Annotated in this window: 94 protein-coding genes, 1 tRNA gene, 1 other RNA gene and 3 pseudogenes (2 of these 99 cut by a window edge); 53 read left to right on the top strand and 46 right to left on the bottom strand. The window is 65.6% G+C overall.

The features are described 5' to 3' along the window. Positions 1–218: the 5' portion of an alkaline phosphatase PhoX gene (locus tag QRM89_RS03685; protein ID WP_285447312.1), read on the bottom strand. Its footprint begins 1,738 nt before the window's first position; 218 of the gene's 1,956 nt are visible here — the first part of the coding sequence; it begins with the start codon at positions 216–218; its stop codon lies off the left edge, out of view. 430 nt (positions 219–648) lie between these two features. Here QRM89_RS03685 and QRM89_RS03680 point away from each other — a divergent pair, with 430 nt between their 5' ends. Together QRM89_RS03680 and QRM89_RS03675 are read left to right on the top strand one after the other, a co-directional pair. Next, entirely contained in the window at positions 649–3,267 is a 2,619-nt protein-coding gene (locus QRM89_RS03680; RefSeq protein ID WP_285447311.1) for an exo 1,3/1,4-beta-D-glucan glucohydrolase, read from the top strand. 262 nt (positions 3,268–3,529) lie between these two features. Then, on the top strand, positions 3,530–5,092 hold the full coding sequence (locus QRM89_RS03675; RefSeq protein WP_042598940.1) for a sodium/sugar symporter: 1,563 nt from the start codon (positions 3,530–3,532) through the stop codon (positions 5,090–5,092). 80 nt (positions 5,093–5,172) lie between these two features. Here the strand turns inward: QRM89_RS03675 and QRM89_RS03670 are convergent, their stop codons facing one another. Next, positions 5,173–7,029 carry an EAL domain-containing protein gene (locus QRM89_RS03670; RefSeq protein ID WP_285447310.1) on the bottom strand — a complete coding sequence of 619 codons (1,857 nt, stop codon included), beginning with the start codon at positions 7,027–7,029 and terminating at the stop codon, positions 5,173–5,175. 423 nt (positions 7,030–7,452) lie between these two features. Here QRM89_RS03670 and QRM89_RS03665 point away from each other — a divergent pair. Next, a pseudogene (locus QRM89_RS03665) lies at positions 7,453–8,455 on the top strand (glycoside hydrolase family 5 protein). A 321-nt stretch (positions 8,456–8,776) separates the two neighbouring features. Here QRM89_RS03665 and QRM89_RS03660 read toward each other — a convergent pair. Further along, a complete protein-coding gene (locus QRM89_RS03660; RefSeq protein WP_042598943.1) occupies positions 8,777–9,352 on the bottom strand; it encodes a response regulator transcription factor in 576 nt (191 codons plus the stop codon). Continuing rightward, the gene (locus tag QRM89_RS03655; RefSeq protein ID WP_042598944.1) at positions 9,349–10,575 is read right to left on the bottom strand and encodes an ATP-binding protein; all 1,227 of its coding nucleotides are present in this window, start codon (positions 10,573–10,575) and stop codon (positions 9,349–9,351) included. The genes QRM89_RS03660 and QRM89_RS03655 overlap by 4 nt, the downstream gene beginning before the upstream one ends. A 121-nt stretch (positions 10,576–10,696) precedes the next feature. Here QRM89_RS03655 and ispG point away from each other — a divergent pair, with 121 nt between their 5' ends. Continuing rightward, a complete protein-coding gene (gene ispG, locus QRM89_RS03650) occupies positions 10,697–11,962 on the top strand; it encodes a flavodoxin-dependent (E)-4-hydroxy-3-methylbut-2-enyl-diphosphate synthase (protein WP_103701305.1) in 1,266 nt (421 codons plus the stop codon). Further along, positions 11,943–12,674 carry a phosphatase PAP2 family protein gene (locus QRM89_RS03645; RefSeq protein WP_285447309.1) on the top strand — a complete coding sequence of 244 codons (732 nt, stop codon included), beginning with the start codon at positions 11,943–11,945 and terminating at the stop codon, positions 12,672–12,674. The genes ispG and QRM89_RS03645 overlap by 20 nt, the downstream gene beginning before the upstream one ends. Before the next feature lie 140 nt (positions 12,675–12,814). Here the strand turns inward: QRM89_RS03645 and QRM89_RS03640 are convergent, their stop codons facing one another. The 8 genes from QRM89_RS03640 to QRM89_RS03605 all read right to left on the bottom strand — a co-directional run bounded on the left by QRM89_RS03640 (position 12,815) and on the right by QRM89_RS03605 (position 21,074). Continuing rightward, positions 12,815–14,098: an MFS transporter gene (locus QRM89_RS03640; protein WP_103701307.1), complete on the bottom strand. Its 1,284-nt coding sequence runs from the start codon at positions 14,096–14,098 to the stop codon at positions 12,815–12,817. 193 nt (positions 14,099–14,291) lie between these two features. Further along, positions 14,292–14,996: an aspartate/glutamate racemase family protein gene (locus QRM89_RS03635; protein ID WP_285447308.1), complete on the bottom strand. Its 705-nt coding sequence runs from the start codon at positions 14,994–14,996 to the stop codon at positions 14,292–14,294. A 144-nt stretch (positions 14,997–15,140) separates the two neighbouring features. Next, complete coding sequence (locus QRM89_RS03630) at positions 15,141–16,052, bottom strand: DMT family transporter (RefSeq protein ID WP_042598948.1); 912 nt, start codon at positions 16,050–16,052, stop codon at positions 15,141–15,143. Next, positions 16,046–17,098: a UDP-N-acetylmuramate dehydrogenase gene (gene murB, locus QRM89_RS03625; RefSeq protein WP_285447307.1), complete on the bottom strand. Its 1,053-nt coding sequence runs from the start codon at positions 17,096–17,098 to the stop codon at positions 16,046–16,048. Before murB ends, QRM89_RS03630 begins: the two co-directional genes overlap by 7 nt. Beyond that, on the bottom strand, positions 17,095–18,150 hold the full coding sequence (locus QRM89_RS03620; protein ID WP_103701310.1) for a quinone-dependent dihydroorotate dehydrogenase: 1,056 nt from the start codon (positions 18,148–18,150) through the stop codon (positions 17,095–17,097). The genes murB and QRM89_RS03620 overlap by 4 nt, the downstream gene beginning before the upstream one ends. A gap of 5 nt (positions 18,151–18,155) precedes the next feature. Then, positions 18,156–18,923 (bottom strand): class I SAM-dependent methyltransferase, encoded by a 768-nt coding sequence (locus QRM89_RS03615; protein WP_192884181.1) that lies wholly within the window; start codon positions 18,921–18,923, stop codon positions 18,156–18,158. A 2-nt stretch (positions 18,924–18,925) separates the two neighbouring features. After that, positions 18,926–19,210: a DUF4190 domain-containing protein gene (locus QRM89_RS03610; RefSeq protein ID WP_011036963.1), complete on the bottom strand. Its 285-nt coding sequence runs from the start codon at positions 19,208–19,210 to the stop codon at positions 18,926–18,928. Between the two features lie 331 nt (positions 19,211–19,541). Next, a complete protein-coding gene (locus QRM89_RS03605; protein WP_285447306.1) occupies positions 19,542–21,074 on the bottom strand; it encodes an aldehyde dehydrogenase family protein in 1,533 nt (510 codons plus the stop codon). Between the two features lie 136 nt (positions 21,075–21,210). Here QRM89_RS03605 and QRM89_RS03600 point away from each other — a divergent pair. From QRM89_RS03600 to QRM89_RS03570, 7 genes and pseudogenes are all read left to right on the top strand, one after another. Beyond that, positions 21,211–21,287 (top strand) — tRNA-Arg (locus QRM89_RS03600). Between the two features lie 163 nt (positions 21,288–21,450). Then, positions 21,451–22,583: pseudogene (locus tag QRM89_RS03595) on the top strand (IS3-like element ISXca1 family transposase). Between the two features lie 241 nt (positions 22,584–22,824). Beyond that, positions 22,825–23,391: a UDP-N-acetylglucosamine acyltransferase gene (locus tag QRM89_RS03590; RefSeq protein WP_075285748.1), complete on the top strand. Its 567-nt coding sequence runs from the start codon at positions 22,825–22,827 to the stop codon at positions 23,389–23,391. Next, entirely contained in the window at positions 23,388–23,843 is a 456-nt protein-coding gene (locus QRM89_RS03585) for a hypothetical protein (protein WP_075285747.1), read from the top strand. The genes QRM89_RS03590 and QRM89_RS03585 overlap by 4 nt, the downstream gene beginning before the upstream one ends. A 230-nt stretch (positions 23,844–24,073) precedes the next feature. Beyond that, positions 24,074–24,574 (top strand): TspO/MBR family protein, encoded by a 501-nt coding sequence (locus QRM89_RS03580; protein ID WP_285447305.1) that lies wholly within the window; start codon positions 24,074–24,076, stop codon positions 24,572–24,574. 589 nt (positions 24,575–25,163) lie between these two features. Continuing rightward, a complete protein-coding gene (thrA, locus tag QRM89_RS03575) occupies positions 25,164–27,671 on the top strand; it encodes a bifunctional aspartate kinase/homoserine dehydrogenase I (protein WP_014507564.1) in 2,508 nt (835 codons plus the stop codon). After that, the gene (locus QRM89_RS03570) at positions 27,668–28,636 is read left to right on the top strand and encodes a homoserine kinase (RefSeq protein WP_259174013.1); all 969 of its coding nucleotides are present in this window, start codon (positions 27,668–27,670) and stop codon (positions 28,634–28,636) included. Before thrA ends, QRM89_RS03570 begins: the two co-directional genes overlap by 4 nt. A 68-nt stretch (positions 28,637–28,704) precedes the next feature. Here the strand turns inward: QRM89_RS03570 and QRM89_RS03565 are convergent, their stop codons facing one another. Then, positions 28,705–29,019 carry an EthD family reductase gene (locus tag QRM89_RS03565; protein WP_029217002.1) on the bottom strand — a complete coding sequence of 105 codons (315 nt, stop codon included), beginning with the start codon at positions 29,017–29,019 and terminating at the stop codon, positions 28,705–28,707. A gap of 164 nt (positions 29,020–29,183) precedes the next feature. Between QRM89_RS03565 and thrC the strand changes: the two genes are divergently transcribed. Both thrC and QRM89_RS03555 read left to right on the top strand, forming a co-directional pair. Beyond that, on the top strand, positions 29,184–30,488 hold the full coding sequence (thrC, locus tag QRM89_RS03560; protein ID WP_285447554.1) for a threonine synthase: 1,305 nt from the start codon (positions 29,184–29,186) through the stop codon (positions 30,486–30,488). Positions 30,489–30,587: 99 nt separating this feature from the next. Beyond that, on the top strand, positions 30,588–31,328 hold the full coding sequence (locus QRM89_RS03555; RefSeq protein WP_011036974.1) for a murein L,D-transpeptidase catalytic domain family protein: 741 nt from the start codon (positions 30,588–30,590) through the stop codon (positions 31,326–31,328). Positions 31,329–31,419: 91 nt separating this feature from the next. Here the strand turns inward: QRM89_RS03555 and QRM89_RS03550 are convergent, their stop codons facing one another. Further along, positions 31,420–32,043 carry a helix-turn-helix domain-containing protein gene (locus QRM89_RS03550; RefSeq protein ID WP_310454493.1) on the bottom strand — a complete coding sequence of 208 codons (624 nt, stop codon included), beginning with the start codon at positions 32,041–32,043 and terminating at the stop codon, positions 31,420–31,422. A gap of 246 nt (positions 32,044–32,289) precedes the next feature. Here QRM89_RS03550 and hisS point away from each other — a divergent pair, with 246 nt between their 5' ends. The 11 genes from hisS to QRM89_RS03495 all read left to right on the top strand — a co-directional run bounded on the left by hisS (position 32,290) and on the right by QRM89_RS03495 (position 43,415). Beyond that, positions 32,290–33,723: a histidine--tRNA ligase gene (gene hisS, locus QRM89_RS03545; RefSeq protein ID WP_228433415.1), complete on the top strand. Its 1,434-nt coding sequence runs from the start codon at positions 32,290–32,292 to the stop codon at positions 33,721–33,723. Between the two features lie 212 nt (positions 33,724–33,935). Further along, positions 33,936–34,262, top strand: a complete 327-nt coding sequence (locus QRM89_RS03540; protein WP_011036977.1) for a YerC/YecD family TrpR-related protein — start codon at positions 33,936–33,938, stop codon at positions 34,260–34,262. 9 nt (positions 34,263–34,271) lie between these two features. Next, the gene (hisG, locus tag QRM89_RS03535; RefSeq protein WP_285447304.1) at positions 34,272–35,186 is read left to right on the top strand and encodes an ATP phosphoribosyltransferase; all 915 of its coding nucleotides are present in this window, start codon (positions 34,272–34,274) and stop codon (positions 35,184–35,186) included. Continuing rightward, complete coding sequence (hisD, locus tag QRM89_RS03530) at positions 35,183–36,478, top strand: histidinol dehydrogenase (RefSeq protein ID WP_228419457.1); 1,296 nt, start codon at positions 35,183–35,185, stop codon at positions 36,476–36,478. The genes hisG and hisD overlap by 4 nt, the downstream gene beginning before the upstream one ends. Beyond that, positions 36,475–37,563 (top strand): histidinol-phosphate transaminase, encoded by a 1,089-nt coding sequence (gene hisC / locus QRM89_RS03525; protein WP_285447303.1) that lies wholly within the window; start codon positions 36,475–36,477, stop codon positions 37,561–37,563. Before hisD ends, hisC begins: the two co-directional genes overlap by 4 nt. Further along, entirely contained in the window at positions 37,560–38,687 is a 1,128-nt protein-coding gene (gene hisB, locus QRM89_RS03520) for a bifunctional histidinol-phosphatase/imidazoleglycerol-phosphate dehydratase HisB (protein ID WP_014507574.1), read from the top strand. The genes hisC and hisB overlap by 4 nt, the downstream gene beginning before the upstream one ends. Continuing rightward, positions 38,684–39,286 (top strand): imidazole glycerol phosphate synthase subunit HisH, encoded by a 603-nt coding sequence (gene hisH / locus QRM89_RS03515; protein ID WP_042598963.1) that lies wholly within the window; start codon positions 38,684–38,686, stop codon positions 39,284–39,286. Before hisB ends, hisH begins: the two co-directional genes overlap by 4 nt. Continuing rightward, on the top strand, positions 39,283–40,017 hold the full coding sequence (hisA, locus tag QRM89_RS03510) for a 1-(5-phosphoribosyl)-5-[(5-phosphoribosylamino)methylideneamino]imidazole-4-carboxamide isomerase (RefSeq protein ID WP_285447302.1): 735 nt from the start codon (positions 39,283–39,285) through the stop codon (positions 40,015–40,017). Before hisH ends, hisA begins: the two co-directional genes overlap by 4 nt. Next, a complete protein-coding gene (hisF, locus tag QRM89_RS03505; RefSeq protein WP_285447301.1) occupies positions 40,011–40,787 on the top strand; it encodes an imidazole glycerol phosphate synthase subunit HisF in 777 nt (258 codons plus the stop codon). The genes hisA and hisF overlap by 7 nt, the downstream gene beginning before the upstream one ends. Further along, positions 40,777–41,397, top strand: coding sequence for a bifunctional phosphoribosyl-AMP cyclohydrolase/phosphoribosyl-ATP diphosphatase HisIE (hisIE, locus tag QRM89_RS03500; RefSeq protein ID WP_285447300.1), 621 nt, complete (start codon positions 40,777–40,779; stop codon positions 41,395–41,397). The genes hisF and hisIE overlap by 11 nt, the downstream gene beginning before the upstream one ends. A gap of 431 nt (positions 41,398–41,828) precedes the next feature. Further along, complete coding sequence (locus QRM89_RS03495; protein WP_285447299.1) at positions 41,829–43,415, top strand: calcineurin-like phosphoesterase family protein; 1,587 nt, start codon at positions 41,829–41,831, stop codon at positions 43,413–43,415. 191 nt (positions 43,416–43,606) lie between these two features. Here the strand turns inward: QRM89_RS03495 and QRM89_RS03490 are convergent, their stop codons facing one another. The 6 genes from QRM89_RS03490 to QRM89_RS03465 form a co-directional block, all read right to left on the bottom strand. After that, on the bottom strand, positions 43,607–44,656 hold the full coding sequence (locus QRM89_RS03490; protein WP_285447298.1) for a C13 family peptidase: 1,050 nt from the start codon (positions 44,654–44,656) through the stop codon (positions 43,607–43,609). A 355-nt stretch (positions 44,657–45,011) separates the two neighbouring features. Further along, positions 45,012–45,710: an acireductone synthase gene (gene mtnC / locus QRM89_RS03485; RefSeq protein WP_114998142.1), complete on the bottom strand. Its 699-nt coding sequence runs from the start codon at positions 45,708–45,710 to the stop codon at positions 45,012–45,014. Positions 45,711–45,712: 2 nt separating this feature from the next. Further along, the gene (locus QRM89_RS03480) at positions 45,713–46,279 is read right to left on the bottom strand and encodes an acireductone dioxygenase (protein ID WP_011036989.1); all 567 of its coding nucleotides are present in this window, start codon (positions 46,277–46,279) and stop codon (positions 45,713–45,715) included. A 33-nt stretch (positions 46,280–46,312) separates the two neighbouring features. Next, on the bottom strand, positions 46,313–46,966 hold the full coding sequence (locus QRM89_RS03475) for a methylthioribulose 1-phosphate dehydratase (RefSeq protein ID WP_011036990.1): 654 nt from the start codon (positions 46,964–46,966) through the stop codon (positions 46,313–46,315). A 666-nt stretch (positions 46,967–47,632) separates the two neighbouring features. Beyond that, on the bottom strand, positions 47,633–49,063 hold the full coding sequence (locus QRM89_RS03470) for an amino acid permease (RefSeq protein WP_014507584.1): 1,431 nt from the start codon (positions 49,061–49,063) through the stop codon (positions 47,633–47,635). A 73-nt stretch (positions 49,064–49,136) separates the two neighbouring features. Then, entirely contained in the window at positions 49,137–50,609 is a 1,473-nt protein-coding gene (locus tag QRM89_RS03465; protein WP_076056998.1) for an amino acid permease, read from the bottom strand. 179 nt (positions 50,610–50,788) lie between these two features. Here QRM89_RS03465 and QRM89_RS03460 point away from each other — a divergent pair, with 179 nt between their 5' ends. Both QRM89_RS03460 and QRM89_RS03455 read left to right on the top strand, forming a co-directional pair. After that, complete coding sequence (locus tag QRM89_RS03460) at positions 50,789–51,340, top strand: NUDIX hydrolase (protein ID WP_285447297.1); 552 nt, start codon at positions 50,789–50,791, stop codon at positions 51,338–51,340. 106 nt (positions 51,341–51,446) lie between these two features. After that, positions 51,447–51,728, top strand: coding sequence for a hypothetical protein (locus QRM89_RS03455; protein ID WP_011036994.1), 282 nt, complete (start codon positions 51,447–51,449; stop codon positions 51,726–51,728). A gap of 195 nt (positions 51,729–51,923) precedes the next feature. On the opposite strand, the gene serA is transcribed toward QRM89_RS03455, so the two are convergent. Continuing rightward, complete coding sequence (gene serA / locus QRM89_RS03450; RefSeq protein WP_285447296.1) at positions 51,924–53,165, bottom strand: phosphoglycerate dehydrogenase; 1,242 nt, start codon at positions 53,163–53,165, stop codon at positions 51,924–51,926. A gap of 207 nt (positions 53,166–53,372) precedes the next feature. Here serA and QRM89_RS03445 point away from each other — a divergent pair, with 207 nt between their 5' ends. The 3 genes from QRM89_RS03445 to QRM89_RS03435 are packed head-to-tail and all read left to right on the top strand — an operon-like array spanning position 53,373 to position 56,980. Further along, positions 53,373–54,791, top strand: coding sequence for an FAD-binding oxidoreductase (locus QRM89_RS03445; protein ID WP_285447295.1), 1,419 nt, complete (start codon positions 53,373–53,375; stop codon positions 54,789–54,791). A 36-nt stretch (positions 54,792–54,827) separates the two neighbouring features. Beyond that, the gene (locus QRM89_RS03440; RefSeq protein ID WP_011036997.1) at positions 54,828–55,121 is read left to right on the top strand and encodes a DUF2388 domain-containing protein; all 294 of its coding nucleotides are present in this window, start codon (positions 54,828–54,830) and stop codon (positions 55,119–55,121) included. After that, positions 55,118–56,980, top strand: coding sequence for a DUF4105 domain-containing protein (locus QRM89_RS03435; RefSeq protein ID WP_285447294.1), 1,863 nt, complete (start codon positions 55,118–55,120; stop codon positions 56,978–56,980). Before QRM89_RS03440 ends, QRM89_RS03435 begins: the two co-directional genes overlap by 4 nt. 255 nt (positions 56,981–57,235) lie before the next feature. Here the strand turns inward: QRM89_RS03435 and QRM89_RS03430 are convergent, their stop codons facing one another. From QRM89_RS03430 to QRM89_RS03410, 5 genes are all read right to left on the bottom strand, one after another. After that, positions 57,236–57,637 carry a hypothetical protein gene (locus tag QRM89_RS03430; protein WP_285447293.1) on the bottom strand — a complete coding sequence of 134 codons (402 nt, stop codon included), beginning with the start codon at positions 57,635–57,637 and terminating at the stop codon, positions 57,236–57,238. 1 nt (position 57,638) lies between these two features. Then, complete coding sequence (yeiP, locus tag QRM89_RS03425) at positions 57,639–58,205, bottom strand: elongation factor P-like protein YeiP (RefSeq protein ID WP_011037000.1); 567 nt, start codon at positions 58,203–58,205, stop codon at positions 57,639–57,641. 107 nt (positions 58,206–58,312) lie between these two features. Then, a complete protein-coding gene (locus QRM89_RS03420; protein ID WP_285447292.1) occupies positions 58,313–59,083 on the bottom strand; it encodes an SDR family NAD(P)-dependent oxidoreductase in 771 nt (256 codons plus the stop codon). A gap of 137 nt (positions 59,084–59,220) precedes the next feature. Beyond that, positions 59,221–60,117 carry a hydroxymethylglutaryl-CoA lyase gene (locus QRM89_RS03415; RefSeq protein ID WP_285447291.1) on the bottom strand — a complete coding sequence of 299 codons (897 nt, stop codon included), beginning with the start codon at positions 60,115–60,117 and terminating at the stop codon, positions 59,221–59,223. Positions 60,118–60,193: 76 nt separating this feature from the next. Then, positions 60,194–60,991, bottom strand: a complete 798-nt coding sequence (locus QRM89_RS03410; RefSeq protein WP_076036860.1) for an enoyl-CoA hydratase-related protein — start codon at positions 60,989–60,991, stop codon at positions 60,194–60,196. 116 nt (positions 60,992–61,107) lie between these two features. Here QRM89_RS03410 and QRM89_RS03405 point away from each other — a divergent pair, with 116 nt between their 5' ends. The 13 genes from QRM89_RS03405 (at position 61,108) to recJ (ending at position 75,311) form a co-directional block, all read left to right on the top strand. Next, entirely contained in the window at positions 61,108–61,356 is a 249-nt protein-coding gene (locus QRM89_RS03405) for a FeoA family protein (RefSeq protein ID WP_011037004.1), read from the top strand. Further along, the gene (locus tag QRM89_RS03400) at positions 61,353–63,212 is read left to right on the top strand and encodes a ferrous iron transporter B (protein ID WP_285447290.1); all 1,860 of its coding nucleotides are present in this window, start codon (positions 61,353–61,355) and stop codon (positions 63,210–63,212) included. The genes QRM89_RS03405 and QRM89_RS03400 overlap by 4 nt, the downstream gene beginning before the upstream one ends. Position 63,213: 1 nt before the next feature. Further along, positions 63,214–63,462, top strand: coding sequence for a DUF6587 family protein (locus tag QRM89_RS03395; protein WP_115540207.1), 249 nt, complete (start codon positions 63,214–63,216; stop codon positions 63,460–63,462). A 63-nt stretch (positions 63,463–63,525) separates the two neighbouring features. Then, positions 63,526–64,026 (top strand): nuclear transport factor 2 family protein, encoded by a 501-nt coding sequence (locus QRM89_RS03390; RefSeq protein WP_042598979.1) that lies wholly within the window; start codon positions 63,526–63,528, stop codon positions 64,024–64,026. Positions 64,027–64,240: 214 nt separating this feature from the next. Further along, a complete protein-coding gene (locus QRM89_RS03385) occupies positions 64,241–65,443 on the top strand; it encodes a PLP-dependent aminotransferase family protein (RefSeq protein WP_228443800.1) in 1,203 nt (400 codons plus the stop codon). Next, positions 65,440–66,168, top strand: coding sequence for an MOSC domain-containing protein (locus QRM89_RS03380; protein ID WP_285447289.1), 729 nt, complete (start codon positions 65,440–65,442; stop codon positions 66,166–66,168). The genes QRM89_RS03385 and QRM89_RS03380 overlap by 4 nt, the downstream gene beginning before the upstream one ends. A gap of 74 nt (positions 66,169–66,242) precedes the next feature. Continuing rightward, a complete protein-coding gene (dapB, locus tag QRM89_RS03375; protein WP_285447288.1) occupies positions 66,243–66,959 on the top strand; it encodes a 4-hydroxy-tetrahydrodipicolinate reductase in 717 nt (238 codons plus the stop codon). A gap of 240 nt (positions 66,960–67,199) precedes the next feature. After that, on the top strand, positions 67,200–68,327 hold the full coding sequence (gene carA / locus QRM89_RS03370; protein WP_285447287.1) for a glutamine-hydrolyzing carbamoyl-phosphate synthase small subunit: 1,128 nt from the start codon (positions 67,200–67,202) through the stop codon (positions 68,325–68,327). Continuing rightward, complete coding sequence (locus QRM89_RS03365; RefSeq protein ID WP_285447286.1) at positions 68,327–68,878, top strand: hypothetical protein; 552 nt, start codon at positions 68,327–68,329, stop codon at positions 68,876–68,878. Before carA ends, QRM89_RS03365 begins: the two co-directional genes overlap by 1 nt. Positions 68,879–68,935: 57 nt before the next feature. Then, the gene (gene carB, locus QRM89_RS03360) at positions 68,936–72,178 is read left to right on the top strand and encodes a carbamoyl-phosphate synthase large subunit (protein ID WP_011037013.1); all 3,243 of its coding nucleotides are present in this window, start codon (positions 68,936–68,938) and stop codon (positions 72,176–72,178) included. A gap of 8 nt (positions 72,179–72,186) precedes the next feature. Further along, on the top strand, positions 72,187–72,651 hold the full coding sequence (gene greA, locus QRM89_RS03355; protein ID WP_014507602.1) for a transcription elongation factor GreA: 465 nt from the start codon (positions 72,187–72,189) through the stop codon (positions 72,649–72,651). Positions 72,652–72,654: 3 nt separating this feature from the next. Further along, positions 72,655–73,575, top strand: coding sequence for a phosphoglycerate mutase (locus tag QRM89_RS03350; RefSeq protein ID WP_285447285.1), 921 nt, complete (start codon positions 72,655–72,657; stop codon positions 73,573–73,575). Next, positions 73,572–75,311, top strand: coding sequence for a single-stranded-DNA-specific exonuclease RecJ (gene recJ, locus QRM89_RS03345; protein WP_285447284.1), 1,740 nt, complete (start codon positions 73,572–73,574; stop codon positions 75,309–75,311). The genes QRM89_RS03350 and recJ overlap by 4 nt, the downstream gene beginning before the upstream one ends. An 87-nt stretch (positions 75,312–75,398) precedes the next feature. On the opposite strand, the gene QRM89_RS03340 is transcribed toward recJ, so the two are convergent. The 5 genes from QRM89_RS03340 to QRM89_RS03320 form a co-directional block, all read right to left on the bottom strand. Next, the gene (locus QRM89_RS03340) at positions 75,399–76,427 is read right to left on the bottom strand and encodes a DUF1176 domain-containing protein (protein WP_285447283.1); all 1,029 of its coding nucleotides are present in this window, start codon (positions 76,425–76,427) and stop codon (positions 75,399–75,401) included. A gap of 89 nt (positions 76,428–76,516) precedes the next feature. Next, entirely contained in the window at positions 76,517–77,779 is a 1,263-nt protein-coding gene (locus QRM89_RS03335) for an acyltransferase (protein WP_285447282.1), read from the bottom strand. 186 nt (positions 77,780–77,965) lie between these two features. Then, a complete protein-coding gene (locus tag QRM89_RS03330) occupies positions 77,966–78,457 on the bottom strand; it encodes a hypothetical protein (RefSeq protein ID WP_285447281.1) in 492 nt (163 codons plus the stop codon). 54 nt (positions 78,458–78,511) lie between these two features. Continuing rightward, positions 78,512–78,715 (bottom strand): hypothetical protein, encoded by a 204-nt coding sequence (locus tag QRM89_RS03325; RefSeq protein WP_285447280.1) that lies wholly within the window; start codon positions 78,713–78,715, stop codon positions 78,512–78,514. Positions 78,716–78,835: 120 nt separating this feature from the next. Beyond that, positions 78,836–79,024, bottom strand: coding sequence for a hypothetical protein (locus QRM89_RS03320; protein WP_285447279.1), 189 nt, complete (start codon positions 79,022–79,024; stop codon positions 78,836–78,838). Positions 79,025–79,370: 346 nt separating this feature from the next. Here QRM89_RS03320 and QRM89_RS03315 point away from each other — a divergent pair, with 346 nt between their 5' ends. The 5 genes from QRM89_RS03315 (at position 79,371) to QRM89_RS03295 (ending at position 86,590) form a co-directional block, all read left to right on the top strand. Next, positions 79,371–80,219, top strand: a complete 849-nt coding sequence (locus QRM89_RS03315) for a LytTR family DNA-binding domain-containing protein (RefSeq protein WP_285447553.1) — start codon at positions 79,371–79,373, stop codon at positions 80,217–80,219. Positions 80,220–80,292: 73 nt separating this feature from the next. Then, positions 80,293–81,418, top strand: a protein-coding gene (gene prfB / locus QRM89_RS03310; protein ID WP_100097357.1) for a peptide chain release factor 2 whose coding sequence is annotated in 2 segments (ribosomal slippage) — positions 80,293–80,367 and positions 80,369–81,418 — 1,125 coding nt in all. Because the reading frame shifts where the segments join, the coding sequence is not laid out codon by codon here. A 211-nt stretch (positions 81,419–81,629) separates the two neighbouring features. Beyond that, positions 81,630–83,147 (top strand): lysine--tRNA ligase, encoded by a 1,518-nt coding sequence (gene lysS, locus QRM89_RS03305; protein WP_259174043.1) that lies wholly within the window; start codon positions 81,630–81,632, stop codon positions 83,145–83,147. Positions 83,148–83,285: 138 nt separating this feature from the next. Then, positions 83,286–84,422 (top strand): two-component system response regulator, encoded by a 1,137-nt coding sequence (locus QRM89_RS03300; RefSeq protein WP_011037024.1) that lies wholly within the window; start codon positions 83,286–83,288, stop codon positions 84,420–84,422. 2 nt (positions 84,423–84,424) lie between these two features. Continuing rightward, entirely contained in the window at positions 84,425–86,590 is a 2,166-nt protein-coding gene (locus QRM89_RS03295; protein ID WP_042598990.1) for an ATP-binding protein, read from the top strand. 57 nt (positions 86,591–86,647) lie between these two features. Here the strand turns inward: QRM89_RS03295 and QRM89_RS03290 are convergent, their stop codons facing one another. Together QRM89_RS03290 and QRM89_RS03285 are read right to left on the bottom strand one after the other, a co-directional pair. Then, positions 86,648–87,514 (bottom strand): crotonase/enoyl-CoA hydratase family protein, encoded by an 867-nt coding sequence (locus tag QRM89_RS03290; protein WP_115540218.1) that lies wholly within the window; start codon positions 87,512–87,514, stop codon positions 86,648–86,650. 177 nt (positions 87,515–87,691) lie between these two features. Further along, positions 87,692–89,374 carry a long-chain fatty acid--CoA ligase gene (locus QRM89_RS03285; protein WP_103700790.1) on the bottom strand — a complete coding sequence of 561 codons (1,683 nt, stop codon included), beginning with the start codon at positions 89,372–89,374 and terminating at the stop codon, positions 87,692–87,694. Between the two features lie 96 nt (positions 89,375–89,470). On the opposite strand from QRM89_RS03285, the gene QRM89_RS03280 reads away from it, so the two are divergent. Next, complete coding sequence (locus QRM89_RS03280; protein WP_285447278.1) at positions 89,471–89,917, top strand: nuclear transport factor 2 family protein; 447 nt, start codon at positions 89,471–89,473, stop codon at positions 89,915–89,917. A 183-nt stretch (positions 89,918–90,100) separates the two neighbouring features. On the opposite strand, the gene acnA is transcribed toward QRM89_RS03280, so the two are convergent. Next, the gene (gene acnA, locus QRM89_RS03275) at positions 90,101–92,869 is read right to left on the bottom strand and encodes an aconitate hydratase AcnA (protein WP_285447277.1); all 2,769 of its coding nucleotides are present in this window, start codon (positions 92,867–92,869) and stop codon (positions 90,101–90,103) included. Between the two features lie 147 nt (positions 92,870–93,016). On the opposite strand from acnA, the gene QRM89_RS03270 reads away from it, so the two are divergent. From QRM89_RS03270 to QRM89_RS03255, 4 genes are all read left to right on the top strand, one after another. Next, positions 93,017–93,274 carry an AbrB/MazE/SpoVT family DNA-binding domain-containing protein gene (locus QRM89_RS03270; RefSeq protein WP_011037031.1) on the top strand — a complete coding sequence of 86 codons (258 nt, stop codon included), beginning with the start codon at positions 93,017–93,019 and terminating at the stop codon, positions 93,272–93,274. Then, a complete protein-coding gene (locus QRM89_RS03265; protein ID WP_011037032.1) occupies positions 93,271–93,678 on the top strand; it encodes a type II toxin-antitoxin system VapC family toxin in 408 nt (135 codons plus the stop codon). Before QRM89_RS03270 ends, QRM89_RS03265 begins: the two co-directional genes overlap by 4 nt. 52 nt (positions 93,679–93,730) lie before the next feature. Next, a complete protein-coding gene (acnB, locus tag QRM89_RS03260) occupies positions 93,731–96,322 on the top strand; it encodes a bifunctional aconitate hydratase 2/2-methylisocitrate dehydratase (RefSeq protein ID WP_285447276.1) in 2,592 nt (863 codons plus the stop codon). Positions 96,323–96,517: 195 nt separating this feature from the next. Beyond that, positions 96,518–97,333 (top strand): alpha/beta hydrolase, encoded by an 816-nt coding sequence (locus tag QRM89_RS03255; protein ID WP_285447275.1) that lies wholly within the window; start codon positions 96,518–96,520, stop codon positions 97,331–97,333. A 229-nt stretch (positions 97,334–97,562) separates the two neighbouring features. Here the strand turns inward: QRM89_RS03255 and QRM89_RS03250 are convergent, their stop codons facing one another. The 12 genes and pseudogenes from QRM89_RS03250 to QRM89_RS03195 form a co-directional block, all read right to left on the bottom strand. Beyond that, positions 97,563–99,743, bottom strand: coding sequence for an EAL domain-containing protein (locus tag QRM89_RS03250; RefSeq protein WP_103700785.1), 2,181 nt, complete (start codon positions 99,741–99,743; stop codon positions 97,563–97,565). A gap of 107 nt (positions 99,744–99,850) precedes the next feature. Further along, positions 99,851–100,927 (bottom strand): chemotaxis response regulator protein-glutamate methylesterase, encoded by a 1,077-nt coding sequence (locus QRM89_RS03245; protein WP_114998264.1) that lies wholly within the window; start codon positions 100,925–100,927, stop codon positions 99,851–99,853. Then, complete coding sequence (gene cheD / locus QRM89_RS03240; RefSeq protein ID WP_024937701.1) at positions 100,924–101,520, bottom strand: chemoreceptor glutamine deamidase CheD; 597 nt, start codon at positions 101,518–101,520, stop codon at positions 100,924–100,926. Before cheD ends, QRM89_RS03245 begins: the two co-directional genes overlap by 4 nt. Continuing rightward, complete coding sequence (locus tag QRM89_RS03235; RefSeq protein WP_014507620.1) at positions 101,517–102,386, bottom strand: CheR family methyltransferase; 870 nt, start codon at positions 102,384–102,386, stop codon at positions 101,517–101,519. Before QRM89_RS03235 ends, cheD begins: the two co-directional genes overlap by 4 nt. Before the next feature lie 191 nt (positions 102,387–102,577). Continuing rightward, positions 102,578–104,944: a methyl-accepting chemotaxis protein gene (locus tag QRM89_RS03230; protein WP_285447274.1), complete on the bottom strand. Its 2,367-nt coding sequence runs from the start codon at positions 104,942–104,944 to the stop codon at positions 102,578–102,580. Positions 104,945–105,029: 85 nt separating this feature from the next. Next, positions 105,030–105,413 (bottom strand): hypothetical protein, encoded by a 384-nt coding sequence (locus QRM89_RS03225; protein WP_003486337.1) that lies wholly within the window; start codon positions 105,411–105,413, stop codon positions 105,030–105,032. A 314-nt stretch (positions 105,414–105,727) separates the two neighbouring features. After that, the gene (locus QRM89_RS03220) at positions 105,728–106,213 is read right to left on the bottom strand and encodes a chemotaxis protein CheW (protein WP_011037040.1); all 486 of its coding nucleotides are present in this window, start codon (positions 106,211–106,213) and stop codon (positions 105,728–105,730) included. A 111-nt stretch (positions 106,214–106,324) separates the two neighbouring features. Further along, entirely contained in the window at positions 106,325–107,110 is a 786-nt protein-coding gene (locus QRM89_RS03215; protein ID WP_285447273.1) for a flagellar brake protein, read from the bottom strand. 850 nt (positions 107,111–107,960) lie between these two features. Further along, positions 107,961–110,631 (bottom strand): annotated as a pseudogene (locus QRM89_RS03210) (Cache 3/Cache 2 fusion domain-containing protein). Positions 110,632–110,959: 328 nt separating this feature from the next. Continuing rightward, positions 110,960–111,032: non-coding RNA, sX9 sRNA (locus QRM89_RS03205), on the bottom strand. 59 nt (positions 111,033–111,091) lie between these two features. Continuing rightward, positions 111,092–113,350 carry a methyl-accepting chemotaxis protein gene (locus QRM89_RS03200; RefSeq protein ID WP_285447272.1) on the bottom strand — a complete coding sequence of 753 codons (2,259 nt, stop codon included), beginning with the start codon at positions 113,348–113,350 and terminating at the stop codon, positions 111,092–111,094. 757 nt (positions 113,351–114,107) lie between these two features. Beyond that, positions 114,108–115,343, bottom strand: the 3' portion of a protein-coding gene (locus QRM89_RS03195) for a methyl-accepting chemotaxis protein (RefSeq protein WP_285447271.1). Its footprint extends 1,239 nt past the window's final position; the window shows 1,236 of its 2,475 coding nt (coding positions 1,240–2,475); its start codon lies off the right edge, out of view; its stop codon occupies positions 114,108–114,110.

The raw sequence follows: 115,343 nt of genomic DNA, 5'->3' as shown, positions 1-115,343 counted from the left end.
ATTGCCGCCGGGTTGGCCAGGGTGGGTGCCGGCATGCCGTGGAAAGTGGCCGAGACCAGCCGCGCGGGGTTTTCCGAGGGACGCAGCGGGCGCGCAGCCAATGCGGCACCGCCGAGTTGCTGCAGCGCTGCGGCGCTGGCGCTGCCCAGCGGCAGCAGAGGAACTGACGCCAGCAATTGCAGGGCGCGGCGGCGGAGGGGATCGGGGGAGGCAGACATCGAAACTCCAGGCAATGACGGCAATGGCAATGCGTCGCGCGCATCGGCAAGCCGGTCACGCTAGATCGCCCAGATGACACTTGTTTGACGGCGGGCTCACCCGTTGGCTGTGTTTCAGATTAGCGAGCTGATGCGTGGTGCGGGCTGGGCAGTACGGGTCGACGGCTGCGCACTGCGCGCGCGCGCCAGTGGTGCGATGCAGCAAAGTGCGCGGGCGCGTCGGCGCAGACGTGGCACCGGATTCGGCGATTTTCCGCGGTTTGACTGCGGCTGTCGGTATTCCAACGCTATAGCCCTGCCCGATAAGTTCCCCGTGATTTGGCATACGGGCGAGCACGGTTGACAGGGTAGGGGAATCACGTGAGCGTACGCCGCCTAAAGGCCTGCGGCGCTTGCATTGCGGCAGGAGAACTACCTGGAGACCCGGATCTTGGACATGCTGCTTCGTCGTACCGCCGCGCCCGTTGCGCGCCGCGCCCTCTCCCTGGCTACCGCTGCCGCGGTGCTGATGCTGGCTGCCTGCCAAGGCAAGGAGGCCACGTCCACCGCCGCGGCCGACACGACCGCCCCGGCGGCAACGCCGGCCGAGACCTCCACCACCATCCATCCGGACCAGTGGCCGTCGCCGAAGTGGCCGTTCGCCCAGGACCAGGCGCTGGAGCAGCGCATCAGCGACGTGATGGCCAAGATGAGCGTCGAGGAAAAGGTCGCGCAGACCATCCAGGGCGACATCGCCAGCATGACCCCGGACGATGTGCGCAAGTACCGCATCGGTTCGGTGCTGGCCGGTGGCAACTCCGACCCGGGCGGCAAGTACGACGCCAAGCCGGCCGAGTGGCTGAAGCTGGCCGACGCGTTCTATGAAGCGTCGATGGACACCTCCAAGGGCGGCAATGCGATTCCGATCATCTTCGGTATCGATGCGGTGCACGGCCAGAGCAACATCGTCGGCGCCACGCTGTTCCCGCACAACATCGGCCTGGGCGCCACGCGCAATCCGGACCTGATCAAGAAGATCGGTGAAGTCACCGCCGCCGAAACCCGCGTCACCGGCATGGAGTGGACCTTCGCGCCCACCGTGGCGGTGCCGCAGGACGACCGCTGGGGCCGCAGCTACGAAGGGTATTCCGAGTCGCCGGACGTGGTGGCCAGCTTCGCCGGCAAGATGGTCGAGGGCGTGCAGGGCGTACCGGGCACGCCGCAGTTCTTGGATGGCAGCCATGTGATTTCGTCGGTGAAGCATTTCGTCGGCGACGGCGGCACCACCGATGGCAAGGACCAGGGCGATACCAAGGTGTCCGAAGCCACCATGCGCGACATCCATGCCGCCGGTTACCCGCCAGCGATTGCCGCTGGTGCGCAGACGGTGATGGCCTCGTTCAACAGCTTCAACGGCGAAAAGATGCACGGCAACAAGGTCATGCTGACCGACGTGCTCAAGGGCCGCATGAACTTCGGCGGGTTCGTGGTCGGCGACTGGAATGGCCATGGCCAGGTCAAGGGCTGCACCAACGAGAACTGCCCGGCCTCGTTCATTGCCGGCGTCGACATGGCGATGGCCTCCGACAGCTGGAAGGGCATCTATGAGACCGAGCTGGCCGCAGTGAAGTCCGGCCAGATTTCGATGGAGCGCCTGGACGATGCGGTGCGCCGCATCCTGCGCGTCAAGCTGCGCCTGGGCCTGTTCGAAGCCGGCAAGCCGTCCAAGCGCCCACTCGGTGGCAAGTTCGAGCTGCTCGGCGCGCCCGAGCACCGCGCCATTGCGCGCCAGGCGGTGCGTGAGTCGCTGGTGCTGCTGAAGAACCAGGCCGGCATCCTGCCGCTGGATCCGAAGAAGCGCGTGCTGGTAGTCGGCGACGGCGCCAACGACATGGGCAAGCAGTCCGGTGGTTGGACGCTGAACTGGCAGGGCACCGGCACCAAGCGCAGCGACTACCCGAACGGCAACACCATCTGGGAAGGCTTGAACAAGCAGATCATCGCAGCCGGCGGCAGCGCCGAGCTGGCCGTGGATGGCGCCTACAAGACCAAGCCCGACGTGGCCGTGGTGGTGTTCGGCGAGAACCCGTATGCCGAATTCCAGGGCGACATCGCCACGCTGCTGTACAAGCCGGGCGACGACAGCGAGCTGGCGTTGCTGAAGAAGTTCAAGGCCGAAGGCATCCCGGTGGTGGCGGTGTTCCTGAGCGGCCGTCCGCTGTGGATGAACCAGTACATCAACGTGGCCGATGCGTTCGTCGCCGCGTGGTTGCCGGGCTCCGAAGGCGAGGGCATTGCCGACGTGCTGTTGCGCAAGGCCGATGGCAGCGTGCAGAACGACTTCAAGGGCAAGCTGAGCTTCTCCTGGCCCAAGACCGCGGTGCAGTTCGCCAACAACGTCGGCCAGAAGGACTACGACCCGCAGTTCAAGTTCGGCTTCGGCCTGACCTACGCCGACAAGGGCGATCTGGCTGCGCTGCCGGAAGAATCGGGCGTCTCCGGTGAGCAGTCGGTGGGCGGGGTGTATTTCGTGCGCGGCAAGCCGGCGCTCGGCATTGCGATGCAGCTGTCCAACGCCGGCCAGGCCAACATGCCGGCGACCACGCTGCCGGTGGGCTTGTCCGATGGCAGCCTGAAGATGAGTGCGGTGGACCACAAGGCGCAGGAAGATGCGCGCCGCCTGCAGTGGTCCGGTGCCAAGGCCTCCAGCGTGCTGCTGGTGTCCGGCAAGCCGGTGGATGTGTCGCGCGAAAGCAATGGCGACGTGCAGTTGCAGCTGACCCTGCGCCGCGACAGCGCGGTGACCGCGCCGGTGTGGCTGGGCGTGGGCTGCGGCGAAAAGTGCGGCGGCCGTGTCGATGCGCAGAAGACCCTGGCCGCGTTGCCGCAGGGCCAGTGGAAGGTGGTGGGCATCCCGCTGAAGTGCTTTGCAGTGGCCGGTGCCGACGTGACCAAGCTGACCCAGGTCGCCAGCATTGAAAGCGCCGCGGCGCTGGACATCGCGGTGTCCAAGATTGCGCTGGGCGCACTCAACGAAGCCGAAGTCACGGTCGACTGCCCGGTCAAGTAAGTCCAGCCGCAGTGGCTGGCCGCAGGGCCACCTACTGCTTCGCTGAAGCAACACGTGCACCGCCAACGTGGCGGTGCACGACAGCGGCCACCGTTGCAGGTGGTGTCAACAGCCGCCGCGGGGAGCGGTGTCGTCGAATGGCCGGGAGGGCCTGTAGCCGCGGTTCGCCGCGCTGACGCTACGTACCTAAGTGCGTGGCGGCGGCACGCTGCAGGCTTGGCCGATCGGCGGCGCACACCCCAGAGCCAGACAGGAGAGTGCAGTGGGTTTGGCGACGTTGGATATCGTGATCGTGCTGGTGTATCTGGCCGGCATCTTCGTGCTCGCGCAGTGGGTGTCGCGCGAGAAGGCCGGGCACAGCAAGAGTGCCGAAGACTACTTCCTGGCCAGCAAGTCGCTGCCGTGGTGGGCGATCGGCGCTTCGCTGATCGCAGCGAATATTTCTGCCGAGCAGATCATCGGCATGGCCGGTTCCGGCTATGCGATCGGCCTGGCGATCGCCTCCTACGAATGGATGGCGGCGTTGACGCTACTGATCGTGGGCAAGTTCTTCCTGCCGATCTTCCTGCGCAACGGCATCTACACCATGCCGCAGTTCCTGGAGCAGCGTTACGGTAAGTGGATCCGTACGCTGATGGCGGTGTTCTGGCTGCTGCTGTACGTGTTCGTCAACCTCACCTCGATCCTGTGGCTGGGCTCGATCGCGGTCAGCCAGGTCACCGGCATGGACCAGACCCTGGCGCTGACCCTGATCGGCGTATTCGCGCTGGTGTATCAGCTGTACGGCGGTTTGAAGGCTGTGGCCCTGACCGACATCGTGCAGGTCACTTTGCTGGTGTTGGGCGGCCTGCTGGTGACCGGCCTGACGTTGTCGCGCATCGGCGATGGCGCCGGCGTGCTGGCCGGCTTCAAGCAACTGTGGAGTGCGCACCCGGAGCACTTCCACATGATCCTCAGCAAGGACAACCCGTTCTACAAGGATTTGCCGGGCCTGAGCGTGCTGCTGGGCGGGCTGTGGGTGATGAACATCAGCTACTGGGGCTTCAACCAGTACATCATCCAGCGCGCACTGGCCGCCAAGAACATCGGCGAAGCGCAGAAGGGCATGGTGTTCGCGGCCTTCCTGAAGCTGCTGATGCCGGTGGTGATCGTGGTGCCAGGCATTGCCGCAGTGGTGCTGGCACCGGATCTGGCCAAGCCTGATCAGGCGTACCCCACCATGATGCAGCTATTGCCGACCGGCATCCTGGGCCTGGTGTTCGCGGCATTGGTCGCCGCGATCGTGGCCTCGCTGGCGTCGAAGATCAATTCGGTGGCGACGATCTTTACCCTTGATTTCTACGCCAAGTTCCGCCCGCAGACCGAGCAGAAACAGCTGGTGCGTGTGGGTCGCATCGTTGCCGCCGTCTCGGTGCTGATCGGCATCCTCACCGCACGGCCGTTGCTGGGCAACTTCGATCAGGGCTTCCAGTTCATCCAGGAATTCACCGGCTTCTTTACCCCCGGTGTGGTGGTGATCTTCATGCTGGGGCTGTTCTGGAAGCGTGCCAACGAAGCTGGCGCATTGACTGCGGCGATCGGCTCGGTGGTGCTGTCGTTCGCGCTCAAGATCCTGTGGCCGGAACTGCCCTTCATGGACCGCATCGGCGTGGTGTTCGTCGCCGCGCTGGTGCTGGCGGTGGTGGTGTCGCTCCTGACACCGGCCACGCAGGCGCGCGATCTGATCCGCACCAAGGACGTGGCCTACGGCACCACGCTGGGCTTCAAGATCGGTGCGGTGGGCGTGGTTGCGATCCTGATCGCGCTGTACGCGGTGTTCTGGTAAGCGCCAGCGCACATCGCAGGCAGTAAGTAACGCGGCGCGGAGAGCATTCTCTGCGCCGCGTTGCGTTTGGGCGCCGTCACTCAGAGGCGCACGGCTTCCAGTTGCGGTGCTGGCGGGGCAGCGTCGGTGGCGCGTTCGTACCACGGTGTCTCCAACCAGGCTTCCAGCGCGGCGGCAGGCATCGGTTTGGCGATCCAGTAGCCCTGGCCTTCGTCGCAGCCCCAGCTGCGCAGCTGTGCGTAGGCCTGCGCCGACTCGATCCCTTCGGCCACCACGCGCTGGCCCAGGCTGTGACCGAGCTGGATCATCGCCGGCACCAGGGTGCGGTCGGTGTGGCTGTCCGGCAGCGAGCGGACGAAGGATTGATCGATCTTCAGCGAGCTGGCCGGCAGTTGTTTGAGGTAGCTGAAATTGCTGTAGCCGGTGCCGAAGTCGTCGATGGCGATATGCACGCCCAGCGCCGCAACGGCCGCCAGTTGCTCGGACAGATGCTCGGGGTGGCGGATCATCGCGCTTTCGGTGAATTCGATCTCCAGCCGGCGCGGGTCGAGCTTGTGGCGGTCCAGCCCGCGGCGCAGCAACCCGACGAAACCGGGTTGATCCAGATCGGCGGCCGACACGTTCAAGGCCAGGTTGAAGTCCAGGCCCTGCTGTTGCCAGCGTGCCGCCTGGGCGATGCCCTGGTCGATCACCCAGGCGGTGATGCGGTTGATCAGCGCAGTCTTTTCGGCCATCGGAATGAAGTCCGACGGCATCACCGGGCCGATCATCGGGTGCTGCCAGCGCAGCAGCGCTTCCACCGCCACGCAGCGGTGATCGTGCAGATCCACGCGCGGCTGGTAGTGCAGGCGCAGCTGGTTGGAGCTGGCCAGCGCGGCGGGCAGGGCGGCCAGCAGGCGGAAGGTATTGCGCTGGACCACGTCATGCTTGCGCTCGTACAGGCTCCAGGTCAGGCAATGTTCGCGGGCGACATCCACCGACGTGGTGAGCGAGCGCAGCGTGTCGGCGGCGCCGTAGCTGGTTTCCAGCAACACCGCGCCGATCGAGGCGACTGCGGTGTGCGGAATGCCCTGGTGCTCCAGCGGCGCCACGAACCCTTTGGAAATCTTGCTGCACAGCGCGCTCAGGCGTAGCGGGTCGGCGGTGGTGACCATGAAGGCGAAGGTAGTCGGATCCAGCCGATACAAGGCGGTGCCGGCCGGCAATTTGCTGATCAAACGCTTGTAGGCCAGCGCCACATAGCCGTCTGCGTAATCCCAGCCCAGCGCCTTGACCATGTCGCGGAAATAATCGCTGCCGCACAGGTCCACCGCGATCGCGGTGGCGGCGGAATCAGCCGTGCGTTGCAGCAATACCGCGTCCAGGTCTTCGCTGAAGCGCGCGCGGTTGGGCAGGCCGGTGGGGCCATCGCGGTAGGTGCTGCTGCGCAGGTTCTCGACCCGCAGCACGGCCAGGTCGCGCAGGCCTTCCAGTTGGATGCGTTGTTCCGCATCCAGCCCGGCACGCGGGCTGGTGCCGATCACGCACAGCGTGCCGATGGTGTGGCCATCGCGCAGCTTGAGCGGTGCGCCAGCGTAAAAGCGGATATGCGGCGCACCCAGCACCAGCGGGTTGTCGCAGAAGCGCGGGTCCAGCAAGGCATCGGGAATCACCAGAACGTCATCGGAGCGCAGCGCGTGCGCGCAGAAGGCCTGTTCGCGCGGGGTCTCAGGCGCTTCCAGGCCGACGCGGGCTTTGAACCATTGGCGGTGTTCGTCCACCAGCGAGACCAGGGCGATCTCGGTGCCCAGCATGCGTGCGGCCATGGCGGCGATGGTGTCGAACACCGGGTCCGGCGGCGAGTCCAGCAGGCAGAGACCGTGCAGGACCGCCAGCCGTGCCGCTTCATCGAGCGCAGGCAGGAGGGGGGAGGCGACAGGAGCGGGCGTGGAATGCATGTGCCCGTATCGGCCTCGAGCGCGGCGACTTGATCGCGCGCGAGTGGGGCCGTTCAGTTGGCCGCGCGTGCGGGTGGTGCAGCGCGGCAATCCGCACGCTGCATTCGACACTCTGCGCGGCCGGCGGCCGAGTCACCGCGCCGACCACGGCGTTGCGCAGGCGGGTTCGGGTGCGCTGTGCCTGCGATGCCGCGGGTTTCCCCGCAGTTCCCGACAAGCGCGCGGCGCATGGACACGCACAAGATAACGTTACCAGCACGCTGAATGCGGATCTGCGCGCTCTGTCCTGATCTGTACCTGTTGTTGGTTCTGTGACCCGCGCTGCGATCGCCTGCGTCGCGGGTTGGCACGGTCTTGGCGCACGCCTGATGCGCGCTGTCCGCGGACGCCGGTCTGCGGCGTCCACCTTGTCTGGAGCCGAGCATGAACACTATTCCTCGCCTGGCGCAACGCCTGGTCCTGATCCTTGCCGGCCTGGTGCTGGCCTCATCCGCGCACGCCGGCTTGTCCGTGTCGGGCACACAGCTGAAGGAATCCAATGGCAATACCTTGATCCTGCGCGGCATCAACCTGCCGCATGCCTGGTTTGCCGATCGCACCGATGCCGCGCTGGCGCAGATCGCGGCCACCGGTGCCAACAGCGTGCGGGTGGTGCTCAGTTCCGGCCACCGCTGGAACCGCACGCCCGAGGCCGAGGTGGCGCGCATCATCGCGCGCTGCAAGGCCCTGGGGTTTGATCGCGGTGCTGGAGGTGCACGACACCACCGGCTATGGCGAAGACGGCGCCGCCGGCAGCCTGGCCAATGCCGCCAGTTACTGGACCAGCGTGCGCACTGCGCTGGTGGGCCAGGAAGACTACGTGATCATCAACATCGGCAACGAGCCGTTCGGCAACCAGCTCAGTGCCAGCGAATGGGTCAACGGCCACGCCAATGCGATCGCCACGCTACGTGGCGCCGGGCTCACGCATGCGCTGATGGTGGATGCGCCCAACTGGGGCCAGGACTGGCAGTTCTACATGCGCGACAACGCGGCGGTGTTGCTGGCGCGCGACAGCCGCCGCAACCTGATTTTCAGCGTGCACATGTACGAGGTGTTCGGCAGCGACGCGGTGGTGGACAGCTACCTACGCACCTTCCGCAGCAACAATCTTGCGCTGGTGGTGGGCGAGTTCGGCGCCGATCATCGCGGCGCACCCGTTGACGAGGCGGCGATCATGCGCCGCGCGCGCGAGTACGGCGTGGGCTATCTCGGCTGGTCGTGGTCTGGCAACGACAGCAGCACGCAGTCGCTGGATATCGTGCTCGGTTGGGATCCTGCGCGTCTCAGCAGTTGGGGACGCAGCCTGATCCAGGGCCCGGACGGCATTGCCGCGACCTCGCGCCGTGCGCGGGTGTTCGGTGCGCGCGTGCGGGCGATGGAGTGATGCATCGGTGGTTTTGTGGCGGGGCGCGATGTGCCTGCAAGGATCATCGCGTCTGCCGCGTTTCGGGCAGTGTGTTCGCTGAGGTGCTGTAGCGTGGTTACAGCGCTCTAGGCGGTTGCAGAGCGCGTAAGCGATCGGCTGGCAGCCTGGATCGTGCTTTCGCCGACTGCGCTGTGTACGCAACGTCGGTTGTGCTTCAGCGCAACGACGATGACTGACGCGCTGTCATCCATGAGCCGCGGCGAACGATCACCCATGCAGATGCAGCGGCGCAACGTGTTTGCGAAAGCCTGCCGAAACCGCAGCAGGCACACCAGGCGCTTAGCGCCCGGGCTCGCGCTGCGGTCCCGGGCTCGGGCGCTTGGTGAGCTTGCGCTGCAGCGAGCGGCGGTGCATGCCCAGCAGGCGTGCGGCGGCGGACACGTTGCCGCCGGTTTCGTGCAGCGCCTGCTGGATGTGCTCCCACTGCAGGCGGCTGAGCGGGGTCATCATTTCCTGCGCGGTTTCTTCTTCGTCCGGCTCGGGCAGGTCGTCGTCCTCTTCGCCCAGCGCACGCATGATGGTGGGGATGTTGGCCGGCTTGGGCAGGTAGTCGTCGGCGCCGAGCTTGATCGCCTCCACTGCGGTGGCGATGCTCGCGTACCCGGTGACCAGCAGGATGCGCATGTCCGGGCGGATCTCGCGCAGCGGCTGGATCAGGTTCAATCCCGAGTCGTGGCCCAGCTTCAGATCGATCAGGGCGAAGTCCGGCAGCGCGCTGCGTGCGGTGGACAAGGCGCTGGCCGCATCGGTGGCGGTGAGCGTTTCCACGCCGCGGCGGGCGAGGCTGCGTTGCAAGGTGCGCAGATACAGGGTGTCGTCGTCGACCAGCAGGCCGGTGCGGATGGGAGTGCTCATGCAAGGGCCTCGTGTTCGGAGAGCGGCAGGCGGAAACCGACGCGGGCGCCGCTGCCTTCGGCGGGAAGCATCCACAGTTCACCCTGCAGCCGCTCGACGGTGGCATGCGACAAGGCCAGGCCCACGCCCATGCCGTCGGGCTTGCCGCTGTTGAACAAGGTGCCCGGCAACATTGCCTGCGAGGTGTCGAAGCCCAGCCCGTAGTCGCGCACTTCGCCGACCAGTTGGTCGTCTTCCACGCGCAGGGTGAGGTCGATCAGCGGCCGGCCGGCGCGTTCGCCGGCATCGGCGGCGTTGTTGAGCAGCACCATCAACAGGTGGCTCACGCCGGGTTGCAGCATCAGCCGCAGCGGCGCGTCTTCATTGCGGCGCAGCTCGATGGTCGGGCGCACCAGGCGCCACTGTTCCAGCACATCGCGCACCGCTACCTCGCGGCTGAGATGGCCGTTGTCGGCGGGTGCGGCCAGCGCCAGCACGCGCTCGTGGCATTGCACCAGCAGTTCCCGCAGGGTTTCCAGGTCTTCGCGCAGCTCGACCTGATCGCACTGGTCGGCGATGTCGTCGGCCAGCAGGGTCATCGTCGCCAGCGGGGTGTTGAGCTCATGCGCCACCGAGGCGGCATGCGTGGCCAGCGCCACGATGCCTTCGTTGCGTGCAAAGCGCTCGCGCAGCGTGGAGATCTCGCGTTCGCGCTCGCGCAGCGACAACGCCAGCCGGGTGGCGAACACCAGCACCACCACGGTGGAGAGCAGGAAGTTGGCCGCCATGCCCCACATGTGCAGGGTCAACGGGTCGAAGCCGCCGTACGGCAGTGGCAGGCCGAATGCGGCGCTGATGACGTAGCCGGCCACGCAGGCCGCCGCCACCGCCATCGCCCAGCTCAGCGGAAGGGCGAGTGCGGCCAGCGCGATCAGCACCAGGAACAGCGAACCGAACGGGTTGGCGATGCCGCCGCTCCAGCCCACCATCCAGGTCAGCACCGTCACATCGACCAGGATGTGGCCGAACTCGGTGGCTGGGCCCACCGCGCCGCGGTGCGCCACCCGCAGCTGCGCATACAGGTTGAACACCGCCAGCGCGGCCACCCCGGCCCAGAGCGGCTCCTGCGGCAGGGTGAGGCCCATGAGCCCGCTGGCGACCAGGATGGTGGCGGCCTGGCCGGCGGTGGCCAGCCAGCGCAGGCTGCACAGGGTCCGCAGGAAGGAGGCGTCGGAGGTATTCATCTCGGCAATGCTATGCGCTCGTCGGGGTGGTGGCCTGCGACAAACCGTCGCATCCGGGCCGGGAGGGGCCGCGTGCAGCGCTTCAGCTGTGAGCGGACGGCGGACAGGCTAAAATAGCGCGATGTACGACGCCGTCACCCGCCCAAGTCCCCCCGCCGATGCCAGCGCCTGGCCGCGCCGCATCACCCAGGCCGTCAAGGTCGGTAACGTCATTGTGGGCGGAGGCCATCCGGTGGTCGTCCAGTCGATGACCAATACCGACACTGCCGACATCGCCGGCAGCGTCAAGCAGGTCGCCGAGTTGTGGCGGGCCGGCTCGGAAATGGTGCGCCTGACCGTCAACAATGCCGAGTCGGCAGCGGCCATCCCGCGCATCGTCGACAAGCTGCGCATGATGGGCATCGAAGTGCCGTTGATCGGCGACTTCCACTACAACGGCCACCAGCTGCTCACGGCCGAACCGGCCTGCGCCGAGGCGCTGGCCAAGTACCGCATCAATCCGGGCAACGTGGGCTTCGGCAAGAAGAAGGACCTGCAGTTCGCGCAGTTGATCGAATTCGCCATCCAGTACGACAAGCCGGTGCGCATCGGCGCCAACTGGGGCTCGCTGGACCAGGCGTTGGCCGCGCAGCTGATGGACGAAAATTCCAAGCGCGAGACGCCGTGGGATGCGGGCCGGGTGCTGCGCGAAGCGCTGATCCGCTCGGCGGTGGATTCGGCAGAACGCGCCGTGGAACTGGGCTTGCCGCGCGAGCGCATCATCCTGTCGGCCAAGGTGTCCGGCGTGCAGGAATTGATCGCGGTGTACCGCGACATGGCCGCGCGCTGCGACTTCGCGCTGCACCTGGGCCTGACCGAGGCCGGTATCGGCAGCAAGGGCATCGTGGCCTCGGCCGCGGCGCTGAGCGTGCTGCTGCAGGAAGGCATCGGCGACACCATCCGCATTTCGCTGACGCCCGAACCGGGGCAGTCGCGCACGCAGGAAGTGATCGTCGCGCAGGAGCTGCTGCAAACCACCGGGCAGCGCGCGTTCACGCCGCTGGTCACCGCATGCCCCGGCTGCGGCCGCACTACCTCGGAGTTTTTCCAGGAGCTGGCCGGCGTGGTGCAGAACCATGTGCGCGCCAAGATGCCGGAATGGAAGATCAGCAACCCCGGCGCAGAAAACATGACGCTGGCGGTGATGGGCTGCGTGGTCAATGGGCCGGGTGAATCGCGACACGCCAACATCGGTATCTCGCTGCCGGGCACTGGCGAAGCGCCGTCGGCACCGGTGTTCGTGGATGGCGAAAAGACCGTCACCCTGCGCGGCGAGAACATTGCCTACGAATTCATCGACCTGATCGATCAGTACGTCGAACGCACCTATGCCCGTCGGGCCGGCTGAGTCGCCGGCCGGATTCAAGACCTGGCTGCAGCGCAATGCGTGGCGGTTCGGCCTGCTGTTTGCGGGCGTGCTGCTGCCGCTGGGATTGTTCGTCGACCTTGCCGACGAAGTGCATGAGCTGGAAAACTTCTATTTCGACGAACCGTTGCTGTGGAGCCTGCGCAGCATTGCCTCGCCTGGGCTGGATGCGTTCTTCAGCGTCGTCTCTAAAGTTGGCTACCAGTACGGCGTGATCCCGCTGGATATCGCGATCGTGCTGGTGTTGCTGGTGCTGCGGCGCTGGCGCGAAGGCACCTTCGCCGCGCTGGGGTTTGTGGGCTCGGCGTTGCTCAACCTGGGCACCAAGCAGTTCTTTCAGCGGCACCGGCCCAGCCTGTGGGAATCGATCGCCCCGGAAAGCACTTTCAGCTTTCCCAGTGGCCACGCGATGGGCTCGATGACCCTGGCCGCGGTGGTCATTGCATTGGCGTGGCGTACGCGTTGGCGCTGGCCGGTGACCATTGTTGCCGGCCTGTTCGCGCTGCTGGTCGGTGTCTCGCGCATCTATCTGGGCGTGCATTACCCCTCCGACATCCTCGGCGGCTGGTCGGCCGCATTGGTGTGGGTGACAGGCCTGTATCTGGTGATGTTCCGCGGCATGCGGCGCCCGCAGTGGCGCACGCCGAGCGGGGCGGTGGTGGAGCAGCCCGGGCGCGTGCCGTTCGCTGATTAAGGCGATCACAAACCGACTGCGCAGCCGCAAGGCGGGTGCGGCCGGTGCTCAGCATCAGAGCCATTCCCACTTTGTACTCTGCGGCTCTTGCGCGCCGTGCACGTCCGCCGACCACCGTTCGCTAGGGGTTGGCAGCGGTTCTAAGAAGTGCGGACACGCTCACGTTGCCACAGGCGGGCGCCAACAATGGCTCCGATGGATGCCAGCAGAATCACGTAATACGCCGGCCCCATCGGGTGTTGCTTGAGCAGCAGCACCACGAGCAACGGGGTCAGGCCGCCGAACACGGCATAGCCCAGGTTATAGGCGAACGACACGCCGGACAGACGTACCACCGGTGGAAACGCTTCGACCATCACGCGGGGAATCGCACCCAGCACGCCCAGCGCAGCACCGAGCATGGCATACAGCGGGAACAGCAGTTGCGGGTCGCCTGCCAGGCGATAGAACAGCCATGCGCTGATGCCCAGGATCACGCTGCCGGCCAGCAGAACACGCCCGTTGCCCCAGCGGTCCGAGAGCGCGCCGGCTACCACCGAGCCGATGGCCTGCATGAGCACTGCCAAAAGGTTGGCCTGCAGCGCGACCGGTGCCGGATAGCCATAGGCGGTCTGCAGCAGCGTGGGCGTCATCAGCGATACCACCAGCACTGCGGCGGCCACCACCCAGGTCAGCCACAATGACAGCGCCAGACTGCGCGGGTGATCGCGCAGCACCACCTTCAGCGGCGTTTCGCGTGCCAGCGCACGCATGGCCACCAACTCGGCGAACACGGGCGTTTCATGCAGCCAACGCCGCAAGTACACCGACAGCAGGCCGAAGATGCCGCCGGCCAGGAATGGCAGCCGCCAGGCGTATTCGGCGATTTCCTGCGGGGTGAAGGCGCGATTGAGTGCGCCGGCGCTCAGCGAACCAAGTAGCACGCCGGCAGCCAGGCCAGCAGTCAGTGTGCCGCAGGCCAGCCCTCTGCGCCGCGCGGGCACGTGTTCTGCGACGAACACCCACGCGCTGGGAACCTCGCCGCCAATGGCCGCTCCCTGCAGCAGACGCATCGTCAGCAGCAACAGCGGTGCAGCCAAGCCGATCTGCGCGTAGGTCGGCAGCACACCAATGGCAAGCGTGGGCAGCGCCATCAACCCGATGCTCAGCGCGAACATGCGCTTGCGCCCGAGCAGGTCGCCGAAATGGGCCATCACAATGCCGCCCAGCGGGCGGATCAAATAGCCGGCGGCAAAAATGCCAAACGTCTGCAATTGCCGCGTCCATTCCGGAATGCCGGGCGGGAAGAACAACTCGCCCAGCACCTTCGCGAAAAAGATGAAGATGATGAAGTCATAGAATTCCAGCGCGCCGCCCAGCGCGGACAAGCCCAGCGTTTTGTAATCGCGGCGGGTGAGCTGCGTTGGTAGGGCGTCGGTGGTCATGCAATTGCATCCTGTCGCGGGTGGCGACGCACTGCCATTGAAGCTTGGTAACGCGCCGAGCATCTAATGCTAGCTGCCATGCAGTGCCGTCGCTACGGCGTTTGGGCAATGAAATGCCGATAGCACCTATCAGACTTCACGCAAATATGCTGTTGCTTCGGTCAGGGCGCCATTGCTGCGCCTTCACTGCGAATCAGCCGGACACGCTTGCCAGCGCTGCCGCCTCGGCGTGCAACGCGGTGGTGTCGAACAACGGCAGCTGCGCATCGGTGCTGTCCACCAGCAGCGAAATCTCGGTGCACCCCAGGATGATCGCTTGCGCACCGTGCTGGCCGAGCTCGGCCATGACCTGACGGAAATAGTCGCGCGATTCCGGTTTGATCACGCCCTGGCACAACTCGTCGTAGATCACCCGATGCAGCTGTGCGCGTGCCTCGGCCGGCGGCACCAGCACGTCCAAGCCCCGCGCTTCCAGGCGCTCGCGATAGAACGGTTGCTCCATGGTGAAGCGCGTACCGAGCAGCCCGACACGGAGGATGCCCGCGGCGACCAATGCATCGGCGGTGGCATCGGCGATGTGCAGCAACGGCAGGGGTGTGGCGGCGGTGATCGCGTCAGCAACGCAGTGCATCGTGTTGGTGCACAGCACGATGAAGTCGGCGCCTCCGGCTTGCAGTGCACGCGCTGCTGCTGCCATCGCCTGGCCGGCCCCCTCCCAATCGCCGGCATGCTGCAGCCGCTCGATCTCATGAAAATTGACGCTGTAAAGCAGCAGCTTCGCCGAGTGCAGGCCACCGCACGCATCGCGCACCTGCTGGTTGATGATGCGGTAATAGGGCAGGGTGGATTCCCAGCTCATTCCGCCGATCAAACCAATGGTTTTTGTTGGGACCGGCATGCGAACTCCACGTCAGTGCAGCGGATGGTAAATCGGAAACCTTACGGCGCAGGTGGTACGCAGTACGCGGCGACCGAAGTCTACGTTGCCATTGCCGAGGAGATGCATGGCCAGCGAGCCCATCCAGCTGCCGCGTGGACCCGCTCACTCGCCCGGTTTGGCGCCTTCCACCGGCGCATGCGTCGCCGCGCGGCGCGCCAGCACGGTTTCGCGATGCGCGATGTACACGTTGGCAGAGATGATGATCGCCGCACCGATCACCGTGTGGCGCGCGATCGCTTCGCCGAACAGCCACCACCCCAGCAAGGCCACCAGGGGCAATTGCATGAAGCTGATCGGCTGCAACGCAGAGACTTCGCCCAGCTTGAGCGCACGTGTCCAGAACAGTTGCCCGGCGGTACCGAAGATGCCGGTGGCCACCAGCCACAGCCAGTCGATCCCGTGTGGCCAGGTCCATTGGAACAACGCCGGAATCAACGACATCGGCACCCAGAACACGTAGGTGTAGAACACCACCGTGTCCGAATCATCGCTACGCGAGAGCTGCTTGATCTGGATGGCGACCACCGCGCTGATCACCGCGGCCAACAGTGCAATCAGCAGCCCGGGCGTGAATGTGGACGAGCCCGGCCGCAGGATCACCAGCACGCCTACGAAACCGGCTGCTACTGCCAGCCAGCGGCGCAGGCGCACTTGTTCGTGCAGCCAGATCACTGCCAGCACGGTGACAAACAACGGCGTGGAATACGACAACGAAATAGCCTGCGACAGCGGCAGATGCCCGATCGCCCAGAAGCCGCACAGCATCGAGGCCAGGCCAATCAGCGTGCGCGCCAGGTATTGCGGTAACTGGCGCGTGCGCGGCAGCGGTTTGCCAGGGCGCACGATCAACGGCAGCAGCGCCAGCAGGCCGAATGCGTTACGGAAAAACGCGATCTCGGTCGTGGCGATGTCCTTGGACGCCAGCCGGATGGTGATGGCCATCAGGCCGAACGCAAATGTGCTGACCAGCATCCACAGCGCGGCGCGTGCCGACGCTGGCTGCGCCGTCACCAATGCGCTCCGATTACGCGCGGCTCCGGTTCCAGGATCACCGAATACCGCTCCCGCACCGATTCGGCCACCTGGCGTGCGAACGCCAGCAACTGCGCGCCACTGGCATTGCCGTGATTGACCAGCACCAAGGCATGCGCTTCGGAAATGCCGGCGTCGCCCTCGCGCTTGCCTTTCCAGCCGCATTGTTCGATCAGCCACGCCGCCGAGAGTTTCCCCTGGCCAGGCTGCTCGCCGGGGAACACCGGCATGTCGGCAAAGCTCGCCTGCAAAGCGGCAATCTGCTCACTCGGCAGCAGCGGGTTCTTGAAGAAGCTGCCCGCATTACCCAACACCTCCGGGTCGGGCAGCTTGCGCTGGCGGATGTTGATCACTGCCTGCGCCACATCGGCCGCGCCCGCGAGCTCGGCGCCCATGCGCGCGAGTTCTTCGCGGATGCCGGCATAGTCCAGCCGTAATTCGTGCAGCAGCGGCAGATTGAATTCCACCGCCACGATCAAATACCGATCCGGCTGCTGCTTGAACACGCTGTCGCGGTAGGCAAAGGCGCACTCGGCCGGCGTCAGCCGCACGAACTGCTGGCTGCCGCGGTCGTAGGCTTCCACCACATGGATGAAGTCGCTGACCTGCGCGCCGTAGGCGCCGATGTTCTGGATCGGGCAGGCACCCACGGTGCCGGGAATCAGCGCCAGGTTTTCCAGGCCGGAAAGCCCCTGCTGCAGCGAATACATCACCAGCCCGTGCCAATTGACCCCGGCGCCTGCGCGCACGATGGCGTGGTCGGCATGGTGGGCGATGATGGTGATGTCGCGATTGTCGAAGCACAGCACGCAGCCGGGCGGGTCGCCGGCCAGCAACACATTGCTGCCGCTGCCCAGCACCAGCAGTGGTTGCCCGGCGATCTGCGGCGCAGCCAGTGCGTCGGGCAGTGCCTCGGGCGCATGGATGTTCAACAGCCAGCGCGCCGTGGCATCCACATGAAAGGTGTTGAGTGCGCGGAGCGGGGCGTGTTCGGTGAGTTGCCAGCGCAGCGGCGATGCCGCGCTCATAGCGGCCCGACCGCGCCGCCACTGGGCGACTCACGGCGGCGCCGGATTGCATCCACGCACTCGCCGATCAAGCGCGGCCCGCGATAGACCAGGCCGCTGTAGCACTGCACCAGGCTGGCACCGGCGGCCATCTTGGCCACCGCATCGGCGCCGGACGTGATGCCGCCCACGCCGATCAACGGAATGGACTCGGGCAGGCGTGCGCGCAGGCGACGCAGCACCAGCGTAGATTGCCCCAGCAGCGGTGCGCCCGACAGGCCGCCGGCCTGCTCGGCCATCGGATGGGTGGCCACCAGGGTGCGCGTCACCGTGGTGTTGGTGGCGATCACGCCATCCACCGCCAGGTCAGCCAACACGCGTGCGGCCGCATCGATGTCGCGGTCGTTGAGGTCCGGTGCCACCTTCACCAGCATCGGCACGCGCTTGCCGTGTTGGGCGGCCAGAGCTTCCTGGGTTTCGCGCAGATCGGCGATCAGCCGGCGCAGCGCCTGTTCTTCCTGCAGCTCGCGCAAACCGGCGGTATTGGGCGAGGAAATGTTGACGGTGATGTAGTCGGCCAGCGGATACACGCGCTCCATGCAGTAGCGGTAATCGTTGGTCGCTTCCTCGTTGGGCGTGTCCTTGTTCTTGCCGATGTTGATGCCGAGCAGGCCACCGCGCCGGCGCGCACGCTGCACGTTGTTCACCAGCACATCCACACCCAGGTTGTTGAAGCCCATGCGGTTGATCACCGCCTGGTATTCGGGCAACCGGAACATGCGCGGCTTGGGGTTACCCTCCTGCGGCTTCGGCGTCACCGTGCCGATCTCGACAAACCCGAAGCCCAGTGCCAGCAGCGCATCGATATGTTCGCCGTTCTTGTCCAGCCCGGCGCCCAGTCCCACCGGGTTGGGGAACATCAGCCCGAAGGCGGGCGTGGGCAGGGGTACCGGCCGGGTGGCCACCAGCGCCGTGGTGCCGGTGCGGTAGGCGGTGTCGATGGCGCGCAGGGCCAGCGCGTGGGCGCGCTCGGCGTCGAAGGCGAACAGGAAGGGGCGGGCGAGCGAATACATGCGGGTCAGTTCAATCTCCCGGCAAACACGCGGGTCTGGTAATGGAAATCGATGTGCCCATCCTGGGCATGTGCATCGAACAGGGTGCGCAGCGCGGCAAGCATCGGTGCATGCCGCGGATCGTGCGCCAAGGGCGCGTACGACGACGACAGCAGGCGGCCGCGCAAGGCCTCGAAGTCCAGCTGCTGCACGTTGGGAAACTTGGCCATCGCAACGAAACCCTCGCCGAACCACGCCTGCATGGTGGCATCGTCCTGGTAACGCTCGGCCACGGCGGTGTAGTCGGTGCCGTAGTCCAGCAACAGCTGCTCATAGCCGCGCAGGAACGCCGTGCTGTCCAGCTCGCGGCTGTTCCAGTACACCACCGCCAGGCCGCCGGGTTTGAGGATGCGCGCCCATTCGGCACGCACCGCGAGCATGTCGAACCAATGGAAGGCCTGCGCCGCAGAGACCACATCCGCGCTGGCGTCGGCCAGCCCGGTGGCCTCGGCAGTGCCGTCGACCGCCCGGAATTTGGCATAGCTGGCCAGCCATTGCTGCGCTGCTTCGCGCATGGCCGGATTCGGTTCCACTGCGGTCACCGGGTAGCCGGCCTCCAGGAACAGCCGGCTGGAAATTCCGGTGCCGGCACCGATGTCGGCCACGTGGTTGGCGGGCGTCACGCCGAGCTGCTCATGCAGCCAGCGCAAGACCTGCGGCGGGTAGCTGGGCCGGTAGCGCACGTACGCGGCCACCCGGTCGTTGAACCGTTGCGCGGAGGATGGCGCGGCCATGCTCACGCGTTTGCCGCCGCAAACCAGGCCAGGCCGCCGAAGAACAGGACGAAGATCGCCACGCCCGCAATCCACATCGCCACCGAGATCCAGCCCAGGAGCAGGCCGCCAACAGCCAGCCCATCGCCTTCCAGGCCTTGCGGATTGCGCCGGATTTCGCCGCGCGCCAGGTGGCCGGTGATGATGGCGCAGACGCTGCCCAGGAACGGCAGCAGGGTCCAGCCGAGAATGCCTGAGACCAGGCTGACGATGGCCAGCGTGCTGGTCTGTCGGACGACATGATTCATCACAACTCCTTGGGTGGCCACGGCCGAAGGGCAGGGCGCCGCACAATTATCCCAGAGCGGGCACGCAAATGGCGTGCGGTCTGCGGCGGAATGGCGGTTGTGCAGTAGCCTGCTGCGGTGCATCGGGTCGCGGCCGACGCGTGAGGCGGTCTTTTGCGCACTGGGTAAGCGCTGGGCGTTGCATGTGCTCACGTTGGCCCCGGCGGGGCAGCGCGCGGGAAGCAGCGCGTGCGTTGCTGCAGATAACGGTGCCAACAGGCGCGGCGAGCCGGCGGCCTGGGCCAGCATCGGACAGCGCCCCGGAGCCCGGGGCGCTGCGATCACAGAGCGATCAAAGGTCGAACTTGATGCCCTGCGCCAGCGGCAGCGAATCGGAATAGTTGATGGTGTTGGTCTGGCGGCGCATGTAGACCTTCCACGCATCCGAGCCGGATTCGCGACCGCCGCCGGTTTCCTTCTCGCCACCGAACGCACCGCCGATTTCCGCACCCGAAGTGCCGATATTGACGTTGGCAATGCCGCAATCGCTGCCGGCCGCCGACAGGAACTTCTCGGCCGCCTTCAGGTTCTGGGTAAAGATCGACGACGACAGGCCCTGCGGCACGCCGTTCTGCAGATCGATCGCCTCATCCAGCGTGCTGTACTTCATCACGTACAGGATCGGCGCGAAGGTCTCGTGCTGCACCACCGTGTCGCTGTTCTTCAGCCCGGTCACGATCGCCGGCAGCACGAAATTGCCGGGGCGATCGATCGCGGTGCCGCCCACTTCGACCGTGCCACCGGCGGCCTTGGCCTTGGCGATGGACTCCAGGAACTGTTCCACCGCACCGCGGCTGTTGAGCGGGCCCATCAGGTTGGCCGGGTCGGTGGGGTCGCCGATCTTGCTGTCGAGCTGCTTGTACGCCTTGACCAGGGTGGCCAGCACGTTGTCGTAGATGGATTCATGCACGATCAGCCGGCGCGTGGTGGTGCAGCGCTGGCCGGCGGTGCCCACCGCACCGAACACGATGCCCGGCACCGCCAGCTTCAGGTCGGCGGTTTCGTCCAGGATGATGGCGTTGTTGCCGCCCAGCTCCAGCAGGCAACGGCCCAGGCGGCGTGCGACCTTCTCGGCCACCACGCGGCCAATCTGGGTCGAGCCGGTGAAGCTGATCAGCGGGATGCGGGTGTCTTCGACCAGCTTCTCCGACAAGGAGGTGCCGGCATCGTTGATCAGGAAGAAGATGTCCGGGAAGCCGGCCTCCTTGAGCGCGGCATTGCAGATCTTCATCGTTGCGATCGCGGTCAGCGGGGTCTTGTTGGACGGTTTCCAGATGCAGATATCGCCGCAAATGGCCGCCAGGAACGCATTCCACGCCCACACCGCCACCGGGAAGTTGAACGCACTGATGATGCCGACCAAGCCCAGCGGCTGGTACTGCTCGTACATGCGGTGGCCCGGGCGCTCCGAATGCATGGTGTAGCCATAGAGCATGCGGCTCTGGCCCACGGCGAAGTCGGCGATGTCGATCATCTCCTGCACCTCGCCATCGCCTTCGGGCTTGCTCTTGCCCATTTCCAGCGCCACCAGCGAACCGAGCGCGTCCTTGTGCGCACGCAGTGCCTCGCCGCACAGGCGCACGGCCTCGCCACGACGCGGCGCCGGGGTGGTGCGCCAGACCTTGAAGGCGGCCTGCGCGCGCGCCACGATCAGTTCGTAGTCCTCCGGCGTGGTGGCCTGCACATCGGCGATCACCGCATTGGTGGTCGGATTGAGCGGCTGCAGCACCCCGGCACCGGTGGCCTGCGACCAGGTCCCCTCGCCAAGATAGGTGCCGGCATTGGACGGGGCGAGGTCGAGCGCCTTGAGCAGGTCAGCGGACATGGAATCTCCAAGAAAGTCGGGACGGCCGCGCCCCGCACCAGGCAAGACGCAACGCAAGTAGCCGCCGATTTTAGCAGGCTCCCCGCACCGCCCGCCGGCTTGGCAAGCCGGACGAACATGCGACAATGCCGCCCTTGGCCCCGTAGCTCAGCTGGATAGAGCGTCCCCCTCCTAAGGGGAAGGTCGCCCGTTCGAATCGGGCCGGGGTCACCAGGAATCAACAAGTTAGATGCAGCCTGAAGTATCTGGCCTGCTGCATTCTTGTGGATATCCACAGGCCTCTGCCACAGCTGCCACATGAAGCCGTTCCCTCTGACCTGCCCCCGCTGAGCCGTACCACGTGAAGCTGTAAAGTCCGTCAACCACGAGGACGGACATGAAGAAGAGTCGTTTCACCACCGAGCAGATCATCGGATTCATCAAGCAGGCGGATGCCGGGATGGCGGTGGCTGAGCTGTGCCGCCAGCACGGTTTCAGCCCGGCCAGCTTCTACCAGTGGCGGGCCAAGTACGGCGGCATGGAGGCCGAAGACGCGAAGCGCCTGAAGGAGCTGGAGCAGGAGAACAACCGCCTGAAGCGGTTGCTGGCCGAGGCGCACCTGGACATCGAGGCGCTGAAGGTCGGGTTCGGGGTAAAACGCTAGCCCCGCAACGCAAGCGCGAGGCAATCCGGCGCATGTGCGAGCTGACGTCGATCAGCGAGCGCCGGGCTTGTCGCCTTGCGGGGATCTCCCGCGATGCTTTCCGCCACGCGCCGACACCCACGCCGGCGACGCAAACCCTGTCGGCCAGACTGGTGGAACTGGCGCAGGCGCGTCGCCGCTTCGGCTATCGCCGCCTGCACGACCTGCTGCGCCCGGAGTTTCCGCAGGTGAACCATTAGAAGATCTACCGTCTGTACCGCGAGGCGAAGCTGAGCGTGCGCCGGCGCAAGAAGGCCAAGTTCCCGGCGGCACAGCGGCAGCCGTTACGGCCAGCGCGGCATCCCAACGAGGTAATCAGCATGGACTTCGTCTTTGATCAGTTGGCCAGTGGCCGCCGCATCAAATGCCTGACCGTCGCCGACGACTTCACCCATGAATGCGTGGACATCGCGGTGGACCATGGCATCAGCGGGGCTTACGTGGTGCGTGTGCTGGAGCAGATCGCCTGCTTCCGCGGGTATCCCCGCGCGGTGCGCACGGACAACGGCCCGGAGTTCACCAGCCGCGCCTTCATCGCTTGGGCACAGCAGCGTGGCATCGAACACATCCTGATCGAACCCGGCAAACCCATGCAGAACGGCTACATCGAGAGCTTCAACGGCAAGTTCCGCGACGAATGTCTCAACGAACACTGGTTCACGTCGCTGATCCAGGCTCGCGAGGTCATCGCCGATTGGCGGCGTGACTTCAACGAGGTACGTCCGCACAGCAGCTGTGGTCGCATCCCGCCAGCGCAGTTTGCCTCCAACCACCGAGCACAAACCGGCAACAACGCAGTACCCTTCAACCCCGGGCTTTATCAGTAATCACTGGTATGGCCGGTGGGGGCAGGTCAACGCGGGAATGCTGGGCGGCAAGGGCGTGGCTTCCTGGCGTATGTCAGTCCTTGGCCTGCGCCAGCCGAACGTGGGGGAAGGCAGGCTGCTGGTCTGCTACATGGATAGTCGGGGGGAGATGTTCATCTGGTGCAGTTCGAGTCATTTGTTACTATCGTGTTAGCTGTAGGGGTGCGGCCCCATGCCGCAATGGAAGCAACAGGGGAATGGAATGAGAAAGCTACTCGCCGCTGCGATCGTGATCGCGGCGCTTTCTGGCTGTGCGGCCAATCCGCCGCTCAACTTCTCGGTGCCGGGCGTAGGAGTCAGCAGCAAGAAGCTCGATGCCGAGCTGAAGTCGCTGACGGTCACGCTGGCCCGACCGGACGAGGCAAAGGGCAAGGTGCCGCCTGAGGCGCAGCACGAAATACCGGACATGTGGGAGAACGCCCTGACTGAGGCGCTCAACCGGATGGCGATCTTTCGTGACGACGCACCGCGAAAGCTCAGCTTGTCGGTGAAGATCCTGGCGATCGACATACCGTCGTTCGGCGCGTCCATGACCACCAAGACCATCGCGCGCTACGAGCTGATCGATCGCGCGAACGGCAGCATCGTCTACACCCAGGATGTGAGCGCTTCGGGCACTGTGCCGGCGGGCTATGCGTTCGCCGGCGTGATCCGCGCTCGCGAGTCTGTCAATCGCTCCGCCCAGAACAACATCGCGCTGTTCCTGCAGGCGTTGGAAACGGTCGACGTGAGCAAGCCGATGTTCCCGAGCAGCCAGGCGACTCCGTGAAGTCGCTCATCGTCGCGACCTACCTCGCGGTCGCAGTGGTTGGGTGCGCACCTAACGTGCGCACCGACAGCTACTCAGTGGGTTCGGTTGGCCAGGTCAATCGGACCGTGGCAGGCACGGTGATCAGTGCGCGCGCTGTTTCGATCGATGGCACGCAGGGCGGTGGCGCCGCGGCGGGCGCGGCAGCAGGCGGCATTGCCGGCTCATCGATGGGCGGCAGTGGTCGTGCCAACGCCGTCGGAGCAGTTGGCGGCCTGGTCGCCGGCGCCATTGTCGGTGCTGCAGCTGAGCGTTCGGCATCACGTGCGGATGGCATGGAGTACGTCGTCCAGACCGAAAACGGTTCACTGATGACAGTGGTGCAGGGTGCAACACCTGCATTTGCAGCAGGGGCCCGAGTGCTGGTTCTGTACGGTTCGCCGTCCAGGCTGATCGCCGACCCTCGCAACTGATCGCCAACACCTAACTCCGCAAATGCATGAATAGACCTGTGCGGACGCGACGTCCCCCGATTTTGAGTGGCGCATTGGTTTGGAGTCCAACTCCCTATCCCGAGGAGATTGGACATGGCGACACGAATCCGTACGGCGTTAGCTGAGCGCGGACTCGCTTATGCGCGTAGTCACGGCTTGCACAGAAGCTCTGCCACGCTGACGAGCGCGGATCACAGGCCAAAGCAGTCATGACCCAAGCACGTTCAAAAAAATCGCAATGGTTCGGCCTTCTGGGTTGGCTGGTGCTTTGCTATGCCGTCGCTGGGCTGGGCGCAATGGCATCGATCCAGGCGGCCAGCTTTTATGCGCTGCTGCAGCGGCCGACGTGGGCGCCGCCGGGCTGGTTGTTCGGACCGGTGTGGACAGTGTTGTACGGAATGATGGCGGTGTCGGTCTGGTTGGTGTGGCGGCGCGTCAGCCGGGCGGGGACGCATCCGGCGCTGGGCCTGTTCGTGCTGCAGTTGATGCTCAATGGTTTGTGGAGCTGGCTGTTCTTTGCGTGGCAGTTGGGGGCTTGGGCATTCGCGGACATCGTGGCGCTGTGGCTGGTGTTGGCAGGAACGATTGCCGTGTTCGCGAAGCGGCGGGCGTTGGCGGCGTGGCTCTTGGTGCCTTATCTGGCGTGGGTGAGCTTCGCGGCGGCGCTCAACTTTTCGGTCTGGCAACTCAATCCCCAGGTACTCGGCTGATCTCCGCTGTTGATCTTGGTGCCTCGTACTCACCGGCGCGGCAATAGCGACGATCTGTTGCTTGGTGCGAAGTGGCCTGTCGCTTGATGCGAACTGATGCCGGCAGCGAGGCAACGCCTCGCCCGCAAGCGATCTAGTCAGCTGTATCGCGTCATCTGAGCGCATGACACTACCAATCGAGGTTCGAAACCTGCGCAGGGCGGCTCTCCAAAGTCGTTCCAAAAGTTTCCATAGCAATCAATTGCTTGCGCGCGCGATGCTTAAATCCCTGAGCAACAAGGTTTTCTGTTTCGCGCCCCGAGCGCGTGCGCCTACCATTCACGCAATGCTTGACAGGCCTCGGCCCTGTGATGTCTTTTGCACGCATGGATAACGCTTCCGCCAGCGTTTCGCTTCTCTGCCAGCCGCTACTGCGGCCGGGTGCGGGCGTGGCCGGCATTACCACCACCATTACCACCGCCACCATTCGCCCGGTGCGGTCCGTCGTCTTCGCGTAACTTCCGAAAACAACGGCCCCGCACCCGGATCAGGATGCGGGGGTCTCCCTCTCTCACCTGAAGCGGACGGGGCCTCCCAACGAGGTCTGTCGATGTCATCGCCTGTCGTTTCGTTTGAACCCGCCGCTGTCCCAACGCCTTCCGCCCGCACCGTGGTGCATAAATTCGGTGGCACCTCGGTTGCCGATGCCGAGCGTTACCGGCATGTGGCGCAGCTGTTGCTGGCACGCGATGAGACCGTGCAGGTGACGGTGGTGTCGGCGATGAAAGGCGTGACCGATGCGTTGATCGAGCTGGCCGAACTGGCCGCGCAGAATCGTCCAGAGTGGCGCGAGCGCTGGCACGAAACGCGGGCGCGCCATCGCGGTGCGGCGGTGGCGTTGCTGGGCGAGCATTCCGGGCCCACGGTGGAGTGGCTGGACGAGCGCTTCGAGCATCTGTCGCAGATCCTGGCGGCGCTCGCAGTCATCGGCGAGCTGCCGCGCGAAGTGCTTGATCGCGTGCAGGGGCTGGGTGAGGTGTATTCCGCGCAGCTGCTCGGCGACCACTTCCGTGCATTGGGCGAAGACTGCGCAGTGCTGGATGCACGCGATGTGCTGGTGGTCAATCGCGGCGAGCTGGGTGTGGATGTGGACTGGGCGGTGAGCGCGCAGCGGCTGGACACCTGGCGGCAGGCGCATCCGCAGACGCGGGTGGTGGTCACCGGGTTTGTCGCGCGCGATCGCGGCGACCGCATCACCACGCTGGGCCGTAACGGCAGCGATTATTCGGGCGCGATCTTCGCGGCCTTGTTCGATGCTCACGAGCTGCACATCTGGACCGATGTGGATGGGGTGCTCTCGGCCGATCCGCGCGTGGTGCCCGAGGCGGTGCAGCTGGAGACCCTGAGCTACGACGAAGCCTGCGAGCTGGCCTATTTCGGCGCGAAGGTGGTGCATCCGCAGACCATGTCGCCGGCGATCGAGCGCGGTTTGCCGATCATCATCCGCAATACGTTCCAACCCGAACATCCGGGCACGCGCATCACCGCCAGCAGTGCGGTGAGCGGGCCGATCAAGGGGCTGACGCTCAGCCCGGATCTGGCGGTACTGAATCTGGAAGGCACCGGCCTGATCGGTGTGCCGGGGACGGCCGAGCGTGTGTTCGCGGCGCTGCGCACGGCGCAGGTGTCGGTGGTGATGATCTCGCAGGGCTCGTCCGAGCATTCGATCTGCTGCGTGGTCAAGCAGCACGAATCCGAGCGTGCGCGTAATGCGCTGCTGCAGGCGTTTGCGCACGAACTCACGGTTGGCCAGGTGCAGCGCGTGCAGTTGACTACCGGCATCAGCGTGCTGGCGGCGGTGGGCGATGGCATGGCCGGGCAACCTGGTGTGGCGGCGCGCCTGTTCGAGTCGCTGGGCCGCGCGCAGGTCAATATCCTGGCGATTGCGCAGGGCTCGTCCGAGCGCAACATCTCGGTGGCGATCGATGCGGCGCATGCCACCAAGGCCTTGCGCGCGGCGCATGCCGGTTTCTGGTTGTCGCCACAGACGTTCTCGGTGGGTGTCATCGGGCCGGGCAACGTGGGTGCGGCGTTGCTGGATCAGCTGCGTACTGCGCAGCCGCAACTGCTCGGCAAGGCCAACCTGGATCTGCGCCTGCGCGGCGTGGTCTCGCGAGGGCGCATGTTGCTGGAAGAGCGCAGCGTGACCGGCGATTGGCGCGATGCGTTTGCAGCGGCGTCCACGCCCACCGATCTGGAGCGCTTCACCGCGCATCTGCTCTCCGCGCACCTGCCGCATACGGTGATCATCGATTGCAGCGGCAGTGCGGAAGTGGCCGACCGTTATGCAGGTTGGCTGGCAGCCGGCATCCATGTGGTGACGCCGAACAAACAGGCCGGCTCCGGCCCGTTGGCGCGCTATGAAGCGATCCGTGCCGCCGCCGATGCCAGCGGTGCGCGCTTCCGCTACGAGGCCACGGTCGGCGCTGGCCTGCCGGTGATCACCACGCTGCGCGACCTGGTCGATACCGGCGATGCGGTGACCTCGATCGAAGGCATTTTCTCCGGCACGCTGGCGTGGCTGTTCAATAAATACGACGGCAGCGTGCCGTTCTCCGAGTTGGTGACGCAGGCGCGCGGCATGGGCTACACCGAGCCAGACCCGCGCGATGACCTGTCCGGCGTGGATGTGGCACGCAAGTTGGTGATCCTGGCGCGCGAGGCGGGGCGGGCGATCAGCCTGGACGATGTCAGCGTGGAAAGCCTGGTGCCCGAGGCGTTGCGCCAGGCCAGCGTGGATGACTTCATGGCACAGCTGCAGACGGTGGACGCCGGCTTTGCGCAGCGGCTGGCCGACGCGCATGCGCGCGGCAACGTGCTGCGCTATGTCGCGCAGCTGCCGCCAGACCGCGCGCCCAGCGTGGGCCTGGTGGAATTGCCCGCGCACCATGCCTTCGCCAATCTGCGTCTGACCGATAACGTGGTGCAGTTCACCACGCGCCGCTACTGCGAGAACCCGTTGGTGGTGCAGGGCCCGGGCGCAGGGCCGGAAGTGACCGCGGCCGGCGTGTTTGCCGATCTGCTGCGCGTGGCGGCGGGCGAGGGGGCACGCTTGTGAATCAGATGGTGGACATGGGCCACGCCGTGCCCGCCGCGCGTGGGCTGCGCGAGGCGCGCGCATTTGCGCCGGCGTCGGTGGCCAACGTGGCGGTGGGCTTCGACCTGTTGGGCTACCCGCTGGATGGCGTGGGCGACACCGTGACCGTGCGCCGCATCGACGCGCCGGTGGTGCGGATTGCCGCCATTCGCGGCACCACCGTGGCGCTGCCGCTGGAGGCCGAGCGCAACACCGCCGGCGCGGCGTTGATGTCGCTGCGTGCGGCTCTGGCGCTGCCGTTTGGCTTTGAACTGGAGATCGACAAGGGCATCGCCTTGAGTTCGGGCATGGGCGGCTCCGCTGCCTCGGGCGTGGCTGCGCTGGTGGCGGCGAATGCCTTGCTGGACACACCTATCAGCACCGACCAGCTCTATCAGCACGCACTCGATGGCGAAGCGGTGGCCAGTGGCAGCCGGCATGGCGACAACCTGGGGCCGTTGTTCCTGGGCGGGCTGGTGCTGTGCACCTTGGAGCGGCTGGTGCCGATCGCAGTGCCGGAGGCGTGGCACAGCCTGGTGGTACATCCGGAGGCAGTGCTGGAAACCCGCCGCGCGCGCGAAGCCCTGGCTGGCGACTACCGCCTGAGCGAGTTCGTGGCGCAGAGCACCAACCTGGCGCTGGTGCTGGCCGGCTGCCATGCCGGCGATGCGGGCCTGGTCCGTGCCGGCCTGCGCGATGTGCTGGTCGAGCCGCGGCGCGCGCCCTTGATTGCCGGCTTTGCGCAGGCGAAACAGGCTGCACTTGCGCATGCCGCACTGGGCGCCAGTATTTCTGGTGCCGGCCCCAGCGTGTTTGCCTGGTTCGAAACCCGCGCGGCTGCCGCTGCGGCGGCGCCGGCGGTGCAAGCCGCATTCGCCGGCGTGGGCCTGGACAGCCAGGCCTGGGTGACGCCGATCAACAGCCCTGCGGCACGGCTGCTTGCATGAGCCAGCGCACGCGTTGTTCGATCAGGCAGCAGCGGTGCGCGCAGCAGGCACGCACCGCGATGGCATGTTCATCCCACGACCACGTCGCTGATCTGCATGACTGGCGCGAGATCGGTGTAGTTGGCGATATCGGCAAGGATCTCGGCCGCGTGCGGCCCGAAGCTGCCGTTGAAGGCCTCGACCGAGTCGCAAAAGATGTGGCACATCCCGATGTACGGCGGCGTGCTGCCCGGCTCACCGCCGCTGATGCCCTTGTCCACCGTGTAGCTGAGGCAGGCCGCGCCCATGCGCGCGCTCACCAGCGGCATGTGGGTGTCGCTGTAGTAGGTGTGGTCGAAGCGGGCGCCATCGCGGTACGGGTACATCACACTGACCTTGATCATTTGCGGGCTCCACGGGAGGGTGCGCGCAGCATAGCGCCGCGCCGGCAACCCCGTGCGACCGCCTGGCGGCGCGCCGCCATGCCCATTGCCGCCGCTCACCTGCAGCATCCGCCTTTCTCGTTGATGGGCGCTGGCCCGTTTCCGCTCTGCCTGGAGTCCGCATGATGTTCATCTCTACCCGTGGCGCCGCACCTGCCGTGAGCCTGAGCCAGGCGATCGCCGCCGGCCTGGCCCCGGATGGCGGCCTGTACGTGCCGCAGACCCTGCCGCCGGCGCGCACCCTGCAGGCCGGCGCAACGCTGGCCGACACGGCCACCACACTGCTGCAGCCGTTCTTCGAGGGCGACGCGCTGGCAGGCGAGCTGGCGGCCATCTGCGCCGAAGCGTTTGATTTCCCGGCGCCGCTGGTGCCGCTGGCCACGCCGGGCGACTACGCGCTGGAGCTATTCCATGGCCCCACCGCAGCCTTCAAGGATTTTGGTGCGCGGTTTCTGGCCGCTTGCCTGACGCGGCTGCGGCGCGCCGAAGACCGCCCGCTGACCATTCTGGTGGCTACTTCCGGCGATACCGGCGCGGCCGTGGCGGCGGCGTTCCATCGGCAGCCCGGCCTGCGGGTGGTGGTGGTGTACCCGGATGGCCGCGTGTCGCCACGGCAGGCGCATCAGCTGGGCTGCTTCGGCGACAACATCCAGGCATTGCGCGTGGCTGGCACCTTTGACGACTGCCAGGCCATGGTCAAGCAGGCCTTGAACGATGGCGAGCTGCAGGCGCAGCTGCCGCTGAGTTCGGCCAATAGCATCAGCCTGGGGCGGCTGCTGCCGCAAATGAGCTACTACGCGCACGCAGCGCTGCAGCACCAAGCTGGCTCCGGGGCCGCATTGAACCTGGTGGTGCCTACCGGCAACCTGGGCAACGGCCTGGCCGCGATCCTGGCACGCGCGCTCGGCGTGCCGCTGGGCCAGATCGCGCTGGCGTCCAATGCCAACCATGTATTGCCCGACTATTTCGCCGGCGACGACTACGCCCCGCAACCCAGCGTGGCCACCGTGGCCAACGCGATGGACGTGGGCGCGCCCAGCAATTTCGAACGCCTGCGTTGGCTGTATGGCGGCGACGATGCGGCGCTGCGCGAAGCGTTCCGTGCGCTGTCGGTGGATGACACCGCGATCCGCCACACCGTGCAGCAACGCTTCGCACGCTACGGCGAAGTGCATTGCCCGCATACCGCCACCGCCGTGCACGTACTGGAGCAATTGCGTGCGGAAGGGGCCGAGGGCGGCACTGGCGACTGGGCGGTGGCGGCCACGGCGCACCCGGCAAAGTTCGAGGCGGTGGTGGAGCCACTGATCGGCCGCGCAGTGGAGATCCCGCCGGCGCTGGCGGCGTTGTTGCAGCGCCCGGCGCATGCCGAACCGCTGGCACCGGACTACCAGGCATTCCGGCAGCGTCTGCTCGCGGATGCGCCCTGACCGAACACGTTCAGCCAGCCGGGGTTGGAAACCGGGCCGGATGCGGCTATCTCTAGGGAGTGCGGGCCCACGTGGCACCGCGTCCCCGTGGGTTGTTGCATGTCTTATCGATTGATCGCCGTTGCCGCCGCGCTGTGCGGATGGGCAACGGCCGGCACGGCGGGTGCCGCCGATGCCATCGCTGCCTCGCCTGTGTCGCCACTGGGCACACCGCAGGCCGGCCTGGTCGATGCACTGGCCCGCCAGGCACCAGCGCTGGACCGGCAGGTCCTGGCCCTGGCCACCGAAGCCCTGCAATGCGCGCGTCAACGCCAGCAGGTGGGCACCGAACGCGTGCTCAGCGTCATCGACTACAGCCGCCCCTCCACCGAGCGGCGGCTGTGGGTGTTCGATCTGGCTCGCCAGCGGCTGTTGTTCGAAGAGTGGGTGGCGCATGGGCGCAATACCGGCAACAACCTGGCGGCGAAATTCTCCAACGACGACGGCAGTTTCCAGTCCAGCCTTGGCGCTTTCACCGCGCAGGAGGCCTACACCGGCCACAACGGCTACTCGCTGCGCCTGAAGGGCTTGGAGCCTGGCTTCAACGACCATGCACGCGACCGCGCAATCGTGATCCACGGTGCGCCGTATGTCAGCGAAGCGGTGATCCGCAGCCAGGGCCGGCTGGGCCGCAGCCTGGGCTGCCCGGCGGTGCGGCCGGCGGTGGCCAAACAGTTGATCGATACCTTGCGCGAAGGCGCCTTCGTGTTTGCCTATTACCCGGACCGTGCCTGGTTGCGCCAATCGCGCCTGTTGAGTGGCGGTTGCGGCGCTGCCGTTGCCAGCGTGGGTGGGCGTTAGGAGCGCTGCGGCTGGCGTTGCCGGAGATGTTGCAGCCAGCGATTGCGATGCTTGCCCGCTCCGTTTCGCCGCCAGCGCATGGCGGCCGGGCTCAGACCTCGTCGCCAGCCAGCCGGCGTAGCGCCGGATAGTCCAGGATCTGCACCAGATGCAGCTGGGGTAGGGCGATCAGGTGCTGCTGCTTGAGTTTGGTGAAGGTGCGGCTCACCGTTTCCATGGTCAGGCCAAGATGGTCGGCGATGTCACTGCGGCTCATCGGCAGCGCCACGGTGTCGCCGGATGCGCCCGGGCGGGTGGAGCGTGCGGCCAGACGCAGCAGGAAGTGCGCCAGCCGTTCGCTGGGTTGCAGGCGCGCCAGCAGCAGGCCGGTATCCTGCGCGGCGGCCAGCTCCATGCCGGCACGCTGCAACAACTTGCGTTCCAGGCTGGGATAGCGCTCGCGTAGCTGACGCATCTGCGCCATCGGCGTGCGGCAGACCCGGCTGTCGATGATGGCTTCGATATCGTGGCGATGGTGGCTGGTTTCGGTGAGCCCGACATAGTCGCCGGGCAGCACAAAGCCGGTGATCTGGCGTCGCCCATCGGCCAGGGTGCGCACCATGCGCAGCGCCCCGGAAGTCACGGTGTAGACGTGGTGGCGTGCCTCGCCGGCCCGCACCAGCGTGCTGCCGGTGGCATAGGCCTGCGCGCTGGTGGCCTGGTCCAGCGCGGCCATCTCTTGCTCCGAGAGCGCCGCGCAGATCGCCCGGCCGCGCACCGCACACAACGCGCATTCGGAGTCACGGGCGGTGGCGCCAGTGGCCTCGGCCGGGGCCGGGCAGGTCACGCTGGGGTCTGGAAGCTGCCGGTACATGGGCCACGCACTGCTGGGACGCGGCGAATGATACGCCATGCGGTCAGCACGGCCGCCCAGCCGGTAGAATTGCGCGTTCGCCCCACTCGATACGCAGGAGTTTCGCTCGTGATCAAGCCCCGTACGCCGCCTGGCATCATGGAATTGCTGCCGCGCGAGCAGATCGCGTTCCAGCGCATGCTGGACGTCATCCGCCGCAACTACGAGCGGTTCGGGTTCCTGCCGGTGGAAACCCCGGTGTTCGAGCTCTCCGATGTGTTGCTGACCAAATCCGGCGGCGAAACCGAGCGCCAGGTGTATTTCGTGCAGTCCACCGGCGCGCTGGCCAATGCCGCCGCAGCTGCAGATGAGGGTGCCGAGAGTGGCGGCCTGCCGGAGCTGGCGCTGCGCTTCGACCTCACCGTGCCACTGGCCCGCTATGTGGCCGAGCACGAGCACGAGTTGAGCTTTCCGTTCCGCCGTTACCAGATGCAGCGCGTGTACCGCGGCGAGCGCGCCCAGCGTGGCCGCTTCCGCGAGTTCTACCAGTGCGATATCGATGTGATCGGCAAGGATGCGCTGAGCATCCGCTACGACGCCGAAGTGCTGGCGGTGATCCACGCGGTGTTCGCCGAGCTGGGCATCGGCGATTTCAAGGTGCAGTTGAACAACCGCAAGCTGCTGCGCGGCTTTTTCGAAAGCCTGGGCGTGGCCGAGGGCGAGCTGCAGCTGGCCGTGCTGCGCGAGGTCGACAAGATCGACAAGCGCGGCGCCGAGTACGTACGCGACACCTTGGCCGGCGAAGGCTTCGGCATTGCGGCCGCGCAGGTGGACAAGATTCTGGCCTTCGTGGCGGTGCGCTCCAACGGGCATGCCGATGCGCTGGCGCAGTTGCAGGCGCTGGAGGCCTCGGTGGGCGCGAGCGCAACGCTGGGCGAAGGCATTGCCGAGTTGCGTGAGGTGCTGGAACTGGTCAAGGCGCTGGGCGTGCCCGAGACCGCCTACTGCCTGAATTTCTCGATCGCGCGCGGGCTGGATTACTACACTGGCACCGTCTACGAGACCACGCTGACCGATCACCCGCAGATCGGCTCGATCTGCTCGGGCGGCCGTTACGAAAACCTGGCCAGCCACTACACCAAGTCCAAGCTGCCGGGCGTGGGCATTTCCATTGGCCTGACGCGGTTGTTCTGGCAGCTGCGCGAGGCCGGCCTGATTGCCGGGATCGCCGAGAGCAGTGTGCACGCGATGGTGGCGCTGATGGACGAGTCGCGTCTGGATGATGCGCTGGATATCGCGCGCCGGCTGCGCATTGGCGGCATCAATACCGAAGTGCAGATGGAGCCGAAGAAGGTCGGCAAGCAGTTCCAGTACGCCGCGCGTGCGGGCATCCGCTTTGTGGTGCTGGCCGGCGACGACGAGCTGGCGCGTGGCGTGGTGGCGGTGAAGGACCTGGTGCGCGAGCAGCAGTTCGATGTGGCCCGTGACGAGCTGGCCAGCACGTTGCAGGTGGAGCTGGAGCAGGCCAAGGCGATGCTGGTGTCGGGGATCGCGGCGAACTGATCGCGCCCATTGCACGGGCGTTGCGGGCAGCTGGCCGGAGTGATCTGGCCGGCTGCTTTCGTTTTCGGGGCAGGGATGCGTGGCGGTGACGCTGCGGTAGCCGGACCAGAGCGCGTCCGTGCAAGACGCTCTGCATGAACGCCGCAAGTTCGCCCGCTTGTCCTCATGGCCCCGTTTGCGCTAATGTACTAACACGCTATTACATTAACGCGATGAAACAACGACCTGCTCCCCGCGAAAGTACCGATGTCGCCGCCTCGCTGAAGATGCTGTCCGAGGCACTGGCCTGCCTGGAGGCGCCCGGCGCCGTCGAGGCCTTCCTGCGTGACCTGTGCACGCCGGCCGAACTCGAAGCCATGTCCGACCGCTGGCGGGTGGTGCCGTTGCTGGTCAAGGGCGTGCCGTATCGCGAGATTCATGACCTAACCCAGGTCAGCGTGACCACCATCGGGCGTGTCGCGCGCACCCTGGAACACGGCGCTGGCGGCTATGCCGCGGCCCTGCGCGAGCAATCGTCGCGCCCTGTCGAATCCCACTGAGAGAACAAGATGAGTGCTTCCACGGCAGCACCGGCACGTGACCGGTTGCGCATTGCCATCCAGAAAAACGGCCGCCTGGCCGAGCCGGCGCGCAGCCTGCTGGCCGCCTGCGGGCTGAGCTGGCGGCAGAGCCGCGACAAATTGTTCTGCTACGGCGAATCGCTGCCGGTGGACCTGTTGCTGGTGCGAGACGACGACATCCCGGGCCTGATTGCCGATGGCGTCTGCGACCTGGGCATCGTCGGCCAGAACGAGCTGGACGAGCAGGCATCGGCGCGGCGTCGCGCTGGCCTGCCGGCCGCATATCACGCCGTGCGCGGCGTCGGTTTCGGCCAGTGTCGGCTGATGCTGGCGGTACCGGAAGAATGGGACTGGCAGGGCATGGCGCAGCTGGCGGGCAAGCGCATCGCCACCAGCTACCCGGCGATCCTGGCCGATTGGCTGGAGCGCCAGGGCATCGACGCATCGGTGGTCGAGCTCTCCGGCTCGGTGGAAATCGCGCCGCGCCTGGGCACCGCCGATCTGATCTGCGACCTGGTCTCCAGCGGCGCGACGCTGGCCGCCAACCAGCTCAAGCCGGTCGAGCTGGTGATGGAAAGCGAGGCGGTGCTGGCCGGTGCGGTGCGCGAGCCCGCCGATGCGCGCGCGGCGTTGCTGGCGATGCTGCTGCGGCGCATGGATGGCGTGCTCAAGCTGCGCGACAGCAAGCTGCTGATGTTCCGCGCCGAGCAGGGCAACGTGGATGCGCTGCGCCGCTTGCTGCCCGATGCCGACCCGCTGGTGCAGCTGCCCGACGACGGCAATGGCGCCTTGCGCCTGCAGACCATGTGCCACGGCGCAGTGACCTGGCAACGCCTGGAAGAACTGGAACGCGCAGGTGCGCAAGGCTTGATGGTATTGACGGTGGAGCGCTCGCTCGCATGAACACGCTTGATTGGACCCAACTCACTGCAGACGCACGCACCCAGGCGTTGACGCGCCCGGTGCAGACCGTCGCCACGCAGACACGCGAGGCGGTCGCCACCCTGATCGCCGATGTGCGTGCACGCGGCGTTGTGGCGCTGCGCGAGATCACCGCACGCTTCGACGGCGTCACGCTGGACAGCTTTGCGGTCAGCGAGGCCGAATTTGCCGCGGCAGACGCCGCCATCGCGCCGGAACTGCGCCAGGCGATGCAGGACGCCGTGGCGCGCATCGACACCTTTCACCGCGCCGGCATGAGCGAAGGCTACGCGGTGGAAACCGCACCTGGCGTGGTCTGCGAAAAGATCGTGCGCCCGATCGGCCGCGTGGGCCTGTACGTGCCGGCCGGCAGCGCGCCATTGCCGTCCACCGCCTTGATGCTGGGCGTGCCGGCGCGGCTGGCAGGTTGCCGCGAAGTGGTGCTGTGCACGCCGCCGCGCAAGGATGGCAGTGTCGACCCGGCGGTGCTGGTGGCCGCGCAACTCACCGGCGTTCGCCGTGTGTTCAAGCTCGGTGGCGCGCAGGCGATTGCTGCGATGGCCTACGGCACCGACTCCATTCCCAGCTGCGACAAATTGTTTGGCCCGGGCAATAGCTTCGTCACCGAAGCCAAGCAGCAGGTGGCGCAATCCGGCGCGGCCGCGATCGACATGCCGGCCGGCCCGTCCGAGGTGCTGGTGATTGCCGATGCCGGCGCGCAACCGGCGTTTGTCGCGGCCGATCTGTTGTCGCAGGCCGAACACGGCCCGGATTCGCAAGTGCTGCTGTTGTCCGACAGCGATGCATTGATTACCGCAGTGCAGGAGCAACTGGACCTGCAACTGGCGCAACTCTCGCGCGCCGACATCGCGCGCCAAGCGCTGGCGCAGTCGCGGTTGATCAAGGTGGCGACGCTGCAGGAGGCGTTCGAGATCAGCAACCGCTATGCACCGGAGCACTTGATCCTGGCCTTGCGCGAGCCGCGTGCGTGGTTGGCACAGGTGGAGGCCGCCGGCTCGGTGTTCCTCGGCGACTACACGCCCGAAGCACTGGGCGATTACTGCAGCGGCACCAACCACGTGTTGCCGACCAGCGGTGCGGCGCGTGCCTACAGCGGCGTGAGCGTGGCCAGCTTCCAGAACATGGTGAGCGTGCAGGCGGTGAGCAAGGCCGGTATCGATGGAATCGGCGCATGCGCAGTGATTCTGGCGCGTGCCGAAGGCCTGGACGCGCACGCCAACGCGGTGGCGCTGCGCATGGGAGTGGCCGCATGAGCACGGCATCGGTAATGGATCTGGTGCGTGACGATCTGCGCGCATTTGCAGGCTATGCGTCGGCGCGCACGAGTGCGTTGCAGGGCGATGTGTGGCTCAACGCCAATGAGTCGGCGTGGGGAAATCCGGCCGATCCCGACGCCAGCACGCGTCGCTATCCTGATCCGCAGCCCAAGGGCCTGCGTGCGGCGCTGGCGCAGCTGTACGGCTGTGCGCCCGAGCAATTGCTGATCGGCCGCGGTAGCGACGAGGCCATCGATCTGCTGGTGCGTGGCCTGTGCGTGCCCGAGCGCGATGCGGTGGTGGTCACACCGCCGGTGTTCGGCATGTATGCGGTGTGCGCGCGCCTGCAGAACGCGCCGTTGGTGGAGGTGCCGCTGGTCGATGGGGCGGACGGTTTCCATGCCGATGTGCCGGCGATCGTGCAGGCCGCGCTGGACGCCAAGGCCAAGCTGGTGTTCCTGTGCTCGCCGTCCAATCCGGCCGGTTCGGCGATCCCGCTGGCCGAAATCGAAGCTGCCTTGCAGGCGCTGCAGGGCAAGGCGGTGGTGGTGGTGGATGAAGCCTATGGCGAATTCTCCGATGTGCCCTCGGCCATCGGCCTGCTTGCGCGCTACGCCAATCTGGCGGTGTTGCGCACCTTGTCCAAGGCGCACGCGCTGGCCGCTGCGCGCATCGGCAGCCTGATCGCCAATGCCGAGCTGATCGCGCTGTTGCGTCGCTGCCAGGCGCCGTATCCGGTGCCCACGCCATGCGCGGTGATGGCCGAGCAGGCCTTGTCTGCACCTGCGCTGGCAGTGACGCAGCGGCGGGTGACCGAGATCCGTGCCGAGCGCGCACGCCTGCATGCCGCGCTGGTGCAGGTGGCCGGCGTGCGCCAGGTCTACCCCTCGCAGGGCAACTTCCTGCTGGTGCGTTTCGACGACGCCGAAGCAGCGTTCCAGGCGCTGCTCGAAGCGGGTGTGGTGGTGCGTGATCAACGCGCGGTGCCGCGTCTGTCCGATGCACTGCGCATCACCATCGGCACGCCCGAACAGAATGATCGTGTGCTGGGCGCGTTGCAGCGCAAGCAGGAGGCCGCATGACCCCGATTCTTTTCGTCGACCGCGATGGCACGCTGATTACCGAGCCGGCCGATTTCCAGATCGACGCCTACGAAAAGCTGCGCTTTGTCGACGGCGTGATTCCGGCCATGCTCAAACTGCGCGATGCCGGCTACCAGTTCGTCATCGTCAGCAACCAGGACGGCCTGGGCAGCGAGAGCTATCCGCAGGCGTCCTTCGACGGCCCCAACAACCTGATGCTGCAGATCTTCGCCAGCCAGGGCATCGTGTTCCGCGAAGTGCTGATCGACTGCAGCTGGCCGGCCGACAACGCGCCGACGCGCAAGCCGGGCGTTGGCCTGATGGTGCCGTACCTGCAGGACCGCACCATCGACTGGAGCCGTTCGGCGATGGTGGGCGACCGCATCACCGACATCCAGTTCGCGCAGAACCTCAACATCCGCGGGTTCCAGCTGCGCACCGAGCAGTTCGGCGGCGATTGGGACTGGGCCGGCATCGCGCACGAACTGGCCGATGCGCCGCGCCGCGCGGTGGTGCAGCGCAATACCAAGGAAACCCGCATCCGCGTGGAGCTCGATCTGGACCGCGTGGCCGAGCCGCACACCGCTACCGGCCTGCCGTTCTTTGATCACATGCTGGAGCAGATCGGCAAGCATGGCGGGTTTGCGCTGGATATCCGCGCCGAAGGCGACCTGCACATCGATGAGCACCACACCATCGAAGACACTGGCTTGGCGCTGGGGCAGGCCTTGCGCGAAGCCTTGGGCGACAAGCGCGGTATTGGCCGCTATGGCTTTGATCCGGTCGACAGCCCGTGGCGCGTAGCGGGCGACACCGCACAGCACGGCTTCACCTTGCCGATGGACGAAACCATCGCCAGTGCCGCACTGGATTTCAGCGGCCGGCCGTACTTCGTGTTCGATGGCGACTTCAAGCGCGAGCGCGTCGGCGACATGCCCACCGAGCTGGTGCCGCACTTCTTCCGTTCGGTATGCGATGCATCCGGATTGAATCTGCATCTGCACGTGCGCGGCGAGAACGATCACCACAAGGTGGAAGGCTGCTTCAAGGCATTGGCGCGTGCGCTGCGCCAGGCGATCCGCCGCGAGGGCACCGCGTTGCCATCCACCAAGGGGGCGCTATGACCGACCTCGCGCTCATCGACGCCGGCGGTGCCAATCTGGGCTCGGTGCGCTATGCGCTGGAACGCCTGGGCGTGGAAGCGCGCGTGGTGCGTGATGCGCAGGGCCTGCAGGGCGCCGAGCGCGTCATCCTGCCGGGCGTGGGCGCAGCGCCGGAGGCCATGGCGCGCCTGCGTGCGCAGGGGCTGATTGAACCGCTGCAGCAGTTGCAGGTGCCGTTGATCGGTATTTGCCTGGGCATGCAGCTGTTGTTCGAGCATTCCGAAGAAGGCGATGTGGACTGCCTGGGAGTGCTGCCGGGCATCGTGCGGCACATGACGCCGGCGCTTGGCATCCGCGTACCGCACATGGGCTGGAACCAGCTGGTGCCGATGCGTGACTCCGCGCTGCTTGCTGGATTGCCGGAGCGTGCCAGCGCCTATTTCGTGCATGGCTATGCCGCGCCAGTCACAGCCGACACTGTCGCCGCCTGCGATCACGGTGGGCTGTTCACCGCGGTGGTGCAGAGCGGCTTGCGGTGCGGCGCGCAATTCCACCCCGAGCGTTCCGCCGACACCGGTGCGCGCATCCTGCGCAATTTTCTTGAGATGAGCTTCCCATGAGTTTCACCGTTTACCCCGCGCTGGACATCCGCGACGGCCGCGTGGTGCGGCTGCTGCAAGGCGATTACGCCCGCGAAACCCGCTACGGCGACGATGTGCTGCCGCGTGCGCAGGCGTTTGCCGACGCCGGTGCGCAGTGGATGCATCTGGTGGATCTGGATGCGGCCAAGGCCGGCGGCTACACCTTGGCCGCGCTGCTCGGTCAGATCAGCCGTCAGACCGGCCTGCAGGTGCAGACCGGTGGCGGTGTGCGCTCGCGCGACGATGTGGCGCGGATTCTCGATGCCGGCGCGGCGCGTGTGGTGGTTGGCTCGCTGGCCGTGCGCGACAGCGCCACGGTGATCGGCTGGCTGCAGGAATTCGGCACCGATCGGCTGACCATCGCGCTGGATACTCGCCAGGACGCAGACGGCGCATGGCAACTGCCGGTGCATGGCTGGACCGAAACCGCCGAGGCCACGCTGGATCAACTGGCCACGCAGTACGCGCAGGCCGGTCTGCAGCATCTGTTGTGCACCGACATCGCGCGTGACGGCATGCTGTCCGGCCCCAACATGGGCTTGTATGCGCATCTGCGCGCACTGGCGCCGCAGTTGCAGGTGCAGGTCTCCGGTGGTGCGCGCAATCTGGCCGACGTGGCCGCGGCCAAGGTGGCCGGGTGTGCCGGCATCGTGCTGGGCAAGGCGCTGCTGGAAGGTCATCTGGATCTGAAGGACGCACTGGCATGCTAAGCCGTCGCATCATTCCCTGCCTGGACGTGCGCGATGGCCGCGTGGTCAAGGGCGTCAAGTTCCGCGACCACATCGACATGGGCGACATCGTCGAGTTGGCGATGCGTTACCGCGACCAGGGCGCGGACGAGTTGGTGTTCTACGACATTGGCGCCAGCCCGGAAGGGCGTTCGGTGGACTATGGGTGGGTCGAGCGCGTTGCGCGCTTGATCGATATCCCGTTTTGCGTGGCCGGCGGCATCCGCGATGTAGAAACCGCACGTGCGGTGCTGCATGCCGGCGCCGACAAGATCTCCATCAACTCACCGGCATTGGGGCGGCCGCAGCTGATCTCCGAGCTGGCCGACGCCTTCGGCGTGCAGTGCGTGGTGGTCGGCATCGACTCGATCCGCGAAGAGGACGGGCAGTGGCGCGTCCGCCGCTACACCGGCGACCCCAGCAAGACGCAGGCGCTGCCGATGCGCACGCTGGACTGGGTGGCCGAGGCGCAGCGACTGGGTGCGGGCGAGATCGTGCTCAATTGCATGGATAACGACGGGGTCCGGCATGGCTACGACATCGCGCAGCTGCGTCAGGTGCGCGCGTTGTGCCGAGTGCCGCTGATTGCGTCTGGCGGCGCTGGCGAGATGCAGCACTTTGCAGACGTGTTCGACCAGGCCGACGCCGATGGTGCGCTGGCGGCCAGTGTCTTCCATAGCGGCGCGATTCCGATTCCGGAACTCAAGCGCTTCCTGCGCGCGCAACAGATCGAGGTACGTGATGGGCAGTGAGAATGCGGCAGCCGGCGATGCGCTCGATGCGCTGGACTGGAACAAGGGCGACGGCTTGCTGCCGGTGATCGTGCAGGACGCCGACAACCTGCGCGTGCTGATGCTGGGCTACATGAATGCCGAGGCGCTTGCAGCGACGCGTGCGCGTGGCGAGGTCACTTTTTTCAGCCGCAGCAAGCAGCGCCTGTGGACCAAGGGCGAGAGCTCGGGGAATGTGCTGCGCGTGGTCGCGATCGAAACCGATTGCGATGCGGACACCTTGCTGGTGCAGGCACGTCCGCACGGCCCGACCTGCCACCTGGGCCGCACCAGTTGCTTCCCGACCGCACCGGGCCAGTTCCTCGGCAGCCTGGACGCCTTGATCGCCGAGCGCGAGCACGAGCGCCCGCATGGCAGCTACACCACCAAGCTGTTTGAGCAAGGCATCCGCCGCATTGCGCAGAAGGTGGGCGAGGAGGGCGTGGAAACCGCGCTGGCCGGCGTAGTGCAGGGCGACGCCGAGTTGTTGGGCGAATCCGCTGACCTGCTGTACCACCTGATCGTGCTGCTGCGCGCACGCGGGCTGGGCTTGAGCGATGCAGTGGCGCTGCTGGAATCGCGGCACACGTAATCGCCCACCAGCGCATCTCGTGGGAGCGCGCTTGCGCGCGATGGGCGTTATCGATAACGCCTCATCGCGCGCAAGCGCGCCCCTACGTAGAGCTGGGCTGCCACAGACCTTGATCGCACCCAGACACCTCGTGGCTGTGCAGCGCCTCATGCTGCTGCGCGCGGCTGGGCCTGGTCAATGCAATGGCGCCGGTGGAAATCCCGGCACAGGGTGATTCGCGTGGTAGCTAATGCACCTCGTAGGAGCGCGCTTGCGCGCGATGGGCGTTACCGATAACGCCTCATCGCGCGCAAGCGCGCTCCTACGCACTACGGCTCCGACACTTCTCATCGCGCAGACGCACGCCTCCACCCATCGCGATGACCCACCCGGCACTGCGGTGAGCCAACCAGGCCCAGTTACAATTACGGCTGGTTATCGCAGGAACACCCATGCAGCTTCGTTTCGCTCTCCTGGCCCTGGGCCTGCTCGCAGGCACTGCGCATGCGCGCGATGTCGTGGTCGATGGCGTGGTGTTTGAAGAGCGCGACGGCAGGCCGGGGCGGGGCCGTGATGAGCCTGGTCTTGCCGATGTCATCGTCTCCAATGGGCAGCAGCTGGTGCGCACCGACGCGCAGGGTCGCTACCGTCTGCCGGTGCGCGAGGGCCAGACCGTGTTTGTGATCAAGCCGGGCGATCGCAGTTTCGTTCTCAATGCCGATGGCTTGCCCGGGTTCTGGCGCCATTACGCGCCCGAGGGCTCGCCCAAGCGCAAATACAGCGGCATCGCTGCCACTGGCACCAACACCCACAACTGGGATTTCGCACTGACCCCGCGCGTCGCCGCGCAGGCAAGCGGCTTCCAGATGCTGGTGTTTGCCGACAGCCAGACTGCCAGCCTGGCCGATGTGGACTACTACCGCCGCGATATCGTCGCGCCCATCGTCGGCAAGGTCCCCGCGCGCCTGGGCACCACGCTGGGCGATATCGTCAGCGACGATCTGAGCTTGTACCCGGCCTTGAACAAGGTCACCACGCAGCTGGGCGTGCCGTGGTTCCATGTGCCGGGCAACCACGACCTCAACTTCGATGCGCGCGATGACCTGCAATCACTGGACAGCTGGCGCGCGATCTATGGCCCGGACACTTATGCGGTGGAAGAGGCCAACGCGAGCTTCGTGTTTCTGGACGATGTGATCTACACGCCAGGCGCCAAGCCGGCGTACGTCGGCGGCCTGCGTGAGGATCAATTCGCCTTCCTGCAGGCCTACCTGGCGCAGCTGCCGCGCGAGCGCGTGGTGGTGCTGGGCCTGCATATCCCATTGTTCGATGCCGCGCCCGGGCAGGAGACGTTCCGCCATGCCGATCGGCGTCGCCTGTTCGCACTGCTCAAGGACTTCCCGCACGTGCTGGTGCTGAGCGCACACAGCCATACCCAGCGGCAGGTGGCGCACGGCGCCGATGAAGGCTGGCAGGGTGCGCGTCCGCTGCACGAATACAACGTGGGCGCGGCCTGCGGTGCGTTCTGGTCCGGGGTCAAGGACGCCGACGGCATTCCAGATGCCACCATGAGCGATGGCACCCCGAACGGTTATGCGGTGCTGCAGGTGGCGCCGGGGGGCGACTACACGCTGGCGTATCACGCCGCGCGTGCGCCGGACGACGCGCAGCTGCTGCTGAGTGCGCCCAAGGTGCTGCGGCAGGGCGCGTATGCGGCCTGGGGCGTGTACGCAAACGTGTTCATGGGCGATGCGCAAACGCCGGTGGAGATGCGCATCGACGGCGGCGCCTGGCAGCCGATGAAGCGCGTGGAGCGGCCCGATCCACGCGTGCTCGCCGAGAACACGCGCGACGATGTGGCCGAGCAGCTGCGGGGGTACGACCGCTCACCGGAGGCCACGCCGTCCACGCATCTATGGCGCGGCGCATTGCCGACCACGCTGGAGGTCGGCGCGCATACCGTCGAGGTGCGTGCCACCTTGCCTACCGGCGTGCAAAGCGCGCGCACCACCTATCGCCTGGAGCGCGCCACGCCCTGAGTTCGGCGCGCAGGGCGTACCCCCACAAACGCGAACGCCTCCACGAGGGAGGCGTCTTGGATCCGGGCTGGCAGGCGATGGGCGCGCTGGCGGGGATCGGTGCTGGCTGGCGTGTCGCTGGCTGGCCCGGCAAGTGTAGAGATGCGCGGCTGCCGGTGACGTAATGAGAATTAGTCGCAACCTTTAGCGCATCACGGCCGCTTCGGTTGCGGCGCTACCGTGGGCTGCGCAGGCTTGGAGGGCGCAGCGTCTTTGGTCTTGGCGGGGGTGTCGCCCTGATCGGCGACCGCATCATCCGCGGCTTCGGCAACGACCGGCGGATACGGATATGCCAGCGCCGGCCCCGGCTGGAACCCGGCACGCCAGCGCGCCAGCACGGCCCCGATATGCTTGCCGGCCGACTGCTGCGGCAACGACGGCAGCTCGCCGTCCTCTTTTTCGCGTGCAGTGATCGCTACCTTGGCTGCGTCGAACGCCGCCACTGGGTCGGCCACCTGGTTCATCGCATCGATCAACCAGGCCTGGCCGAAGTAGGTGGCATTGGAGGTGTTGCCACAGCCGAAGGACGGGCGGTCGGCACGTGCCGCGGTGAGCACCAGCGTCGTGGCAGAGCGCAACGCGGGAATGAAGCCGCCCGAATAACACGCCGACAGCACGATGACACGGTTGTCGATGCCGGCATCGTCCAGTGCCTTGCGCAGATCCTGCGGGCTGATGAAATCTTCTTCGTTCTGGTCCACCTGCACATACAGCGTGTGGTCTTCGGTGCCGTGCGTGGTGACGAACAGCAGCAGCGCGTCTTCCTTGCGGTCCATGCGCTTGCCGATCGCCGCGAGCGTGTCGTAGAGATTGTCGTAGGTGGCCAGCGGTGCGTACGGGCGCTCGCCGAGATTGTCAGGATGATTTACCAGCGTGACCACGCGGCCACGGGCGTCGAAGCGTTGCTCGAACAGCTGCTTGAGGTAGAGCGTTTCGTTGCGGAAGACGTCGTCGCTGGCATCGCCGGCAAAGCCCACCACATACAGATCGGTGATGCCTGGGCGTTGCGGCGCCAACTTTTTCAGGGCGCTGGCGAGCGCCGTCTGGTCTACCGGATCGACCTGCGCGGCGCTGGCGTCTTGCTGCGCCGGTAGCGCCGCGCCGGCATCCGGGTGGCAGCCGGCAACCAGGGCCACCAGTGCGGTCAGCAGCAGCAACCGGCGCAACAGGGCAGACGGGCCGGATCGGGATGACCGCAACATGGAGAACGCCAGGACCGGGAAGATGCAGATGTAGCGCTTGCGCGGGCGGATAACAAGCCGAGGCGGCTGGCGTCGTATGTAGGTGATCGGTGATCCAATGCGAAGGGGCCGCATATGGGCGCTGCGGTAGGCGGGCGTCATGCTGGCTTGCATGAACAGCCCTGTTGTCGACTCAATTTACCGAGCCGCCAAGGGCGCCTGCAGCTGCGCTCTGCAGTCAATACAAGCCAGCAATCTGAAGTGGACACGCTCGCGGTGATCAACAGGCGCAAGGTCGTCCCAGCTTCCGCGCACCACAGTGCCGCCCTACGCCAACAAAACCGCGCCATCAACCGAATCGATGGCGCGTGGCCTGTTACAGCACCAACTGCGTGAAGCTTTCCACGCGCTGATGGCTGCCCACATCGTCGGCAGAACGCGGCGTGGGGTAATCGTCCAGGCGGTCGAGCAGCGCGGTGCGCATGCCGGCGCGCTTGGCGGCATCCAGTTCCTCGATCACGTCCGACAGGAACAGGATCTCCGGCGCCGGCACGCCGATGCGTTCGGCGATGCGGCGGTAGCTGGAACTCTCGCGCTTGGGACCTACCTCGGTGTCGAACCAGTCGGTCACCAGGCCGCTCAGGTCGCCGGCATCGCTATGCGCGAAGAACAGCTTCTGCGCCGGCACCGAACCGGACGAATACACGTACAACGGAATGCCTTCGGCATGCCAGGCCTGCAGCTGGATCGCCGCGTCTGCATAGATATGCGCGCTGAAATCGGCGGTGCGATAGCCGTCTTCCCAGATCATGCCTTGCAAGGCCTTGAGCGCGGTGTGCTTGCGGTCTTCGTCGATCCAGGTCTGCAAGGTGGTGATCAGCACCTCATCCGGCACGTCTTCGCCGATCTCGTCGGCCACCTGATTGAGCCAGTGCCGCACCTGCGGGTGCCCGCCGTGCTCGCGCACGTAAGCGGGCATGGCGCGGCGCGCATACGGGAACAGCACGTCCTTGACGAAAGAGATGCTGCTGGTGGTGCCTTCGATATCGGTGAGGATCGCTTGCGGTCGTGTCATCGTCAGCTGGCCTTTGGAGGTTTCTCGGGGGCGTAGCGGGGGAATTGTTTGGCGATTTCGGTGCCGGTGAAGTGGCCGACCCAACCGTCCGGCTCGGTGAAGAAGCGGATCGCCACGAAGTGCGGCTCCGGGCCCATGTCGAACCAATGCAACGTGCTGTCCGGCACCGCAATCAGATCATCTTTGACGCATTCGATCTCGTAGACCTGCGCGTCCACGTGCAGCGTGAACAACCCGGAGCCGGCCACGAAGAAGCGCACCTCGTCTTCCTTGTGGAAGTGCTCATCCAGGAACTTGGCACGCATTTCTTCGCGCTTGGGGTTGTCTGGCGCAATGCTCACCACATCCACGGTCTTGAAGCCGCGCTCGGCGCTGATGCGATCGATGTCGGCGCGGTAGGCGGCCATCACCTGTTCGGGCGATGCACCCGGTTCGACCGGCTGGCTGGCGTGCCAGCGCTCGAAGGTGACACCAATCTTGCGCAGCTCGGTGGCGATCTGCTCACCGTCGCGGCTGTCGAAGTGCGGGGTGGTCGGGTTGGAATCGGCAAAAATACGCAGTCGGCTCATGGCGGTCTGGCTCACACGTGGGGCGGGGAGGGCTTAGCGCGGACTGCGCAGCTTGAGCAGCTCGAGTTCGCAATGCAGCAGGAATTCGAATGCCTCCAGATGACGGCGTGCCTCGGCCATGTTGCGGCCCCAGGCATACAGGCCGTGTCCTTCGATGAGATACCCCCACATGCTCTGTTTGTCCAGCAAGGCCTCGACCTGCGCGGCCAGCACCTGCATGTCCTGGGTGTTGGCGAACACCGGCACGTCCACCGCGGTTTCGTGAGTGGTATTGCCTTCGAAGGCCTTGAGCAGTTCGTAGCCTTCCAGGCGGATCACGCCGCTGCCTGCATACAGGCGGGAAGCAATCGTCTGCACCGGCGAATGCGTGTGCAACACGCAGCCGATCTCCGGGAACCGGCGATACAACTGGGTGTGCAGCAGGGTTTCGGCAGAAGGGCGCAACGGGCGTCCCACGGGCTGGCCATCGAAGTCCACCACCATGATGTCTTCTTCGACCAGGCGGCCCTTGTCGCGTCCGGAGACGGTGATGGCCGCGTGCTGCTCGTCCAGGCGATGGGAAAAATTACTGCTGGTGGCGGGCGTCCAGCCGGCCTGGGCCAGCTCACGGATATTGCCGATCAGCAACTGCGCCAGCTCGTGCAAACGGGCGGCGCTATAGGGCAGGGGGGCAGTGGTCGCATTCATGCGCCTATTCTACTGCCCCACCGGATTACGGTCAGGTGCAGCGCAGCAGGGGATGTTCCTGCCACGCTTGGATTGCGAATGGCTGACGGAATGTAACGAGCGTGCGTCTTGCAGTGAGCGCAGTGGTTTTACCAGCCGGCTCTGGTTAGATGCAGTCAGAAGCCCGGGTCAATGCTGAGTCCGTCGAGGGCGCGGTGCCCTCACCGCTCGCGGGACACGCCGTGAACCCGTCCCTGGGGGCTCGGTGGCGGCATCCATGCCGCCACACGGTCCCGCAAGCGGCGAGGACACCGCACCAGACGGTTGGTCGGTGGCCGCGGGAAAAGCCGCTTATCGCAGGTGTGACGGACGTCGAACCAGCACCAGCATCAAAAAACGTGCATCACATAGGGCGCTTCGCTATGCACACCGACCATCTCGACCGATCCTTGTCCGCACAGCGCCGCGGGAAATGACGCGGCATGGATGCCGCGTAAGAGCCGACGGGGACGTCCCTCGCGGCGTGTCCTGCGATGGTGGGCGTGCAAGGGTCCTTGCAGCAAAGCCGCAGATCAGAGCGTTGCAGGCCGAACCACCAATCAGCCGCCCTGCAACGAAGGCTCAGATCGCCCGCTCCCCTAGGGGGCCCTCAGTCGTTTGCCAGTCTCTGCTAGCCCGCGCGCGTGCTCAGCGGCCGTCGCGCAGGCGGCTGTGGCGATAGCCGTAGCCGAAATAGACCACCAGCCCGACCAGGGTCCATAGCCCCATCAGCATCCAGTTGTGCAGCGTCATGGCCGACAGCAAGGCCAGGCAGCTGAGCACACCGGCGCTGCAGATCAGCCAAGCGGCCGGCATGCGGAACGGACGCGGCAGTTCCGGATGGGTGCGGCGCAGGATCAGCACGCCCGCGCACACGGCGGCGAAGGCGATCAGCGTGCCCATCGAGGTCAGCTCGCCCAGCACATCCAGCGGGAAGACGGCCGCAAGTATGGCGATGCCCACGCCAGTGATGACGGTATTGATGTGCGGCGTGCGGTACTTGGGATGGATGCGCGTGAACACCTCCGGCAGCAAGCCATCGCGCGCAATGATCATGAAGATGCGCGGCTGCCCGATGATCATCACCAGCACCACCGACGACAGGCCGATCAACGCGCCTACTTCCACCACCACGCGCAACCAGGCCAGCTGCGGATGCGCGGCCACCGCCGTCACCACCGGCTCATCGGTGCCCAGCTGGGTGAACGGCACCAGGCCGGTCATCACCGCAGCCATGGCGATGTAGAGCACGGTGCAGATCACCAGCGACAGCATCATGCCGATCGGCAGATCGCGTTGCGGCCGATGCGATTCCTGCGCCGCCACCGACACCGCCTCGAAGCCGATGTAGGCGAAGAACACCATCGCCGCGCCACGCAGCACACCTTCCATGCCGTACTTGCCCGGTGCTTCGTTGGCCGGGATGAAGGGATGCCAGTTGGCCGGGTCCACGTACTTCCAGCCCGCTGCAATGACCAGGATGATCAGCCCGGTCTTGAGAATCACCATCGCCATGTTCATCGCCGACGACTTACGGATGCCGACATAGCACAGCCAGGTCAGCAACAACACGATGCCGGCGGCGGGCAGGTTGGCGATCGCGCCGGTGCGCTGCAGCTTGCCGTCCAGCGGTGCGCTGACCAGGGCGGCCGGCAAATGGATGCCGAAGTGTTCCAGCAGACTGAGGAAATATCCGGTCCAGCTGACCGCCACCGCCGAGGCAGAGACGCCGTATTCCAGCACCAGCATCCAGCCGATGAACCAGGCCGCCAGCTCGCCGAAGGTGGCGTAGGTATAGGTGTAGGCGCTGCCGGAGACCGGCACCATCGCCGCGAATTCGGCGTAGGCCATGGCGCAGAACGCGCAGCAGATCGCCGCGAGGACGAACGACAGCACGATCGCCGGGCCGGCATGGTCGGCCGCGGCCTGGCCGGTGATCACGAAGATGCCGCCGCCGATCACCGCGCCGATGCCCAGGGCGGTCAGCCCCCAGGGACCGAGCGCGCGTTGCAGGCCCAGCCCGTCGGCCGCCTCATGGCTGGCGTGCGGGTGTTTGGTGGCCCAAAGTTGTTTGAACATGGAGCGGTTCCGGCTTGGCGCTGCGCGCGATCGTTGAACGAGAAGACCGGCGCGAACGCCGGTCTTGAGAGGGTCAGGCCTTGCGAGCCAGACGGCTATGGTGGATGCCATAGCCGAAATAGATGACCAGGCCGATCACGGTCCAGCCCACGAACACTTTCCAGTGTTCCTGGAAGGCCTGGAAGAACAGGAACAGGCAGGCCACTGCGCCCAGCGGGCAGATCACCATCGCCAGCGGTACGCGGAACGGACGCGGCAGGTCGGGCTTGGTGAAGCGCAGCACCATCACGCCGGCGCACACGGTGGCGAAGGCGAGCAGGGTACCCATCGAGACCAGTTCGCCCAGGACGTTCAACGGAATCACCCCGGCCAGCAGCGCGGCGACCACGCCGACGAACAGGGTGCCGACGTAGGGTGTGTGGAATTTCGGGTGCACCCTGCCGAACAGTTTCGGCATCAACCCGTCCTTGGCCATGGTGTAGAAGATGCGCGGCTGCGCCATCAGCATCACCAGCACCACCGAGGACAGGCCAGCGATCGCGCCGATCTCCACTGCAGTCTTGAGCCAGCTCAGTTGCGGGTGGGCTTCCAGCGCGGTGGCCACCGGCTTGGCGGTGCCGAGCTGGGTGTACGGCAACAATCCGGTCAACACCGCGCACACGATGATGTAGATGACGGTGCAGATCGCCAGCGACACCAGGATGCCGATCGGCATGTTTTTCTGCGGATCCTTGGTCTCGCCGGCGGAGGTCGAGACCGCGTCGAACCCGATGTAGGAAAAGAACACGATGGAGGCCGCGCGGAACACCCCGTCCCAGCCGAACTGCCCCGGCCCGGTGTTCTCCGGGATAAAGGGGTGCCAGTTCGCCGGATCGATGTAGGCGATGCCGAAGCCGACGAACAGGCAGATCACCACCACCTTGATCGCCACCACGATCGCGTTGGCGAACGCGGATTGGGTCACGCCCACGTAGCACAGCATGCTCACCGCGCCGACAATCAACACGGCCGGCAGGTTGACGATGTTGCCGGAGCTGACAAAGCCATGGCCGTCCCAGGCCAGGGGCGCGCCCGCCAGTTCTGCCGGGAACGGCAGCCCGAGCGTGCCGGTCAGGAAGCTGATGAGGTAGGCGGACCAACCGACCGCGACGCTGGAGCCGGCAAACAGGTACTCAAGCACCAGGCACCAGCCAATGAACCAGGCGACGCCTTCGCCGAGCGTGGCATATGAATACGAATAGGCGCTGCCGGAGACCGGCATCATTGCCGCGAACTCGGCGTAGCACAGACCGGCAAAGGCGCAGGCGATGCCGGCGAATACGAACGACAGCATCACTGCCGGCCCGGCGTGATTGGCCGCGGCTTGGCCGGTTAAAACAAAGATGCCGGCGCCGATCACCGCGCCGATGCCGAGCATGATCAGGTGCTTGGCTGTGAGGGTGCGCTTGAGGGTGGCTTCGCCTTGCAGGCTGCCTTCGAACGGTTCGCCGGCATCGACGTGGCCTGCGGGCTCGATCGGTTTGACCCGCAATAAAGACTTCAGCATTCGGTGACATCCCCAGTGGCAAAGCAAGGCGCAAGCGCCCGGATGAAAGTCATGCGCCCGGACCCCGGTGGGTTGGGCAAGCGACGTACCTTGCCAAAGCTACACGCTCGCGACAAGCACGTACGCAGCATGAATGGCGATAATGGCCGCCTGGCCCTGCGTGGAAACCGAGACGAGCGATGGTGGATTCGACCCTGCAACAGCAACTGGCCGCGTACCGCAGCCGCTGGCCCGACGAAGCCGCACTGGCCGAGCAGTTTGCGCAACTCCTGGACGATGCCACCGATCCGTTCGTGCGCGAGCGTGTCGAAGGTCACTTCACCGGCTCGGCGTGGGTGGTCAGTGCCGATGGCACCCGCACGTTGCTGACCCATCACCGCAAGCTGCAGCGCTGGCTCCAGCTGGGCGGCCACGCCGATGGCGACCGCGATCTGGCTCAGGTGGCACTGCGCGAAGCACAGGAGGAATCCGGCCTCACCGGGCTGACCCTGGCCGACGGCCGGCTGTTCGACCTGGATCGGCACTGGATCCCGGCCCGTGGCGAGGTGGCCGGCCACTGGCATTACGACGCCCGCTACGTGGTGGTCGCCGGCGCCGACGAGACCTTCCAGGTCAGCGAAGAATCGCTCGCTTTGGCGTGGCGCCCGATCGACGAGCTGCTGGCCGAGCCGGAGCTGGATCCGTCGCTGCGGCGCATGGCCGAGAAGTGGATGGCGCACGGCGGCAGCTGATGCGCCGGCGACGGGCGTTGCCGGGCCGGATTGCGCGGGCGCCGAGCGTCCGTTGGCTGGGCGGGCATGGCGGGATTGGGTACCCTTGGGCGCCCGTTGCCTGTCCATGCCCATGTCCCGCACCGCTGCTTCGTTCACTTACCGCCTGGCGTTCCGCCCGGTCGACGACCGGATGGACTCGGCCGAACTGGCGCGTACCGTGCAACGGGCGCTGCTGGCGTTGAGCGGGCCGCCGCATGGCGTGGCGATCGTCAGCCTGCAGCGCCCGCCGCGCGAGGATGGCGACGGCCTGTACATGGAGGCGGTCACCACCGGCCCGGAGCGGTGGTATTTGAAGGCCGACGACTATCTGTTGAGCGAGGGCTTGCGCGGCGAGTTGCAGCCCTGAGGGGCCGGGATTCGGGATTGGGGATTGGGGATTCGCCAGAGCGTACGTTGCGTGATCCGCTTTTTCGCGCTTGTTGGCATTCCGCGCATTCGCGTCTACGCCACCGCAATCGATCCAAGCCAGAGAGCGGTCAGAGAAAGGACGCGCCAGCGCCGCCGCTCTTCCCGATCCCAACTTCCGAATCCCTAATCCCCGTCAGTAGAGAACCCGCGTCCGCAAGGTGCCGGTGATCTGACCCAGCTCGTCCTTCAACACGCCCGCCAGCTCCTCGCTGGCGCTGACATCGATCACCACATAGCCCACCTTGGGGTCGGTGCGCAAAAACTGACCATCGATGTTGAGGTTGTGGCGCGAGAACAGTTCGTTGATCTGCGACAGCACGCCCGGCACGTTGCGGTGGATGTGCAGCAGCCGCAGGCTGTCGGGGTGCTCGGGCAGGGTGACTTCAGGGAAATTCACCGCCGACAAGGTGCTGCCGTTGTCGCTGTAGCGCACCAGCTTGGCGGCCACTTCCACGCCGATATTGTCCTGCGCTTCCAGCGTGCTGCCGCCCACGTGCGGGGTCAGAATGACGTTGTCGTGCGCAATCAGCGGCGATTCGAACGCATCGCCGTTGCCCTTGGGCTCGATCGGGAACACGTCCACGGCCGCGCCGCCGATCTGGCCGGAGGTGAGCGCCGCGTCCAGTGCATCGATGTCGATGACGGTGCCGCGCGAGGCATTGATCAGATGCGCGCCGGGCTTCATGCGGGCGATTTCTGCCGCGCCGATCATGTCCTTGGTGGACGGGGTCTCCGGCACGTGCAGGGTCACCACGTCCGAGCGTGCCAGCAGGTCGTCCAGGTCGATCGCCGCGCGCGCGTTGCCCAGCGACAGCTTGGTTTCGATGTCGTGGAAGATCACCTGCATGCCTAGCGATTCGGCCAGCACGCCAACCTGGGTGCCGATGTGCCCGTAGCCAACGATGCCCAACACTTTGCCGCGCGTTTCGTGGCTGCCGGCGGCCGACTTGGACCAGCCGCCGCGGTGGCATTGCGCATTTTTCTGCGGGATGCCGCGCAACAGCAGGATGGCCTCGGCGATCACCAGCTCGGCCACGCTGCGGGTGTTGGAGTAGGGCGCGTTGAACACCGGAATGCCGGCCAGTTCCGCCGCCTCCAGGTCGACCTGATTGGTGCCGATGCAGAAGCAGCCCACCGCGATCAGCCGCTTGGCGTGCGCCAGCACATCGGCGCTCAAATGGGTGCGCGAGCGAATGCCGACGATGTGCGCCTCGGCGATGCGCGCCTTGAGTTCGTCCTCGGGCAGGGACTTGGCGTGCAGCTCGATCTGCGAGTAACCGGCGGCGCGGAACACGTCCACGGCGCTCTGGCTGATGCCTTCCAGCAACAGGACGCGGATGTCCTGCTTGGGAAACGAGGTTTTCTTCGGCGACATGGTGGACGCACTGCAGCAATCGGGCCGGCCACTATGCCAGATGGGGTGGGCGATTTGGCACCCGCCGTGCCTGCGGTGTGACGCTGCAGCCCTTGTGCCGCAACGGTTTCAGCTGAATCCAACGCTGCGCGTACGCACGTCGCCGCAGCTGGACGGGGCCAGCGCAGGCTGGCACGCTGTGGGGTTCCTACCGCCGCGCTGCGTGCCATGACCGATCCCCGCATCCTCTCCTTGCAACAGGCCGTCCCCGCGCTGCGGTTGAAGACCGAACCGGCCGACCTGGAGCACTACGGCCGTGACTGGACGCGCCGCTGGACGCCCAATCCGCTGGCCATCGCGCTGCCGGGGTCGGTGGAAGAAGTGCAGGCGGTGGTGCGCTGGGCCAACACGCATGCGGTGGCGGTGGTGCCCTCGGGTGGGCGTACCGGTTTGTCTGGTGGCGCGGTCGCGGCCAATGGCGAGCTGGTGCTGAGCCTGGAGCGGTTGAACAAGCCGCTGGCCTTCGATGCGGTGGATCGCACGCTCACCGTGCAGGCCGGCATGCCGCTGGAAGCGGTGCACAACGCCGCGCGCGAGCACGGCTTGGTGTATCCGGTGGATTTTGCAGCCCGTGGTTCGTGCTCGATCGGCGGCAACATCGCCACCAATGCCGGCGGCATCCGCGTGATCCGCTACGGCAATACCCGCGAATGGGTGGCCGGGCTCAGCGTGGTCACCGGCACCGGCGAGCTGCTGCACCTCAACAATGCGCTGGTGAAAAATTCCAGCGGTTACGACTTCCGGCATCTGATGATCGGCTCGGAAGGCACGCTGGGCATCGTGGTCGAAGCAACGCTGCGGCTGACCGACCCGCCGCCGCCAAGCAACGTAATGCTGCTGGCGCTGCCGTCGTTCGATGTGTTGATGCAGGTGTTCGCGGCGTTTCGCGCGCAGCTGCGTCTGGAAGCGTTTGAATTTTTCACCGACCGCGCGCTGGAGCACGTGCTGGCGCACGGCGCGCAGGCGCCGTTTGCCGAGGTGCACCCGTACTACGTGGTGACCGAATTCGCCGCTGGCGATGAGGCGCAGGAAGCCGCGGCGATGGCGGCGTTCGAAGCCTGCATGGAGCAGGGCTGGGTGAGCGACGGGGTGATCAGCCAGAGCGATGCGCAGGCGGCGCAGCTGTGGCGCCTGCGCGAAGGCATCACCGAGGCGCTGGCGCGTTACACGCCCTACAAGAACGATGTGTCGGTGCGGATCTCGGCGATGCCTGCGTTCCTGGCCGAAACGCAGGCACTGCTGCACGATGCCTACCCGCATTTCGATGTGGTGTGGTTTGGCCATATCGGCGATGGCAACCTGCATATCAACGTGCTCAAGCCCGATGCCACCAGCCAGGCAGATTTCATCACTGCCTGCGAGCAGGTCACCAAGTTGCTGGCGCAGAGCCTGCAGCGTTTCGACGGCAGCATCTCGGCCGAGCACGGCATTGGCCTGGTCAAGAAACCGTACCTGTGGAGCACGCGTTCGGCGGCAGAAATCGCGCTAATGCGCGGCATCAAACAGGTGCTCGACCCCCATCTTTTGCTGAATCCAGGCAAGCTGTTCGACATGGACGAGGTGCCCAGCGCAACGCCTGCCGGGTAGTCTCTCTTCACCACCTCACATGGAATAGACACGCCGATGATGCGCTCCCTGGTGTTTTGTGCGTTGACCTTGCTGCCGCTGGCAGCCGCCGCATCCAGCCTTGCAGGAACCTCGGCCGGTGCGTCGTCGGCCGGTTCGTCCAACAGCAGCAGTTCCGGCGACGACAAAGTGGTTGCCGACGCACGCGAAGATGCGGCCGGTTTCGTGGCCAGCGATGGCGCCATCCGCGGCGCGCGGCTTGAAGCGGCATTGCTGCAATTGCGCAGTCGCAGCGATGCGGCGCGCGTGTCCAGCGACCTGGAACTGGCTCAGTCCATCCTGGCGCAGTGAATCGTCGTCGCCGGTGCGCATGGCTGTGGCTGGCCGCAGCGATCGCACCGGCGGCGCAGGCCCAATCCCAGCGTTCGCCCGCGCTGCAGGTGTCGGTGGTCGGGTCGGAGTTGACCCCTCCCGACCGCGCGGCCAGCCAGGCGCTGCTGCGGCAGGTTGAACAACGCCTGCCGGCGGGCTGGCTAGAGCGCGATGCGCCACCCATTCAATTGCAGTGGCGCCGCGATTTACCGGCGCAGGTGCATGGTCGTGCGATCGGCAATCGCATCCTGCTCGATCATGCGCTGTTGGATGCCTGGAGCATGCAGCCCGCCAGCGCACGCACTGACATCAGCGCCCCGGCCACGCGAGCGGCGATGGCGGCGTTGGTGCATGAATTGGCGCACGTGCGCGACCGTGGAGCGGGCAGTGCGTTGTCGCGCGACCCACGCCTGCGCGATCTTGCCGGTTGGCAGGTGCGTCCCTGGCGGGTCGGGCGCGGTGCAAACCGCTTCAGCGGCCGCAGTCCCGATGCCTACGAGCGGCATAGCCCGGCCGAATTTGTTGCGGTCAATCTCGAGCATTACGTGCTGGATGCGGACTACGCCTGCCGCCGTCCCGCGCTCGCGGCATGGTTCTCCGAGCGGCTAGGGCCGCCGCACGCTGCGGCAGCATGCGCGCCGACCTTGCCGTATCTGCAGGCCGACAACGATGCCGGTGCGATGTCGCTGCTGGCGTTGGATCCGGCGCGGGTCTATGCGGTGGACTATCTGCTTGCCGAAGGCAACGAGCAGCCGATGAGTCGCTGGGGCCACAGCATGTTGCGCCTGGTGATCTGCGCGCCCGGCCGTGCGCCAGGGCCGGCGTGCCGGTTGGATCTGCAGTATCACCGCGTGCTGTCGTTTCGTGCCTTCGTCGGCGATGTGCAGATCTCCGGCTGGCGCGGGCTGACCGGCTCGTATCCGTCGCGGCTGTTCGTGCTGCCGTTGAACCAGGTCATCGACGAGTACACCAAGGTGGAATTGCGTGCCCTGTCGTCGGTGCCGCTGACGTTGCGCCCGGATGAGATCGCCGCGTTGCTGACGCGCGCCGCGCAGGTGCACTGGAGCTACGACGGGCGCTATTACTTCATCAGCAACAACTGCGCGGTGGAAACCTACAAGTTGTTGCACGACGGCGTGCCGCGTCTTGCTGAAGCCGGCGTGTCATCGATCACCCCGCGCGGCGTGCGCCAGCGGCTGCAGCGCGCCGGCCTTGCCGATCTGCACGTGCTGGATGACCGCGCGCAGGCCACACGCCAGGGCTATTACTTCGAATCGGCGGCTGCGCATTACCAGGCCATGTTCGACGTGCTTCGGCGCGGCATTCCGGTACCGCAGATGAGTGTCGCGCAATGGCTGGATGCCGCGCCTGGCGCACGCGCGCAGTGGTTCGACCGCGGCGGCTTGCGCGAAGCCGCAGCTGCATTGTTGCTGGAGCAGGCCGCGTTACGGCGACAGGAGCTGATTGCGCGCGATGCGCTCAAGCGCCTGTTGCGGCCCGGCATCGCCGAGCGCGCAGCAGTGCAGGATCAACTGCAAAGCCTGTTCGCCCGGCAGGCGCGGCTCAGTCACCCGGCGGCGCTTCTCGATGGCCCCGGCTACGGATTGCCGCAGGCCGACGAGCAGCAACGTGTGCGCGCCCAGGTCGCGCAGGCCAGTAGCGGCCTGGCCGATGGCTGGAAGCAATTGCAGGCGTTGGGCCGACAGCAGTTGTCTGCCGAGCTGCGCGATGATCTGGAACAGAGTGAGGCGAACGTGGAAAGGCTGCGTGCACGATTGCGTGTGCTTGCACAGCCGGTGCAGGCAGTTGCGGCTGCTGGAGCAGTGACTGCCAAGTGAGCGGCGACGCTGGCGTTTGCGTCGGTTGATTGCCGCGTTGCATGCATTGCGGGTGCATCCAACACACCAACACGCCCGCGACTTGAAGGTCTTTAGGCAACTGCGAATGAGTTGACGCTGACAACAGCGCAGATGCCGCGTTGCGCTGCGTGCAAACTGACGCTGGGAAGGACGCGCTTTCCAGCACGTCTAGCGTGAGAAAGCGGCTCGTGATCGTCGAGAACGCAGCCAGCCGCTACATCTGCATGGCACGGCTCAGCTCGCGGGCTGCAAATCCGCTTGTTTTGCGTAGTTGCGCAGCCACTCGCTGATGCCGGCATCGTTGCGATAACGCTGCATCAATGCAGCCAGCCGGGCGGGTGCCGGCGTGCAGTACTGTTCTACGGCCGCTTCGATTTCGCGGCGGCGCGCGTCGTCGTACGGTTCTTCGCCGGCGAAGTGCTCGCAGGTGTCGTAGTCGTCCACCAGCTTGCGCACGTCATCCGGCATGCCGCACAGGCCAGCCGGATGTTGCAGCCATTCCTCCTCCACCACCGGGTCGGTGCAGGCGACTGCAGTGGGCGCGGGGGCGGCCGCCGCAGGGGCGGGCGCCGGTGCCGGCTCGGCGGTGCAGGCGGCCAGCGCCAGCAGCGCGAGCAGGCACAGGATGCTGCGCATGTCAGTCGGCGCGGCCGGCGAACTCGCCGGTGGTGGTGTTGACCAGCACGCGTTCGCCGTTGGTGATGTATTCCGGCACCATGATTTCCAGCCCGGTGTTGAGCTTGGCCGGCTTGGGGCGCTTGGTGGCAGTGCCGCCCTTGAGCTCTGGCGGGGTTTCGACCACTTCCAGCGTCACCGTCTGCGGCAGCTGCACGGCGACCGGCTGGTCGTCGATCACCTGCACGAAAATGCCGGTCAGGCCATCGGTGATGTAGCCGGCGTCGGTGCCGATCACCTCCGCGTCCAGCATGTAGGGGGTGTAGTCCTCGTCGTCCATGAACACAAAGGCCTCGCCGTCCTTATACGAATAGGTCGACTGGCGGCGCAGCAGTTCCACTTCCGGCAGGTTGTCGTCGGCATCGAAGCTGGCATCCAGCTTGGCGCCGCCCGGCACGCTGTACATGATGAAGCGGAACCGCACATTGCCGCCGCGGCCCTGCGGCGAGCTGCGTTCGATGTCGCGGATCTGGTAGATGCCGCCGTTGTATTCGACGACGTTGCCTTTCTTGATGTCGTTAGCTTTCATGGATTAAGTCGGAGATTGGGGAGTGGGGATTGGAGATTGGCAAGTGCGGGTGGGTGCAGATGGCAGTGCCTTTGCCAATCCCCAATCCCGGCTCACTAATCCCGTGATTACTTGGGCGCCAAGCGCACGCCGCCGTCCAGGCGAATGACTTCGCCGTTGAGATAGCGCGTGCGCAGGATGAAGGCGACGGTTTCGGCGTACTCGTCGGGTTGGCCCAGACGTGAGGGGAACGGGATCGAGGCGGCCAGCGATTGCTGCACGGCTTCGGGCATGCCATCCACCATCGGGGTCCAGAACACGCCGGGCGCAATGGTCATGACGCGGATGCCGAAGCGTGCCAGTTCGCGCGCCATCGGCAAGGTCATGCCGACCACGCCACCCTTGCTGGCAGCGTAGGCAGCCTGGCCGATCTGGCCCTCGTAGGCGGCTACCGAGGCGGTGTGGATGATCACCCCGCGCTCGCCATCCTCGCCGGCGGCGTTGTGCTGCATCACATCGGCCGCCGCCTTGGCGACATTGAAGCTGCCGACCAGATTGACCATGACGGTGGTGCGGAAGGTGGCCAGCGGCATCGCAGCCTCCTTGCCCAGCACGCGGCCGGCGCCGAGGATGCCGGCGCAGTTCACGGCCAGGTTGAGCCCGCCCAGTGCCTGCGCCGCTTGCGCGACATTGGCGGCGACCTGCGCCTCATCGGTCACGTCGGTGGCGAAATAGTGCGCCTTGCCCGCGCCCAGCAAGGCCAGCGCCGCGTCGGCCTTGTCGGCGTTGACGTCGAACAGCGCGACCTTGCCGCCGTCGGCGACGATGCGCTGCGCCACGGCCAGGCCTAGGCCGGAAACGCCGCCGGTGACGATGGCAAGGACAGAAGAAGACTGCATGCGCGTGGGTTCCTTGAAAGCGGTGATGCCGGCCGGCGATCGGTCGGCGATTCTAGCCGAAGCGCTGATCGCATCGCTGCGCGGCGCAACGCAACGCGGGTGGGGTGATCAAAACGGCGGGCCGGCAGTGGCGGTGATCAGGCGGCCGCTGCCAGTGCCTTGCCGACCTTGCTGCCGGTTTCCCTGCCCAGCAGCTGCGCCAGCCAGCGCCCGGTGCGGGCAAGGGCAGGCAGGTCGATGCCGGTGGGCATGCCCAGGCCATGCAGCAGATAGACCACATCCTCGCTGGCGACATTGCCGCTGGCACCCTTCGCATACGGGCAGCCACCGGCGCCGGACACGGCCGCATCCACCACGCGCACGCCTTGCTCCAGGCAGGCGGCAATATTGGCCAGCGCCTGGCCGTAGGTGTCGTGGAAGTGCACGGCCAGGGCCTGCATCGGGATGCTGCCGGCTACCGCGGCCAGCATCTGTCGTGCCTTGGCCGGGGTGCCGACGCCGATGGTGTCGCCCAGCGAAATCTCGTAGCAGCCCAGGCGGTACAGCCGCTCGGCCACATCCACCACATCGCCTACCGCTACGTCGCCCTGGTAGGGGCAGCCGAGCACCGTGGACACGTAGCCGCGCACGCGCACGCCGTCCTGCGCGGCCTGCGCCAGGATCGGCCGGAAGCGCTCGATCGACTCGTCAATGCCGGCATTGGTATTGGTACGGTTGAAGGTTTCGGAGGCCGCGGTGAACACCGCCACTTCCTGCGCGCCGGCCGCGTGCGCACGTGCATAGCCCTGCAGGTTCGGCACCAACACCGGGTAGGCGATGCCGGGCTGGCCGGTGATCCCCGCAAACACCTCGGCCGCGTCGGCCAGCTGCGGCACCCAGCGCGGGCTGACGAAGCTGGTCGCCTCGATCGTGCGCAACCCGGTGGCCGAGAGCTGGTTGATCAAGGCGATCTTGTCGGCGGTGGCAATCGGGTTGGCTTCGTTCTGCAGGCCGTCGCGCGGGCCCACTTCGACAATGCGTACGAAGTCACTCATGGGCGGCTCCGGGCCGTGGAGCGCCGTTGCTGCTGCCCGGTGCACGGCATGGGGTCGGCTCGATACCAGGACAGCCTCATGCGCTTTCCTCGCTCGCCCACGCCGGCGGGCGCTTGTCGAGGAAGGCGCCCAGGCCTTCCTGGCCTTCCGGCGAGACCCGCAGGCGGGCGATCAACGCGGCGTTGGCCGCGTCGATGGCATCGCGTTCGCAATAGGGCAGCATGCTGCGCACCAGCGCCTTGGCGCTGCTGGCGGCCTGCGGTGCGGCGGAGAGCAGCAGGCGGATCTGGCGTTGCACCGCAATGTCGAGCTGGTCGGCGGCCACCAATTGATGCAGCAGCCCGAGCGACTGCGCCATGCCGGCATCGAAGATTTCCGCGGTGGCAAACCAGCGCCGCGCCTGGCGCGCGCCGATCGCGGCGATCACGTAGGGCGAAATCACCGCCGGCAGCAGGCCGAGGCGGCTTTCGGTCAGACCAAAGCGCGCCTCTGTGCAGCCGATGGCGATATCGCAACACGCCACCAGGCCGACGCCGCCGCCAAACGCGGCGCCATTGACGCGCGCAATCGTGGGCTTGGGCAATTCGTCCAGCGTGCGCATCAGCCGCGCCAGCGCCAGTGCATCGGCCGCATTGTCGGCCTCGCTGGCGCTGACCATGCTGCGCATCCAGTGCAGGTCGGCGCCGGCGGAAAACGCCGCGCCGGCACCGGTGACCACCACCACCCGCACCTGCGCATCGGTACCGGCCTGCTGCAGGGCGGCGGTGAGGGCGGCAATCAGGGTCGCGTCGAACGCGTTGTGCACCGCGGGGCGATTGAGCCGCAGCGTACGGACCGCTCCCTGGTCCTCGACGATCAAGCCGGTTTCCTGCATTGCGCATGCGTCCATGAATGGGATGCGAACCATGATAGCCGGCCCACCCGCCGGAGCCATGATGCGGTGCGTCGATGCTAGAATTGAGAACCATTCCTAACAATCAGGCCGTCTTTGTGACGTTGTCGGATATGCCATTGCATCGCGTCGCCACCGTGGAATCCGTGCAGGACCGTCAGCCCAACGACACCATCGCCCGGCGTCTGCGCGAACTGGGCTTCGTGGCGGGGGAAGAGGTAACGGTGCTGGCGATGGGCCCGGTCGGCCGCGAGCCGTTGCTGGTGCAGGTTGGCTATACGCGTTTTGCACTGCGCCGCAGCGAGGCGGCCCGCGTGCAGGTGCGCGACGACGGAGTGGCGGCATGAGCGCGATCGGCCTGCCGATGCGGCTGGCGTTGGTGGGCAACCCCAACAGTGGCAAGACCGCCTTGTTCAACCAGCTGACCGGCAGCCGGCAGAAGGTGGCCAATTACACCGGCGTCACCGTCGAGCGCAAGGAAGGCCATTTCCGCGCGCCTTCCGGGCGCGAGTTCGCGGTGCTGGACCTGCCAGGCGCCTACAGCCTGCAGCCGGCCAGTCTGGACGAAGCGATTACCCGCGATCTGTGCCGCGGTTTTTACCCCGGCGAGCCGGCGCCGGATGTGCTGGTCTATGTGATGGACGCGACCAACCTGCGCCTGCACTTGCGCTTTGCGCTGGAGCTGCGTGAGCTGGGCCGCCCGATGATCGTGGCGCTGAACATGATGGATGCCGCCCAGCGGCGCGGCATCGTCATCGACCTGCCGTCACTGGAGCAGGCGCTCGGCGTGCCGGTGGTCGAGACGGTCGCGGTGCGACGCGGCGGCGCCAAGGCGCTGGTCGAGCGCATCGATGCGCAGGCTGCGCACCTGGCGGCACCGAGCGCCACGCCGCCGGCCGATGGCAACTATCACGCCCAGGTGCGGCAGATCCTGAGCGCGGCGGTGACCATGCCCACGCGCACCTCGCGCGTGGACGATGCGCTGGACCGCTGGCTGCTGCACCCGGTGTGGGGGCTGGTGACGCTGGCGGTGGTGATGTTCCTGATCTTCCAGGCGGTGTATGCCTGGGCCACCCCGGTGATGGACCTGATCGACGGCGGCACCGCGATGCTGGGCGAGTGGGTTAGCACCCACATGGCCGAAGGCCCGCTCAACAGCCTGCTCAAGGACGGCATCATCGCTGGCCTGGGTGGGGTGATCGTCTTCCTGCCGCAGATCCTGATCCTGTTCGCCTTCATCCTGGCGCTGGAAGAATCCGGCTATCTGCCGCGCGCGGCGTTCCTGCTCGATCGCATGATGGCCTCGGCGGGCCTGTCTGGGCGCTCGTTCATCCCGCTGCTGTCGAGCTTTGCCTGCGCGGTGCCCGGCATCATGTCCACCCGCAGCATCCAGGATCCGCGCGACCGCCTGGCCACCATCATGGTCGCGCCACTGATGACCTGCTCGGCGCGCCTGCCGGTGTACGCCTTGCTGATCGGTGCCTTCATCCCGCAGAAGACCGTGTGGGGCATCTTCAATCAACAAGGGCTGATCCTGTTCGCGCTGTATGCCGCGGCGATCGTCAGCGCGTTGCTGGTGTCGTGGACGATGAAGAAGTGGCGCCGCGACAAGAGCGAGCATCCGTTGATGCTGGAGCTGCCGTCCTACCGCGTGCCGCAGTTGCGCGATCTGGCGCTGGGCCTGTGGGAGCGCGCGGTGATCTTCCTCAAGCGCGTGGGCGGCATCATCCTGGCGCTGACCATTCTGCTGTGGTTCCTGCTGTCGTTCCCGGCCGCACCAGCCAATGCCACGTTGCCCGCAATCGACTACAGCTTCGCCGGCCGGATCGGCCATGCGATGGCGGTGTTCTTCGCGCCGCTGGGCTTCAACTGGCAGATCTGCATTGCGCTGATTCCCGGCCTGGCGGCGCGCGAGGTGGCGGTGGCGTCGCTGGCCACGGTCTATGCGCTGTCCGCGGCCGATGACGATGCCGCAGCGCAGGCTTTGTCGCCGTTGATCAGCGACGGCTGGTCGCTGGCCACCGCGTTGTCGTTGCTGGTCTGGTACATCTACGCACCGATGTGCATCTCCACGCTGGCCACCATCAAGCGCGAAACCAACTCCTGGAAACAGATGACCATCAGCGCGGTGTACCTGTTCGCGCTGGCCTATCTGGCCTCGCTGGTGACTTACCAGCTTGCCGTGTTGTTCGGAGCCGGCTGAGATGTCGCTGACCCTGCAATACGTGATCATCGCGCTCGCCGTGCTGGTGAGCGCATGGGTGGTGATGAAAAAACAATTCCCCGGCACGCTGCGGCGTCTGCGCGGCACGCTTGCGCTCGCCTTGGTGCGCGACAGCCGCCCCGCGTGGATGCAGGCAATGGGGCGCCGCATCGCACCGCCCGCCGGGCAGGGCGCGGCCGCCTGCGGTGGTTGCGACAGTTGCGGGCCGAAGACGCCGCGCAGCCACTGACGGCCGGCAGCGCCTTCGCTACACTTGCGCGGCCGCAGGACGCGGCAGTTCAGGGGAAAGGCGATGCGTGTGTTGGTGTTGCTGGCCGTATTGGCAGCGATTGCGGGGATTTATAATTACGGTGGCAATGCGCTGGACGAGCAGCAGGTGCGCGATCTGTATGCCGCGCACGACAAGGCGATGCTGGCCCAGGATGGCGAGGCCTTGTGCGCCATGACCGCGCCAGACTTCGAGATGGTGGTGCTGTACCGCATGGATTCGCACCAGCAGCGCCGCACCACCACGCGCGAAAAATACTGCAAGGCCAATGGCGAGTGGGCGCAGGCGCTGCGCCAGGTGCATCCGTCGGTCAACCTGGAAGACGTGATGGACTACAAGCACTCCATCACCAAGATCGAGATTGCACCGGACGAAGCCTCGGCCATGGTCGAGACCCGCGCCACGATCGGATTGCCCGGGATGCGCATGACCTTGCGCAGCCGCGACAAGGTGATTCGCAAGCGCTGGAAGACCCTGGTGGAACGCAGCGAAGGCACCGCCTGGGTCGGGCCGGCGTACGACTGATGGCGGTGCGCGCGCCGCCTTCGGTGCGCGGGAGCACTGGCGCTTTCAGCATCGTGCGGCATCGTGCGGCAGCGAGCGCGCCAGGCATCGCTGCCATGCGTTGCCGGATGCACGCATGGCAGCGCAATCACGCGGTAAACAATCGTAATCAGGCCGCACCACGTTCGCTGCAGCGCACAGCGCGTTGGCGGCGGGCAGTCGCTATGCTTGGTTGATGACGACCTCTTTCCAGATCTCCCGACGTGCGCAGGCGCTGACCAGTTCGGCGATTCGCGAAATCCTCAAGATCACCGAACGGCCGGAGGTAATTTCCTTTGCCGGCGGCCTGCCGTCGCCGGCCACGTTTCCGGTGGAGCGCATGCGTGCGGCCAGCGACCAGGTGCTGCGTGATGCGCCGCAGGCGGCGCTGCAATACGGCCCCACCGAAGGGTATCTGCCGCTGCGCGAGTGGGTCGCCGCGCGGCTGAGCCGTGACGGCGCCAGCATCCGCCCGACCCAGGTACTGATCACCACCGGATCGCAGCAGGGGCTGGATCTGCTGGGCAAAGTCTTTATCGACGAAGGCAGCAAGGTGCTGGTGGAGACGCCGAGCTATCTCGGTGCATTGCAGGCGTTTTCGCTGTTCCAGCCCAACTTTGTCGGCATGCCGTCCGATGCCGATGGCGTGGTGGTGGATGCGCTGGACCCCTCGCTGCTGGCCGATGCGCGCTTTCTGTATTGCCTGCCCAATTTCCAGAACCCCACCGGGCGCCGGCTGCCGCTCTCGCGTCGCCAGGCGCTGGTGGCGCGGGCTGCAGAGGCGGGCGTGCCGATCGTCGAAGACGACCCGTACGGCGAGCTCTACTACAGCGGCGAACCGTTGCCGAGCCTGTTGTCGATGCACCCGGACGGGGTGATCTACATGGGTTCGTTTTCCAAGGTGCTGGCGCCTGGTCTGCGCCTGGGCTACGTGGTGGCGCCGGAGGCAGTGCTGGGCAAGTTGATCCAGGCCAAGCAGGCGGCCGATCTGCATACGCCGTCGTTTACCCAGCGCATGGTGCACTCCACGTTGCAGGACGATTTCCTGGACACGCATATTCCGCAGATCCGCGCGCTGTACGCGCGGCAATGCAGCCTGATGCTGGAGGCGCTGGAGCGGCACTTTCCGCCGCAGGTGCAGTGGAATCGTCCCGACGGCGGCATGTTCCTGTGGGTGACGCTGCCGCAGGGCCTGGATGCCAGCGTGCTGCTGGCGCGTGCGATCGCGGGCAATGTCGCGTTTGTGCCCGGCGCGCCGTTCTTCGCCACCTTGCCGCAGACCAATACGCTGCGACTGTCGTTCGTTACGGTGCCGGGCGAACGCATCGATGCCGGCATCCAGGTGCTCGGCGAGTTGCTGCGTGAGGCATTGGCGGAGCTGCCGGGGCAGGGCGCGTGAGCGCTGCGGAGACACGCCTCTCTACACCGACGCAGTTGACGCGGATCGACAGCGTGGCCACCGGCGTGGCGCGCGACTTCACCCGCCCGGGCAGCCGCAGTGCGATCGACAAGCGCATGGTCACGCGGCCGCTGCAGATCGGTCCCGAAGGATTGGAAGGCGACGAGCAGGGCGACCGCCGCGTGCATGGTGGTCCCGACAAGGCGATCCACCATTACCCGCGCGAGCACTATGCGGCGTGGCAGGCCGAGATCGGCGCGCATGCGTTGCTGGAGGCCGCGGGCGCGTTCGGCGAAAACCTCAGCAGCCTCGGCCTGACCGAGGCCGATGTCTGCCTGGGTGATCGCCTGGCGCTGGGCAGTGCAGTGGTGGAGGTGTCGCAACTGCGGCAACCGTGCTGGAAACTCTCCGACCGCTTCGGCCTGCGCGACATGGCGCGCCGCGTCCAGGACAGCGGCCGCACCGGCTGGTATTACCGCGTGTTGCAGCCCGGGCGGCTGGCGGCCGGCGATGCGCTGACGCTGCTGGAACGCCCGCATCCGCAGTGGACGCTGTCGCGTGTGCAGCAGGTGCTGTATGCGCGCGAGGTGGATGCCGAGGCCATTGCCGCGGTGTTGCAGCTGCCGCTGGTGCCGTCGTGGCGCGCGTTGTTCGAGCGCCGCCTGCAGCGCCGCGAAGTGGAGAGTTGGGGCGCACGCTTGCACGGCGCTGTCGATCCGGGGTGAGCGCTGGCGTCACGCGCAGCAGGCGGTTGCCGGTTCATCTTGTGAAACCGTTGCCGCCTCGCTAGCCTGACCCCATGACAACTTCTCCCGTGAAAGTTCTGATCCACGGTGCCTCCGGGCGCATGGGCAAGGCATTGCTGCGATTGGCCGCAGAAGACGACGCCTTGCACGTCGTCGGTGCGGTGGTGGGGCGGTCGCCCTCGCAGCGCGTGGTGGACGGCGTGCCGTACTTCGCCGCCAACGAACTGGGCGGTGCGCCGGCGTTCGATGTGGCGATCGACTTCAGCCTGCCGCAGGGCTTTGCGCCGATCCTGGCGTTGTGCGTGCAGCGCGGCAAACCGCTGGTCTCGGGCACTACCGGGTTGGACGAGGCGCAGCGGGCCGGCTTGCTGCAGGCTGCGGGCCAGATTCCGCTGGTGTGGGCGTCCAATTTCAGCCTGGGCGTGGCGGTGCTCACCGAACTGGTGGAGCGCGCCGCCGGCAGCCTGCCGGGCTGGGACTGCGACATCATCGAAGCCCATCACGTGCACAAGCAGGACGCCCCTTCGGGCACCGCGCTGACGCTGGGCGAGGCTGCCACCGGCAGCGGGGCGCAGCCGCGGTTTGCCAGCGTGCGTGCCGGTGACATCGTCGGCGAGCACAGCGTGCAGTTCACCGGGCTGGGTGAACGCGTCGAGCTGATCCACCGCGCCACCAACCGCGACATCTTCGCGCGCGGTGCGTTGCATGCGGCCAAGCGCCTGCTCGGCAAGCCGCCGAGCAGCTACCGGGTGCGTGATCTGGTGCTGTAGACGCGGGGCGTCCGTTACATGAATGGACGCATGCCAGCGGGCCGTATTCACCTGACACCCGTGCGGCGCCTACGCTGATCGGTGTGCCGCGCACTGGCATGCCGGGGCACTTGCCTTTACAATTCTCGCTTGCCCGAACCTAGCGTCGGACCGGTCCCCAGCACCGCGTCCGCGCTTTGCTGCAACCGGAATTTGGCCGGGAGCGCATCGGAGTCCCAGGCAGCCAGAGCGAGACCCCACGTGACCCAACCCGCAATCCTTGTCCTCGAAGACGGCACCGTGTTCGAGGGCGAATCCGTAGGCGCCAACGGGCTATCCGTCGGCGAAGTGGTGTTCAACACCGCCATGACCGGTTACCAGGAAGTCCTGACCGATCCGTCCTACGCCCGCCAGATGGTCACGCTGACCTATCCGCATATCGGCAACACCGGTTTCAACGATCAGGACGACGAGGCCAAGCAGGTGTGGGCCGCCGGCCTGATCGTGCGCGATGTGCCGCGCCGCCCGAGCAGCTGGCGCAACCAGGTGGCGCTGCCGGATTGGTTGCAGACCCGCGGCGTGGTGGCCATCTCCGGCATCGACACCCGCAAGCTGACCCGTCTGCTGCGCGAGAAGGGTGCGCAGAACGGTGCACTGATGGCCGGCGAGATCGATGTCGAAAAGGCATTGGAAGCCGCGCGCAAGTTCCCCGGCCTGAAGGGCATGGACTTGGCCAAGGTGGTCTCCACCGAAACCACCTATCAGTGGCAGGAAGGTCAGCTGGACCTAAACGCGAACGCCTTCGTGCAGGCCGAGCTGAAGTTCAAGGTCGTGGCCTACGACTACGGCGTCAAGATCAACATCCTGCGCATGCTCGCCGAGCGCGGCTGCGACATCACCGTGGTGCCGGCACGCACGCCGGTGGCCGAGGTGCTGGCGCTGCAGCCCGACGGCGTGTTTCTGTCCAATGGACCCGGCGACCCGGAGCCGTGCGATTACGCGATCAGCGCGATCCAGGAATTGATCGCCAAGAAGGTGCCCACCTTCGGCATCTGCCTGGGCCACCAGTTGCTGGCGCTCGCCGCCGGTGCCAAGACGGTCAAGATGGCGACTGGCCACCACGGCGCGAATCACCCCGTGCAGGATCTGGAGGGTGGCCGGGTGATGATCACCTCGCAGAACCATGGCTTTGCGGTGGACGAAACCACGCTGCCGGCCAACGTGCGAGTCACCCATCGCTCGCTGTTCGATGGTACCAACCAGGGCATCGCCCTGACCGATGCGCCGGCGTTCTCGTTCCAGGGCCACCCGGAAGCCTCGCCGGGCCCGCGCGATGTCGGGCCGTTGTTCGATCGGTTTGTCGCATCGATGGCCGAGGCGAAGTCTTGATGCGGGTATGCCTGCTGCTGGCGCTGTCCTGCACGGTGGGCGTGGTGCATGCCGCGCCAGCCAGCGACGGCGCAGTCAAGACGCTGGTGACCCGGTTGGGCATGGGCGGGCTTGGAACCGACATGGCCGAATTGACGGTCAAGAGCACGCCATCGTTGAGCGCACTGGACGATGCGCAGCGCGTCTGCGCGCGCAAGCCGATCCAGGACATGATCGACCAAGGCTTTCGCAGCTCGATGATCGCCGGTCTCGGCGACGACGGCGCGCAGGTGGTTGCCGATTGGGCGCAGTTTCTGGACACCTCCGCCGGCAAGTCGCTGGCGAGCGTGTTTGCCGGTTCCAATGCGCAGACGATTGCCGACAGGGCTGGAGCAGGGCTGGACGAGAAGGCACGTGCCGAGCTGGACACGTTCCTGCGTAGCCCCTCCGGCGTACGCCTGATGGCCGCGCTGGATGCCGCCTCGCCGATGCCCGATGACCACGAAGCACGCATGGCGAAAGACCTGAAGGCGCAGTGCGGCATCGTGCTGACCGCCGATGCCGTTTCCTGATCGACAGCGTTTGATCACTCCCCCTATTTGTCACGCTGTCCAGACTTAGAGAAGACAATGCCAAAGCGCACCGACCTTAAAACCATCCTGATCATCGGCGCTGGCCCGATCGTCATCGGCCAGGCCTGCGAGTTCGACTACTCCGGCGCGCAGGCGTGCAAGGCGCTGCGCGACGAGGGCTACCGCGTGGTGCTGGTCAACAGCAACCCGGCCACGATCATGACCGACCCGAACATGGCCGACGCCGTGTACATCGAGCCGATCAACTGGCAGACGGTCGAGAAGATCATCGCCAAGGAAAAGCCCGATGCCCTGCTGCCGACGATGGGCGGGCAGACCGCGCTGAACTGCGCGCTGGACCTGGCCGACCACGGCGTGCTGGAGAAGTACAACGTCGAGCTGATCGGTGCCAAGCGCGAAGCGATCCGCATGGCCGAAGACCGCGAGCTGTTCCGCGTGGCAATGGGCGAGATCGGCCTGGATTGCCCCCGGGCCGAAGTGGCGCACACGCTGGAAGAAGCGCTGGATATCCAGACCCGCGTCGGCTACCCGACCATCATCCGCCCCAGCTTCACGCTGGGTGGCAGCGGTGGCGGCATTGCGTACAACCGCGAAGAGCTGATCGACATCGTCGGCCGCGGCCTGGAACTGTCGCCGACCACCGAAGTGCTGGTGGAAGAATCGGTGCTGGGCTGGAAGGAATTCGAGATGGAAGTTGTGCGCGATACCGCGGACAACTGCATCATCGTGTGCGCGATCGAAAACCTCGACCCGATGGGCGTGCATACCGGTGACTCGATCACCGTGGCGCCGGCGCAGACGCTCACCGACAAGGAATATCAGCGCCTGCGCGATGCCTCGATCGCGGTGCTGCGCAAGATCGGCGTGGATACCGGCGGCTCCAACGTGCAGTTCGGCATCAGCCCGACCACCGGCCGGGTGGTGGTGATCGAAATGAACCCGCGCGTGTCGCGTTCCTCGGCGCTGGCGTCCAAGGCCACCGGCTTCCCGATCGCCAAGGTCGCCGCGAAGCTGGCGGTGGGCTACACGCTGGACGAGTTGAAGAACGAGATCACCGGTGGCCTGACCCCGGCCTCGTTCGAGCCGTCGATCGATTACGTGGTCACCAAGATTCCGCGCTTTGCCTTTGAAAAATTCCCGCAGGCCGATGCACGCCTGACCACGCAGATGAAGTCGGTCGGCGAAGTCATGGCGATGGGCCGCACCTTCCAGGAATCGCTGCAGAAAGCCCTGCGTGGCCTGGAAACCGGCAAGATCGGCCTGGACCCGACCGGTCTGGATCTGGGCAGCGAAGACGACATGGCCGCGCTCAAGCGCGAGCTCAAGGCTCCGGGCCCGGAGCGTCTGTTCTACGTGGGCGATGCGTTCCGTGCCGGCATGAGCGTGGCCGATGTGTATGCGCTGTCGTTCATCGACCCCTGGTTCCTGGACCAGATCGAAGAGTTGATCAGCCTCGAGCAGCAGCTTGCCGACGATGGGATGGCGGCACTGGATGCCCCACGGCTGCGCCTGCTCAAGCGCGCCGGTTTCTCCGACGCACGCCTGGCCGAGCTGATCGGCACCAACGAAGAAGCCGTGCGCACGCTGCGCCGCGCGCTCAAGGTGCGCCCGGTGTACAAGCGCGTGGACTCGTGCGCTGCCGAATTCGCCACCAGCACTGCGTACCTGTATTCGACCTACGAGGACGAGTGCGAAGCGCTGCCGAGCAACCGCGACAAGATCATGATCCTGGGCGGTGGCCCCAACCGCATCGGGCAGGGCATCGAGTTCGACTACTGCTGCGTGCACGCGGCACTGGCGCTGCGCGATGACGGCTTCGAGACCATCATGGTCAACTGCAATCCGGAAACCGTCTCCACCGACTACGACACCTCCGACCGCCTGTACTTCGAGCCGCTGACGCTGGAAGACGTGCTGGAGATCGTCGAGCTGGAGCAGCCCAAGGGCGTGATCGTGCAGTACGGCGGCCAGACCCCGCTGAAGCTGGCGCGTGCGCTGGAAGCCAACGGCGTGCCGGTGATCGGCACCTCGCCGGACTCGATCGACCTGGCCGAGGACCGCGAGCGCTTCCAGCAGCTGGTCGACAAGCTGGGCCTGAAGCAGCCGCCGAACCGCATTGCCCGCAATGCCGACGAGGCCTTGGTGCTGGCGCGCGAAATCGGCTACCCGTTGGTGGTGCGCCCGAGCTATGTGCTGGGCGGCCGCGCGATGGAGATCGTGTACGGCGAATCAGACCTGGCGCGCTATGTGCGCGATGCGGTGAAGGTCTCCAACGATTCGCCCGTGTTGCTGGACCGCTTCCTCGACAACGCGGTGGAAGTGGACGTGGACATCATTGCCGACAAGGACGGCAACGTGCTGATCGGCGGGGTGATGGAGCACATCGAAGAAGCCGGCGTGCATTCGGGCGATTCGTCCTGCTCGCTGCCGCCATATTCGCTGTCGGCCGAAACCCAGGCCGAGCTGCGTCGCCAGGTGGTGATGCTGGCCGAAGGCTTGAATGTGGTCGGCCTGATGAACACCCAGTTCGCGGTGCAGGTCAACGACGCCGGCGATGACATCGTGTACCTGCTGGAAGTGAACCCGCGTGCCTCGCGCACCGTGCCGTTCGTGTCCAAGGCCACCGGCATGCCGCTGGCCAAGATCGCTGCACGCTGCATGGCCGGCAAGACGCTGGCCGAGCAGGGCGCCACCAAGGAAATCGTGCCGGACTACTACTCGGTGAAGGAGGCGATCTTCCCGTTCGCCAAGTTCCAGGGCGTTGACCCGATCCTCGGGCCGGAGATGCGCTCCACCGGCGAGGTGATGGGCGTTGGCCGCAGCTTCGGCGCGGCGTTTGCACGCGCGCAGGAAGCCGGCGGCATCAAGGCGCCGCCGCTGGGCAAGGCCTTCGTGTCGGTGCGTGACCCGGACAAGCAGCGCGTGTTGCCGGTGGCCCAGGCCCTGGTGGAGCGCGGCTTCACCCTGGTGGCCACGCGTGGCACCGGTGCGTGGTTGCAGCAGCACGGCTTGAGCTGCGAGATCGTCAACAAGGTGGCCGAAGGGCGGCCGCATATCGTCGACTCGATCAAGAACGGCGAGATCGTCTACATCGTCAACACCACCGAAGGGCGCGCGGCGATCTCCGATTCGTTCTCGATCCGTCGTGAAGCGCTGCAGCATCGTGTGACCTATTCGACCACCGTCGCCGGCGCCAAGGCGCTGGTGCATTCACTGGAATTCCGCGGCACTGGCCCCGTCTGGTCGCTGCAGGAACTGCACAAGGAGCTGGAAGCATGAGAGCCCCCATGACGTCCAAGGGCGCGCAGCGTCTGCGCGAGGAACTGGACCACCTGAAGTCGGTCAAGCGCCCGGCGGTGATCACCGCGATTGCCGAAGCGCGTGCGCACGGCGACCTCAAGGAAAACGCCGAGTACCACGCCGCGCGCGAGCAGCAGAGCTTCATCGAAGGCCGCATCAAGCAGCTCGAGGGCGAGCTGTCGCATGCCGAGATCATCGACATCACCAAGCTGGCGGCCGGCACCAAGATCGTGTTCGGTGCCACCGTGACGCTGGCCGATACCGAGACCGATGAAGAGAAGCGCTACCAGATCGTTGGCGATCTGGAAGCCGACATCAAGCTGGGCCTGATCGCGATCTCCTCACCGCTGGCGCGTGCGCTGATCGGCAAGCTGGAAGGCGATTCGGTGACCATCGATGCGCCGGCCGGGCAGCGCGAATACGAAGTCGTTAGCGTGGCGTATCTCGACTGATCGATGACCACCGCGACCCTGCTGCTGCCGGAACGCCGCCGCCTGCCCGGAACCCTGGGCGATGCAGCGGTGGCGCATGCACTGGCGCGTGCCGATGTGCAGCCGGCCGAAGCTGGCGAAGTGGCGCAGTTGCAGCGCCATTTCGCACTCACCCCGCGCCAGTGGCCGGTGGCGGCGCTGACGCGTCAGCTCGATGCCGGCGACGCCGCCGGCGCGACCTGGGTCCGCGCCGATCCGGCCTATGTGGTGCCGGACATGCAGGGCGCACGCTTGATGGGCTATGGCGAAGCACTGGGCGCCACCGCCGAAGACCTGGCAATGCTGTTGCCGGTGCTCAAGCCGATGTTTGGCGATGCCGGTTTTCTGCTGGATGCACCCACGCCCTCGCGCTGGTATCTGCGGCTATCGCCGGATGCACAGCTGCCGGAGTTCGCCTCGCCCGAAGCGGCGATCGGTGAAGACCTGTTCGATCATTTGCCGGCCGGCGACACGGGCCGGCGCTGGCGCGCGCTGCTGACCGAAGCCCAGGTGGTGCTGCACCAGCATCCCTGGAACGAGGGGCGCGTGGCCAACGGCAAGCCGCCGATCAATTCGCTGTGGTTCTGGGGTGGCGGCGTGCTGCCGCACGCAGTGACCTCGCCGCACCGCCAGGTACGCAGTCGCGATTCGTTGCTGCGTTCGCTGGCGCTGGCCGCAGGTGCCGATGCGCAGGGCGAGCAGCGCGTGGATGCGCTGGTGGATCTGCGCCACCTGCGCTCGCTGGAGCAGTTCACTGCCGATGCGGTGGCGCCATTGCTCGCCGCCATCGCGCGCGGCGAACTCGATCGCCTGGTGCTGGATTTCCAGGACGGCGAGACCCTGACGCTGCAGCGCACGCAGCGCTGGCGGTTCTGGCGGAAGCCGCGCCTGCAGCTGGTGCAATGACCTCCAGCCCCACGATTGTGCGACGCCCGCCCGGGCAGGGCGGCACCTGGCCCGACGCAATGCTGCCGTTGTTGCGGCGGATCTACGCCGCGCGCGGCGTGGTCGATGTGCAGGGCGCGCACCCGCGGCTCGGCCAGCTGTTGTCGCCGGATTTGTTGCACAACAGCCGCGTCGCCGCCGAACTGTTGGCCGATGCAATTGCTGCACAGCGGCGCATCCTGGTGGTAGGCGACTTCGATTGCGATGGCGCTACAGCGTGCGCAGTCGGCGTGCGCGGTCTGCGCATGCTGGGCGCGCTGGATGTGCACCATGCGGTACCCAATCGCATGGTGCATGGCTATGGCCTGTCGCCGGCGCTGGTTGACGAACTGGCCGCACTGCAGCCGGATCTGCTGGTCACCGTCGATCACGGCATCGCCTGCCATGCCGGTGTTGCGGCAGCCAAAGCGCGTGGCTGGACCGTGCTGGTCACCGACCACCATTTGCCTGGCGAGGTCTTGCCGCCGGCCGATGCGATCGTGGACCCCAACCTGGTGCAGGACAGTTTCCCGAGCAAGACGCTGGCCGGGGTCGGGGTGATCTTCTACGTGCTGCTCGCCTTGCGTGGCGCGTTGCGCGCGCGCGGGGCGTTTGCCGAGCGGGCAGAACCGGATCTGTCGGTGCTGCTGGATCTGGTGGCGGTGGGCACGGTGGCCGATCTGGTGCCGCTGGACACCAATAACCGCGCACTGGTGTCGGCGGGCCTGCGCCGCCTGCGTGACGGCAAAGGCTGTATCGGCTTGCGTGCGTTGATCGACGCCAGTGGCCGCGATGCGGCGCGGCTGAGTGCCAGCGATATCGGGTTTGCGTTGGCGCCACGTCTCAACGCCGCAGGCCGGCTCGAAGACATGGCGCTGGGTATCGAACTGTTGCTGTGCGAGGACTGGAGCCGGGCGCGCGAGATCGCCGGCCTGCTGGAAGAAATCAACGCCGAGCGCCGCGCGGTGCAGCAGTTGATGACCGACGATGCCGAGCAGGCCGTCACCAAGGTGATGCTGGCTGCCGACGGTGCGCTGCCGATGGCCGCCTGCCTGTTCGACCCCGAATGGCACCCAGGCGTGATCGGCTTGGTCGCCTCCAAGCTCAAGGACCGCCTGCACCGTCCGGTGATCGCGCTGGCACCGGCCGAGCCGGGCAGCGACCAGTTGCGCGGCTCGGCGCGCTCCATTCCCGGCCTGCATATCCGCGACGTGCTGGCGGCGGTGGATGCGCGCCATCCGGGGCTGATCCAGAAGTTCGGCGGGCATGCGATGGCGGCCGGCCTGAGCCTGGAGCACCGCGCGTTGGCCGCGTTCGAGCAGGCGTTTCAGACCCAGGTGCAGGCGATGGTCGATGCCTCGCTGTTGCAGGCCGAATTGCACAGCGATGGCGAGCTGGCCGCGCACGAACTCGATCATCTGCATGCCGAAGCGCTGCGTGCCGCCGGGCCGTGGGGGCAGGGCTTTCCTGAGCCGCTGTTCGATGGACAATTCGAGGTGCTGCAGTGGCGCCTGCTCAAGGAGCGCCACCTCAAGCTGACCTTGCGCTGCGCCGGGCGTGCCGAGCCGCTCAACGCCATCCACTTCAATGGCTGGCGCGGCAGCGAGCCGGCGCGCACGGTGCGCATCGCCTATCGGCTGGTCGGCGACGACTACCGCGGTGGCACTGCGGTACAGCTCATCGTCGAGCACTGCGAGCCGGCGGCATCAGCGGGTTGAGAGGTGCGCTCCGGGCGCAGGCCTGGCGCGGTCTGCCGTGCTGCAGACCGCGCCGTTGACGATGCGCCGGCCGGGTGATTGGGCCAGTTATTGTTTGACGTCGGCCACCACGGTTGGCAGCTCCCAGGCGCCGCCGGCGGCAACCAGCCGGCACAGGCCGGAGGTGGACTTGGAGGTCAGCACGAAACGGCGGCCATCCCAGGTCCATGCGGCCTGGCTGTAGCAGTCGCCCAGGCCGCGGCCCTTCTGCGACTCCAGGATGGTGGCGCCATCCAGGTCGCTGGCGTGCAAGGTCACCAGGGTTGGGGCGAACGGCGCGCGCGCATTCACGACCCAGAACCCGGTGCCGATGTTGTAGGCGCCCATCCAGCAATCGGTGGAAACCAGCAGCTTGTCGTTGGTCAGGCGCGTGACGTTCAGCGGTTCCGACGCGGCGCTGGCGTCGAGCCCCTTGCACTCCTCATCGGCAGGAAGGGTGGCGCGCAGCGCCTGATACAGCGCCGGCAGCGTGCCCAGGTGTGCGTCGCCTGCCTGCGCTGCGGCGAGCTTGGCCGCGCGGACCTGGGGTGCCGGCAACGGCGGCAGCACGGCGGTTTCGTCGCGGTCGCCCTTGCGCACCAGCGCCCCGCGGGTGCCGATCCGGCCCTGGAACTCGTCCATTTTCAGCAGCACCGCGGCCGCGCCGCGATCGGACAACTGCCAGCGCCGGCCATCGTTGCCGACCGCCACGATCTTGCTGCTGCGTGGCAACGCCGCCAGCAGCGCGCCGACCTGCGCACTGGTCAGCACCCCAGTGCCGCGCTTGCCATCCAGCGCCAGCTTGCCGTGGTCGCGCTGATCGATCTGCAGGCTAAGCGAGGCAGGCATCTTGACCTCGTCGTACTGGCCCAGCATCAGCTCCGCCGTCACCGCCTGGCCGGCACCGGCCTTGCGGGTGAGCAACACCGAAACCGGCGGGTCGCTGTCATCGGCCTGGTAACCGGCAGCGCGGCAGGTGCGGGTGTTGTCGCAGGCGATGGTCCAGTCGTCGTGACTGAAATCGACGCTGGTGGCCGGCGCGGCGAGCGCGGCGACAGGCGAGAGCAACAACAGGGCGGTACACACGGAAGGGCGCATCGATGATCTTCAACAACAGGAACGGACGCGCATCTTGCGTGCCGCCGGCAGCTGACGTCCATCCCGCGGCGGAGCACGGTTGGCGCGGATTAGGACAACACGCGGCGTTGATCGCATTGCCTAGGCTCGCCTGGGTGCTCAGCAGCCGCAGAAACAGCCGTGCCCACAGCGGGCGCAGCGCGGGGACGCGCTGGCACGCCGAACAACGGACGCAGCCAGCGCAGGCGGCGGATGACCAGCTCATGCAGCAACAGGCATCCGGCCACGGTCGCCGCCAGCACCAGGGCCGGCTCCAGCCACGCACCGAGTTTGAACGGCGCCAGCCAGTACAACGCGACGATGATCAGGCTCTGATGCAGGATGTACCAGGGAAACACGGCCTCGGTGCAGTACGGCAACCAGGCGAACGGGCGGTTGAGGCGATGCCGCGCCCAGCCCAGCAAAGCGAGCAAGGCAAGCCACGTATAGGCAGCGCGCGCGAGGCGCTCTATCGTCCCCAGCGGCAGCGCGGCCAGCGCGGTTTGCAAGCCGGCCGGCGCTAGCGATTGAGCGGCTGCCCGCAAGGTCAGCTCCACCGTGATTGCCAGCACCGCGCTCGCCAAGGTGAGCCAGCGCAGCTGCAACGCCCAGCGCCAAAAGCGCGCGTTATGCGCCAGCAGATAGCCCAGCAGGAATAACGGGAACGATTCGGCATGCACGAACCAGTCGCCGACCAAGGCGTGGGTGGGCGGGTGGCGCGGCAGCACCCACAGCACACAGATGCTTTCCCACAGGATCGGCAGCAGCAAGAGCGCCGGTACCAGCACGGCGGCGGGCAGCCGTGGCAGTGCCAGCGTCGGCAGCGCGCGGGCCAGCGCCACTAGCGCCAGGAGCAACAGCGTGTACGGCAGCAAGTAGGCCAGGTACCACAGATGGTTCCAGGTGATGCCGTGCTCCCAGCCATCGAAGCTGCCGGCCGGCCAGGGACGCACCTGCCAATAGCGCAGCAGGAAGGCGCCAAAGCCCGGGCTGACCTTTCCATTCGTCACGCCCTGGCAGTACGCCTGCAGCGCCACCACCACGAACATGCCGAACAGCAATGGAGGCAATAACCGGCCGCAGCGTCGCCATGCGAACTGCCACGGCGCGCGTTCCGCACGCGCCAGCCCGATCGCAATGCCGGAGATCATAAACAGCAGCGGCATGCGCCAGCGGTTGAGAACGATCATCGGCGCCTGTAACCACTCGGTGGTATAGGCACTCTTGAGGTGGAACTCCCAGCCGGCCACGTAGGCCATGCCCACGTGATAGAGGATCAGCAGTGCGAAGGCGAAGACGCGCAAGGCATCGATATCGTGGCGGCGCTCGTTCATGGTCGTGTCGTTGGAAGGCGTAGCCGCATCCTCGGCAATCCGGCCCCATACGGCTGCGCCAAGGGAGCAATGCCGTCCCTGTGTGACCAGTTGCGGTCCCACGGGGACGAACAGGGGACGGCAAGCGGGCGATTGGCCCGAGATGCGCGAATAGTTTCACCCGAGCGAAGCCCGGCTCTGGCGTCGCTACGTCGCCGCCTCTTGCTTTATCACGGGAGCCGCGCGCAGCCTTGTCATCGCTGGCAGGCCAAAAAGCGGCCGTAGCCAGCGCTGCCTACGGATGATCTCGTATCTCGCCAGGCACAGCGCGGCAGTCGCGACGATCAGCGTCGCACTCTCGACCAGTTGCGGCAGTGCCAGTGGCTTCAGGGAATGTGCCAGGACCACGATGATGGTCTGATGCAGCACATAGACCGGAAACACGGCAGCGGTGAGATAACGCAAGGCGGCGCCGTCTGCATGACGGAAACGGTAGGCAAAGCCCAGGATGGCGGCGATCGCGCACCACTGGTCGACCGCCCACAGCACCCGCAAGAGCAGGCGCAGCGTGGTGGGCGCGGGATGCGCGTCATCGTAAATGGAGAAATACCAGGTGTGGATCATCAACGCATCGCTGCAAACGGCCAGCAGCAGTGCCACCCAGCGCAGGCGTTGCAGCGACTCCCAGACGCTGGTCATTGGCGCAATCAGCACTCCGATCAGGAAGATCGGCAGGTACTGCGCGTGGTTGTACTAATCGTCGAACAGCCAATGGGTCTGCTCGAAGCGAGCCACCAGCAGCAGACGCGCCAGCGCCAGGAGCGTCACCGGTACCAACAACACCCGCCAGCCCCGAACGGCCCGCGCGGTCCATGCGCGTATCCGCACCATCGTGTCGGCAGGAAGCAGGCGCCAAAGGAACCAGGCCACCAGCGTGTAAGCCCACAGGTAAGGCAAGAACCACAGATGGTTCCAGGTCGGCAGGCGCAGGCAGTCGCCGTCGGTGCCACAGAATCCTTGGTAGGCGCTCAGATACTTGGCATAGAACGCCAGGTAGCCCTCGTGGTAGCCGCCGGGTCATTGTTCCACCACTTGATAATAGGACTGTGGCGGCACGATCACAGCCATGCCGAACAACAGCGGCAGCAGCAACTGGCGCGATCGTCGATACAGCAGGCCTTCCGGCCTGCCGTGCAGCATGAACGCTGTGGCAACACCGGAAATCAGGAACAGCAGCGACATCCGCCACGGGCTGCTGAGCAGCATGACCGGCTCCAGCATCAGCTGGGTGGTGGGACTTTTGACGTGTCAGTCCCAGGTCACGTAGTACATGCCGACGTGGTAAAGCACCAGCAGGCCAAACGCGATGACGCGCAGCCAGTCCAGATCGTGACGCCTTTGCATTGGCTGCCTCTGCCATCGCCGATGGGGGCCAACTACATGGGATGGCGCTGCAGGCGCCCAGCGGATAGGGGCGACATCGGGAGATTCAGGGACGAATGGCGTCTGCAGTGGGGGCGACCGGCCGTGCCAGCCCTAGAATATGGGGATGAGCACTGACCCCGCCCGCACGACCCTGGAGCGCTTTCTGCCGTGGCAGCGCAGCGCAGGCATGTTCTTCTGGCTACTGGTGGTGGTGGTCAACGCCAGCGGCAACGCGGTGACCGAGTTGATGGATCGCCGGCGCGCCGGGCTGCCGATCCAGAGCTGGGAACCCTGGGTCTGGGAGCTGTCCAGCGGCCTGGTCTGGCTGTTGATGCTCGTCCCCGTCATTGGCTGGTTCACGCGCAAGCTGCCGTTGCATCTGGATACCTGGTGGCGCCGGCTGCCCTGGTATCTGTTGGTCAGCGTGGCAGTCTCGGTGGTGCACGTCCTGGCGATGGTCGGGCTACGCATGCTGGCCTATCGGCTGCTGGGCGAGCATTACGAGTTCGGCGCGTGGCCGCAGGAACTGGTCTACGAATATCTCAAGGACGTGCGCACCTTCGCGATCATCGTCGCGTGTATGCACGGCTACCGGTTTCTGTTGCGGCGCTTGCAGGGCGAAGTGCGGCTGCTGGCTGCGCCCGACGAAGGCGCACCGGTGGAGTCGCTCGAGCGCCCGGGACGCTTTCTGGTGCGTAAGTTGGGGCGCGATTTCCTGGTCGCCGCCGCCGATATCGAATGGCTGCAGGCGTCCGGCAATTACGTCAATCTGCATGTGCGCGGGCACGACTATCCGCTGCGCAGCACGATGACGGCGATCGAGGCGAAGCTCGATCCGTCCGTGTTCGTGCGGATCCATCGCAGCTACATCGTCAACCTGGGCTGCGTGGTTTCGATTGAGCCGCTGGACGCCGGCGAGGCGCGCGTGCACCTGTCCGGCAATGGCCCGCTGCCGTGCAGCCGTCGTTACCTGGCGTCGCTGCGGCGGGCCGCCGGCCATGCCGAGGCGCCAGCGGTGCCGGTTGTGCCGGGCTGAACTGGATGGCCACCGCGTTCCGCCGTCGCCGCCCGCTTGCTAAACTACCGGGCTTGTTTGCCGGAAGTCCGTCATGATCGAAACCAATCCGATCCGCCAGCGCATCACCGATCTCAACGATCGCGTGCTCTCGCTCAGGGGGTATCTTTGACTACGACGTCAAGAAAGAGCGTCTAGAGGAAGTCAGCCGGGAGCTTGAGAGCCCCGATGTCTGGAACGACGCCGAGCGCGCCCAGGCGCTGGGACGCGAGCGCTCCATGCTGGAAAAGACCGTCATCGGCATCGCCGATGTGCTGGCCGGCCTCACCGATGCCGGCGAGTTGCTGGACCTGGCCGAGAGCGAGCAGGACGAAGATACCGCCGTGGCGGTGATCGCCGACCTGGACAAGTACCAGGCGCACGTCGAAAAGCTGGAATTCCAGCGCATGTTCTCCGGCCAGATGGACGGCGCCAACGCGTTCGTCGACATCCAGGCCGGCGCCGGTGGTACCGAAGCCCAGGACTGGGCGGAAATCCTGCTGCGCATGTATCTGCGTTGGGCCGAGTCGCGCGGCTGGAAGACCGAGCTGATGGAAGTGTCCGGCGGCGAAGTCGCGGGCATCAAATCGGCCACGATCCGCATCGAAGGCGAGTACGCCTATGGCTGGTTGAAGACCGAGATCGGCGTGCACCGGCTGGTGCGCAAGTCGCCGTTCGACTCCGACAACCGCCGGCATACCAGCTTCACTTCGGTGTTCGTGTCGCCGGAAGTGGACGACAACATCGAGATCGACATCAATCCGGCCGATCTGCGTACCGACGTGTACCGCTCCTCTGGTGCCGGCGGCCAGCACGTCAACAAGACCGAGTCGGCGGTGCGTATCACGCATATTCCGACCAATACCGTGGTCGCCTGCCAGACCGGCCGCAGCCAGCACCAGAACCGCGACAACGCGATGAAGATGCTGGCCGCCAAGTTGTACGAGCTGGAAGTGCAGAAGCGCAACGTCGAGCGCGATGCGCTGGAAGCGACCAAGTCCGACATCGGCTGGGGCAGCCAGATCCGCAACTACGTGCTCGACCAGAGCCGCATCAAGGATCTGCGCACCGGCATCGAACGCAGCGACACCCAGAAGGTGCTCGATGGCGATCTGGACGAATTCGTCGAAGCCAGCCTCAAGGCCGGCCTGGCGGCGGGCTCCAAACGTCTGGATGCCTGAGTGCGGTGCGCCGGTGCGGCGGTAACGTCGCACCGGCGCACTGCAGCACTGCGGAGACCGCGTTGCTCGCCAGCGACGCCTTGCCATCTCACACCACGCGACACCGCTGCGCGATCGTTCCATTGCGCTGCACCGTCGCAGCGGCGCCGGCCCCACCGGCGCCTTACCCCCACCGGGCCCGTGCCCGACCCATTGCAGATCGATTCCCGCCATGACCGAACAGACCCCCATGCCGCAGCTCCCCGCCGACGAGAACAGCCTCATCGCCGAGCGGCGCGCGAAACTGGGCGCGTTGCGCGGCCAGGGCATCGCCTATCCGAACGATTTCGTGCGCACCCACTTTGCCGGCGACCTGCAGGCCGAGTTCGCCGATGCCGAAACCTGGACTGCCGAAGCGCTGGAAGCAGCCGACCGCAGCGTCAAGCTGGCGGGCCGGTTGATGGCCAAGCGGGTGATGGGCAAGGCCAGCTTCGCGCAGATCCAGGACGAGTCCGGGCGCGTGCAGTTGTTCCTGCAGGGCAATGTGCTGGGCGATGCCTACACCGCCTTCAAGGGCTGGGACGTGGGCGACATCGTGGCGGTGGAGGGCGGGCTGACCCGCACCAAGACCGGCGAGCTGTCGGTCAAGGCCAGTGCGCTGCGTTTGCTGACCAAGTCGCTGCGTCCGCTGCCGGACAAGTGGCATGGCCTGTCGGACGTGGAGCAGCGCTATCGCCAGCGCTATGTGGACCTGATCGTGACCCCGGAAGCGCGCGAGGTCTTCATCAAGCGCTCCAAGATCATCCGCGCCATCCGAGCCTGGCTGGACGCGCGCCGCTTCCTGGAAGTGGAAACGCCGATGATGCATTACATCCCCGGCGGCGCCACCGCCAAGCCGTTCACCACCCACCACAATGCGCTGGATCTGGACCTGTACCTGCGCGTGGCCCCGGAGCTGTATCTCAAGCGGCTGGTGGTCGGTGGGCTGGAGCGCGTCTACGAGATCAACCGCAATTTCCGCAACGAAGGCGTGTCGACCCGGCACAACCCCGAGTTCACCATGCTCGAGCTCTACGAGGCTTATGCCACGTACCACGAGATCATGGACCTGACCGAACAGGTGATCCGCGACACCGCCCAGAGCGTGCTCGGCACCACCCAGGTCAGCTGGGACGGTGCCGACATTGATTTGGCGCCGGCTTTCCGACGCTGGCGCATGGATGAGGCGGTGCGCCACCACAACCCGGAGATCAGCGCAGCCGATTGCACCGACCGCGCCGCGCTGCTGCGCCATTGCGAGCGGCTCAAGATCAAGGTCAAGCCGTCCTACGGCTGGGGCAAGCTGCTGCTGGAAATCTTCGAAGCCACCGTCGAACACACGCTGGTGCAGCCGACTTTCATCACCGACCACCCGGTCGAGGTGTCGCCGCTGGCACGCGCCAGCGACACCGAGCCGGGGTATACCGACCGCTTTGAGCTCTTCATCAATGGCAAGGAGCTGGCCAACGGGTTCTCTGAGCTCAACGACCCGGAAGACCAGGCGGCGCGTTTCCAGGCCCAGGTGCAGGCGAAGGACGGCGGCGACGACGAAGCCATGCATTACGACGCCGATTACATCCGTGCCCTGGAGTACGGAATGGCGCCGACCGGCGGGCTGGGCATCGGTATCGATCGGCTGGTGATGCTGCTGACCGGCAGTACCTCCATTCGCGACGTGCTGCTGTTCCCGTACATGCGCCCGGAAGCCTGATTTTTTTGTGCCGCCGCGTGCCGACGGCACAGATACTGCATATGCTAGGGCGGAGCTCCGGTCACGGTATGGCCGGAGGAGTCGGTACAGGGACCGACGTCGTCGCTTTCCCGTTCTCGAACGAGAGGAGGAACGGTTATGCAGGATGTTTTAGGGAATCCGGCGGGTGTATCTTCGGCGGAGACATGGGGAAGCTGGTCGGAAAAGGCGGATCTGGGATTGAACATCGTCATTGTCGATGACCAGATGTCCGCGCGGACAATGCTGCGTCATGTCATCGAAGACATCGCGCCGGAGTTGAAGGTCTACGATTTCGGCGATCCGCTGGACGCGCTGTCCTGGTGCGAAGCTGGTCGCGTGGATCTGTTGCTGCTCGATTACCGGATGCCGGGCATGGATGGGCTGGAGTTCGCGCGGCGGCTGCGCCGTTTGCCGAGCCACCGCGACATTCCGATCATCCTGATCACCATCGTCGGCGACGAGCCGATCCGCCAGGCGGCGCTGGAAGCGGGCGTGATCGATTTCCTGGTCAAGCCGATCCGGCCGCGCGAACTGCGCGCCCGCTGCTCGAACCTGTTGCAGTTGCGCCAGCAGAGCGAGAGCGTCAAGCAACGTGCGCTGTCGCTGGAGCAACGCCTGCTTGCGAGCATGAACGAGGTCGAAGAACGCGAACGCGAAACGCTTTCGCGCCTGGCACGTGCCATCGAATACCGCGACGGCGGCACCAGCGCCTTCCTGGAGCGGATGTCGCACGTGGCCGGCCTGGTGGCCGAGCAGCTGGGCTTGTCCGAAGAGGAAGTGCGCATCATCGAGATGGCCGCGCCACTGCACGACATGGGCAAGATCGCCATTCCCGATTCGGTGCTGCTCAAGCCGGGCAAGCTCACCGAAGACGAAATGAACGTGATGAAGCGCCACCCGCGCATCGGCTATGAGCTGCTCAGCGGCAGCCAGAACCGCTTCATCCAGGTGGGCGCGCTGATCGCGCTACGCCATCACGAGCGTTACGATGGCAGCGGTTATCCCGACGGCCTGGTGGGGGAAGCGATACCGCTGGAAGCACGCATCGTGGCAGTGGCCGACGTCTTCGACGCACTGCTCTCGGCACGGCCTTACAAGGAAGCATGGACGATGGACGCAGCGCTAGCCTACCTGTACGCCCAACGCGGTCGGCTGTTCGACCCGCGCTGCGTGGACGCACTGCTGCGCGGGCGCGCGCAACTGGAGCAGATCTGCGGACAGTTCTCCACCGCATCGGCGCGTCCTGGGGTGTGAGGATGTTGGCCTTACTCAGCGAGGTGCGTAGCAGGCTTGCGCAGCGCCAGGACAGTGAACATGGTCAGGCGTTGATCCGCATTGCCATGGTGGCGCTGATTCTGACCTACGAGGTGCTGTTCGCCAGTCGCTGGGCATTGCCGTCAACGCAACTGTTTTACGTCGTCGGTCTGACCCTGCTCAGTCAGGCCTTGGCGCTGATGATCTTTACCTGGATCGTGCTGAAGCCGGAGCGTTCGCACCCGCGGCGCGTCATCGGCATGCTGGCGGACTACGGGCTGATGTCGATGGCCATGAGTGCCATTGGCGAGCCGATGGCGTGCATCTACGTCGTGGTGATGTGGGTAACCATCGGCAACGGTCTGCGCTTTGGCAATCGCTATCTCTATCTTGCGGTCGTCATGGCCATGCTGAGTTTTGGCATTACGCTGGCGACTAATGCCTACTGGAAGCGCAACTTCGGTTTAGGTATTGGCTTGTGGCTTGGACTTGCCGCCATTCCGCTGTACCTGTCCGGCCTCCTCAGCAAGCTGACGCGTGCTACCGCAGAAGCGCGGCGCGCCAGTGAAGCGAAAAGTCGCTTTCTGGCAAACATGAGCCACGAGTTCCGGACCCCGCTCAACGGGCTTTCGGGCATGACAGAGGTTTTGGCAACCACTCGTCTGGATGCCGAGCAACGGGAGTGCTTGAACACAATTCAGGCGTCTGCCCGGAGTTTGCTTTCATTGGTGGAAGAGGTCCTGGACATCTCTGCCATCGAAGCGGGCAAAGTCCGGGTCGAGCATCGGGATTTCGCGCTTAGGGATCTTCTCGGTACTATTGATTTGATTCTTCAGCCGCAGGCAAGGGTCAAGGGTCTGGACTATGCGGTGGCCATTGCCCCCGATGTGCCCGATCTCTTGCAGGGCGATGCAGGACATCTTCGTCAGATCCTGTTGAATTTGACTGGCAATGCGGTCAAGTTCACCGATAGAGGGCATATCGACGTCACGATTGGGGTCGTCGAGCGTTCCACACCGGACAAGGTGCGCTTGCGTTTTGATGTGATCGATACGGGTATCGGGGTTCCACTCGATATGCAGCCGCGCTTGTTCGAGGCCTTCGAGCAAGCCGATAACAGTTTGGCGCGACGTTTTGAGGGCAGTGGCCTTGGCACTACGATCGCCAAAGGACTGGTCGAATCGATGGGCGGCGAAATCGGTTTTGTAGAGAATCCGAGTGGTGGCAGTCGCTTCTGGTTCGAATTGCCGTTTGACCTGGCGAGCGAGTTGGCTGCTGTCAGGGCGGTAAAAGACAACGCCGCACCCGGAGATACTGGCAACGTCATCGCGTTTACCGACCCGTTCCTGCGTCACCGGGCGCGCGTTCGAACATTGCAGATCCTGGTGGCGGACGACCATGCGGCCAACCGGATGGTGTTGCAGCGGCTATTGCAAAAAGCCGGTCACAAGGTGACTTGCGTCAATGGCGGCGAGCAGGTGCTGGATGCCCTTTCTGAGGCCGACTTCGACGTGGCCATTGTCGACCTGCATATGCCTGGCGTCAGTGGTTTGGATTTGCTGAAGCAATTACGTGTCATGCAGGCAGGATCCCAACCTAGAACCCCGGTTGTTGTCTTGAGTGCAGATGTAACGCCGGAGGCAATTCGCAACTGCGAGCAAGCGGGCGCTTATGCTTTTCTGGCCAAGCCGGTTGTTGCGGTAAAGCTGCTGGACACGCTTGCCGAAATTGCAGTGAATGGAAAATTGCCGCAGGCGAATGTGATGCCTGTACGTATCGGCGTGGCGCCGGATGGAGTTCTCGACGGCACTGTGCTCGACGAATTGGCGTCTCTCGGCATGGGGGCGAATTTCGAGAAGGAGTTTATCCGCCAATGTTTGAGTGATGCCGAATCCTGTATCGCTGCGATGACCATCGATGCGCAGGCGGACGATTGGGGGCAGTTGCGTGAGCATGCTCACGCGACGAAGGGCGTTGCCAGCAATCTTGGTCTGGTGACGTTGGCCGAGCAGGGTGGTGAGTTGATGGACATGTCCGATGCGCAGATCATGACCGAATGGCAGATGCGTGTGGCTCAGCTGCAACGCAGTCTGCAGTTGGGTCGTGCCGCGCTTGAATCGCGCGCTAAAGAACGTTTCGGAAAAGATTCCGGAGAAGACGCGTCGTGACCAGAAGCCCGGCGGTACGCCGGGCCTGATCCCCCTGATGGCATGCTGTCATGCTAATCAGGCAATTCCCTTTGCAGCTCGGCGCGTTTGCGCTTTTACCAGACGGTCCATCGTCTTGAGTGACTTTTCGCCCAGCTCCAACGCAGCATCGACCCAGACCTCGGTGACCGCCATCAATTCTGCATGTGTGACTGGATTGCACAGTTCTCTTGCGCGATTCATCGCAAGGTACGACTGGGGGGTGCGTTGCTGCCTGGTAATCAAGTCGTGGGTTGCCTGAATGCCTTTTCCGCGTGGTACGAGAATGTCGACGACTCCCATGGCATGCATTTCTTCGCTGCTGTAGACGCGCCCATCGAGAATGATGCGCTCGGCTAACTGAGGCGATACCCGCCTTGACAAGAACGAGTAGGCGCCCATGCCGGGAAACAATCCGAAGAGGACTTCGGGGAGCCCCATGCCAATGCCTTCCTCCGCAATAATGGTGTGACACGACAATGCCATTTCCAGTCCACCGCCAAGTGCGTCGCCTTGTAAAAGGGCAATGGTTCTGAAGTTGCCGGACAGCCCACGATGAAACGCAAACACACCGCGGACGCAACTTTCCGCATAGTGCAAAAGGCTTTGTCTGTCGCGTGCACGAATCAGCTGGCTGAATAAATCCAGGTCACCGCCGAGGTTGAAAGCGTTCGCATCGGAGGCAAGAACAAGGCTCCGCAAGCGATTGGATTCGTGCTTTGAGAAGTGGGAAATAGAGTCCAGGTCGTTGTGCATCTCCGTCATCAACTGAGGGCGGAAGCAGGGCCTGACTCCACTGGATACATCAGCGTGCATGAACAGCCAATGTGCTGCATCGTCATGGCTGGAGTGCGTGCGGATCGTGGATTGAGTAGTTTGAACCTGTAGGGTTTCGATCATGCTCATGAGCTTGTCTCGAGGAGATCGCCCGCGGATGATGTGGCGCAGCGGGCGGTGCGGGCTCCACGAAGCGATCCTACACCGGCCCTATCTGTTTGAACGCAAAGGGCTTTCCCGTTGACGGGAAAGCCCTTGAGTCAAGCATTGGTTTATCGCTTTAGTTTATACGCAGAAGATCGACGATTAACCCTTGGCCGCATCCCGCAATTCGCGACGCAGGATCTTGCCGACGTTGGTTTTCGGCAATTCCTTGCGGAACTCGATCACGCGCGGCTGCTTGTAGCCGGTCAGGTTGGTGCGGCAGTGCGCCTTTACGTCCTCGGCGGTCAGGGCCTGGTCTTTCTTGACGATCACCACCTTGACGATTTCGCCGGACTTTTCATCCGGCACGCCGACTGCGGCCACTTCGAGCACGCCCGGCATCGTCGCGATGACGTCTTCGATCTCGTTGGGGTACACGTTGAAGCCGGACACCAGGATCATGTCCTTCTTGCGGTCGACGATATAGACGAAGCCACGTTCGTCCATACGTGCGATGTCGCCGGTGTGCAGCCAGCCTTCGGCGTCCATGACCTTGGCGGTCTCGTCGGCCTTCTTCCAGTAGCCCTTCATCACCTGCGGGCCCTTGATGCACAGCTCGCCGATCTCGCCCAGCGCCAGCACCTTGCCATCGTCGTCCTTGATGCAGGCATCGGTGGACGGAATCGGCAGGCCGATCGAGCCGTTGTAGTCGACCAGATCCATCGGATTGATGCAGGCGGCGGGCGAGGTCTCGGTCAGGCCGTAAGCCTCGACCAGAGTCAGGCCGGTGACCTGCTTCCAGCGTTCGGCAACCGAGCGCTGGACTGCCATGCCGCCGCCGAGGGTCATCTTCAACGATGAAAAATCGATCTGGTCAAAGCCGGGCGTGTTGAGCAGGCCATTGAACAGCGTGTTGACGCCGGTAAACGCGGTGAAGCGGGTCTTCTTGAGTTCCTTGACGAAGCCCGGCATGTCGCGCGGGTTGCTGATCAGGTGATTGCAGCCGCCGATCTTCATGAAGACCAGGCCGTTCGCTGTCAACGCGAAGATGTGGTACAGCGGCAACGCGGTGATCACCACCTCGTGGCCTTCCTCCAGCTTACCGGTACCGGCCAGCCACTGGTGCGCCTGCTGCATGTTGGCGACCAGGTTGCGGTGGGTCAGCATCGCGCCCTTGGCCACGCCGGTGGTGCCGCCGGTGTACTGCAAAAATGCGATGTCGTCTGGCTCGATCTGCAGGGTCGGGACGCGGTGCTTGCGGCCCAGTGCCAGCGCGTCGCGGAAGCGGATCGCGCCGTTGATGCGGTACTCGGGCACCAGCTTCTTGACGTACTTGACGACAAAGTTGACCAGTGCGGCTTTCGGGAACCCGAGCATGTCGCCCAGGCCGGTGGTGATGACCTGCTTGACCTGCGTGTCGGCGATCACCTGCTGCACGGTGGTGCCGAAGTTGTCGATGACCACCAGCACGCTGGCGCCCGAGTCGATCAACTGGTGCTTGAGCTCGCGCGGGGTGTAGAGCGGGTTGACGTTCACCACCGTCAGACCGGCGCGCAGGATGCCGAAGGTGGCAATCGGGTATTGCAGGCAGTTGGGCATCATCAAGGCGACGCGGTCGCCTTTTTTCAGCTGCAACTCGCCGAGCAGATAGGCCGCGAACTGGTCGACCAGCTGATCTGCTTCGCGGTAGGTGATGGTCTTGCCGAAGCTGTGATACGCGGGGCGATCAGCGAAGCGCGCCACCGAAGTAGCGAAAACCTCCGCCACGGTGCGGAACTGCTCCAGATCGATCTCCGCGGCCACTCCGGCCGGATAACTTTGCAACCAAGGACGTGCCTGACTCATCTGCCCCCCTCCAGGGTATTCGTTGGTGGCGTGCCATGTTCCACGGCGCCACAGCAACTGGCAGCATACCGTCATGGATGGAAAAGGCGAAGCGTGATGCGCAGCAGCATTTTGAGGTGGCAGGTCGGGCTAGCTGCGTTCTGCGTGCTGGTGCTGGCCGGCTGCGCGAAGCCGGGCCCGGAGCAGCGGCTGCGTGCCACGGTGGAGCAGATGCGCGCGGCGATCGAAGCACGCGATGTACGCGAGGCGATGGCGCCGGTAGCAGAGGATTTTGTCGGCGAGCACGGCATGGACGCGGCCGGGGCGCGGCGCCTGCTGCAACTGCAGCTGCTGGGTCATCAAGCGATCGGCGTCACCGTTGGGCCGGTGGACGTGCAGACGCAGGGCAGTACGGCAACCGTGCGCTTCAGCGTGTTGCTGACCGGCGGCGGCGGACGCTGGCTGCCTGATCAGGCGCAGCACTACCAGGTCACCACCGGCTGGCGGCTGCGTGGCAGCGACTGGGAGCTGTACCACGCGCAGTGGACGGCGGGTGGCGGGTAGGGCAGGTTCCAATATCAGCGAGCGCGACCATGACGACGTAGTGCTCTGCGCGTGCGCTCTTCTTGGTTTAGTGCTGTTTCACCGCCATCAGGCGATCCCCAGCCACGCTTGCGATACATCCGTTGGCCAAAAACGACACTCCCGCCGGGCGGCGGGAGTGTCGGGAACATCAGTTCAGTGCGATCAGGCTGCCTTGCGGGCGGCCAGTTGGCGCAGCACGTACTGCAGCAGGCCGCCGTGCTTGAAGTACTCCACTTCCTTCGGCGTCAGCAGCAGCACCTTGACCTGGAACTGCTTGACGCTGCCATCGGACTTCTTCGCATCGATGGTAGCGCGACGGCTGGCGCCGTCCTGCAGGCCGGTGATGTCCAGCACCTCGGAGCCATCCAGGCCCAGCGTCTGCGCATTTTCGCCTTCCAGGAACTGCAGTGGCAGCACGCCCATGCCGACCAGGTTGGAACGGTGGATGCGCTCGAAGCTTTCGGCGACCACGGCCTTGACGCCCAGCAGGTTGGTGCCCTTGGCGGCCCAGTCACGCGAGGAGCCGGTGCCGTATTCTTTGCCGGCCAGCACCACCAGCGGCACGCCATCGGCCTTGTACTTCATCGCTGCGTCGTAGATGGCCAGCTTCTCGGGCGCCGCGCCATCCTTGCCGAAGTACAGCGTGTTGCCGCCTTCCTCGCCACCGAACATCAGGTTCTTGATGCGGATATTGGCGAAGGTGCCGCGCACCATCACATCGTCGTTGCCGCGGCGGCTGCCGTAGCTGTTGAAGTCGGCCGGCTGTACGCCGCGCTCCTGCAGGAAACGGCCCGCGGGCGAATCCTTCTTGATGTTGCCGGCCGGAGAGATGTGGTCGGTGGTGATCGAGTCGCCGAACAAGCCCATGATGCGCGCGCCATGCACGTCGTCGACGTGGCCCACCTGCATCGTCATGCCTTCGAAATAGGGCGGGTTCTTGATGTAGGTGGATGCGGCATCCCATTCGTACAGGTCACCGTCCGGCGAGGCGATGGTGTTCCAGCGCGTATCGCCCTTGAACACATCGGCGTAGTTCTGCTTGAACATTTCCGGGCCGACGGTGGCGGCGATGGTGTCGCCGATTTCCTTGTTGCTGGGCCAGATGTCGCGCAGGTACACCGGCTGACCGTCGCTGCCGGTGCCGAGCGGGTCGCGGGTGAGGTCGATGTCGGTGGTGCCGGCGATCGCATACGCCACCACCAGCGGCGGCGAGGCGAGGTAGTTCATCTTGACCTCGGGATGCACGCGGCCTTCGAAGTTGCGGTTGCCCGACAACACCGAAGTCACCACAAGGTCATCCTTGGCAATTGCCGCCGAGACGTCTTCCGGCAGTGGGCCGGAGTTGCCGATGCAGGTCGTGCAGCCGTAGCCCACCACGTAGAACCCGAGTTGTTCCAGATCGGCCAGCACGCCGGCCTTGCTCAGATAGTCGGTGACCACGCGCGAGCCCGGCCCAAGCGAGGTCTTGACCCAGGGCTGCGCCTTCAAGCCCTTGGCCGCGGCATTGCGGGCCAGCAGGCCAGCGCCCAGCATCACTGCCGGGTTGGAGGTGTTGGTGCACGAGGTGATCGCAGCGATCACCACCGAGCCATCGCGCAGCTGCCAGCCCGCACCGCTGTCGCCAGCGCTTTCGGCCTGCGAGGCCTTGGCGCCCACTGCGGTACCGCCGCCGCCTTCGTTCTTGAGCCGGTCTTCCTGCTTGGTATCGGCCAAGCGCTTGCTGCGCGCCTCGGCGAACGGCTTGAGGCTTTCGCGGTAGTTGGATTGCATGTCTTCCAGCAGCACGCGGTCCTGCGGGCGCTTGGGGCCGGCCAGCGACGGTTTGACGTCGCCCATGTCCAGTTCCAGCGTGGCGCTGTACTGCGCATGCGGGGTGTCGGCGTCGTGCCACAAGCCCTGTGCCTTGGCGTAGGCCTCCACCAGTGCAATCTGCTCCTCGCTGCGGCCGGACAGGCGCAGGTAGGTCAGCGATTCGTTGTCGACCGGGAAGATGCCGCAGGTGGCGCCGTATTCCGGTGCCATGTTGCCGATGGTGGCGCGGTCGGCCAGCGGCAGGTGCTGCAGGCCTTCACCGTAGAACTCCACGAACTTGCCCACCACCCCGTGCTTGCGCAGCATCTGGGTGACCGTGAGTACCAGGTCGGTGGCGGTGGCGCCTTCGGGCAGCCTGCCGGTGAGCTTGAAGCCCACCACCTGCGGAATCAGCATGGAGGAGGGCTGGCCGAGCATCGCCGCTTCCGCCTCGATGCCGCCCACGCCCCAGCCCAGCACGCCGATACCGTTGATCATGGTGGTATGGCTGTCGGTGCCGAACACGGTGTCCGGATAGGCGATCTGGGTGCCGTCCTTGTCCGCGCTCATCACCACGCGCGCCAGGTTTTCCAGGTTTACCTGGTGAACGATGCCGGTGTTGGGCGGCACCACCTTGAAGTTGTCGAAGGCCTTCTGGCCCCAGCGCAGGAAGCCGTAGCGCTCCTGGTTACGCTGGAATTCGATCTTGCCGTTGAGGTCCAGCGCTTCGGGCTTGCCGAATACGTCCACCTGCACCGAGTGGTCGATGACCAGTTCGGAGGGAATCTGCGGGTTGATCTGGTCGGCGTTGCCACCGAGCTTGACCACCGCATCGCGCATCGCGGCCAGGTCGACCACGCAGGGCACGCCGGTGAAGTCCTGCAGCACCACGCGCGCCGGCATGAAGGCGATTTCGATATCGGGTTCGGCGGCCGGGTCCCACTTGGCGACCGCTTCGATGTGGTCCTTGCCGACGGTGACGCCACCGTCTTCATGCCGGAGCAGGTTCTCCAGCAGGATCTTCATCGAGTAGGGCAGGCGGGCGACATCGAAGCGCTCGCCCAGTTTGGGCAGGCTGTAGTAGTCGTAGCGCTGGCCGTTGACCTCTAGCGAGGTGCGGGTGGAAAAGGAATCGCTCATGCATCACTCCTATGGCTGCAGGCTTTAGGCTCGGCCACAGTGTGACCGATTCAGTGTGTACGCCCGGTTTGTGCACACCGGTATGTGGCCTTGAGTACGACAAGTCAAGTATGTAGAATTCATGCATACTTTTTCCGCGGAGCGCACATGGAAGCCACTGTTGCCGAACGCGGCCAGATCACGCTGCCCAAGGCGGTGCGCGACGCGCTGGGGCTGACCAAGGGCACCACGCTCAAGGTCGAGCTGGAAGGCGGCCGCATCATTCTGCGCAAGAGTGTTGACGATGCCATTTCACGCGCACGCGGCCGTTTCAAGCTGGACGGCTTTGCCAGCACCGACGATGCGATGCGTGCCATCCGTGGGCGTGCGCCGGGTGATCCGCTCGATCCCGAAGCCGGCGCATGATCGCCATTGATTCATCGGTGCTGGTCGACCTGCTGGCCGACAGCGCACAAGCCGACGCTGCCGAAGCCTGCCTGCGCCAATGCCTGAGCACCGGCCCGGTGGTGGTCTGCGACGTGGTGCTGGCCGAGGTCTGCAGCGCGCTGCGCGATGGCGCCGAAGCACTGTCGGTGCTGGAAGACATGAGCATCCGCTTCAACGCGCTGGAGGCCAAATCGGCCTTGCGCGCCGGCGAGATGCAGCGCCGCTTTCGTGCGCGCGGCGGCAAGCGCGAGCGGGTGGTGGCCGACTTCCTGATCGGTGCGCACGCGATGCTGCAATGCGATGGCCTGATCACCCGCGACGACAGCTTTTTCCGCGACTACTTCAAGGGCTTGAAGATCATCGTGCCCAAGCCCGCTGCCTGATCCACGTTTTTCACGTTCTACACATTCACTAGCTGTCCTTTGGAGAATCCGCATGTTGGAAGCCTATCGCCACCACGTTGCAGAGCGCCAAGCGCTCGGTATCCCGCCGCTGCCGCTGACCGCGCAGCAGACCGCCGAGGTCATCGAGCTGCTGAAGAACCCGCCCGCCGGCGAAGAGGCCTTCCTGGTCGAGCTGCTCAGCCAGCGCGTGCCGGCCGGCGTGGATGATGCCGCCAAGGTCAAGGCCTCGTACCTGGCCGCGGTGGCGTTCGGCACTGAGACGAGCGCGCTGATCTCGCCGACGCGTGCCACCGAACTGCTGGGCACCATGCTGGGCGGTTACAACATCCATCCGCTGATCGAGCTGCTGGACAACGCCGAGCTCGGCGCCACCGCCGCCGAAGCGCTCAAGCACACCTTGCTGGTGTTCGATGCGTTCCATGACGTGCAGGAAAAGGCCGAAGCCGGCAACGCGCACGCCAAGGCCGTGCTGCAGAGCTGGGCCGATGCCGAGTGGTTCACCAGCAAGCCGGAAGTGCCGCAGAGCATGACCATCACCGTGTTCAAGGTGCCGGGCGAAACCAACACCGACGACCTGTCGCCGGCGCCGGATGCGACCACCCGCCCGGACATCCCGCTGCACGCACTGGCAATGCTGAAGAATGCGCGCGAAGGCGCGGCCTTCGTGCCGGAAGAAGACGGCAAGCGCGGCCCGATCCAGGCCATCGCCGATCTCAAGGCCAAGGGCCATCTGGTTGCTTATGTCGGCGACGTGGTCGGTACCGGCTCCTCGCGCAAGTCGGCGACCAACTCGGTGCTGTGGTGGACCGGCGAAGACATTCCGTACATCCCGAACAAGCGCTTCGGCGGCGTGTGCCTGGGTTCGAAGATCGCGCCGATCTTCTACAACACCATGGAAGACGCCGGTGCGTTGCCGATCGAGCTGGACGTGTCGCAGATGGAGCACGGCGACGTGGTCGAGCTGCGTCCGTACGACGGCAAGGCACTGAAGGACGGGCAGGTGATTGCCGAGTTCGCGATGAAGTCGGACGTGCTGTTCGACGAAGTGCGCGCCGGTGGCCGCATTCCGCTGATCGTGGGCCGTGGCCTCACCGCCAAGGCGCGCGAATTCCTCGGCCTGCCGGCGTCGGATCTGTTCCGTCTGCCGATGGACCCGCCGGACACCGGCAAGGGCTTCTCCCTGGCACAGAAGATGGTTGGCCGCGCCTGCGGTCTGCCGGAAGGCCAGGGCATGCGCCCGGGTACCTATTGCGAGCCGAAGATGACCTCGGTGGGCTCGCAGGACACCACCGGCCCGATGACCCGCGACGAGCTGAAGGACCTGGCCTGCCTGGGCTTCTCGGCCGACCTGGTGATGCAGTCGTTCTGCCACACCGCGGCCTACCCGAAGCCGGTGGACGTCAAGACCCACCACACCTTGCCGGAGTTCATCTCCACCCGCGGCGGCGTGTCGCTGCGTCCGGGCGATGGCGTGATCCACAGCTGGCTCAATCGCATGCTGCTGCCCGACACCGTCGGCACCGGCGGCGACTCGCACACGCGTTTCCCGATCGGCATTTCGTTCCCGGCCGGCTCCGGCCTGGTGGCCTTCGCCGCCGCCACCGGTGTGATGCCGCTGGACATGCCCGAGAGCGTACTGGTGCGTTTCAAGGGCGAAATGCAGCCGGGCGTGACCCTGCGTGACCTGGTCAACGCGATCCCGCTGTACGCGATCAAGGACGGTCTGCTGACCGTGGCCAAGCAGGGCAAGAAGAACATCTTCTCCGGCCGTATCCTGGAAATCGAAGGCTTGCCGAACCTGAAGGTGGAGCAGGCGTTCGAGCTGTCCGACGCGTCCGCCGAGCGTTCCGCTGCCGGTTGCACCGTGCACCTGGACAAGGCGCCGATCATCGAATACCTGACCAGCAACATCACGCTGCTGCGCTGGATGATTGCCGAAGGCTATGCGGATGCGCGCACGCTGGGCCGCCGTATCAAGAAGATGGAAGAGTGGCTGGCCGATCCGCAGCTGCTGCAGCCCGATGCCGACGCCGAATACGCCGCCGTCATCGAGATCGATCTGGCCGATATCCATGAGCCGATCGTGGCGTGCCCGAACGACCCAGACGACGTCAAGACGCTGTCGGAGGTTGCCGGTGCGGCGATCGACGAAGTGTTCATCGGTTCGTGCATGACCAACATCGGCCACTTCCGTGCCGCCGCCAAGCTGCTGGAAGGCAAGCGCGATATCCCGACCCGCCTGTGGGTGGCGCCGCCGACCAAGATGGACGCCTCCGAGCTGACCAAGGAAGGCCATTACGGCACCTTCGGCGCGGCCGGTGCACGCATGGAAATGCCGGGCTGCTCGCTGTGCATGGGCAACCAGGCGCAGGCACGCGAGGGCGCCACGGTGTTCTCCACCTCCACGCGTAACTTCCCGAACCGCCTGGGCCGCAACACCAACGTGTACCTGGGTTCGGCGGAGCTGGCGGCAATCTGCTCGCGTCTGGGGCGCATCCCGACCAAGGACGAGTACATGACCGATGTGGGCGTGATCAAGACCAGTGGCGAGCAGATCTACCGCTACATGAACTTCGATCAGATCCAGGAATATCAGGACGTGGCCGACACCGTCGCTGCCTGATCGAGCGCAGCACGTTCGTTGCGAAACGCCCGGCACTGCCGGGCGTTTTTCGTTTAGCGGGCACTGACTTCGTTTGGCCGCACAAGTGCGTGCGGCAACGCAAATCGCAGGTAACTCCTCTGGCGCGTTGCAACAAAAATCTGGAGTGCACAGGTCTAGAGTGTCGCCGCTTCCCCCACTGCCGTTCGATGTCCAATGCCCACTTGCACGATCGCTGGTCAACCGCTGCACTACGCACAACATGGTCAAGGGTTCCCGGTGTTGCTGGGACACAGTTACCTCTGGGATGCGGCAATTTGGGAACCGCAGGTTCACGCAATCTCGCAACATTATCGGGTCATCGTTCCCGAGCTGTGGGGGCATGGGCAATCGGCGGCGCTGCCGGATGGCACGCAGACGGTTGGCGATCTTGCCGAGCAGATGCTGATGCTGCTGGATGCGTTGGAACTGCCGCAGTGTGCGGTGGTCGGTTTGTCGGTCGGTGGCATGTGGGGCGCCGAGCTGGCGCTGCTGGCACCGGAGCGCGTGCGCAGCCTGGTGCTGATGGATACCTTCCTGGGTGCCGAACCGCAGGCGACGCAAACGCGCTATTTCGGTCTGCTCGATGCGATCGAAGCGGCAGGGCAGGTAACGCCTGCGTTGATCGAGGCGATCGTGCCGATTTTCTTTCGGCCTGGTATCGATCTGAGCTCTGCATTGCCGGCTGCGTTTGCGCAGCGATTGGCGGCGATGTCGGCCGAGCAGCTGCGCGCATCGGTGGTGCCGCTGGGCCGGTTGATCTTCGGGCGTGCCGATCGATTGGACGCGTTGTCTGCGCTGAATCCGGCAAATACGTTCTTGCTGGGTGGCGAATACGATATTCCGCGCCCGCCGGAAGAGTTGTGGCTGATGGCCGAAGTGATCGGCTGCGATTACGAGTTGGTGCCCGATGCCGGGCATATCGCGTCGCTGGAGAATCCTGCGTTCGTCACTGCCCAGTTGTTGGGTTGGTTGAAGCGGACAGTGGGGTAGTGCTTGAGGAGTTGAGCGCGTGCGGGATGAAGCCCGTACCCTCACCCCAACCCCTCTCCCGCAGGGAGAGGGGCTTTGGTTTCCTTCTCCCATCGGGAGAAGGTGGCGCAAAGCGCCGGATGAGGGTACGGCTTACTCCAGTACCACCAGCTCAAGCGTGATCAAAAGTTTAACGATTGCACTGCATGCAACCGTCGAGGCTGAAGCAAACCGCCAAGACTGCAACCCGCTAAGACTGCGCACCCAACCAGGCTTCCAACGCTGCGGCCGGTAGCGGGCGCGAGAACAGGTAGCCCTGCAGCACTTCGCAACCCAGATCGGCCAGCAGCAGGCGTTGGGCTTCGTTCTCCACGCCTTCGGCCACCACGTGCTTGCGCAGGTGCTCGCCGATGCGCAGCACCGAGGTGGTGAGCGCGCGCGCGTCTTCGCTGTGTTCGATGTCGCGCACGAAGCTCATGTCGAGCTTGAGTTCGTCGATCGGCAGGCGGTGCAGGTGGCTCAGGCTGGAATAGCCGGTGCCGAAGTCGTCCAGCGACAAGGAAATGCCGGCTTCGCGGATGGCGTGCAGATTCTCCAGCACGCCGGGCTGGCCGGAGAGCATCACGCTCTCGGTCATTTCCAGCGTGAGGTCCGACGGCTGCACGCCCATGTCGTCGATCAGGCGCAGCAGGTCGGTGAGCATGCGCGGGCTTTCAAAGCTGCTCGCCGACAGATTGACCGAGACCCGCGCCACCGGCACGCCGCGTTGGCGCCAATCGGCGACCTGTTCGCAGGCGCGACGCAGCACCCAGTCATTGAGCTGCGGCATCATGCCTTGCTCTTCGGCCACCGGCAGGAAGCGCGCGGGCGACACGGCGCCCAGTTGCGGGTGATTCCAGCGCAACAAGGCTTCCACGCCATACAGCGCATGCGGCGCCTGGCTGAGCAGTTGCGGTTGGTAGTGCAGCTGCAGTTGATTGCGGCCGATCGCCTGGCGCAGCTCCGCTTCCAGTGCCACGCGCTCCTGCGCCATGCGATTCATGTCGGCACTGAAGAAGCGGAAACGCCCGCCGCCTTCCTTCTTGGCGCGGTTCATGGCCAGATCGGCATGCCGCAGCAGGATGTTGATGTCGCGCCCGTCCTCGGGAAACATCGCCACGCCGACGCTGGCAGACGGGTGCACGGTCATGTGGCCCACTGGTAGCGGGCCGGCGATGGTGCCGAGCAGGCGTTCGGCGGTGGCGCTGGCCTGCTCGGCGCTGCATTGCGGCAGGGCCAGGGCGAATTCATCGCCGGCCAGGCGCGCCAGCATGGCGGTGGCGGTGAGCTGTTCGCCGATGCGCAGTGCGATGTCGCGCAACAGGCCGTCGCCGGCCGCGTGGCCCTGGCTGTCGTTGATCAGCTTGAAGCGGTCGATGTTGATGAACATCAACGCAGCCGGCTCGCCGGCATATTCGGCATGCGTCAGGGCTTGCTCGGCGCGGGCACTGAACATGATGCGGTTGGGCAGGCCGGTGAGTGCGTCATAGAAGGCCAGTTGATGCACGCGCTGGCGGATCTGTTCGCGCTCCAGCGCCAGGGTGCACAGCTGCTGGCACAGGTCAGTGAGCTTGACGTGCCAGGCATCGGCGCGCCGCACACTGCGGTAATACAGCGCAAAGGTGCCAAGCACGCGCGAGCTGTTGGCGCGGATCGGCGTACTCCAGCAGGCGCGAAGGCCCATCGGCAACAGCAGATCACGGAAATTGGTAAACAGCGGATCGTTGGCGATGTCTTCCACCATCACCGCGCGGCCGCGCCAGGCAGCGGTGCCGCAGGCGCCGGCACCGGGGCCGATCTTCAGGCCATTGACCGCATCGGCATACTCGGGCGGCAGGCTGGGTGCGGCCAGCGAGTGCAGGCAGCCGTCGTTGTCGGCGCTCATCACCGTGGCCAGCACTTCCGGGGCGATGCGTTCCACCTCGGTGCAGATCAGCGTCATCACCTCGATCAGCGGGCGCTCCTGCACCAGCGCTTCCAGCACGCGGTGCTGCAGCACTTCGTGCATCTTGGTTTCGGTGATGTCGGTGAGCACCGCGACGTAATGCGATGGGTTGTGCTGGGCGTCGTAGATCGGGTTGAAGTTGAGCGAGATCCACAGCGGCGTGCCGTCCTTGCGGTACACCAGCAGGTCGGCCTGGGTCTGTTGCAAGGCGTCGGCGCGTTCGCGGATGCGCGCGACTTCGGTCTGGTCACTGAGCGCGCGGGTCAGCACGTGCGAGGGCCGCTGGCCGACCAGTTCGGCTTCGGTGTAGCCGAACATGCGCTCGAAGCCATCGTTGGCGTACAGCAGGCGCGATTGCAGATCGCAGATCAGGATGGCGCTGCTGCTGCCATCCAGGGCCTGGGCGAGCAGGCGCGAACGGGTGTCCGACGCGCTCTCTCCCGGCATGGCATCGATCTGTGTCGGCGTTTCCGCATGGCCGGCCGCGGCGGATCCCGGACTGCCGGGGTCCGCCGCGGGGTCGGCTGGATGCGGGGGAGGTGCGGTCATACGCTTCAGCGTGCCTGTGCCGACAGCGCGATGAGGCGTTCGGCCACGCGTTCCAAGGGCACCACTTCCTGCGCAGCGCCCAGTTTGTAGGCGGCACCGGGCATGCCCCAGACCACGCTGCTGGCTTCGTCCTGCACCAGCGTGGGCGCGCCGGCCTGCAGCATTTCCAGCAGGCCGCGTGCGCCGTCGTCGCCCATGCCGGTGAGGATGGCGCCGACCGCATTCGGGCCGGCGTTGGCGGCGACGGAACGGAACAGCACGTCCACCGCCGGCTTGTGGCGATTGACCGGCGGGCCGTCGTCGATACGGCAGCGCCAGCGCGCACCGTCACGGATGATGCGCAGATGCTGGCCGCCCGGCGGCAGGTAGGCGTGGCCCGGCAGAATGGCTTCGCCGTCGCTGGCTTCGCGCACCGACATCGCTGAGTGGCGATTCAGGCGCTCGGCAAACGCGGTGCTGAAGCTGGCCGGCAGATGCTGGGTCATGACCACCGCAGGGGCATCGGCCGGCATGTGTTCCAGCACCACGCGCAGTGCCTCGGTGCCGCCGGCGGAGGCGCCGATGGCAATCAGGCGGTCAGTCGTGCGGAAACGCAGCGCGCTGCCCGGCACGGGCGCGGACTGCATGTCCAGGGTGATCTTGGGCGCGCTGGGTCGATTGAGCGCGCTCACCTTGGCCTTGGCGGCCATCTTGACCTTGCTGACGATTTCTTCGGCATAGCCTTCCAGGCCACGCGCAACGTCGATCTTGGGCTTGGAGATGAAATCCACCGCGCCCAGCGACAGGGCCTGCAGCGTGGTGTCGGCGCCGCGCTCGGTCAGCGAGGAAATCATGACCACCGGGGTGGGGCGCAGGCGCATGAGGTTTTCCAGGAACACCAGCCCGTCCATGCGCGGCATTTCCACATCCAGCGTGATCACGTCCGGGTTGAGGCGTTTGATCTTTTCGCGCGCGAGCAACGGGTCGGCGGCCGAGCCGACGACTTCGATGCCGGGGTCGCGCGCGAGGATTTCGGTGAGCATCTGACGCACAACCGCCGAGTCGTCGACGATCAACACACGCACAGGAGTTTCCAGCGTCATTCGAACAACTCCACGCCACCGGTGACCGGGGCTTTGGACAGACGGGCGCGCACGGCCGATTCGGCGGCGGCGACTTCGGCTTCGTGTGCGTGCGGCAGACGCTGCACCACGACGCGGCCAGTCGTCGGGAAGAACCACACCTTGCGCGGATGGATGCCGCACAGATCTTCGGCAATGATGGGAATGTGTTCGGCCTGCAGGTACTGGCGGACGAACTCGGCATTGCGCGTGCCCACCGGGTTGCTGGTGAAACCCTTGAGCACGTTGGCGCCACCGAAGACCTTGGCCTCGATGCGCTTACGGTGCGCGCCGCGCTTGAGCATGTCGTTGATCAGCAACTCCATCGCATAACTGCCATAGCGCGCGGGTGCGCCATCCCCGACCTGACCTTCCGGCAGCAGGAAGTGGTTCATGCCGCCGATCTTCAGCACTGGGTCGCGAAGACAGGCCGCAACGCACGATCCCAAGGTGGTCGTCAACGCGGTGTCGTCATCGACCACCAGGTATTGGGTGGGCAGCAGCTTGGCGGTGATGGTCTGGAACCGCGAATCGCGGTAGCGCATGACATCGTCGACTTGCACGGCGGTGCTCATGATCCGGCTCCTGCGCGCGGAGCGCGCCGATACAGCGTGCGCCCGCACGGCTGGATCAGGTCGGCCGCATGCAGGTAATTCTCCGAATGTCCGGTGTAGAGCAAGCCGTCGTCGCCCATGTGGGTGACCAGGCGCGACAGGATGCCGCGTTGGGTGGGCTTGTCGAAGTAGATCATTACGTTGCGGCAGAACAGCGCCGCATACGGGCCGCCGACGTCGTAGCGCGAGGACAACAGATTCAACTGGCGGTATTCGATCAACTGGCGCAGTGCGGGAATGACCCGGCACTTGCCTTCGTTGGGGCCGCTGCCGCGCTGGAAATACTTGCGCTTGATCGCCGCATCCAGCGAGGCCACGCGGTCGATGGCGTAGACGCCGCGCGAGGCGGTTTCCAGCACCTGGGTGTCGACGTCGGTGGCGACGATGCTCACCGGCGGGGTGAGCGTGCCGAAGGCTTCGCAGGCAGTGATGGCGATGGAGTAGGGCTCCTCGCCGGTGGAGGCGGCGCACGACCAGATCTTCAGCGGTGCCTGCGAGGCACGCTTCTGCAGTTCTTCGCGCAGCTTGTCGAAGTGGTGTGGCTCGCGGAAGAACGAGGTGAGGTTGGTGGTCAGTGCATTGGTGAACGCCTGCCATTCCTCATCGTCGTTGCCGGATTCGAGCTGGTCCAGGTATTCGCGGAAAGAGCGCAGGCCGAGGACGCGCAAACGGCGCGACAGCCGGCCATAGACCATGTCGCGTTTGGCGGGAGCCAGGGCGATGCCGACCCGCTGATAGATCAGGTCGCAGACGCGCTTGAAATCGCGGTCGCCAAAGTCGAACTCGCGTGTGTCTGATGCGGGAGTGGAGGTCGTCGTCATATCCATACGCGTGGTGAGCTATAACCAGGTATCGGCCACGTTGGCATGCAACTGAAGCGACATTTGCAGCGGGTGCATCCGCGACGACGGGCGGTCGCGCTACATGGGGCTGCACATCAAGGTGCCTGCGGCTGCGTGCCGTACCCCAAATGCACAACGCCCCGGGAGACCGGGGCGTTGTTGGGTCAATCTACAACTCAGAACTCTTGCCAGTTTCCATCCGCCAAGGCGGTTTCGGATTTGGCGGGGCGAGCGGGTGCTGCAGCGCTGCGTACCGGCTTGGCAGCCGTCTTCACCGCAACCGGGCGTGAGGCAGCCGGGCGGGCGTGGACGGGTGCTGCAGGCGCGTCCAGCTTGAACACCGACACCGCTTCGGCCAGGTGGCCGGCCTGTTCTTCCATCGAGCGGGCGGCAGCAGTGGCTTCTTCCACCAACGCGGCGTTCTGCTGGGTGGTTTCGTCCATCTGGGTGATGGTCTGGTTGACCTGCTCGATGCCTGCGGACTGCTCCTGCGAGGCGGCGGAGATCTCACCCATGATGTCGGTGACGCGCTGCACGCTGGCGACGATTTCGGCCATGGTGCTGCCGGCCTTGCGCACCAGCGCCGAGCCTTCGGCCACCTTGTGCACGGAGTCGTCGATCAGGCCCTTGATCTCCTTGGCGGCACCGGCCGAACGCTGTGCCAGCGTGCGCACTTCCGAGGCCACCACTGCGAAGCCGCGGCCCTGTTCGCCGGCACGTGCGGCTTCCACCGCCGCGTTCAAGGCCAGGATGTTGGTCTGGAACGCGATGCCGTCGATGACCGAGATGATGTCGGCGATCTTCTTGGACGAGGCTTCGATGCCGGACATGGTGTTGACCACCTGCGACACCACTTCGCCACCTTGCGAGGCGACACCGGTTGCACCGATCGCCAGCTGGTTGGCCTGGCGGGCGCTCTCGGCGTTCTGACGCACGGTGGAGGTGAGTTCCTCCATCGAAGCGGCGGTTTCTTCCAGGTTGGCGGCCTGCTGCTCGGTGCGCTGCGACAGGTCCTGGTTGCCGGAGGCAATTTCGCCTGCCGAGGCATTGATCGCCGTCGACGAGAGCTTGATGCGGCCCACGATGTCGGCCAGCTGCGTGGCGGTGGCATTGGCATCGTCACGCATCTGCGCGAACACGCCCTTGAACTCGCCATGCATACGCACGGTGAGATCGCCCCGCGACAGCGCCGAGAGCAATGCCGAGATCTGCTCGATGCTGGCGGCGTTGGCATCCAGCAAGCCGTTGAGCTGCTGGGCCAGCTGCAGGAAGAAGCCCTGCTTGCCATCGGTATCGACGCGGCCGGTCATGTCGCCTGCAGCGGCGGCACGCACGATGCGGGCCACTTCGTCTTCGACCTGGACTTCGATGGTGCGGTCGCGCCATTCGCAGACATCGCCCACCCACTGGCCATCTTCGTCCTGGATGGTGGTGACGGTCTGGGCGAACACCGCTTCGCCGAAGCGTTCTTCGAAGGTGGTGGTGCCGTCGCGATCCAGCGCGGCCATGGCCTTGCGCAGCGTGGCGTCGGACAGGCCGAGGTAGCTCACGTGCTGGCCGATGACCTTGGAGGCGTCGAAGTCGCTGGAAGCCAGACGGATGCTGCCTTCGTAATGCGCCACGGTCTTCTTGAACGAGTCGTTGGCGTAGATCAGCTTGCGCTCGGTATCGGTGATGAACAGCCCGGTGGAGGACTTGTCCAGTGCGATGCGGATGCGCAGGTTTTCGTTGGCCACCTGCTGGTCGCGTTCGATGCGCTCACGCAGGTCGCGCTGCATGCGCTGCATGGCGCGCATCAGTTCGCCCACTTCGTCCTGGCCCTGCACATTGATCTGGCCATCGAGCTTGCCGCCGGCAATTTCAGAGGCAGTGGCCACGGCGCTACGCATGCTGCGCACGATGGCGCGGGCAAACAGGAACGCCAGACCCAGGCCGCCGGCAACGCCGATCAGCACCACCAGCACGGTCAGGGTGACCGAGGTGGCATGCACCGATTCGGCCTTGGCCTTGGCAGCCTGCGCCAGGCGGTTGTCTTCGGCGATCAACGCGGCCAGCGAATCCTTGGCCTTGTTGTGCAACGTGCGCGTCTCACCCACGAAGGTGTCCACGGCATCGTCGGGGAGATTGAGTTCGAGCATTTCATCGACGCTGGCATAGGAGGCCGAGGCCTTCTTCCAGTCCGCCACGAAGGTGTCGAACAGCTTCTTCTGTTCGGGGCTCTCGATCAGGCGTGGGTAGTCCTTGATCACACCGTCGATGTCTTTGCGCAGCTTGCCAACGTTGGCCTTGGCTTCCTGCTTGACCGAGTCGCTGGCGCGCACCAGGCTCTGATAGGACGAGTTGCGGAACTCGCCGAGCATGCCGCGCAGATCGCCGGCTTCGCGCACGCTGGACATGGTGTTGCCTGCCAGCCCGCTGGTGACGTCGTTGAGCGAGGCCAGGCCCGAGTAGGCGATGATCCCCTGGATAAGCATGATCAGCAGCACGATGCCGAACGCCAGCATCAGGCGCGGCATCAGTTTCAGATTGTTGATCCATTGCATTGACACGATTCCCCCGTAGAAGTCAGTCCGCGTAACCGCTTACAGCACAACGCCACGTCCTGGGACGTGGCGTTGTGCTCTGCAATTACTTGATGGTCGCAAGCTTCAGGCTGGCCGGCGAGCTGACTTCGATTTCGGCACGCGAGCTGTCGCGCTGAATCTTGCCGAGGACGCAGACGTCCTTTCCTTCCAGCGTTTCCGGGGCGAAGCTGAACTTGCCGCGGTTGGCGCCGTCGATGCGGGCCGAGAAGGTGTGGCGCGGGAACATGCCGCCCATGTACAGGAAGGTCGGCTCACCTTCCGAGCTCTGCGCGTACTTGGCCTTTTCGACCTTGCCGCACACCATGCCGTCCTTGCCGACGAAGCGGGTCGCCATTTCCGGCGGAATCATTTCCTGCGATTGAGCCGACAGCGTGGGAGCAACGATCACGAGAGCAGCAACGGGGAGGAGCGAGAGCAGGAACTTCATAGAGATTCTCCAGAATCAAAAGTCGAACGGTGACCCGTTTAGGTGCGCGGGCGTCTATTCAGCTATCGGCTAACTGCCGTTCAACTTGAATCCGAAAAACGTGATTTGCATCTCACTTCATTATCGTTGTGCGTCTCGTGTCAGGAGCTTCCCGACACCAGATGGCATTACGCCCAGCGCTTGGGCTCGCCACAACGGCGAAGCGGCCGCCGGTGGGTGTGGGCAGCGCCAGGATCGCCTGGGCCGAAGCCGTCGCGATCCCGCACTGCACACCCACCGACGACCGCTTGCGCCGGCCAACTGGCCTATGAAACTCAGGCGGCTTCTTCGGCCAATTGCTGCTGGCCCAGCTCGGTGCTGTCGAGCAGGGTTTCGATATCCAGCAGGATCAGCATGCGATCGTCCTGGGTGCCGATGCCGGAGATAAAGCGGGTATCGACGGCAGCGCCGAATTCCGGGGTGGGGCGGATCTGGTCGTCGTTGAGCGGGATCACGTCCGAGACGCTGTCGACAACGATGCCGACCACGCGGTCTTCGACGTTGAGCACGATCATCACGGTGAAGGCGTCGTAGCGCGCTTCTTTCAGGCGCAGCTTCAGGCGCAGGTCGATCACCGGCACGATGGTGCCGCGCAGGTTGATCACACCCTTGATGTAGTCGGGCGCGTCCGGCAGACGGGTCACCGAGTCATAGCCGCGGATTTCCTGCACTTTCAGGATGTCCACGCCGTAGTGCTCTTCGCCCAGGGCGAAGCTGAGGAATTCACCACCGGTGCCGGTGGCAGTGCTTTTGTCGTTCATGGAAACTCCGGGCGTTGCGGCTAATGTCGGATTGCGGCAGAGGCTTACCCTTGCAACATCGGCGCCTGAGGCGGCAACTTTAGGTGCAGGGGGGCGGTGGTGCGGGAGGGTTCAGAACACGCCGCTCTTGCGCGCATTGCGCTGGCGGTCGACCCGGAAGATGTAGCGCTGGATGGTTTCGTCCGCGCCACGCGGCAGGTCGCTGAATTGCATGCCCACCCGGAAGCCTTCGCTGCCGTTGGGCAAGGTCATCTTGTACTGGCTGCACACGGTGAGCGGCAGCGCGATGGGCGCGGAATCGGGCAGTTGCAGGGTGCAGTCGCGGTAGGTGTGTTGCGGCTCAAGCAGCGGCATGCCGGTGGCCAGTGACACCGCAAGGCCGCCGCTGCTGATGTCGATCACCCGCAGTTGCAGGCTGAGATTGCCGCCGCTGGCAGCGTCCTGGCGGATGGTGCAGGTGGGCGAATCGGTGATGGGCGTTTCCAGCCGGTACGATTCGCGGCGCTGCAGGTGATAGAGCGAATCGGGCAGGGTGGCGCGGAAGGCAACGTGGATGTCGCGTTCCAGCCGCTCCGGCGTTTCCAGGCGGAAGCGGATGTTGACCCGTTCCAGCTGCGCGTAACAGAGCAGGTACTTGGCCTGTTCGATGGCTCGGTTGGACGCGTCGTTATGGCTGCCATCCAGGATCACGCAGTCGTCGTCTTCGTCCACTTCCAGCACGGCGGTGGGCACGGCCATGTCGCGGCCGGCCACATGCATGGTCACCACGGCACGTTGGTCGATCAGTTGTTGCAGCAGGCCACGGATCTGCCTCTTGTTGCGCAGCAGATAGCGCTCGTCACCTTCGGCGAGGTGATCGGCGTCGTGGTCGAGCTCTGAGGTATCGCCTTCGGACATGGGCACAAGCACAGTGGTAGCGGGAAGACGCCCGGAGGGTTGTCCCGGCGTCGCCTTGATATCGGCGGCAAAGCGAAATCTTTAAGCGCCGCCGACAAAACGCGTCTGCCTGTCGCTGGTAAGGATCAGTCGCGGTGGTCGATGCGCGGAGCTTTCAACGCAGCAACCAGCACGGTTCTGGCGCGATGTGTTGGTTCTTCGGCAAGGCAACTAGCCACCTGCCTGGTGCGGTGTCCTTGCCGATTGCGGGACCGTTGGCGGCATGGATGCTGCCATCGGTCCCGCAGGGACGAGTTCACGGCGTGTTCCGCGCGGCGATGGCGCGGCGCACTCGACGCTGCATGTGTGCTGCAAGGCCCTTGCCCGCCCACCATCGCAGGACACGCTGCAAGTACGTTCCTGTAAGCTCCGTGGCGGCATCCATGCCGCCAAGGGTCCTGCGACGGTGAGCGGGCAAGGACCAGTCGAGATGATCGGTGCGCAGAGTCTGAGCAGAGCAGTTGGCAACTGTCCGGCCCGGGTTTGCTCGCTCCTCAACAAACCACCAGCGAACTATCTGGGGTGAGCAAACAAGGACCAGTCGAGACGGTCGGTGCGCAGAGTCTCAACAGAGCAGTTGGCAACTGTCCGACCCGGGTTTGTTCGCTCTTCAACAAACCACCAGCGAACTATCTGGTGCGGTGTCCTCGCCGATTGCTGGAGCGTTGGCGGCATGGATGCCGCCATCGAGCCCCCATGGACGGGTTAATGGCGTGTCCTGCGAGCGGCGAGGGCACCGCGCACTCGACGCTGCAAGTGTGCGACGGGGCTCTTGCCAGTCAACCCTCGCGGGACACGCTGTAAGTACGTCTCAGTGATAGGCGTGGCGGGCGTTGGCTAGCAGCGTGCTCAGGCGGTCTTCCTGCTCGAGCCGGAACACGGCCACCGCATCCACCAATTGCGCGGCCTGCTCTTCCATCGAGCGGGCAGCAGCGGTGGCTTCTTCCACCAGTGCGGCGTTCTGCTGGGTGGTTTCGTCCATTTGGGTGACGGTCTGGTTGACCTGGGTGATGCCGGCGGCCTGCTCGCGCGAGGCGCTGGTGATCTCGCCCATGATGTCGGTCACGCGCTGCACGCTGCTGACCACCTGCTGCATGGTGCTGCCGGCTTCCGAGGCCAGCGCGGCGCCGTTGCCGATGCGCGCCACCGAATCCTCGATGAGGTGTTTGATCTCCTTGGCGGCGCCGGCCGAACGCTGGGCGAGGGTGCGCACTTCGGAAGCCACCACCGCAAAGCCACGGCCCTGTTCGCCGGCACGTGCGGCTTCTACCGCGGCGTTCAAGGCCAGGATGTTGGTCTGGAACGCGATGCCGTCGATGACGCTGATGATCTCGGCGATTTTCTTGGACGAGGTGTCGATGTCGGCCATGGTGGTGACCACGCGGCCGACCACATCGCCACCTTGCGCGGCGACGCCGGCGGCATTCAACACCAGGCGGTTGGCCTGGTCGGCGTTGTCGGCGTTCTGCTTGACGGTGGCAGTGAGCTCTTCCATGGAGGCTGCGGTTTCTTCCAGCGCGGCGGCCTGCTGTTCGGTGCGGCGCGAGAGGTCACTGTTGCCGGTGGCGATTTCGGTGGCGGCCGAGTTGATTGCCAGCGAGGAGTCCTTGATGCGGCGCACGATGCCGGCCAGCTGGTCGGCGGTGGCGTTGGCATCGTCGCGGATGGTGGCGAACACGCCTTGCAGATCGCCGTCCATGCGTGCGGTGAGGTCGCCCTGCGACAGCGACGACAGTAGCGCGGACACCCGCGACAGGCCATCGGCGTTGTTGTCCAGCAACATGTTGAGCTGCTGCGCGAGCTGCAGCAAAAAGCCCTGCTTGCCGGCGGTGCCGACCCGCTCACTCAGATCGCCGGCAGCGGCGGCCTGCACGATCCGTGCGACCTCTTCTTCCACCTGCACTTCCTGGGTGCGGTCGGCCCACTCGACGACGAAACCCATGCGTTCGCCGGCGGGGCTGACGACCGGATTGACGATCAGGCGCATGGTGCGGCCACCGACCACGATCTGTGCGGTATGCGTGCTAGTGAGCTGATCCAGCATGCGCGCCTGATGCTCGGGTTTGCGATGGAACTGATCGATGCTGGCATCGATCAATGCGTCTGCATCGAAGTGCGGCAGGTCACGACGCAGGTCGTCCTGGGCATTCTTGAGCATGCGCTGCAGGGGGCGGTTGACATAGACGATGCGGCGATCCGCATCGGCAATCATGACATTGGTGGTGACATCGTCGAGCGCCACGCGGATGCGCAACGCTTCGTTGGCGATCAACTGGTCGCGCTCCAGGCGTGCACGCAGATCGTCGCGCATGGTGCGGGCGCTGAGCAGCAGGCGACCCAGTTCGTCCTGGCGATCGACCTCGATGGTGCTGTCCAGACGGCCGGCGGCCACGTCGCCCAGCACGCGCTCCACGGCGAGCAGCGGGCGGGTGACCATCTTGCGCGCGGCCACGAACACCACCGCGATGCACAGCACCAGCACCACCAGCGAGAGCAGCAGCATGTTGCCCATCAATGCATCCAGCGGGCCGTCAATCGCCGTGCGCGGCTGGGTGCCGATCACCGCCCACTGCCACGGCGTGTAGCGCTGCGCGGTGACCTCGTAGGCCTGGCTGGCGCCCTTGGCGTCGCGCAGTTGCAGCGTGGTGCTGGTCAGTTTGCCATCCAGCACCGACTGCAGCTGGGCCTGTTGTTCGGCCGGTACCAGTGCCGCCAGCGTGGCCGGTGTGCCGGCCGGCGCGGCGATGACCTGGCCCTGGTGCTCGCCGGGGGCCGTGTCGACGATGACGAAATAGCCGTCCTGGCCCAGTTTGGTGGTGCTGACCTGGGCCTTCAGTGCGGCCAGGCCCTGGGTGTAGTTGCGGCCGACAAACAGCGCGCCGATTACCTCGCCGGCGGCATTGCGCAGCGGCTGGTAGTGGGTCATGTACTGGTCGCCAAACAACTGCGCCTGGCCGGTGAAGGCCTTGCCTTCGGCTAGCGGCGTAAGCCTTGCCCTTGCGGTCGAGCAGGGTGCCGATCACGCGCTCGTTCTGCTTGTTGCGCAGCGAGGTGGTGATGCGCACGAAGTCGTCGCCGGTGCGGGCGAAGATGGTAGCGACGCCGCCGGTGGCCTGCGCAAAGCGGTCCACTGCGGTGAAATTGAGGTTCTGCGCCTGCGTGCCGGTGCGCAGGGTCGGGGTGTCCTGGTCGCCGATCTTCACCGTGGTGGTGGTGTCTAGCTGGCGCGCGCCGCTGCCGAGCATGTCGTCGAACACGCTGCCCAGGCGCTGGGTGCCTTCGGTCAGGGTCACGTCGTACATGCCGACCGACTGGTTCATCAGTCGCGTACTGGACAGCAGTTCGGCCTTGACCTGCGATTCGATGTCGTTGGCGGATTGGCGATAGATCATCAGCGCCAGGGCGCCAAGCGAGAGGGCAATGACCAGCGTCAGTAACGCGGACAAACGGGTGCCGACGGAAAGCCGGTGGAAGGAATGCATAGGTCTCGACCTTGCCCGGGGGAGGGGCGTTACGAATGTGTGAAACTGATAGCGGCTGCCTTTGGAAGAAATTGATATGAACTATGAAGAATTCAGCACAATTGTTGTGCTCGGTCACAGTGTCGCGACCCGGTCTGGCTGGTCTGTGACGCCGCGCATGGATGTCCTGGCGCGTTGGCAGGCCTGATTTCGCTTAAAGACATGTCCGTGGCGTGTGCCTGCATCCGTCGTTTTTGCCACAAAAAAAGCCGCCTCCCTCGCGGGAAGCGGCCTGGCCGGGCCGCTGGAGCAGACCGGTACAACACGGATGACGCGTTGGGCGTAGAGCGGTTAACAAGACGTAGCGAGCAGCCGTCAGGTGGGTGCAGCCGGCGCGGAGGAACCGGAGCACCGCAGTACATATCGATCCGATCACTTGTCGCGCCCGCCTGACGGCCGCGCAGTCGTTTTGATGCTGCTCTTAGAACTCCTGCCAGTCGGACTGATCTGCAGTGGTGGCAGATGCGGTGCGCACCGGGCGCGGCGCTGCAGCTGCCACGGTGGTACGCGCCGCCGGGCGTGCGGCGGAGCGGGCATTGCCCGGTGCGCTGGCAATGGCCGAGAGCTGGCGTGCCACCGGTGCCTGCGCGGCGAGCTTGAACACGGCCACCGTTTCGGTGAGCTGCTGGGCCTGTTCTTCCATCGCGCGGGCGGCGGCGGTGGCTTCTTCCACCAGCGCGGCGTTCTGCTGCGTGGTTTCGTCCATCTGGGTCACGGTCTGGTTGACCTGCTCGATGCCCGAATACTGCTCCTGCGAGGCAGACGAAATCTCGCCCATGATGTTGGTCACGCGCTGCACGCTGGCCACGATATCGGCCATGGTGGTGCCGGCCTGATCGACCAGTGCCGCGCCCTGGGTGACCTTGCCGACCGAATCATCGATGAGGTGCTTGATTTCCTTGGCCGCACCGGCCGAACGCTGGGCGAGGGTGCGCACTTCAGAAGCTACCACTGCAAAGCCACGGCCTTGTTCGCCGGCGCGCGCCGCTTCCACCGCCGCATTCAAGGCCAGGATATTGGTCTGGAACGCGATACCGTCGATGACGCTGATGATCTCGGCAATCTTCTTCGAAGAGCCCTGGATGTCGGCCATGGTGGTGACCACCTTGGCGACGACTTCGCCACCTTGCGAGGCCACGGCCGCGGCGCCGATGGCGAGCTGATTGGCCTGGCTGGCGTGCTCTGCGTTCTGCTTCACCGTGGAAGTGAGTTCTTCCATGGAGGCGGCGGTTTCTTCCAGATTGGCGGCCTGCTGCTCGGTGCGCTGCGACAGATCCTGGTTGCCCGAGGCGATTTCGCTGGAAGCCAGGCCGATTGCATCGGCGGCATGCTGGATGCGGCCGACGATGCTGGCCAGCTGTTCGGCGGTGGCATTGGCGTCGTCGCGCATCTGTGCGAACACGCCCTGGTACTGGCCGGTCATGCGTGCGGTGAGGTCGCCGGCGGCGATCGACTGCAACAGGCTGGACAGCGATTGCAGGTTGCCGTCGGCAGTGGACATCAAGGTGTTGAGGCTCTGCACCATCAGGCGGAAGTCGAACTGGAACTTGTCGGCATCGCCACGTGCGGTGAAGTCACCACTGGCCGCGGCCTGCGCCAGGTGCTTGATCTGCTGGTTCATCGTGGACAGGTTGGTCTTGACCTGATCCATCGCCGCGGTGATGGCGGCCTTTTCGCCGGGCAGACGCGGCATGTCTTCGCTCAGGTCGCCGATGGCGTAGCGCTCCACCAGGTGGATGGTCTGCATCTTCACCTTGATGTGGCTGGCCACCAGTTCGTTGGTGTCGCTGGCCATGCGGCCGAAGTCGCCCGGGAATGCGGCGGCATCCATGCGGAAGCTGATCTGGCCTTCTTCGTGGCGCTTGGCCATGTTGAGCTGTGCGGTGATCAGGTTGCGCACCTGGCTTTGCATGCGGTCCATGGCGTGCAATAGGCGGCCGGTTTCATCGTTGGCGGTGCTGCGCACATCGTTGTCGAGCGACCCGTTGGCGATCGCCTCGGCAGCCAGCGTGGCCTGGCTGAGCGGGCGCACCAGGCTGCGGGTGATCATCCAGCCGAGCAAGCCACTGAACAACAGCACGGCAATGCCGCCGCCGATCAACATCGCGCGGCCACGTGCCATTGCGGCGGTGGCGTCTTCATAGGCGGTCTTGGCGCGCTTGCGCTGCAGTGCCGAATACTCGGCCAGGGCGCTCTGCCACGCTTCGGTGGCCGGGGCGGCTTGCTGCATCAGCATGGCCAGCGCTTCGTCGGATTTGGAGGCGAGCCCCAGTTCGGCCACTTGCGCGTTGGCCTTGGCGGCTGCGGCGCTGGCGGTATCGATCTTGTCGCGGATGGCCTGAGCTTCCGGCGATGCCGAGAACACGTACAGGGTCTGGCGGGTCTGTTCGTAGGCCTTTGCACGGTCCTTGATCAGGGCCGCAAAGCGCAGATTGTCTTCCTGCGAAGTGGGCAGTACCAGGTTGCGCAGCTGCACGGCGATCACCGAGGTGTCGTCGGTCATGTCCTGCAGGTGCTGCATGATCGTGATGTTGCGGTTGACCACGGTGTCCAACCGTTCGCGTGCCTGCGCCAGCGTGTAGAGGCCCGCAGCCACCAGGGCGCAGGACAACAGGATCAGTGTGCCGAAGGCAAAGCTCAGGCGCGTGCCCACGTTGTAGCGTTGAAGGAAAGCGATCATTTCGGGTCTCAAGCAGGTGGCATGGGAGGGCGGGGCGCCCTGGTCAGGCACGCGCAGGGGAGGCACGGCTGTCCGGAGCTGGGCAGACCTGGCGGCTGGGGCATGAGCGTGCGGTGTGCACGTCATGCCGCGCCGGTGCGCGTTTGCTTGTGTCCGGTAACGGCGCTGCGATTGAGCACTGAACAGCCGCGCCCGTTTCCATATGGTTCAGCGTCACGGAGGTGAGCTGCGCGTGTAGATGCGTGCCGAAATGCCGTGTTTTCAGGCGTTTTCAGGGGGGAACGCAGCAATGGCCGTGCACGCAGTGCTCACGACACGCATCACGGTTTTGTTGCCGCTGCTTGGGCAAGGGGCGGCGTCATAAGGCTTGGGCGGGTGCATTGCCGATGCGCACGCGGCGGCGTGTGCATGCGGTGGCGTAACCGCACCTGCAATGGTGCTGCAGCAATTGCAGCTGTCGCGGCACACGCCGGTAGGAACCGCAGTGCCCGTGTCACGAAGGGCAGGGGGGTATGCGTGTTGGCGTGCTTGGCGTCTGTGCAAACGATCCGAAGTGCGCCTCAGACCAAACAAGGCTTGCCCTGCGCAGCCGGCTTGATGCGATCGCGCCATGCGTTGTGCTGCGCGTTACGCTTTAAAGCAAGCGGCCCGGCCTTGCTGCAGGCCGGGCCGATTCTGAGGGTGATATGGCTGGAATGCCGGTCATCACGAAGGAAGCAACTGCCTGCGCTTGCTGGGCAAGCGCCGGCAGCGTGGCTCAGGCCGCGCGCCCCAGTACGGGCCGCGCCGACGCGGCCTGCAGGCGGAACACCGAGACCGCATCGCGCAGCTGTTGGGCCTGTTCTTCCATCGCGCGGGCGGCGGCAGTGGCTTCTTCCACCAGTGCGGCGTTCTGCTGGGTGGCCTGGTCCATCTGGGTGATGGTCTGGCCTACCTGCTCGATACCCTGCGACTGCTGCTGCGAAGCAGCGGAGATCTCGCCCATGATGTCGGTCACGCGCTGCACCGAGCTGACGATCTCCTGCATGGTCTGGCCGGCCTGGCCCACGAGCTGGTTGCCGTGTTCGACCCGCTGTACCGAATCTTCGATCAGCTGCTTGATCTCCTTCGCCGCACCGGCCGAGCGTTGCGCCAGCGTGCGCACTTCACTGGCGACCACGGCAAAGCCGCGGCCCTGTTCGCCGGCACGCGCGGCTTCCACCGCGGCGTTCAAGGCCAGGATATTGGTCTGGAAGGCGATGCCGTCAATCACCGAGATGATGTCGGCGATCTTCTTCGACGCTGCCTGGATGCCGGCCATGGTGCCGACTACCTGGCTCACCACCTCGCCACCTTGCGACGCCACCTGCGCCGCGCCCAGCACCAGCTGATTGGCGTGACGCGCGTGGTCGGCATTGTTGCGCACGGTGGAGGTGAGTTCCTCCATGGACGCGGCGGTTTCTTCCAGGTTGGCGGCCTGCTGCTCGGTGCGCTGCGACAGGTCCTGATTGCCAGAGGCAATTTCGCTGGCGGCATCGTTGATGGTGTCGGTGGAGCGCTGGATGCGGCCCACGATATCGGCCAGCTGGCTCACCGTGGCGTTGGCGTCGTCCCGCATGCGTGCAAACACGCCATGGAACTCGCCCTGCATGCGCGTGGTGAGGTCGCCGGCGGCGATGGCGCGCAACACGGCGGACAAGGCTTCCAGGTTGCCGTCGGCAGTGGCCATCAAGGTGTTGAGGCTCTCCACCATGGCGCGGAAGTCGTACTGGAAGCGCTGCGCATCGCCACGCACGCTGAAGTCGCCGTTGGCCGCGGCCTGCGCCAGCAAGTTGATTTCGGTATTCATCGCCGAGAGGTTGGCCTTCACCGTGTCCATGGTGTCGGTGAGCACGGCCTTTTCGCCGGGCAAACGCTGCATATCCTGGCTCAGATCGCCGATGGCATAGCGCGACATGATCTGCGCCAGCTGCATCTTCACTGCGATATGCGAGCCGACCAAGGCGTTGGTGTC

It is taken from the genome of Xanthomonas sp. LMC-A-07, assembly GCF_030208825.1.
GTDB classification, from domain to species: domain Bacteria; phylum Pseudomonadota; class Gammaproteobacteria; order Xanthomonadales; family Xanthomonadaceae; genus Xanthomonas; species Xanthomonas campestris.
Note: the sequence above shows the minus strand (reverse complement) of the source record. Positions and strands in the feature narration are given on the sequence as shown.

What these genes read in the sequence shown, in the direction of transcription:
- QRM89_RS03200 (WP_285447272.1), bottom strand. Translation starts at nt 113,350, where the DNA reads ATGATCGCTTTCCTTCAACGCTACAACGTGGGCACGCGCCTGAGCTTT.
- hisF (WP_285447301.1), top strand. Translation starts at nt 40,011, where the DNA reads ATGCTAAGCCGTCGCATCATTCCCTGCCTGGACGTGCGCGATGGCCGC.
- thrA (WP_014507564.1), top strand. Translation starts at nt 25,164, where the DNA reads ATGTCATCGCCTGTCGTTTCGTTTGAACCCGCCGCTGTCCCAACGCCT.
- acnB (WP_285447276.1), top strand. Translation starts at nt 93,731, where the DNA reads ATGTTGGAAGCCTATCGCCACCACGTTGCAGAGCGCCAAGCGCTCGGT.
- QRM89_RS03395 (WP_115540207.1), top strand. Translation starts at nt 63,214, where the DNA reads ATGTCGCTGACCCTGCAATACGTGATCATCGCGCTCGCCGTGCTGGTG.
- QRM89_RS03400 (WP_285447290.1), top strand. Translation starts at nt 61,353, where the DNA reads ATGAGCGCGATCGGCCTGCCGATGCGGCTGGCGTTGGTGGGCAACCCC.
- QRM89_RS03490 (WP_285447298.1), bottom strand. Translation starts at nt 44,656, where the DNA reads ATGTTGCGGTCATCCCGATCCGGCCCGTCTGCCCTGTTGCGCCGGTTG.
- recJ (WP_285447284.1), top strand. Translation starts at nt 73,572, where the DNA reads ATGACCTCCAGCCCCACGATTGTGCGACGCCCGCCCGGGCAGGGCGGC.
- QRM89_RS03455 (WP_011036994.1), top strand. Translation starts at nt 51,447, where the DNA reads ATGCCCATGTCCCGCACCGCTGCTTCGTTCACTTACCGCCTGGCGTTC.
- QRM89_RS03245 (WP_114998264.1), bottom strand. Translation starts at nt 100,927, where the DNA reads ATGACGCTGGAAACTCCTGTGCGTGTGTTGATCGTCGACGACTCGGCG.
- QRM89_RS03480 (WP_011036989.1), bottom strand. Translation starts at nt 46,279, where the DNA reads ATGAGCCGACTGCGTATTTTTGCCGATTCCAACCCGACCACCCCGCAC.
- QRM89_RS03235 (WP_014507620.1), bottom strand. Translation starts at nt 102,386, where the DNA reads ATGGATATGACGACGACCTCCACTCCCGCATCAGACACACGCGAGTTC.
- QRM89_RS03220 (WP_011037040.1), bottom strand. Translation starts at nt 106,213, where the DNA reads ATGAACGACAAAAGCACTGCCACCGGCACCGGTGGTGAATTCCTCAGC.
- QRM89_RS03415 (WP_285447291.1), bottom strand. Translation starts at nt 60,117, where the DNA reads ATGAGTGACTTCGTACGCATTGTCGAAGTGGGCCCGCGCGACGGCCTG.
- cheD (WP_024937701.1), bottom strand. Translation starts at nt 101,520, where the DNA reads ATGAGCACCGCCGTGCAAGTCGACGATGTCATGCGCTACCGCGATTCG.
- QRM89_RS03390 (WP_042598979.1), top strand. Translation starts at nt 63,526, where the DNA reads ATGCGTGTGTTGGTGTTGCTGGCCGTATTGGCAGCGATTGCGGGGATT.
- QRM89_RS03540 (WP_011036977.1), top strand. Translation starts at nt 33,936, where the DNA reads ATGAAACAACGACCTGCTCCCCGCGAAAGTACCGATGTCGCCGCCTCG.
- QRM89_RS03580 (WP_285447305.1), top strand. Translation starts at nt 24,074, where the DNA reads ATGACCCAAGCACGTTCAAAAAAATCGCAATGGTTCGGCCTTCTGGGT.
- hisH (WP_042598963.1), top strand. Translation starts at nt 38,684, where the DNA reads ATGACCGACCTCGCGCTCATCGACGCCGGCGGTGCCAATCTGGGCTCG.
- QRM89_RS03365 (WP_285447286.1), top strand. Translation starts at nt 68,327, where the DNA reads ATGCGGGTATGCCTGCTGCTGGCGCTGTCCTGCACGGTGGGCGTGGTG.
- QRM89_RS03320 (WP_285447279.1), bottom strand. Translation starts at nt 79,024, where the DNA reads ATGCTGCTCAGCAGCCCGTGGCGGATGTCGCTGCTGTTCCTGATTTCC.
- QRM89_RS03280 (WP_285447278.1), top strand. Translation starts at nt 89,471, where the DNA reads ATGCGCAGCAGCATTTTGAGGTGGCAGGTCGGGCTAGCTGCGTTCTGC.
- QRM89_RS03265 (WP_011037032.1), top strand. Translation starts at nt 93,271, where the DNA reads ATGATCGCCATTGATTCATCGGTGCTGGTCGACCTGCTGGCCGACAGC.
- QRM89_RS03620 (WP_103701310.1), bottom strand. Translation starts at nt 18,150, where the DNA reads ATGTATTCGCTCGCCCGCCCCTTCCTGTTCGCCTTCGACGCCGAGCGC.
- QRM89_RS03340 (WP_285447283.1), bottom strand. Translation starts at nt 76,427, where the DNA reads ATGCGCCCTTCCGTGTGTACCGCCCTGTTGTTGCTCTCGCCTGTCGCC.
- QRM89_RS03215 (WP_285447273.1), bottom strand. Translation starts at nt 107,110, where the DNA reads ATGTCCGAAGGCGATACCTCAGAGCTCGACCACGACGCCGATCACCTC.
- QRM89_RS03295 (WP_042598990.1), top strand. Translation starts at nt 84,425, where the DNA reads ATGTTGGCCTTACTCAGCGAGGTGCGTAGCAGGCTTGCGCAGCGCCAG.
- QRM89_RS03605 (WP_285447306.1), bottom strand. Translation starts at nt 21,074, where the DNA reads ATGTCCGCTGACCTGCTCAAGGCGCTCGACCTCGCCCCGTCCAATGCC.
- hisA (WP_285447302.1), top strand. Translation starts at nt 39,283, where the DNA reads ATGAGTTTCACCGTTTACCCCGCGCTGGACATCCGCGACGGCCGCGTG.
- QRM89_RS03350 (WP_285447285.1), top strand. Translation starts at nt 72,655, where the DNA reads ATGACCACCGCGACCCTGCTGCTGCCGGAACGCCGCCGCCTGCCCGGA.
- QRM89_RS03635 (WP_285447308.1), bottom strand. Translation starts at nt 14,996, where the DNA reads ATGCCGGTCCCAACAAAAACCATTGGTTTGATCGGCGGAATGAGCTGG.
- lysS (WP_259174043.1), top strand. Translation starts at nt 81,630, where the DNA reads ATGACCGAACAGACCCCCATGCCGCAGCTCCCCGCCGACGAGAACAGC.
- QRM89_RS03470 (WP_014507584.1), bottom strand. Translation starts at nt 49,063, where the DNA reads ATGTTCAAACAACTTTGGGCCACCAAACACCCGCACGCCAGCCATGAG.
- QRM89_RS03385 (WP_228443800.1), top strand. Translation starts at nt 64,241, where the DNA reads ATGACGACCTCTTTCCAGATCTCCCGACGTGCGCAGGCGCTGACCAGT.
- QRM89_RS03550 (WP_310454493.1), bottom strand. Translation starts at nt 32,043, where the DNA reads ATGGCCGCGCTGGACCAGGCCACCAGCGCGCAGGCCTATGCCACCGGC.
- ispG (WP_103701305.1), top strand. Translation starts at nt 10,697, where the DNA reads ATGTACGACGCCGTCACCCGCCCAAGTCCCCCCGCCGATGCCAGCGCC.
- QRM89_RS03460 (WP_285447297.1), top strand. Translation starts at nt 50,789, where the DNA reads ATGGTGGATTCGACCCTGCAACAGCAACTGGCCGCGTACCGCAGCCGC.
- QRM89_RS03285 (WP_103700790.1), bottom strand. Translation starts at nt 89,374, where the DNA reads ATGAGTCAGGCACGTCCTTGGTTGCAAAGTTATCCGGCCGGAGTGGCC.
- QRM89_RS03640 (WP_103701307.1), bottom strand. Translation starts at nt 14,098, where the DNA reads ATGACCACCGACGCCCTACCAACGCAGCTCACCCGCCGCGATTACAAA.
- QRM89_RS03255 (WP_285447275.1), top strand. Translation starts at nt 96,518, where the DNA reads ATGCCCACTTGCACGATCGCTGGTCAACCGCTGCACTACGCACAACAT.
- thrC (WP_285447554.1), top strand. Translation starts at nt 29,184, where the DNA reads ATGTTCATCTCTACCCGTGGCGCCGCACCTGCCGTGAGCCTGAGCCAG.
- hisIE (WP_285447300.1), top strand. Translation starts at nt 40,777, where the DNA reads ATGGGCAGTGAGAATGCGGCAGCCGGCGATGCGCTCGATGCGCTGGAC.
- carB (WP_011037013.1), top strand. Translation starts at nt 68,936, where the DNA reads ATGCCAAAGCGCACCGACCTTAAAACCATCCTGATCATCGGCGCTGGC.
- QRM89_RS03315 (WP_285447553.1), top strand. Translation starts at nt 79,371, where the DNA reads ATGTTCTTCTGGCTACTGGTGGTGGTGGTCAACGCCAGCGGCAACGCG.
- dapB (WP_285447288.1), top strand. Translation starts at nt 66,243, where the DNA reads ATGACAACTTCTCCCGTGAAAGTTCTGATCCACGGTGCCTCCGGGCGC.
- QRM89_RS03270 (WP_011037031.1), top strand. Translation starts at nt 93,017, where the DNA reads ATGGAAGCCACTGTTGCCGAACGCGGCCAGATCACGCTGCCCAAGGCG.
- QRM89_RS03420 (WP_285447292.1), bottom strand. Translation starts at nt 59,083, where the DNA reads ATGCAGTCTTCTTCTGTCCTTGCCATCGTCACCGGCGGCGTTTCCGGC.
- QRM89_RS03590 (WP_075285748.1), top strand. Translation starts at nt 22,825, where the DNA reads ATGAGAAAGCTACTCGCCGCTGCGATCGTGATCGCGGCGCTTTCTGGC.
- QRM89_RS03645 (WP_285447309.1), top strand. Translation starts at nt 11,943, where the DNA reads ATGCCCGTCGGGCCGGCTGAGTCGCCGGCCGGATTCAAGACCTGGCTG.
- hisC (WP_285447303.1), top strand. Translation starts at nt 36,475, where the DNA reads ATGAGCACGGCATCGGTAATGGATCTGGTGCGTGACGATCTGCGCGCA.
- serA (WP_285447296.1), bottom strand. Translation starts at nt 53,165, where the DNA reads ATGTCGCCGAAGAAAACCTCGTTTCCCAAGCAGGACATCCGCGTCCTG.
- mtnC (WP_114998142.1), bottom strand. Translation starts at nt 45,710, where the DNA reads ATGACACGACCGCAAGCGATCCTCACCGATATCGAAGGCACCACCAGC.
- QRM89_RS03290 (WP_115540218.1), bottom strand. Translation starts at nt 87,514, where the DNA reads ATGAGCATGATCGAAACCCTACAGGTTCAAACTACTCAATCCACGATC.
- QRM89_RS03465 (WP_076056998.1), bottom strand. Translation starts at nt 50,609, where the DNA reads ATGCTGAAGTCTTTATTGCGGGTCAAACCGATCGAGCCCGCAGGCCAC.
- greA (WP_014507602.1), top strand. Translation starts at nt 72,187, where the DNA reads ATGACGTCCAAGGGCGCGCAGCGTCTGCGCGAGGAACTGGACCACCTG.
- QRM89_RS03610 (WP_011036963.1), bottom strand. Translation starts at nt 19,210, where the DNA reads ATGAATCATGTCGTCCGACAGACCAGCACGCTGGCCATCGTCAGCCTG.
- QRM89_RS03330 (WP_285447281.1), bottom strand. Translation starts at nt 78,457, where the DNA reads ATGACCAGCGTCTGGGAGTCGCTGCAACGCCTGCGCTGGGTGGCACTG.
- QRM89_RS03660 (WP_042598943.1), bottom strand. Translation starts at nt 9,352, where the DNA reads ATGAGCACTCCCATCCGCACCGGCCTGCTGGTCGACGACGACACCCTG.
- acnA (WP_285447277.1), bottom strand. Translation starts at nt 92,869, where the DNA reads ATGAGCGATTCCTTTTCCACCCGCACCTCGCTAGAGGTCAACGGCCAG.
- QRM89_RS03440 (WP_011036997.1), top strand. Translation starts at nt 54,828, where the DNA reads ATGATGCGCTCCCTGGTGTTTTGTGCGTTGACCTTGCTGCCGCTGGCA.
- QRM89_RS03335 (WP_285447282.1), bottom strand. Translation starts at nt 77,779, where the DNA reads ATGAACGAGCGCCGCCACGATATCGATGCCTTGCGCGTCTTCGCCTTC.
- QRM89_RS03230 (WP_285447274.1), bottom strand. Translation starts at nt 104,944, where the DNA reads ATGCAATGGATCAACAATCTGAAACTGATGCCGCGCCTGATGCTGGCG.
- QRM89_RS03670 (WP_285447310.1), bottom strand. Translation starts at nt 7,029, where the DNA reads ATGCATTCCACGCCCGCTCCTGTCGCCTCCCCCCTCCTGCCTGCGCTC.
- QRM89_RS03445 (WP_285447295.1), top strand. Translation starts at nt 53,373, where the DNA reads ATGACCGATCCCCGCATCCTCTCCTTGCAACAGGCCGTCCCCGCGCTG.
- QRM89_RS03250 (WP_103700785.1), bottom strand. Translation starts at nt 99,743, where the DNA reads ATGCCGGGAGAGAGCGCGTCGGACACCCGTTCGCGCCTGCTCGCCCAG.
- hisB (WP_014507574.1), top strand. Translation starts at nt 37,560, where the DNA reads ATGACCCCGATTCTTTTCGTCGACCGCGATGGCACGCTGATTACCGAG.
- QRM89_RS03430 (WP_285447293.1), bottom strand. Translation starts at nt 57,637, where the DNA reads ATGCGCAGCATCCTGTGCCTGCTCGCGCTGCTGGCGCTGGCCGCCTGC.
- QRM89_RS03225 (WP_003486337.1), bottom strand. Translation starts at nt 105,413, where the DNA reads ATGAAGTTCCTGCTCTCGCTCCTCCCCGTTGCTGCTCTCGTGATCGTT.
- QRM89_RS03475 (WP_011036990.1), bottom strand. Translation starts at nt 46,966, where the DNA reads ATGAATGCGACCACTGCCCCCCTGCCCTATAGCGCCGCCCGTTTGCAC.
- QRM89_RS03300 (WP_011037024.1), top strand. Translation starts at nt 83,286, where the DNA reads ATGCAGGATGTTTTAGGGAATCCGGCGGGTGTATCTTCGGCGGAGACA.
- QRM89_RS03410 (WP_076036860.1), bottom strand. Translation starts at nt 60,991, where the DNA reads ATGCAGGAAACCGGCTTGATCGTCGAGGACCAGGGAGCGGTCCGTACG.
- QRM89_RS03655 (WP_042598944.1), bottom strand. Translation starts at nt 10,575, where the DNA reads ATGAATACCTCCGACGCCTCCTTCCTGCGGACCCTGTGCAGCCTGCGC.
- yeiP (WP_011037000.1), bottom strand. Translation starts at nt 58,205, where the DNA reads ATGAAAGCTAACGACATCAAGAAAGGCAACGTCGTCGAATACAACGGC.
- murB (WP_285447307.1), bottom strand. Translation starts at nt 17,098, where the DNA reads ATGAGCGCGGCATCGCCGCTGCGCTGGCAACTCACCGAACACGCCCCG.
- QRM89_RS03615 (WP_192884181.1), bottom strand. Translation starts at nt 18,923, where the DNA reads ATGGCCGCGCCATCCTCCGCGCAACGGTTCAACGACCGGGTGGCCGCG.
- QRM89_RS03555 (WP_011036974.1), top strand. Translation starts at nt 30,588, where the DNA reads ATGTCTTATCGATTGATCGCCGTTGCCGCCGCGCTGTGCGGATGGGCA.
- hisG (WP_285447304.1), top strand. Translation starts at nt 34,272, where the DNA reads ATGAGTGCTTCCACGGCAGCACCGGCACGTGACCGGTTGCGCATTGCC.
- QRM89_RS03495 (WP_285447299.1), top strand. Translation starts at nt 41,829, where the DNA reads ATGCAGCTTCGTTTCGCTCTCCTGGCCCTGGGCCTGCTCGCAGGCACT.
- QRM89_RS03565 (WP_029217002.1), bottom strand. Translation starts at nt 29,019, where the DNA reads ATGATCAAGGTCAGTGTGATGTACCCGTACCGCGATGGCGCCCGCTTC.
- hisD (WP_228419457.1), top strand. Translation starts at nt 35,183, where the DNA reads ATGAACACGCTTGATTGGACCCAACTCACTGCAGACGCACGCACCCAG.